Annotated in this window: 107 protein-coding genes, 5 tRNA genes and 1 pseudogene (2 of these 113 cut by a window edge); 77 read left to right on the top strand and 36 right to left on the bottom strand. The window is 66.5% G+C overall.

Annotation, left to right across the window (positions count from 1 at the left end):
* On the bottom strand, window positions 1-373 hold the 5' portion of the coding sequence (locus EV662_RS07580) for a hypothetical protein (RefSeq protein ID WP_132461543.1). The gene continues 62 nt to the left of window position 1, outside the view; the window shows 373 of its 435 coding nt (coding positions 1-373); it begins with the start codon at window positions 371-373; the stop codon falls past the left edge of the window.
* A 169-nt stretch (window positions 374-542) separates the two neighbouring features.
* Here EV662_RS07580 and EV662_RS07575 point away from each other — a divergent pair, with 169 nt between their 5' ends.
* The 4 genes from EV662_RS07575 (at window position 543) to EV662_RS07560 (ending at window position 5,367) form a co-directional block, all read left to right on the top strand.
* Window positions 543-1,166, top strand: a complete 624-nt coding sequence (locus EV662_RS07575) for a Fic family protein (RefSeq protein WP_132461542.1) — start codon at window positions 543-545, stop codon at window positions 1,164-1,166.
* A 10-nt stretch (window positions 1,167-1,176) separates the two neighbouring features.
* On the top strand, window positions 1,177-2,319 hold the full coding sequence (locus EV662_RS07570) for a Hint domain-containing protein (protein ID WP_132461541.1): 1,143 nt from the start codon (window positions 1,177-1,179) through the stop codon (window positions 2,317-2,319).
* Window positions 2,320-2,482: 163 nt separating this feature from the next.
* Window positions 2,483-4,891: an endopeptidase La gene (gene lon, locus EV662_RS07565; RefSeq protein WP_132461540.1), complete on the top strand. Its 2,409-nt coding sequence runs from the start codon at window positions 2,483-2,485 to the stop codon at window positions 4,889-4,891.
* A gap of 401 nt (window positions 4,892-5,292) precedes the next feature.
* Window positions 5,293-5,367 (top strand) — tRNA-Val (locus EV662_RS07560).
* Window positions 5,368-5,489: 122 nt separating this feature from the next.
* On the opposite strand, the gene EV662_RS07555 is transcribed toward EV662_RS07560, so the two are convergent.
* Window positions 5,490-5,708 carry a hypothetical protein gene (locus EV662_RS07555; RefSeq protein ID WP_132461539.1) on the bottom strand — a complete coding sequence of 73 codons (219 nt, stop codon included), beginning with the start codon at window positions 5,706-5,708 and terminating at the stop codon, window positions 5,490-5,492.
* 158 nt (window positions 5,709-5,866) lie between these two features.
* Here EV662_RS07555 and EV662_RS07550 point away from each other — a divergent pair.
* From EV662_RS07550 to EV662_RS07525, 6 genes and pseudogenes are all read left to right on the top strand, one after another.
* Window positions 5,867-5,942, top strand: a tRNA-Val gene (locus EV662_RS07550).
* An 83-nt stretch (window positions 5,943-6,025) separates the two neighbouring features.
* Entirely contained in the window at window positions 6,026-7,723 is a 1,698-nt protein-coding gene (gene ade, locus EV662_RS07545; protein ID WP_132461538.1) for an adenine deaminase, read from the top strand.
* Between the two features lie 201 nt (window positions 7,724-7,924).
* Window positions 7,925-8,001: transfer RNA gene (locus EV662_RS07540), tRNA-Asp, on the top strand.
* A gap of 29 nt (window positions 8,002-8,030) precedes the next feature.
* Window positions 8,031-8,107, top strand: a tRNA-Asp gene (locus EV662_RS07535).
* Between the two features lie 31 nt (window positions 8,108-8,138).
* The gene (locus EV662_RS07530; RefSeq protein WP_132461537.1) at window positions 8,139-8,366 is read left to right on the top strand and encodes an RND transporter; all 228 of its coding nucleotides are present in this window, start codon (window positions 8,139-8,141) and stop codon (window positions 8,364-8,366) included.
* A 235-nt stretch (window positions 8,367-8,601) separates the two neighbouring features.
* A pseudogene (locus EV662_RS07525) lies at window positions 8,602-10,140 on the top strand (alkaline phosphatase D family protein).
* Window positions 10,141-10,187: 47 nt separating this feature from the next.
* On the opposite strand, the gene EV662_RS07520 reads toward EV662_RS07525, so the two are convergent.
* Window positions 10,188-11,561 (bottom strand): M20/M25/M40 family metallo-hydrolase, encoded by a 1,374-nt coding sequence (locus EV662_RS07520; RefSeq protein WP_132461536.1) that lies wholly within the window; start codon window positions 11,559-11,561, stop codon window positions 10,188-10,190.
* A 128-nt stretch (window positions 11,562-11,689) separates the two neighbouring features.
* Here EV662_RS07520 and EV662_RS07515 point away from each other — a divergent pair, with 128 nt between their 5' ends.
* The 5 genes from EV662_RS07515 to EV662_RS07495 all read left to right on the top strand — a co-directional run bounded on the left by EV662_RS07515 (window position 11,690) and on the right by EV662_RS07495 (window position 17,580).
* Entirely contained in the window at window positions 11,690-12,280 is a 591-nt protein-coding gene (locus EV662_RS07515) for a 5-aminolevulic acid synthase (RefSeq protein ID WP_132461535.1), read from the top strand.
* A gap of 451 nt (window positions 12,281-12,731) precedes the next feature.
* A complete protein-coding gene (hemA, locus tag EV662_RS07510; protein ID WP_132461534.1) occupies window positions 12,732-13,955 on the top strand; it encodes a 5-aminolevulinate synthase in 1,224 nt (407 codons plus the stop codon).
* A 114-nt stretch (window positions 13,956-14,069) separates the two neighbouring features.
* A complete protein-coding gene (locus EV662_RS07505) occupies window positions 14,070-15,272 on the top strand; it encodes a helix-turn-helix domain-containing protein (RefSeq protein WP_425056997.1) in 1,203 nt (400 codons plus the stop codon).
* 88 nt (window positions 15,273-15,360) lie between these two features.
* Window positions 15,361-16,497, top strand: coding sequence for a flavodoxin-dependent (E)-4-hydroxy-3-methylbut-2-enyl-diphosphate synthase (gene ispG / locus EV662_RS07500; protein WP_132461532.1), 1,137 nt, complete (start codon window positions 15,361-15,363; stop codon window positions 16,495-16,497).
* Window positions 16,498-16,551: 54 nt separating this feature from the next.
* The gene (locus tag EV662_RS07495) at window positions 16,552-17,580 is read left to right on the top strand and encodes a threonine aldolase family protein (protein WP_132461531.1); all 1,029 of its coding nucleotides are present in this window, start codon (window positions 16,552-16,554) and stop codon (window positions 17,578-17,580) included.
* Between the two features lie 16 nt (window positions 17,581-17,596).
* On the opposite strand, the gene EV662_RS07490 is transcribed toward EV662_RS07495, so the two are convergent.
* A complete protein-coding gene (locus EV662_RS07490; RefSeq protein ID WP_132461530.1) occupies window positions 17,597-18,343 on the bottom strand; it encodes a DsbA family protein in 747 nt (248 codons plus the stop codon).
* 124 nt (window positions 18,344-18,467) lie between these two features.
* On the bottom strand, window positions 18,468-19,808 hold the full coding sequence (locus EV662_RS07485) for a M48 family metalloprotease (protein WP_132461529.1): 1,341 nt from the start codon (window positions 19,806-19,808) through the stop codon (window positions 18,468-18,470).
* Between the two features lie 60 nt (window positions 19,809-19,868).
* Here EV662_RS07485 and EV662_RS07480 point away from each other — a divergent pair, with 60 nt between their 5' ends.
* Window positions 19,869-21,008, top strand: coding sequence for a pyridoxal phosphate-dependent aminotransferase (locus EV662_RS07480; protein WP_132461528.1), 1,140 nt, complete (start codon window positions 19,869-19,871; stop codon window positions 21,006-21,008).
* Window position 21,009: 1 nt separating this feature from the next.
* A complete protein-coding gene (gene rarD, locus EV662_RS07475; protein WP_132461527.1) occupies window positions 21,010-21,954 on the top strand; it encodes an EamA family transporter RarD in 945 nt (314 codons plus the stop codon).
* Here rarD and EV662_RS07470 read toward each other — a convergent pair.
* A complete protein-coding gene (locus EV662_RS07470) occupies window positions 21,891-22,448 on the bottom strand; it encodes an LOG family protein (protein ID WP_132461526.1) in 558 nt (185 codons plus the stop codon). The genes rarD and EV662_RS07470 overlap by 64 nt on opposite strands.
* 96 nt (window positions 22,449-22,544) lie before the next feature.
* On the opposite strand from EV662_RS07470, the gene EV662_RS07465 reads away from it, so the two are divergent.
* From EV662_RS07465 to EV662_RS07455, 3 genes are all read left to right on the top strand, one after another.
* The gene (locus EV662_RS07465) at window positions 22,545-23,837 is read left to right on the top strand and encodes a LysM peptidoglycan-binding domain-containing protein (protein WP_132461525.1); all 1,293 of its coding nucleotides are present in this window, start codon (window positions 22,545-22,547) and stop codon (window positions 23,835-23,837) included.
* Window positions 23,838-23,900: 63 nt separating this feature from the next.
* Window positions 23,901-25,742 (top strand): ABCB family ABC transporter ATP-binding protein/permease, encoded by a 1,842-nt coding sequence (locus EV662_RS07460; RefSeq protein WP_132461524.1) that lies wholly within the window; start codon window positions 23,901-23,903, stop codon window positions 25,740-25,742.
* 187 nt (window positions 25,743-25,929) lie between these two features.
* The gene (locus tag EV662_RS07455) at window positions 25,930-26,778 is read left to right on the top strand and encodes a sulfite exporter TauE/SafE family protein (RefSeq protein WP_243695803.1); all 849 of its coding nucleotides are present in this window, start codon (window positions 25,930-25,932) and stop codon (window positions 26,776-26,778) included.
* 22 nt (window positions 26,779-26,800) lie between these two features.
* Here EV662_RS07455 and EV662_RS07450 read toward each other — a convergent pair whose 3' ends face one another.
* Together EV662_RS07450 and EV662_RS07445 are read right to left on the bottom strand one after the other, a co-directional pair.
* Window positions 26,801-30,379 (bottom strand): efflux RND transporter permease subunit, encoded by a 3,579-nt coding sequence (locus EV662_RS07450; protein ID WP_132461522.1) that lies wholly within the window; start codon window positions 30,377-30,379, stop codon window positions 26,801-26,803.
* Window positions 30,376-31,587 carry an efflux RND transporter periplasmic adaptor subunit gene (locus EV662_RS07445; RefSeq protein WP_132461521.1) on the bottom strand — a complete coding sequence of 404 codons (1,212 nt, stop codon included), beginning with the start codon at window positions 31,585-31,587 and terminating at the stop codon, window positions 30,376-30,378. Before EV662_RS07445 ends, EV662_RS07450 begins: the two co-directional genes overlap by 4 nt.
* Window positions 31,588-31,820: 233 nt before the next feature.
* Between EV662_RS07445 and EV662_RS07440 the strand changes: the two genes are divergently transcribed.
* The 3 genes from EV662_RS07440 to der are packed head-to-tail and all read left to right on the top strand — an operon-like array spanning window position 31,821 to window position 35,353.
* Window positions 31,821-32,474, top strand: coding sequence for a tetratricopeptide repeat protein (locus EV662_RS07440; RefSeq protein ID WP_132461520.1), 654 nt, complete (start codon window positions 31,821-31,823; stop codon window positions 32,472-32,474).
* Window positions 32,475-32,511: 37 nt separating this feature from the next.
* Complete coding sequence (locus tag EV662_RS07435) at window positions 32,512-33,840, top strand: PQQ-like beta-propeller repeat protein (protein WP_132461519.1); 1,329 nt, start codon at window positions 32,512-32,514, stop codon at window positions 33,838-33,840.
* A gap of 49 nt (window positions 33,841-33,889) precedes the next feature.
* Window positions 33,890-35,353, top strand: a complete 1,464-nt coding sequence (gene der, locus EV662_RS07430) for a ribosome biogenesis GTPase Der (protein ID WP_132461518.1) — start codon at window positions 33,890-33,892, stop codon at window positions 35,351-35,353.
* 45 nt (window positions 35,354-35,398) lie between these two features.
* Here the strand turns inward: der and EV662_RS07425 are convergent, their stop codons facing one another.
* The 3 genes from EV662_RS07425 to EV662_RS07415 all read right to left on the bottom strand — a co-directional run bounded on the left by EV662_RS07425 (window position 35,399) and on the right by EV662_RS07415 (window position 38,199).
* A complete protein-coding gene (locus EV662_RS07425; protein WP_132461517.1) occupies window positions 35,399-36,100 on the bottom strand; it encodes a hypothetical protein in 702 nt (233 codons plus the stop codon).
* Window positions 36,100-37,392 carry a serine--tRNA ligase gene (gene serS / locus EV662_RS07420; protein WP_132461516.1) on the bottom strand — a complete coding sequence of 431 codons (1,293 nt, stop codon included), beginning with the start codon at window positions 37,390-37,392 and terminating at the stop codon, window positions 36,100-36,102. The genes EV662_RS07425 and serS overlap by 1 nt, the downstream gene beginning before the upstream one ends.
* Window positions 37,393-37,482: 90 nt before the next feature.
* Window positions 37,483-38,199, bottom strand: coding sequence for a trypsin-like serine peptidase (locus EV662_RS07415; RefSeq protein ID WP_165915548.1), 717 nt, complete (start codon window positions 38,197-38,199; stop codon window positions 37,483-37,485).
* A 135-nt stretch (window positions 38,200-38,334) separates the two neighbouring features.
* Between EV662_RS07415 and yajC the strand changes: the two genes are divergently transcribed.
* The 9 genes from yajC (at window position 38,335) to EV662_RS07370 (ending at window position 44,902) form a co-directional block, all read left to right on the top strand.
* Entirely contained in the window at window positions 38,335-38,667 is a 333-nt protein-coding gene (yajC, locus tag EV662_RS07410; protein WP_132461514.1) for a preprotein translocase subunit YajC, read from the top strand.
* 6 nt (window positions 38,668-38,673) lie between these two features.
* Window positions 38,674-40,335: a protein translocase subunit SecD gene (secD, locus tag EV662_RS07405; protein ID WP_132461513.1), complete on the top strand. Its 1,662-nt coding sequence runs from the start codon at window positions 38,674-38,676 to the stop codon at window positions 40,333-40,335.
* A 10-nt stretch (window positions 40,336-40,345) separates the two neighbouring features.
* Window positions 40,346-41,317: a protein translocase subunit SecF gene (gene secF / locus EV662_RS07400; protein WP_132461512.1), complete on the top strand. Its 972-nt coding sequence runs from the start codon at window positions 40,346-40,348 to the stop codon at window positions 41,315-41,317.
* Window positions 41,318-41,619: 302 nt separating this feature from the next.
* Window positions 41,620-41,988, top strand: a complete 369-nt coding sequence (locus EV662_RS07395; RefSeq protein ID WP_132461511.1) for an Mth938-like domain-containing protein — start codon at window positions 41,620-41,622, stop codon at window positions 41,986-41,988.
* Window positions 41,989-42,159: 171 nt separating this feature from the next.
* Window positions 42,160-42,774: a heme ABC exporter ATP-binding protein CcmA gene (ccmA, locus tag EV662_RS07390; RefSeq protein ID WP_132461510.1), complete on the top strand. Its 615-nt coding sequence runs from the start codon at window positions 42,160-42,162 to the stop codon at window positions 42,772-42,774.
* Window positions 42,771-43,427, top strand: a complete 657-nt coding sequence (ccmB, locus tag EV662_RS07385) for a heme exporter protein CcmB (RefSeq protein ID WP_132461509.1) — start codon at window positions 42,771-42,773, stop codon at window positions 43,425-43,427. The genes ccmA and ccmB overlap by 4 nt, the downstream gene beginning before the upstream one ends.
* A gap of 53 nt (window positions 43,428-43,480) precedes the next feature.
* On the top strand, window positions 43,481-44,209 hold the full coding sequence (locus tag EV662_RS07380; RefSeq protein WP_132461508.1) for a heme ABC transporter permease: 729 nt from the start codon (window positions 43,481-43,483) through the stop codon (window positions 44,207-44,209).
* Window positions 44,206-44,364 (top strand): heme exporter protein CcmD, encoded by a 159-nt coding sequence (ccmD, locus tag EV662_RS07375; RefSeq protein ID WP_132461507.1) that lies wholly within the window; start codon window positions 44,206-44,208, stop codon window positions 44,362-44,364. Before EV662_RS07380 ends, ccmD begins: the two co-directional genes overlap by 4 nt.
* Window positions 44,357-44,902: a DsbE family thiol:disulfide interchange protein gene (locus tag EV662_RS07370; protein ID WP_243695796.1), complete on the top strand. Its 546-nt coding sequence runs from the start codon at window positions 44,357-44,359 to the stop codon at window positions 44,900-44,902. Before ccmD ends, EV662_RS07370 begins: the two co-directional genes overlap by 8 nt.
* Before the next feature lie 245 nt (window positions 44,903-45,147).
* On the opposite strand, the gene acnA is transcribed toward EV662_RS07370, so the two are convergent.
* Window positions 45,148-47,898: an aconitate hydratase AcnA gene (gene acnA, locus EV662_RS07365; protein ID WP_132461506.1), complete on the bottom strand. Its 2,751-nt coding sequence runs from the start codon at window positions 47,896-47,898 to the stop codon at window positions 45,148-45,150.
* A 222-nt stretch (window positions 47,899-48,120) separates the two neighbouring features.
* Between acnA and EV662_RS07360 the strand changes: the two genes are divergently transcribed.
* Window positions 48,121-48,819: a DUF1223 domain-containing protein gene (locus EV662_RS07360; RefSeq protein ID WP_132461505.1), complete on the top strand. Its 699-nt coding sequence runs from the start codon at window positions 48,121-48,123 to the stop codon at window positions 48,817-48,819.
* Here EV662_RS07360 and EV662_RS07355 read toward each other — a convergent pair.
* The 3 genes from EV662_RS07355 to EV662_RS19490 all read right to left on the bottom strand — a co-directional run bounded on the left by EV662_RS07355 (window position 48,816) and on the right by EV662_RS19490 (window position 51,170).
* Window positions 48,816-49,724 (bottom strand): lysophospholipid acyltransferase family protein, encoded by a 909-nt coding sequence (locus EV662_RS07355; protein ID WP_132461504.1) that lies wholly within the window; start codon window positions 49,722-49,724, stop codon window positions 48,816-48,818. The two genes, EV662_RS07360 and EV662_RS07355, sit on opposite strands and share 4 nt — an antisense overlap.
* A gap of 101 nt (window positions 49,725-49,825) precedes the next feature.
* On the bottom strand, window positions 49,826-50,863 hold the full coding sequence (locus EV662_RS07350; RefSeq protein WP_132461503.1) for a flagellar motor switch protein FliG: 1,038 nt from the start codon (window positions 50,861-50,863) through the stop codon (window positions 49,826-49,828).
* A gap of 142 nt (window positions 50,864-51,005) precedes the next feature.
* Window positions 51,006-51,170 carry a hypothetical protein gene (locus EV662_RS19490; RefSeq protein WP_165915547.1) on the bottom strand — a complete coding sequence of 55 codons (165 nt, stop codon included), beginning with the start codon at window positions 51,168-51,170 and terminating at the stop codon, window positions 51,006-51,008.
* A 706-nt stretch (window positions 51,171-51,876) separates the two neighbouring features.
* Between EV662_RS19490 and EV662_RS07345 the strand changes: the two genes are divergently transcribed.
* Genes EV662_RS07345 through EV662_RS07330 form a run of 4 tightly spaced genes read left to right on the top strand, consistent with a single transcriptional unit; the run spans window position 51,877 to window position 55,406 of the window.
* Complete coding sequence (locus EV662_RS07345) at window positions 51,877-52,857, top strand: glycosyltransferase family 2 protein (RefSeq protein WP_132461502.1); 981 nt, start codon at window positions 51,877-51,879, stop codon at window positions 52,855-52,857.
* Complete coding sequence (locus tag EV662_RS07340; RefSeq protein ID WP_132461501.1) at window positions 52,850-53,551, top strand: class I SAM-dependent methyltransferase; 702 nt, start codon at window positions 52,850-52,852, stop codon at window positions 53,549-53,551. Before EV662_RS07345 ends, EV662_RS07340 begins: the two co-directional genes overlap by 8 nt.
* Window positions 53,548-53,925 carry a GtrA family protein gene (locus EV662_RS07335; RefSeq protein WP_132461500.1) on the top strand — a complete coding sequence of 126 codons (378 nt, stop codon included), beginning with the start codon at window positions 53,548-53,550 and terminating at the stop codon, window positions 53,923-53,925. Before EV662_RS07340 ends, EV662_RS07335 begins: the two co-directional genes overlap by 4 nt.
* Window positions 53,922-55,406, top strand: coding sequence for a hypothetical protein (locus tag EV662_RS07330; RefSeq protein ID WP_132461499.1), 1,485 nt, complete (start codon window positions 53,922-53,924; stop codon window positions 55,404-55,406). The genes EV662_RS07335 and EV662_RS07330 overlap by 4 nt, the downstream gene beginning before the upstream one ends.
* A 184-nt stretch (window positions 55,407-55,590) precedes the next feature.
* Here EV662_RS07330 and purB read toward each other — a convergent pair whose 3' ends face one another.
* Window positions 55,591-56,892 (bottom strand): adenylosuccinate lyase, encoded by a 1,302-nt coding sequence (gene purB, locus EV662_RS07325; protein ID WP_132461498.1) that lies wholly within the window; start codon window positions 56,890-56,892, stop codon window positions 55,591-55,593.
* A gap of 82 nt (window positions 56,893-56,974) precedes the next feature.
* Between purB and EV662_RS07320 the strand changes: the two genes are divergently transcribed.
* Together EV662_RS07320 and EV662_RS07315 are read left to right on the top strand one after the other, a co-directional pair.
* Window positions 56,975-57,433 (top strand): DUF6314 family protein, encoded by a 459-nt coding sequence (locus EV662_RS07320; protein ID WP_132461497.1) that lies wholly within the window; start codon window positions 56,975-56,977, stop codon window positions 57,431-57,433.
* A 34-nt stretch (window positions 57,434-57,467) separates the two neighbouring features.
* On the top strand, window positions 57,468-58,067 hold the full coding sequence (locus EV662_RS07315; protein WP_132461597.1) for a biotin transporter BioY: 600 nt from the start codon (window positions 57,468-57,470) through the stop codon (window positions 58,065-58,067).
* 109 nt (window positions 58,068-58,176) lie between these two features.
* Here the strand turns inward: EV662_RS07315 and EV662_RS07310 are convergent, their stop codons facing one another.
* Entirely contained in the window at window positions 58,177-59,784 is a 1,608-nt protein-coding gene (locus EV662_RS07310; RefSeq protein WP_132461496.1) for a peptide chain release factor 3, read from the bottom strand.
* Between the two features lie 212 nt (window positions 59,785-59,996).
* Window positions 59,997-60,827 carry a universal stress protein gene (locus EV662_RS07305; RefSeq protein WP_165915546.1) on the bottom strand — a complete coding sequence of 277 codons (831 nt, stop codon included), beginning with the start codon at window positions 60,825-60,827 and terminating at the stop codon, window positions 59,997-59,999.
* Window positions 60,828-60,968: 141 nt separating this feature from the next.
* On the opposite strand from EV662_RS07305, the gene EV662_RS07300 reads away from it, so the two are divergent.
* Both EV662_RS07300 and EV662_RS07295 read left to right on the top strand, forming a co-directional pair.
* Entirely contained in the window at window positions 60,969-61,595 is a 627-nt protein-coding gene (locus EV662_RS07300) for a ParA family protein (RefSeq protein WP_132461494.1), read from the top strand.
* A 79-nt stretch (window positions 61,596-61,674) separates the two neighbouring features.
* Entirely contained in the window at window positions 61,675-62,454 is a 780-nt protein-coding gene (locus EV662_RS07295) for an SDR family oxidoreductase (protein ID WP_132461493.1), read from the top strand.
* Between the two features lie 105 nt (window positions 62,455-62,559).
* On the opposite strand, the gene EV662_RS07290 is transcribed toward EV662_RS07295, so the two are convergent.
* Window positions 62,560-63,435, bottom strand: a complete 876-nt coding sequence (locus EV662_RS07290) for a 1-acyl-sn-glycerol-3-phosphate acyltransferase (RefSeq protein ID WP_132461492.1) — start codon at window positions 63,433-63,435, stop codon at window positions 62,560-62,562.
* 91 nt (window positions 63,436-63,526) lie between these two features.
* A complete protein-coding gene (pepN, locus tag EV662_RS07285) occupies window positions 63,527-66,085 on the bottom strand; it encodes an aminopeptidase N (RefSeq protein WP_132461491.1) in 2,559 nt (852 codons plus the stop codon).
* A gap of 98 nt (window positions 66,086-66,183) precedes the next feature.
* Here pepN and EV662_RS07280 point away from each other — a divergent pair, with 98 nt between their 5' ends.
* The 3 genes from EV662_RS07280 (at window position 66,184) to EV662_RS07270 (ending at window position 68,930) form a co-directional block, all read left to right on the top strand.
* Complete coding sequence (locus EV662_RS07280; protein ID WP_132461490.1) at window positions 66,184-67,713, top strand: FAD-binding domain-containing protein; 1,530 nt, start codon at window positions 66,184-66,186, stop codon at window positions 67,711-67,713.
* A gap of 229 nt (window positions 67,714-67,942) precedes the next feature.
* A complete protein-coding gene (locus tag EV662_RS07275) occupies window positions 67,943-68,128 on the top strand; it encodes a DUF2256 domain-containing protein (protein WP_132461596.1) in 186 nt (61 codons plus the stop codon).
* Window positions 68,129-68,153: 25 nt separating this feature from the next.
* A complete protein-coding gene (locus EV662_RS07270; RefSeq protein ID WP_132461489.1) occupies window positions 68,154-68,930 on the top strand; it encodes a gamma-glutamyl-gamma-aminobutyrate hydrolase family protein in 777 nt (258 codons plus the stop codon).
* A gap of 56 nt (window positions 68,931-68,986) precedes the next feature.
* Here EV662_RS07270 and EV662_RS07265 read toward each other — a convergent pair whose 3' ends face one another.
* Window positions 68,987-70,183: a bifunctional alpha/beta hydrolase/OsmC family protein gene (locus EV662_RS07265; protein WP_132461488.1), complete on the bottom strand. Its 1,197-nt coding sequence runs from the start codon at window positions 70,181-70,183 to the stop codon at window positions 68,987-68,989.
* A gap of 135 nt (window positions 70,184-70,318) precedes the next feature.
* On the opposite strand from EV662_RS07265, the gene EV662_RS07260 reads away from it, so the two are divergent.
* Window positions 70,319-71,143, top strand: coding sequence for a heme-dependent oxidative N-demethylase family protein (locus EV662_RS07260; RefSeq protein ID WP_132461487.1), 825 nt, complete (start codon window positions 70,319-70,321; stop codon window positions 71,141-71,143).
* On the top strand, window positions 71,140-72,351 hold the full coding sequence (locus EV662_RS07255) for a class I SAM-dependent methyltransferase (protein ID WP_132461486.1): 1,212 nt from the start codon (window positions 71,140-71,142) through the stop codon (window positions 72,349-72,351). The genes EV662_RS07260 and EV662_RS07255 overlap by 4 nt, the downstream gene beginning before the upstream one ends.
* A 10-nt stretch (window positions 72,352-72,361) precedes the next feature.
* On the opposite strand, the gene EV662_RS07250 is transcribed toward EV662_RS07255, so the two are convergent.
* From EV662_RS07250 to EV662_RS07240, 3 genes are all read right to left on the bottom strand, one after another.
* Window positions 72,362-72,598, bottom strand: coding sequence for a hypothetical protein (locus EV662_RS07250; RefSeq protein ID WP_132461485.1), 237 nt, complete (start codon window positions 72,596-72,598; stop codon window positions 72,362-72,364).
* A gap of 1,019 nt (window positions 72,599-73,617) precedes the next feature.
* Window positions 73,618-75,024 carry a type I glutamate--ammonia ligase gene (gene glnA / locus EV662_RS07245; protein WP_132461484.1) on the bottom strand — a complete coding sequence of 469 codons (1,407 nt, stop codon included), beginning with the start codon at window positions 75,022-75,024 and terminating at the stop codon, window positions 73,618-73,620.
* A 73-nt stretch (window positions 75,025-75,097) separates the two neighbouring features.
* Window positions 75,098-75,436 carry a P-II family nitrogen regulator gene (locus EV662_RS07240; RefSeq protein WP_132461483.1) on the bottom strand — a complete coding sequence of 113 codons (339 nt, stop codon included), beginning with the start codon at window positions 75,434-75,436 and terminating at the stop codon, window positions 75,098-75,100.
* Between the two features lie 176 nt (window positions 75,437-75,612).
* Between EV662_RS07240 and EV662_RS07235 the strand changes: the two genes are divergently transcribed.
* The 3 genes from EV662_RS07235 (at window position 75,613) to tig (ending at window position 78,978) form a co-directional block, all read left to right on the top strand.
* Window positions 75,613-77,172, top strand: a complete 1,560-nt coding sequence (locus EV662_RS07235) for an NAD(P)H-hydrate dehydratase (RefSeq protein ID WP_132461482.1) — start codon at window positions 75,613-75,615, stop codon at window positions 77,170-77,172.
* A gap of 365 nt (window positions 77,173-77,537) precedes the next feature.
* Window positions 77,538-77,622 (top strand) — tRNA-Leu (locus EV662_RS07230).
* 24 nt (window positions 77,623-77,646) lie between these two features.
* Entirely contained in the window at window positions 77,647-78,978 is a 1,332-nt protein-coding gene (tig, locus tag EV662_RS07225) for a trigger factor (protein WP_132461481.1), read from the top strand.
* Window positions 78,979-79,389: 411 nt separating this feature from the next.
* Here the strand turns inward: tig and rplI are convergent, their stop codons facing one another.
* The 3 genes from rplI to rpsF are packed head-to-tail and all read right to left on the bottom strand — an operon-like array spanning window position 79,390 to window position 80,640.
* Window positions 79,390-80,019: a 50S ribosomal protein L9 gene (rplI, locus tag EV662_RS07220; RefSeq protein ID WP_132461480.1), complete on the bottom strand. Its 630-nt coding sequence runs from the start codon at window positions 80,017-80,019 to the stop codon at window positions 79,390-79,392.
* A 12-nt stretch (window positions 80,020-80,031) separates the two neighbouring features.
* A complete protein-coding gene (gene rpsR, locus EV662_RS07215) occupies window positions 80,032-80,259 on the bottom strand; it encodes a 30S ribosomal protein S18 (protein WP_068246410.1) in 228 nt (75 codons plus the stop codon).
* A gap of 27 nt (window positions 80,260-80,286) precedes the next feature.
* On the bottom strand, window positions 80,287-80,640 hold the full coding sequence (rpsF, locus tag EV662_RS07210; RefSeq protein ID WP_132461479.1) for a 30S ribosomal protein S6: 354 nt from the start codon (window positions 80,638-80,640) through the stop codon (window positions 80,287-80,289).
* 273 nt (window positions 80,641-80,913) lie between these two features.
* On the opposite strand from rpsF, the gene EV662_RS07205 reads away from it, so the two are divergent.
* The 25 genes from EV662_RS07205 to EV662_RS07085 all read left to right on the top strand — a co-directional run bounded on the left by EV662_RS07205 (window position 80,914) and on the right by EV662_RS07085 (window position 102,284).
* Complete coding sequence (locus EV662_RS07205; RefSeq protein WP_132461478.1) at window positions 80,914-81,837, top strand: glycosyltransferase family 92 protein; 924 nt, start codon at window positions 80,914-80,916, stop codon at window positions 81,835-81,837.
* A gap of 54 nt (window positions 81,838-81,891) precedes the next feature.
* Window positions 81,892-82,827 (top strand): ACP S-malonyltransferase, encoded by a 936-nt coding sequence (gene fabD, locus EV662_RS07200; protein WP_132461477.1) that lies wholly within the window; start codon window positions 81,892-81,894, stop codon window positions 82,825-82,827.
* Between the two features lie 9 nt (window positions 82,828-82,836).
* Window positions 82,837-83,574, top strand: coding sequence for a 3-oxoacyl-[acyl-carrier-protein] reductase (gene fabG, locus EV662_RS07195; RefSeq protein WP_132461476.1), 738 nt, complete (start codon window positions 82,837-82,839; stop codon window positions 83,572-83,574).
* A gap of 217 nt (window positions 83,575-83,791) precedes the next feature.
* Window positions 83,792-84,025 (top strand): acyl carrier protein, encoded by a 234-nt coding sequence (locus tag EV662_RS07190; RefSeq protein WP_132461475.1) that lies wholly within the window; start codon window positions 83,792-83,794, stop codon window positions 84,023-84,025.
* A gap of 648 nt (window positions 84,026-84,673) precedes the next feature.
* Window positions 84,674-85,936: a beta-ketoacyl-ACP synthase II gene (gene fabF, locus EV662_RS07185; RefSeq protein ID WP_132461474.1), complete on the top strand. Its 1,263-nt coding sequence runs from the start codon at window positions 84,674-84,676 to the stop codon at window positions 85,934-85,936.
* Window positions 85,936-87,096, top strand: coding sequence for an endolytic transglycosylase MltG (gene mltG, locus EV662_RS07180; RefSeq protein WP_132461473.1), 1,161 nt, complete (start codon window positions 85,936-85,938; stop codon window positions 87,094-87,096). Before fabF ends, mltG begins: the two co-directional genes overlap by 1 nt.
* Window positions 87,097-87,270: 174 nt before the next feature.
* On the top strand, window positions 87,271-87,612 hold the full coding sequence (locus EV662_RS07175) for a hypothetical protein (RefSeq protein ID WP_132461472.1): 342 nt from the start codon (window positions 87,271-87,273) through the stop codon (window positions 87,610-87,612).
* Window positions 87,572-88,894, top strand: coding sequence for a DNA-packaging protein (locus EV662_RS07170; protein ID WP_243695802.1), 1,323 nt, complete (start codon window positions 87,572-87,574; stop codon window positions 88,892-88,894). Before EV662_RS07175 ends, EV662_RS07170 begins: the two co-directional genes overlap by 41 nt.
* Before the next feature lie 140 nt (window positions 88,895-89,034).
* Complete coding sequence (locus EV662_RS07165; protein ID WP_132461470.1) at window positions 89,035-90,210, top strand: phage portal protein; 1,176 nt, start codon at window positions 89,035-89,037, stop codon at window positions 90,208-90,210.
* Complete coding sequence (locus tag EV662_RS07160; protein ID WP_132461469.1) at window positions 90,207-90,449, top strand: GTA head formation protein, RCAP_rcc01685 family; 243 nt, start codon at window positions 90,207-90,209, stop codon at window positions 90,447-90,449. Before EV662_RS07165 ends, EV662_RS07160 begins: the two co-directional genes overlap by 4 nt.
* Window positions 90,450-90,462: 13 nt before the next feature.
* A complete protein-coding gene (locus tag EV662_RS07155) occupies window positions 90,463-91,026 on the top strand; it encodes an HK97 family phage prohead protease (protein WP_132461468.1) in 564 nt (187 codons plus the stop codon).
* A gap of 47 nt (window positions 91,027-91,073) precedes the next feature.
* Window positions 91,074-92,267 (top strand): phage major capsid protein, encoded by a 1,194-nt coding sequence (locus EV662_RS07150; RefSeq protein ID WP_132461467.1) that lies wholly within the window; start codon window positions 91,074-91,076, stop codon window positions 92,265-92,267.
* Window positions 92,268-92,417: 150 nt separating this feature from the next.
* Complete coding sequence (locus tag EV662_RS07145; protein ID WP_132461466.1) at window positions 92,418-93,017, top strand: head-tail connector protein; 600 nt, start codon at window positions 92,418-92,420, stop codon at window positions 93,015-93,017.
* Window positions 93,014-93,355 carry a head-tail adaptor protein gene (locus EV662_RS07140; protein ID WP_132461465.1) on the top strand — a complete coding sequence of 114 codons (342 nt, stop codon included), beginning with the start codon at window positions 93,014-93,016 and terminating at the stop codon, window positions 93,353-93,355. The genes EV662_RS07145 and EV662_RS07140 overlap by 4 nt, the downstream gene beginning before the upstream one ends.
* Window positions 93,352-93,762, top strand: a complete 411-nt coding sequence (locus EV662_RS07135; protein ID WP_132461464.1) for a DUF3168 domain-containing protein — start codon at window positions 93,352-93,354, stop codon at window positions 93,760-93,762. Before EV662_RS07140 ends, EV662_RS07135 begins: the two co-directional genes overlap by 4 nt.
* Window positions 93,763-93,785: 23 nt before the next feature.
* Window positions 93,786-94,199 carry a phage major tail protein, TP901-1 family gene (locus EV662_RS07130; RefSeq protein WP_132461463.1) on the top strand — a complete coding sequence of 138 codons (414 nt, stop codon included), beginning with the start codon at window positions 93,786-93,788 and terminating at the stop codon, window positions 94,197-94,199.
* A gap of 2 nt (window positions 94,200-94,201) precedes the next feature.
* Window positions 94,202-94,534: a gene transfer agent family protein gene (locus EV662_RS07125; RefSeq protein WP_132461595.1), complete on the top strand. Its 333-nt coding sequence runs from the start codon at window positions 94,202-94,204 to the stop codon at window positions 94,532-94,534.
* Entirely contained in the window at window positions 94,521-94,718 is a 198-nt protein-coding gene (locus tag EV662_RS07120; protein WP_132461462.1) for a rcc01693 family protein, read from the top strand. Before EV662_RS07125 ends, EV662_RS07120 begins: the two co-directional genes overlap by 14 nt.
* Window positions 94,719-94,721: 3 nt before the next feature.
* Complete coding sequence (locus EV662_RS07115; protein WP_132461461.1) at window positions 94,722-95,384, top strand: phage tail tape measure protein; 663 nt, start codon at window positions 94,722-94,724, stop codon at window positions 95,382-95,384.
* Window positions 95,385-95,399: 15 nt separating this feature from the next.
* A complete protein-coding gene (locus EV662_RS07110; RefSeq protein ID WP_132461460.1) occupies window positions 95,400-96,032 on the top strand; it encodes a DUF2460 domain-containing protein in 633 nt (210 codons plus the stop codon).
* Window positions 96,032-96,919, top strand: a complete 888-nt coding sequence (locus tag EV662_RS07105; protein ID WP_132461459.1) for a DUF2163 domain-containing protein — start codon at window positions 96,032-96,034, stop codon at window positions 96,917-96,919. The genes EV662_RS07110 and EV662_RS07105 overlap by 1 nt, the downstream gene beginning before the upstream one ends.
* The gene (locus EV662_RS07100) at window positions 96,916-97,359 is read left to right on the top strand and encodes an NlpC/P60 family protein (RefSeq protein ID WP_132461458.1); all 444 of its coding nucleotides are present in this window, start codon (window positions 96,916-96,918) and stop codon (window positions 97,357-97,359) included. The genes EV662_RS07105 and EV662_RS07100 overlap by 4 nt, the downstream gene beginning before the upstream one ends.
* Before the next feature lie 3 nt (window positions 97,360-97,362).
* Window positions 97,363-101,259 carry a baseplate multidomain protein megatron gene (locus EV662_RS07095; protein WP_132461457.1) on the top strand — a complete coding sequence of 1,299 codons (3,897 nt, stop codon included), beginning with the start codon at window positions 97,363-97,365 and terminating at the stop codon, window positions 101,257-101,259.
* Window positions 101,252-101,971 carry a DUF2793 domain-containing protein gene (locus EV662_RS07090; RefSeq protein WP_132461456.1) on the top strand — a complete coding sequence of 240 codons (720 nt, stop codon included), beginning with the start codon at window positions 101,252-101,254 and terminating at the stop codon, window positions 101,969-101,971. Before EV662_RS07095 ends, EV662_RS07090 begins: the two co-directional genes overlap by 8 nt.
* A gap of 4 nt (window positions 101,972-101,975) precedes the next feature.
* Window positions 101,976-102,284 carry a DUF7742 family protein gene (locus tag EV662_RS07085; protein ID WP_132461455.1) on the top strand — a complete coding sequence of 103 codons (309 nt, stop codon included), beginning with the start codon at window positions 101,976-101,978 and terminating at the stop codon, window positions 102,282-102,284.
* Here EV662_RS07085 and EV662_RS07080 read toward each other — a convergent pair.
* Window positions 102,268-102,591 carry a TraR/DksA family transcriptional regulator gene (locus tag EV662_RS07080; RefSeq protein ID WP_132461454.1) on the bottom strand — a complete coding sequence of 108 codons (324 nt, stop codon included), beginning with the start codon at window positions 102,589-102,591 and terminating at the stop codon, window positions 102,268-102,270. The two genes, EV662_RS07085 and EV662_RS07080, sit on opposite strands and share 17 nt — an antisense overlap.
* Before the next feature lie 87 nt (window positions 102,592-102,678).
* On the opposite strand from EV662_RS07080, the gene cysE reads away from it, so the two are divergent.
* Entirely contained in the window at window positions 102,679-103,494 is an 816-nt protein-coding gene (cysE, locus tag EV662_RS07075) for a serine O-acetyltransferase (protein WP_132461453.1), read from the top strand.
* On the opposite strand, the gene EV662_RS07070 is transcribed toward cysE, so the two are convergent.
* The 7 genes from EV662_RS07070 to EV662_RS07040 form a co-directional block, all read right to left on the bottom strand.
* Complete coding sequence (locus EV662_RS07070) at window positions 103,464-103,859, bottom strand: CBU_0592 family membrane protein (protein ID WP_132461452.1); 396 nt, start codon at window positions 103,857-103,859, stop codon at window positions 103,464-103,466. The two genes, cysE and EV662_RS07070, sit on opposite strands and share 31 nt — an antisense overlap.
* Window positions 103,860-104,081: 222 nt before the next feature.
* Window positions 104,082-104,417 (bottom strand): carboxymuconolactone decarboxylase family protein, encoded by a 336-nt coding sequence (locus EV662_RS07065; protein WP_132461451.1) that lies wholly within the window; start codon window positions 104,415-104,417, stop codon window positions 104,082-104,084.
* Window positions 104,418-104,486: 69 nt separating this feature from the next.
* Window positions 104,487-105,800: a pyruvate dehydrogenase complex dihydrolipoamide acetyltransferase gene (locus EV662_RS07060; RefSeq protein WP_132461450.1), complete on the bottom strand. Its 1,314-nt coding sequence runs from the start codon at window positions 105,798-105,800 to the stop codon at window positions 104,487-104,489.
* A gap of 10 nt (window positions 105,801-105,810) precedes the next feature.
* Window positions 105,811-107,181 carry a pyruvate dehydrogenase complex E1 component subunit beta gene (locus EV662_RS07055; protein WP_132461449.1) on the bottom strand — a complete coding sequence of 457 codons (1,371 nt, stop codon included), beginning with the start codon at window positions 107,179-107,181 and terminating at the stop codon, window positions 105,811-105,813.
* A gap of 13 nt (window positions 107,182-107,194) precedes the next feature.
* Window positions 107,195-108,217, bottom strand: coding sequence for a pyruvate dehydrogenase (acetyl-transferring) E1 component subunit alpha (gene pdhA / locus EV662_RS07050; protein ID WP_132461448.1), 1,023 nt, complete (start codon window positions 108,215-108,217; stop codon window positions 107,195-107,197).
* 141 nt (window positions 108,218-108,358) lie between these two features.
* Entirely contained in the window at window positions 108,359-108,661 is a 303-nt protein-coding gene (locus EV662_RS07045) for an FtsB family cell division protein (protein WP_132461447.1), read from the bottom strand.
* Between the two features lie 345 nt (window positions 108,662-109,006).
* A complete protein-coding gene (locus tag EV662_RS07040) occupies window positions 109,007-110,197 on the bottom strand; it encodes a phosphoglycerate kinase (protein WP_132461446.1) in 1,191 nt (396 codons plus the stop codon).
* 143 nt (window positions 110,198-110,340) lie between these two features.
* Here EV662_RS07040 and EV662_RS07035 point away from each other — a divergent pair, with 143 nt between their 5' ends.
* Both EV662_RS07035 and EV662_RS07030 read left to right on the top strand, forming a co-directional pair.
* Window positions 110,341-110,847: a peptidylprolyl isomerase gene (locus EV662_RS07035; RefSeq protein WP_132461445.1), complete on the top strand. Its 507-nt coding sequence runs from the start codon at window positions 110,341-110,343 to the stop codon at window positions 110,845-110,847.
* Complete coding sequence (locus EV662_RS07030) at window positions 110,840-111,388, top strand: peptidylprolyl isomerase (RefSeq protein ID WP_132461444.1); 549 nt, start codon at window positions 110,840-110,842, stop codon at window positions 111,386-111,388. The genes EV662_RS07035 and EV662_RS07030 overlap by 8 nt, the downstream gene beginning before the upstream one ends.
* Here EV662_RS07030 and EV662_RS07025 read toward each other — a convergent pair.
* A protein-coding gene (locus EV662_RS07025; protein ID WP_132461443.1) for a GNAT family N-acetyltransferase crosses the window boundary here: on the bottom strand, window positions 111,372-112,091 show its 3' portion. It continues 300 nt past the right edge of the window; only the last 720 of its 1,020 coding nucleotides appear in the window; its start codon lies off the right edge, out of view; its stop codon occupies window positions 111,372-111,374. The two genes, EV662_RS07030 and EV662_RS07025, sit on opposite strands and share 17 nt — an antisense overlap.

Raw genomic sequence — 112,091 nt, 5'->3', positions numbered from 1 at the left:
GGTCGCGCCCGTCGGGTTGCCGGCGCACGGTGATCGCGGCCATCGAACTGGGATAGCGTTCCGCCAGTCCGTCGGGGCAGGCGATCTTGAAATTCTGCACCAGGTAATCGCCCTTTTGTTGGGGCTTGCCCGCAAGGATCAGCAGCCCCAGAGGCCCGCGACAATCCCGCCTGAGGAAATCCAGCACCCGGCTTTCCGAATAACCGCCGAGTGAATATCCCCCCCGGACGTCGGGATGCCTGCTGGAGATCGCGTAGGTGGCGAAGGCAGGCTCGTCGGCAAATGCGGGAAGCGCCATGAAAAGTGCGACCGCGAAAAAAAACTGCGCCATAAAACTCGTCCATTGCAAAAAACCGGCCAACGCGGTGGCCATGGAAAAATTCCATATATCATTCGAGAATAGCCAATTCCGCGCCATGCGGCAAACCGAACGGGATTGCAAAGCACCGCGTGCGGGGATGCGGGCCCGGCCGGCCACCACGCCCGTGCCGGGCCTTTCAGGGTTAACCGTTTGTTCCGGGATCTGACCTAGACCGAAGGGCATGTCGAACCCGTTCGTGCCTGTCGCCGTTCCAGACCAGGGCTTGCCCGCCGCGCGGGTCGAGGCGTTGCTGGCCTGTCGCCCACGGGCCGGGCAGGTGGCGCTGTTGTGCGATACGCGCCCGCTTCACCGGTTGCTGGGGCGATACCGGGGCGGACGAGGCTTGAACGCGGGGCGTGCGGGTCGCGCGCAGGCCGGTTCCGCGGGCCGGTACCGTGGCGTGGGCGAACATGTGGCCATGCGCATGCCGCTGCCGGGGGCGCCGATCGTCACCGCCGGTTGCCCGCCCGAGGCGGTGGCGGCCCGGATGGCGCGGCTGTCCGACCGGATCGGGGCGTTGCTGGGCGATCTGCCGGCACCCGACCGGGCGCGGGCCGAGCTTGTCGCGATCTTCACCGAATTCCTGCTGATCCACCCCTATATGGATGGCAACGGGCGCGTGGCGCGCATCCTGTTCCGGCGGGGGGCGGCGCTGCTGGACCTGCCATTGTCGCCGCGCTGGACGCTGGACGCCCGGCCCTATGGCGCGGGGCTGTCGATGTCGCTGCTCGGCGCGCGGCGGGCGCCACAGATGATGGACCGTTTCATGGACCGTTATTTCGCCGACCCGCGGGCGGCGGGCTGAGGGGTCGGGCATGGCGACCTTTTACGACCTGTTGGAAATCGCGGACCTGCCCGGGGTGGGCGACGTGCTGGGGCCGTCCTCCAGTCCGAACATGTCGATCGACTTCCTGGGAACCGAACATACCGCCGAGGTCGCCGATGACGGTATCGGCAGCGAAGGCACGATCACCCATCCGGCGGGCTTCTACATCGGCACGGCCACGACGGATATCACCAATCCGGCCACCATCGACGGCACCACCTATGCGACCACGGGCCTGTGGGAGGTCACCTACGATTTCGAAGGCGTGACCTATTCCGGGCACGTGATCGAGGCGACGCCCGAGGGCGGTGGCGACGCGCGCTATTTCTTCATGCCGCAGGATGCGGTCGACCCGTCGGAATTCGGCGATGTCGAGATCCTGAGCATGAGCGCGGTCACCTTCATCGACGAGTCGGCGGGGGACAGCGACGACGAGATCAGCTTTGTGGTCTGCTTTGTGGCGGGCACGCGCGTTGCGACCCCGGCGGGCCCCCGCAGGGTCGAGACGTTGCGCCCGGGCGACACGGTGCTGACGCTGGATGGCGGCGTGGAACCGGTTTTGTGGGCGGGCGAGACGCGCGTCGGCGCCGCCGCCGCAATCGCCGACCGGCGCCTGCGCGCCATCGAGATCGGGCCGGGGGCACTGGCCGGATCGCTGCCCGAATGCCCGCTGCGTGTTTCGCGCCAGCACCGGGTGCTGATCCGCGGCCCGGTCGCGGCGCGGATGTTCGGCAGCGCCGAGGTGCTGATCGCCGCGGCGCAGCTAGAGGGGTTGCCCGGCATCCGCGAGGCGCCGGTCGTGGGCGAGACGGTTTTCGTCCATCTGCTGTTGCCCGATCACGCGATCCTGCTGGCCGAGGGCGTGGGGGCGGAATCGCTGTGGCTGGGCCCCGAGGCGTGCCGGTTCCTGGGCCCGGACCTGGCGCATGTGCTGTCCGCGATGCTGGACGGGCCGCAGCAACGCGCGCGCCCCTTCGCCGAGCGCGCCCGCGCCCGCCGGTTGGTGCAGCGCCACCGCAAGAACAACCGCCCGCTGTGGGACGGGCCGGTGCCGATGGCGTCGCTGGCGTTGGCGACGGCGGCCGGCGCGGAACCCGACAGCGGCGCCGCGAAACCGCCCAATTGCGTCTAATGTGCGCTTGCACCGGACCCGGGGGACAGGCATGCTGTCGCCAAGTTGCAACGGGTCTGGTTGAATAAGGGGCATCGCACCCCAGATATTGGGCCAGACCGGAGAGGGCCGGGAGCTGCCGCCAAGCGGGGCCGGCGCCCTCTTGCCAGACCAGGGAAATCTTATGAACGAGCAACTGAGCCATTCCTTCCCCGTCCTGCCGCTGCGCGACATCGTGGTGTTTCCCCACATGATCGTGCCGCTGTTCGTGGGCCGGGAAAAATCCGTCCGCGCCCTCGAAGAGGTGATGCAGGACGACAAGCAGATACTGTTGTCGGCCCAGATCGACCCCGCGGTCGACGAACCGACGACCGACGGGATTTACCGCACCGGCGTGCTGGCCAATGTGCTGCAGCTGCTGAAGCTGCCCGACGGGACCGTCAAGGTCCTGGTCGAGGGCAAAACGCGCGTGCGGATCACCGAGTTCCTGGAAAACGACTCCTTCTTCGAGGCGCGCGCCGACCTGCTGGCCGAGGAACTGGGCGACGAGGCCACGGTCGAGGCGCTGTTGCGCTCGGTCGGGGGGGAATTCGAGCGCTATGCCAAGATCAAGAAGAACATCCCCGAAGAGGCGCTGGCCACGGTGTCCGAAACCCGGACGCCGGACAAGCTGGCCGACCTTGTCGCGGGGCACCTGGGCATCGAGGTCGCGCAGAAGCAGGAACTGCTGGAAACGCTGGTGATCGCCGAGCGGCTGGAAAAGGTCTTTGGCCTGATGCAGGGCGAGATGAGCGTTCTGCAGGTCGAGAAGAAGATCAAGACCCGCGTCAAATCCCAGATGGAGCGGACCCAGCGCGAGTATTACCTGAACGAACAGATGAAGGCGATCCAGCGCGAACTGGGCGATGGCGACGAGGGCCAGAACGAGATCGCCGAACTGGAAGAGCGCGTGGCCGCCGCCAAGCTGTCGAAAGAGGCCAGGGAAAAGGCCGAGGCCGAGATCAAGAAGCTGAAGTCGATGTCGCCGATGTCGGCCGAGGCGACGGTCGTGCGCAATTACCTGGACTGGATGCTGTCGATCCCGTGGGGCGTGAAGACCCGCGTGAAAAAGGACCTGTCCCGCGCCGAAGCGGTTCTGGACGAGGATCATTTCGGGCTGGAAAAGGTCAAGGAACGGATCGTCGAATACCTGGCCGTGCAGCAACGGTCGCGAAAGCTGAAAGGGCCGATCCTGTGCCTTGTCGGCCCGCCGGGCGTGGGCAAGACGTCGCTGGGCAAGTCGGTCGCGCGGGCGACGGGGCGCGAATTCATCCGCATTTCGCTGGGCGGTGTGCGTGACGAATCCGAGATCCGGGGCCACCGGCGCACCTATATCGGCTCGATGCCGGGCAAGATCATCCAGGCGATGAAGAAGGCCAAGTCGACCAACCCGCTGATCCTGCTGGATGAAATCGACAAGATGGGTCAGGATTTCCGGGGCGATCCGGCCAGCGCGATGCTGGAGGTGCTGGACCCGGAACAGAACGGGACCTTCGTCGACCATTACCTGGAGGTGGAATACGACCTGTCGAACGTGATGTTCATCACGACGGCGAACTCCTACAACATGCCCGGCCCGCTGCTGGACCGGATGGAGATCATCTCGCTGGCCGGTTACACCGAGGACGAGAAGCGCGAGATCGCGGTGCGCCACCTGGTGCCCAAGCAGATGAAGAACCACGGGTTGAAGGCGAAGGAATTCGAGCTGACGCCCGAGGCGCTGACCGAGATGATCCGCCGCTATACCCGCGAGGCGGGCGTGCGGAACCTGGAGCGCGAAATCGCCAAGCTGGCCCGCAAGGCGGTGACCCGGCTGATCAAGAAGGAGACCGACAAGGTCACGATCACGCCGGACGTTCTGGAAGAGTACCTGGGCGTCAAGAAGTACCGCTATGGCCTGGCCGAGAAGGAGGACCAGGTGGGCGTCGTCACGGGGCTGGCCTGGACGTCGGTGGGCGGGGACCTGCTGTCGATCGAGGCGCTGAAGCTGCCCGGCAAGGGCCGGATGAAGACCACCGGCAAGCTGGGCGACGTGATGAAGGAATCGATCGACGCGGCGTCGAGCTTCGTGCGCTCGATCGCGCCCGAGATCGGGGTCAAGCCGCCCAAGTTCGAGAAGTGGGACATCCACGTCCACGTGCCCGAAGGCGCCACGCCCAAGGATGGCCCGTCCGCGGGCATCGCGATGGTGACGTCCATCGTGTCGGTGCTGACCGGCATCCCGGTGCGCAAGGATATCGCGATGACCGGCGAGGTGACCCTGCGCGGCAATGTCCTGGCGATCGGCGGGTTGAAGGAAAAACTGCTGGCCGCCCTTCGTGGGGGCATCAAGACGGTGCTGATCCCCGAAGAGAACGAGAAGGACCTGCCCGAGATCCCCGACAACGTGAAGGAAGGGCTGAAGATCATCCCCGTCGGCAATGTCCGTGACGTGCTGAAACATGCGCTGGTCCGGGTGCCTGAACCGATCGATTGGGACGAGGCCGCCGAGGAAGCCGCAGCCCAGGCCGCCGCCTCTTCGGCCGGCGACGCGGCGGGACAGATCGCGCACTGAGCCCCTGGGGGCCGCGTTCGGAAAGGCGCGCCGGTTGCGGCGCGCCTTTTGCGTTTGGCGGTCGTGGTCTGCGCCGCGTCCAGGGGCGGGGCCCGGGCGCCGAAGGCCTGTCGCGCATGACCCGGGGGGGCGCCGGCAGATGAACAGGGATACCGATTCCCGCGGGGGCGGACCTGTTCCAGGACCAAGGCGCCGTGGGGCGGCGGTACAGGCCCTGTCCAGCGGGAGACCCTGTGCCTGGCACCGCCGGGCAAGGCCCGCGGCGCGTGGCGTCAAGGCCGATGGCAGGCGCTCTGTCGGGGCCGGGACTCGGCGAGGATGCGGCCGTGTCGGATGCGAATGCCGGAACCGTCATCAGCCCCCTTGCAGAGCCGGCGGAGGACCGCTAAGAAGCGCGCCACGGGTGATTAGCTCAGTGGTAGAGCGCTTCGTTCACATCGAAGATGTCGGGAGTTCGAATCTCTCATCACCCACCAGAATTCCGAAAAGGCGCTCCACCATGGGGCGCCTTTTTGCATTTCGGGTGTCGGGAATGCCGGAGATCGCCAGAAGGTGACGCACGTGGCCATTGCGGCCGCGCCGCGGCGGCGTTGTCGGGTCAAATGGGCGCGTGCGAGGCGTTGGATCGATTGCGGGCGGGCTGTGCGCTGGGTTCGGGGCGCAGCGCGGCCAGGGTGATCAGGGCCATCGCGCCCGCCATGCCACCCACCCAATAGGCCAGAAGCGTGCCGACCAGCCCGGCATCCCACGCGATCGCGGCCATGCCCGCGGAGACACCACCGGTCAGGATCGAAAACAGAACGAATGCAATTGCCATGGGCACGTCCTCCTGCCGTCAGGATTTCCGCGCAATCTGGCGGAAATCGGGCATCCATGAGGAAACAGGGAGAGTGGTTAATGACCCGTTCACGGGCGGCGGAATTTTCGCCGCAGGACTTGCGGCGCGGCCCCGCCCCGGTCTAAAGGCTGGCCCGAGGGCGATTAGCTCAGTTGGTAGAGCGCCTCGTTTACACCGAGGATGTCGGGAGTTCGAGTCTCTCATCGCCCACCATGGCCCCCGTGCGGGGCGGCTTCGTCTTGATCCCGTGATCCACGCTTGCGAGGCTGGCCGAAACCGCCAAGAGGGAGTCGCCGATGGCCCGTCCGCTTTCCGATCTGATCCTGCAGGGGCGCGGCGCGACGCCCGCCGACCTGGTGCTGAAAGGGGGCGCGGTGCTGGACCTTGTCACCGGCGAGACGATCCCGGGCGACGTGGCGATCTGCGGCGACACGATCGTGGGCATCGGCGCGGCGTATGACGGCGACCGTGTGATCGACGTGACCGGGCTGACGCTGGTGCCGGGTTTCATCGACACGCATCTGCATATCGAAAGCTCGCTGGTCACGCCGTTCGAATTTGACCGCTGCGTCGCCCCGCGCGGGATCACCACCGCGATCTGCGACCCCCACGAGATCGCCAACGTGATCGGCGTGCCGGGGATCGAGTATTTCCTGGAAGCCTCGGCCCGCACGGTGATGGACATCCGCGTGAACCTGTCGTCCTGCGTGCCCTCGACCGAGATGGAGACGGCGGGCGCGCGGATCGGGGCCGAGGAGCTGGCGGGGCTGATGGATCATCCCCGCGTGATCGGTTTGGCCGAGATGATGAACTATCCGGGCGTTCTGGCGGGGGATCCGGGCGTTCTGGCCAAGCTGGAGGCGTTCCGGGGTCGCCATGTCGACGGGCACGCGCCGCTTCTGTCGGGGCGCGATCTGAACGCCTATGTGGCCGCGGGCATCCGTACCGAGCACGAGGCGACCTCGGCCGAAGAGGCCAAGGAAAAGCTGCAGCGGGGGTTGCGGGTGCTTATCCGCGAGGGGTCCGTGTCCAAGGACATGGCCGCGCTGCGCCCGTTGCTGAGCGAACGCACCGCGCCCTATATGTGCCTGTGCACCGATGACCGGAACCCGCTGGACATCGCCGAATACGGCCATCTGGATCACATGATCCGCTGGATGATCGGGCAGGGCAGCGACCCGCTGGCAGTCTACCGCGCGGCGTCGCTGTCGGCGGCCGAGGCGTTCGGGCTGAAGGACCGGGGGTTGGTGGCGCCCGGGCGGCGGGCCGATATCGTGGCGCTGGGCGACCTGGCCGAGTGCCGGGCGGAACTGGTGATCGCGGGCGGGCGCGTCGTGGACGACGCGGCCTTCGACGCCCGCGACGAGATCGCGCCGGTGGGGCGTGGGTCGGTCAGGGCGCCGGCGCTGACGGCCGAGAGTTTCCGGGCGGCGTCGAATACCGCCGAGACCCACGTGATCGGGATTCTCGAAGGCAAGATCCTGACCGAACACCTGGTCGAGGAGATCGCCCCCGAGGAGGGCGAGAAACGCGCCGACCCGGCCCGTGATCTGGCCAAGATCGCGGTGGTGGAGCGCCACGGGATCAACGGCAATATCGCGGTGGGATTCGTCCGTGGATTCGGGATGACCGACGGCGCCATCGCCTCGACCGTGTGTCACGATCACCACAATATCGTGGTGGTGGGCAGTTCGGACGAGGACATGGTGCGTGCCGCGACGCGCCTGAGCGAGATCGAGGGCGGGTTCGTGGTGGCGGGGCAGGGCACGGTGCTGGCCGAATTGCCGCTGCCGGTGGCGGGGCTGATGAGCCTGGAGCCGTTCGAGATGGTCGAGGCGCGGCTGGACCACCTGCGCGCGGCGGCGCGGTCGCTGGGCGTGGTGCTGGAGGAACCGTTCCTGCAGCTTGCCTTTCTTGCGCTGCCGGTGATCCCGGCGTTGAAGATCACCGACCGGGGCATGGTCGACGTGGAGCGGTTCGAGATTCTCGGCTGAGCCGCGCCGAAGTGGCGAAGGGCGGTCCGGCGGGTGGCGGGCGGTCCCGCAGGGCGCGTGGTCGGGGCGGGTTGGACCGGGTGGCGGGGGCGGCTTTGGCCGGTGCGATCGGAAATCCTCGACTTCGCGCCGGGAGGCGCTTGACGCGGCCTCTGGGCTTGCCTAAAAGCCACGTCACGCCGGGCGCGCCCGGACGGCGCTGCGGTTGTAGCTCAGTTGGTTAGAGTACCGGCCTGTCACGCCGGGGGTCGCGGGTTCGAGCCCCGTCAACCGCGCCACCGCCCGTCCGATCCGCCCCGCGAAATGCGCGGTTGTAGCTCAGTTGGTTAGAGTACCGGCCTGTCACGCCGGGGGTCGCGGGTTCGAGCCCCGTCAACCGCGCCACTCCTTCCCCACAGCCCGAGACGGAGATCGCATGGCCCGCCTGTTGGACGAGCTGCCGCTGTCGCTGGCGGTCATCATGGCGCTGACGCTGGGCCTGGCCCCGTTCACGCCGGAACCGCATGTCTGGGAAAAGCTGAAGATGCTGGCGGCAGGCGACTTGCGGCGCGGGGTCGACATCTTCGACCTGTGCCTGCATGGGGCGCCCTGGGCGCTTTTGATGATCAAGATCGCGCGGATGGCGCGGCGCCCGGGCGGGTAAGGGGGCGGCTCCCGCCCGTCCTTGGCGGCGGGGCCGCCGCGTCCCGTTGGGCCGGGCGCCGCGCGTGCCGCGCGGCGCGGCAGCCCCCGGCCGCGATGGCGTGCGCCGGATCGCGCGCGTGTCGCTGTCACGAGTCTGCAACCTGCAGTTTACCACGCTGTCACGCAGCTGCCGCGTGGCTGAGACGTTGCGCGGCTAGGCTCCTGCCGGTTCAACCCCATGCAAGGAGCTTTCCATGACCGGCATTCATATCACCCGCCGCGCCGCGCTGGCCGGTACGGCCGCCTTGACCTCGGCGCTGGCGATTCCCGCGCTTAGCCGCGCCGCCAGCCGGCCCGAGATCGCCCATGGCGTGCAGTCGGGCGACGTGACGCATGACGGTGCGGTGGTCTGGGCCCGCGCCGACCGCCCGGCCCTGATACAGGTGGAATGGGCCACGACCGACAGCTTTGCCGATGCGCGCCGGGTGCAGGCCCTGCCGGTGGGCGAGCCCACCGATTTCGCCGGCAAGCTGGCGCTGGCGGGGCTGCCGTCGGACCAGGACATCTTTTACCGGGTGACGATGGCGGACCTGACCGACCTGGCGGCGACGTCCGAACCCGTGACCGGGCATTTCCGCACCGCACCGGCGGGGCTGCGCGACATCAGCTTTGTCTGGTCGGGCGACACCGCGGGCCAGGGCTGGGGCATCGACGAATCGCGCGGCGGCATGCGGACCTATGCCACGATGCTGGGCCATAATCCCGATTTCATGATCCATTCCGGCGACACCGTCTATGCCGATGGCCCGCTGCTGCCCGAGGTCGCGCTGAAGGACGGCACCACCTGGCGCAACGTGATGATTCCGCAAAAGGAAAAGGTGGCCGAAACCCTGGACGAGTTCCGCAAGCAGTATCTCTACAACATGATGGACGGCAATGTGCGTGCCTTCAACGCGATGGTGCCTGTGCTGTACCAGTGGGACGACCACGAGGTGACCAACAACTGGTATCCGAACGAGATGCTGGCCGCCGATGACCGCTATACCGAGAAATCGGCCGCGCTTCTGGCGTCGCGGGCGATGCGGGCGTTCCACGAGATGCTGCCGATCCGGTCGAACCTGACCGAGCCCTACCGGGTCTACCGCAAGGTGGCCTATGGGCCGCTTCTGGACGTTTTCTTCATCGACATGCGGACCTATCGCGGTGACAACACGGCGAATGACGAGACGAGCGCCACCGATTTCCTGGGCGCCGAGCAGAAGGCGTGGCTGAAGCGGGAACTGGCGGCCTCGACCGCGACCTGGAAGGTGATCGCGTCGGACATGCCGATCGGGACGATCGTGCGCGACGGCGAGAATTTCGAGAACGGCGCCAATGGCGACGGGCCAGTGCGCGGGCGCGAGCACGACATCGCCGAGATCCTGGCGTTCATCAAGCATGCGGGGGTGAAGAACACCGTCTGGCTGACGGCGGATGTGCATTAAACGGCCGCGCATCACTACAGCCCCGAGCGCGCCACGTTCCAGGATTTCGAGCCGTTCTGGGAATTCGTCTCGGGGCCGCTGCATGCGGGCACCTTCGGGCCGAACGACTATGACAACACCTTCGGCCCCGAGGTCCGGTTCGCCAAGGCGCCGAGCCCGGAGCAGGGCGTGAACCTGCCGCCATCGGACGGGCTGCAGTTCTTTGGCAAGGTGGATATCTCGGCGCGGACGGGTGTGATGACGGTCAGCCTGATGGACGTGGCCGATCAGGTGCTGTGGTCGACCGAGATCGCGCCGGTCATGGCCTGAGGCGGGGCGCGCGGCGGGCGGGGCGTTGGTCCCGCCCGCCGCGGGTCTTACGCGGCGAGGGCGGCGAGGATGCGCGCCCAGCTGCGGATGCCCTTGTGAAAGCTGTCGACGTCGTATTTCTCGTTCGGGGAATGGATCGCGTCGTCATCCTTGCCGAAACCGATCAGCATCGAGTCGAGCCCGAGGATATCCTTGAAATAGCCCGCCACCGGGATCGAGCCGCCGCAGCCGATGAAGGCGGCCGGGTTGGGCCATTCCTCGGACAACGCAGTGCGGGCCTTTTCGAAGGCGGGATCGCCGATCGCCATCTGGGCTGCGGGCGAGGCGCCGTGGCCATGGAAGTCGACGCTGCAATCGGGGGGCAGCATGCCACGGACCATCGCGCGGAAAGACTCGCGGATTTTCAGCGGGTCCTGCTGGCCCACGAGGCGGAAGCTGATCTTGGCCGAGGCCTTGGACGGCAGCACGGTCTTGAACCCCGCACCGGTGTAGCCGCCCGAGATCCCGTTGACCTCGCAGGTGGGGCGCGACCAGATCATTTCCAGCGGCGTGCGGTCCTTTTCGCCCGCGGGCGCGGACAGGCCCACCTCGCCCAGGAACCCGGCCGCGTCGAAACCCAGCCCCTGCCATTGCCGCGCCACCTCTTCGGGCAAGTCCGGCACGCCATCGTAGAAACCGGGCACCGTGACGCGCCCGTTTTCGTCATGCAGGGCGGCGATGATCCGGGCCAGCACCCGGATCGGGTTCATCGCGGCACCGCCATACATGCCGGAATGCAGGTCCTTGGCGGGGCCGGTGATGGTGATCTCTTCGCCCAGCAATCCGCGCAGCATGGTCACGATGCCCGGCGTACCCTCGGCGAAAAGGCCGGTGTCGCAGATCAGGGCGATATCGGCGTCCAGGTCGGCGGCGTTCTCTTTCAGGAAGGGCACCAGCGAGGGCGAGCCCGATTCCTCTTCGCCCTCGAAGAACATGGTGATCCGGGCGGGCAGGGTGCCGTGAACGGCCTTCCACGCGCGGCAGGCCTCGACGAAGGTCATCAACTGGCCCTTGTCGTCGCTGGACCCGCGGCCGCGGATCACCCGGCCGCGGGGCGTGTCCTCGATTGCGGGGTCGAACGGGTCGCGGTGCCACAGCTCCAGCGGGTCGACGGGTTGCACGTCGTAATGGCCATAGAACAGCAGGCGCGGGCCCGCGGTGCCGCCATGGCCCATCACCATCGGGTGGCCGGGTGTCGGGCGGGGGTGGGCGTCGAAACCGATGGCGCGCAGGTCCTCTGCCAGCCAGTCGGCGGCGGCGGCGCAATCGGCGGCATGCGCGGGATCGGTCGAAATCGAGGGAATACGCATCAGGGCCATTAGCCGGTCGAGCGCGTGGGGCAGGTCGGCATCGATTCGGGCGAGCACGGCGTCGAGGGTCATGGGGCAGGGCTCCGCTGGTGGTGATCGGGGGCGGAGCCTAACAGGCGCGCGAGGCCTGTCCAGAGGGGTGGCCGGGGTGCGGTGGCCGCGCTAGGGTCGGTGTGCAACGTCAGCCGATGGAGAACGGGATGCGGACGAGTTGGGCGATGGCCGTGGGCGCGGCGCTGGGGCTGGGCGTGGGGGCCGGTACCGTTTGGGCCGATGTCGTGGACGGGCGCACGGCACAGCGCCTTGTGTTCGATCCCGCAGAGGTGGCGATCACCCTGGTCCGTCACGATTTCCTCTCCGCGAAGGACCTGAAGGCGCTGGAACTGGTTGCCCGGCAGCAGAAATATTACGGCGCCATCGCGGTCGCACCGTCCGAGGGGCTGTTGTCCGAGGCGACGGTGGCGGCGGCGAATTACCACGATGTCGACGCGGCCGGCGTGGCGGCCCTGGCGGCCTGCGATTCGGCCCGCAAGGGCGGCGTGGCCTGCGTGATCGTGGCAGAGATCCGACCGACCGGGTGGGAGCCCCGGCAGATCGCCCTGAGCGCGGATGCGACCGAGGCGCTGGGCAAGACATACCGGCGGGCCAAGGCGCCGAAGGCGTTGGCCGTGTCGCCCGCGACCGGGATCTGGGCCGTGGCCGATGGCGTTGCGGCCGAAAGCGACGCGGTGGCCGACTGTGCCCGTCAATCGGGCAGCGGCGATTGCCGGGTGGTCGTCGCGGACCGCTGAAGGGTGCTGTCCAGTTTTCCTGACAGGCTTTATGTCAATCCAACTTGACAGAGGTCAAAGTCTGGCCATGCTGGAGGGCGTTAGCTTTTCCACAAGCGGGGGCGCGCGAACCACCTCCCAAGGCGATTCGTGGTGTGTCTGCGACAGTGGCTGCTTCGCAAGGAGGATGTTTCCGATCGGAACGCCGAAAGTCCGAACCGCGGCGATGAATCGCAGGAAAATGTGCATATCCGCGGCATCGCGCTTAGACATCTGGCGTTTTTGGAATATGAGTGAAGGGCAGGGATGAGAGGAGCGGCGTCTTCGTGGGGTCTGAGGGCCGGGGCACGGGACGCCAAAAAGGGGGGCGCCAAGCGGCACCCGCAAGGATGGAGACCCGGACATGTCCCGTGACAGGGTGTGAGGCCGGGCAACCAGGGGCCCATCGGCCCGAAAACGAAGGAGAGACCCGGTGGATTATACCGCAGCACTGGACGCCGCCATCAACCGGCTGCACGATGAAGGTCGTTACCGCACCTTCATCGACATCGAACGGCGCAAGGGGCAGTTCCCCAACGCCGTGTGGAGCCGGCCCGACGGCGCGCAGCAGGACATCGTCGTCTGGTGCGGCAACGATTACCTTGGGATGGGCCAGCACCCGGTCGTTCTGGACGCCATGCAGGACGCGCTGAGCGCCGCCGGCGCCGGGTCGGGCGGCACGCGCAACATCTCGGGGACCACGGTCTATCACAAGCGGCTGGAAGCCGAACTGGCCGATCTGCACCAGAAAGAGGCCGCGCTGGTCTTTACCTCGGCCTACAACGCGAACGACGCGACGCTGTCGACGCTGCCGCAGCTATTCCCGAACCTGGCGATCGTCTCGGACGAGCTGAACCACGCCTCGATGATCCAGGGGATCCGCCGCGGGCGCTGTGAAAAGCACATCTTCCGCCACAACGACGTCGCGCATCTGCGCGAAATCCTTGAGAAAATCGAGAAGGGGCGGCCGGTCGTGATCGCCTTTGAATCGGTCTACTCGATGGATGGCGATTTCGGCCCGATCGAGGAAATCTGCGACCTCGCCGACGAGTTCGGCGCGCTGACCTATATCGACGAGGTGCACGCGGTCGGCATGTACGGCCCCCGCGGCGCAGGCGTGTGCGAGCGTGACGGGCTGATGCACCGGATCGACATCATCAACGGCACGCTGGCCAAGGCCTATGGCGTGTTCGGCGGCTATATCGCGGGCACCGCCAAGATGTGCGACGCGGTGCGGTCCTATGCCCCGGGCTTCATCTTCTCGACCTCGCTGCCGCCGGCGGTGGCCGCGGGCGCCGCGGCCTCGGTCAACTTCCTCAAGACCGACACCAAGCTGCGCGAGAAGCACCAGGATCGCGCCCGCGTGCTGAAGGCCCGGTTCAAGGGGCTGGGCATGCCGGTCATCGACCATGGCAGCCACATCGTGCCGGTGATCGTGGGCGACCCGGTGCACACCAAGCTGATCTCGGACAAGCTCTTGGAACTGTACGGCATCTACGTTCAGCCGATCAACTTCCCCACGGTGCCGCGCGGCACCGAGCGGCTGCGCTTCACGCCCTCGCCGGTGCACACGCAGGAGCAGATGGATCTGCTGGTCCGCGCGATGGACGAGTACTGGTCGCACTGTGCGCTGAATCGCGCCGAGATGACCGCCTGATCACGTTCTGCGGGTGCAGCACTCCCGCGCTTGTGATAATGTGTCCACAGATGGGCGGCGATTCCCTTGGGTCGCCGTCCAATCTGGGGAAACAAAGACAGGCACGGGGCGGTTTTGATGATCAGGCGCAGGCAGCCGCGCGTCGCGGCTGAGGGCACTCAAGACATACCCAAAGGGTTCGATGCCTACGAACTGCGCCTTGGCGACGTCATGCGCGGGGAACGCGCCACCTTGGGCAAGTCGCTGCTGGACGTTCAGCGCGAGCTGAAGATCCGCGCCACCTATATCGCCGCCATCGAAAACGCCGATCCCACCGCCTTCGAGACGCCCGGGTTCATCGCGGGCTATGTGCGGTCCTATGCGCGGTACCTGGGGCTTGACCCCGAATGGGCCTACCGCCGGTTCTGCGAGGAAGGCAAGTTCTCGACCGTCCACGGGATGAACGCGGCTGCCGCCGCGCCGAACGCGCCGTCGCGGCGCAAGGCCGCCGACGGGCGCGATCCGCTGGCCGACCCGAACGCGATCTTCGTGCCACGGGGCGAGGCGTTCCTGTCGCGGATCGAACCCGGCGCGATCGGGTCGATGACCGTGTTGTTGGGCCTGATCGCGGTGCTGGGCTATGGCGGCTGGACGGTGCTGCAACAGATCCAGCAGGTGCGCCTGGCGCCGCTGGACCAGCAACCCGGCCTGATCGCCGATGTCGATCCGCTTGCGGCCACCGAAGAGGCGGTCCTGGCCGAGGCGCCGGTCACGCCGCCCTCGACCGAGGCGCTGGACCGGTTGTATCGCCCGCAGGCGCTGGACCGGCCGGTGATGGTGGCCCGCGACGGCCCGATCGCGACGCTGGACCCGGGCGAGATCGGCGTTCTGGTATCGGACCGGCCGAACAATCACCTGGTCGCCCAGGTCGAACCGGAAATGCGTCAGCCCGGGGCACCCGAGGCGCCTGCACAGGTACAGGTCGTGGCCGAGGCCAGTCTGCCCGAGGTGGCGATCATCGCCGCCCGCCCGGCCTGGGTGCGTGTGTCGGCCGCGGACGGGACCGTGTTGTTCGAAAAGATCCTGGATGCCGGCGAAAGCTATGTCCTGCCCGAGACCGACGAGCCGGCGCGGCTGCGCGCGGGCAATTCGGGCGCGGTCTATTTCGCGGTGAATGGCCAGACCTATGGCCCGGCCGCCCCCGGCGCACAGGTCGCCAAGAACATCGAGCTGTCGGCCGACCGGTTGACTGAACGCTTCCAGCTGGCCGATGTGGCGGCCGATCCCGATCTTGCCGTGGCGCTTGCCCAGAACGACGTCGCCGTTCCGTCGCAATGACGCGAGCGCGACAGGGCGCGCGTTGCGGCGACTCGGGCAATCCTTTATCGAGTAAGCGAAAAGAGTCTTCGCCGGACAGGAATACCCGATGTCGCTGAACGCCGTGCGCCCCTGGCGCAGTATCGACCGCCGTAAATCCCGCCAGATCCATGTCGGCCCCGTCGCCGTGGGGGGCGATGCGCCGATTTCGGTGCAGACCATGACGAACACCGTCACGACCGATGTGAAGGGCACGATCGACCAGGTCTTGCGGGCTGCTGAAGCCGGGGCCGATATCGTGCGCGTGTCGGTGCCGGACGAGGACTCCTCCCGTGCGCTCAAGGAGATCGTCGCCGAAAGCCCGGTGCCGATCGTCGCCGACATCCACTTCCACTACAAACGCGGGATCGAGGCGGCCGAGGCGGGCGCGGCCTGCCTGCGGATCAACCCGGGCAATATCGGCGATGAAAAGCGCGTGCGCGAGGTCATCAAGGCCGCCCGCGACCACGGTTGTTCCATGCGGATCGGGGTGAATGCCGGAAGCCTGGAAAAGCACCTGCTGGACAAGTACGGCGAGCCGTGCCCCGAGGCGATGGTCGAAAGCGCGCTGGAGCATATCCGCATCCTTGAAGACAATGATTTCTTCGAGTTCAAGATCTCGGTCAAGGCGTCCGACGTGTTCCTGGCCGCCGCCGCCTACCAGGGCATTGCCGAGGCCACCGATGCCCCGCTGCACCTGGGCATCACCGAAGCCGGCGGCTTCGTGTCGGGCACGATCAAGTCGGCGGTGGGCCTTGGCAACCTGCTGTGGTCGGGCATCGGCGACACGATCCGCGTGTCGCTGTCGGCCGACCCGGTCGAAGAGGTCAAGGTCGGCTACGAGATCCTCAAGGCGCTGGGCCTGCGGCACCGGGGGGTCAACATCATCTCTTGCCCGTCCTGTGCGCGGCAGGGCTTTGACGTGATCAAGACCGTCGAGGCGCTGGAAAAACGGCTTGAGCATATCAAGACGCCGATGAGCCTGTCGATCATCGGCTGCGTGGTGAACGGGCCGGGCGAGGCGCTGATGACCGATGTCGGGTTCACTGGCGGCGGCAACGGCAACGGCATGGTCTATCTGGCCGGCAAGCAGGACCATCGCATTTCGAACGAAGAGATGATCGATCATATCGTTGCGCAGGTGGAAAAGAAGGCCGCCGAGATCGAGGCCGCCCAGGCGGCGTCCGACGCCGAAGCCGCCGAGTAGCCTGCGCCGCGTATCGGACTATCTGCGGGGGACCAGAAAGGGAGCCCCCGCAGGATGCACGATTTCTATTCCGACACGCAGACCCGACCGACCCGCGCGATGCGCGAGGCGGCCCTTGACGTGCCCTTGGGCGACGAGCGCCACGACGCGGACCCGCCCACGATGGAGTTGTGCGCGCGGGTGGCGGACATGCTGGGGATGGAGGCGGCGCTGTTCCTGCCCTCGGGGACGATGTGCAACGAGATCGCCATCGCGGTGCATACGCGTCCCGGCGACGAGGTGATCTGCACGCGCGACAGCCATATCATTTTCGCCGAAAGCGGCGGGCCCGCGGCCCTGTCGGGGGTGATGATGCACCCGCTGGATTGCGAGCGGGGGATGATGACGCCCGAACAGGTGCTGGACGCGGTGCGCCCGCGGTCGGCCCATGCGCCGCGAAGCCGGCTTTTGGTGGCCGAGCAGACGGCGAACCTGGCGGGCGGCGCGGTCTGGCCGGTGGAACAGTTGAACGCGGTGGCCGAGGCCGCGCGGGGGGCGGGGCTGGCCACGCATCTGGACGGGGCGCGGATATTGAACGCGCAGGTGGCCACCGGTGTGCCCGCGGCCGATTATGCCAAGGGGTTCGACAGCGCGTGGATCGCATTCACCAAGGGGCTGGGATGCCCGGTGGGGGCGGTGCTGGCGGGGTCGCGCGATTTTGTCGACAAGGCGTGGTTGCTGAAACGGCGCTGGGGCGGCGCGATGCGCCAGACCGGGGTTCTGACGGCGATGTGCCTTTATGCGCTGGATCACCATGTCGAGCGGCTGGCCGAGGACCACGCGCTGGCCCGCGCAATCGGGGCACGGCTGGCCGATCTGCCCGGCATTGCCCGGGTCTTGCCGGTCGAGACCAATATCGTCATTGCCGATCTGGCGGACCGGGTGCCCGAGGCGCGCGACCTGGCGCGGCGATTGCGCGCGCGGGACGTGACGGTGACCGTGGTCGGCCGGCGCCGCTTGCGCATCGTGACGCATCTGGACGTGGGGCCGGCGGATGCCGATGCCCTAGTCGCGGCCTTGGCGGCCGAGGCGGTGCCGGCCTGAGCGGCCGGCGCCGTCGTCAGTCGGCGCGGACCTGCGCGACGACCTCGCGCATCCCGTCCAGCGGCATGTAGCCCCGCAGCATCTGGGTTTCGATGACGAAGGTCGGCGTGCCGGAAATCTGCATCCGCTGCGCAAGGTTGTGGTTCGCGGCCAGCACCGCCTCGACCTCGGGGGCCTGCATCCGGCCCATGATGGCGCCGGTATCCAGACCCAGAGAGTCGCCCAGCGTCTTGAGGCTGTCCTCGGTGATATTGCCGCGGAAGGTGATCAGCGCGTCATGCACCTTCTTGTAGGCGTCCGCGCCGGCAAGTTGAAGCGTTGCGACGGCGAAGCGCGAGGACAGCACCGATTGGTCGCCCAAGATCGGGAATTCCTTGACGACGAAGCGGATATTCCCGTCGCTGGCCACCAGTGCGGCCACATCGTCATGTGCCTTGCGACAGTAACCGCAGCGATAGTCGATGAATTCGACCAGCGTGATGTCGCCGTCGGGATTTCCGCCGACCCAGGACTGGCCGTCCCGGAACAGCTCGTCTGCATTGACCTGAACGAGGGTTTCGTCGTTCTGGGCCTGGGCCTCGGCCTGGCGCTGTTCCAGCACGCCGATCGCCTCCATCAGCACCTCGGGATTGTCCATCAGGTAGCTGCGCACCTCGGCGCGGAAGGCCGTGCGCTCGTCCTCGGTCATGGCGGTCAGGTCGAGGGCCTGGGCCGGCAGGGCAAGGCCAAGGGCCAACAGGGTGGCAGCGGGCAAGCGGGTCATGCGTATGTCTCCATTCGTGGGTTGTCCCTGTTGCAGCACATCCCGCGCGCGGGGCCAATGGCAATTTCCCCGCAATCGGTCACTTATCGCGGCGCTGCGCCGCCATGATGCCGGGCGGGGTGGATCATTTCCGCCGCTTCGCGCTTTCGGCCAGCGACAGGACGTCCTGTGCCCTCAGCCAGCCCGGCGATCCGCGCGGCAGCAGCCCCGACGCACGTTTCGCATGGACCAGGGCGGTATCCATCCGTCCGCCGACCGCATAGCGTTCGGCCGTCGCCAGCGCGGCCATGCCGTCATGTCCGGCCCGGGCGTGGGCCAGTGCCAGGTCGCGCAGCATCCGGGGGTCGCGCGGGTCGCGGGCGCGGGCCTTTTCCAGAACCGCCAGCGCCTGCCGGTTGGCCTGCGCGCTGTCCAGCGCCAGCAGGGCGCGGCCGTGACCCGCCAGGATCAAGGGTTCGTCCGGGGCAAGCGCGACGGCGCGGGCATAGGCATCGACCGCGGCGCCGACGCGGCGGGATTCCAGCAGGATCTGGCCCTTGAGTTCCTGCACGAAGGGGTCGTTCGGCCGGGCCTGTTCCAGGCGTGCCATCTCGGCCAGGGCCTTGTCGGGGGCGGGGGTGCGGTGATGGGCGATGGCCCGGCGCATCATGCCCACAGTGCCGGTATCGCCGGCCGCCTTGCGCAGGGTGAAGCGCGGGCTTTGCAGGAACGCGCCCAGCTTGCCCCGGGCGCGGGCATACCAGTATTCCGCGGTTTCGTCCCCGGCCGCCTGGCCGCCATAGGCCGCGGCAAAGCCCCGGAGCGCGCGCAACCGATCGGCGGTCAGCGGGTGGGTGCGCACGTACGGGTCCTGGCGGGTGGAACTGAGCGCCTCTTGCCCGCGAAACAGGTCGAGCACGTCGACCATCGCCTGCGGGTCGACCCCGGCGCGGGCCATGTAGCGCACGCCGGCCTGGTCGGCCGAGGATTCCTCGGCGCGGGTATGGGCGAAGAACAGCCGCTGCGCGGACGAAGCGCTTCCCATGGCGATGCCGGCGCCGGCCTCGGCGTTCCCGGTGGCGGCGACGGCCAGCGACATCAGCAGGCCCATCGCCGCGGCCGAATTGGCGCCGCGCAGGTTCGCCAGCCGCCGGGTGATGTGGCCGTTTGCGATATGCGCGATCTCGTGGGCGATCACCGCCTGCGCCTCGGCCGCGCTTTCCAGCCGCAGCAGCAGGCCGGAATGGATCATGATCGTCTGGCCATCCAGCACGAAGGCGTTCATCGCGCTGTCGTTGATGACCATGACGCGCAGCGAAGAGGGGCTGATCCCGGCGGCGGTGGCCAGCGGCCGGGCCAGTTGCCGCAGCGCGTATTCGATCTCGGCATCGCGGATCAGGCTTTGCGCGCGCGCGGCCAGCGGCGCAAGCAGAAGGATCAACGCCAGCAGCAGCGCTTGCCGAAGGGGCCGCCGGATGGCTGCCATTGACCTTGTCCCCCCGCGCTGGAAGAAAGCCTGCATGACAAGCACCCTAAGGAGGCGGGCATGAGGGTTTCAAGCCGCGGCGATGTCGATCCCTTCATTGTGATGGACGTGATGGCCGCCGCCGCGCGGGCCGAGGCCGAGGGCAAGCGGATCATCCACATGGAGGTCGGCCAGCCGGGCACACCCGCCCCCGCCGCCGCGCGCGCCGCCCTGGCGCGCGCGATGGAAGACGGGCCGCTGGGCTATACGGTGGGCCTGGGCCTGCCGGCGCTGCGTGCGCGCATCGCGCGGCTTTATGGCGAGTGGTACGGGGTCGACCTGGACCCCGAGCGGGTGGTGATCACGCCCGGGTCGTCGGGGGGATTCACGCTGGCCTTCACCTCGCTTTTCGACGTGGGGGCGCGGGTGGGCATCGGGGCGCCGGGCTATCCGTCCTACAAGGCGATCCTGCAGGCGCTGGGGCTGGAAACGGTGATGATCCAGACCGAGGCCCAGCACCGGCTGCAGCCGGTTCCGGGCGATTTGCCGGACGATCTGGATGGGTTGCTGGTGGCCTCGCCCGCGAACCCGTCGGGCACGATGCTGGACCGCCACGCGCTGGGTGCGCTGATCGGGGCCTGTGAGGAGCGCGGGGCGGCCTTCATCTCGGACGAGATCTATCACGGCATCGAGTACGAGCGGAAAGCCGTGACCGCGCTGGAGATCACCGACAAGACCTATGTGATCAATTCGTTCTCCAAGTATTTCTCGATGACGGGCTGGCGCGTGGGCTGGATGGTCGTGCCCGAGGCGCATATCCGCCGGATCGAGCGGCTGGTGCAGAACCTGTTCATCTGCGCGCCGCACGCGTCCCAGGTGGTCGCGCTGGCGGCGCTGGATTGCGAGGACGAGTTGCAGGCCAACATGGAGGTTTACCGCCGCAACCGCGCGTTGATGATGGAGGGGCTGCCCAGGGCCGGGTTCGACCGCATCGCGCCGCCCGATGGGGCGTTCTATGTCTATGCCGACGTGTCCCACCTGACCGATGACAGCCGGGCCTTTGCCGCCGAGATCCTTGAACAGGCGGGGGTCGCCGTCACGCCGGGGCTGGATTTCGATCCCGTGCGCGGGGCGGGCACGCTGCGGTTTTCCTATGCCCGTTCAACCGAGGATATCGAGGAGGGGCTTGCCCGCCTTGCGCGCTTCATGGCGGCGCGCTGAGGTGGAGGAGGGGCGCAAGGGCATCCTGGCGATGGTCGCGGCCTGTGTCGTCTGGGGCCTGTCCTCGATGTATTACAAGCTGTTGGCCCATGTGCCCCCCGAAGAGGTCTTGGGCCACCGCACCTTGTGGTCGCTGGTGTTCTTCGGGGTGGTGCTGGCCGCGCAGGGGCGGCTGGGCGAGCTGGGGCGGCTGTTCACGGTGCCGCGCGCGCTGGCGGTGGTGGTGCTGGCGGCATTGATGATCTCGGTCAACTGGTTCCTGTTCATCCTGTCGATCCAGATCGGCCACGCGGTCGAGGCGTCGCTGGGCTATTACATCTTCCCGCTGGTCGCGGTGGCGCTGGGGTTCGCGGTGCTGGGCGAACGTCATTCGGTGACGAAATGGGTGGCGGTGGGGCTGGCCTGTGTCGCGGTGGCGGTGCTGACCTGGGGGCTGGGCGTTGCGCCCTGGGTGGCGCTGGCGCTGGCCGCGACCTTCGGGGTTTACGGGCTGCTCAAGCGCGGTGTGCCCGCGGGGCCCGTGGTGTCGGTGACGGCCGAGGTTCTGTTGCTGGCGCCGCTTGCGCTGGTCTGGCTGTGGGGCGTGCATGTGCAGGGCTGGGCGGGGCTGACCGGGCGGACGCTGGGCACCTTTGGGCACGACCTGTCGGACAGTGTGCTGCTGATGCTGTCGGGGCCGCTGACGGCGACGCCGCTGATCCTGTTCTCATACGCCTCCAAGAGGGTCAGCTATGCCACGGTCGGGTTGGTGGGATACATCAATCCCACGCTGCAATTCCTTGTTGCAACGCTGGTTTTCCGCGAGGCATTCACGCAGTGGCACGGCATCGCCTTCGGCCTGATCTGGGCGGCGCTGGCGCTGTATTCGGCGGAAAGCCTGCGTCAGGAAAGGGCCGCGCGCAGGGCGTCGGTCAGGGTGGCGACGTCGGGCACGACGCGCACATAGTCTCGCAGGCTGGGCTCGGCGAAGCCTTCGGCGATGAAATGGTCGATCAGCGCGGTCAGCGGCGCCCAGAACCCGCCCGAGGACAACAGGAAGATCGGTTTCTGGTGCAGGCCCAGCTGGCGCCAGGTCAGAACCTCGAAGAATTCGTCCAGCGACCCCGCCCCGCCCGGCAGCACCACGATCGCGTCGGAGTTCATGAACATGACCTTCTTGCGCTCGTGCATGTTCTCGGTGACGACGAAGGTGGTCAGGTCGCGTTTGCCGACCTCGCGGTCGAAGAGGTGCACCGGGATCACCCCGAAGGTTTCGCCGCCCGCGGTCTGGGCGGCGCGGGCCACCCGGCCCATCAGCCCGACATCGCCCGCGCCATAGACCAGCCGCCAGCCCTGTTCGGCCAGGATGCGCCCGAACGCTTCGGCCTCGGCGGCATGGGCCGGGTCGCGCCCGTCGCGCGAGCCGCAGAAGACGCAGATCGAAGGGGGGCGGGCGGTCATGGGCGGGCCTTGGCTTTGGGGATTTCTGGACCCGTGATAGCGGGGTTGCTATGGTCCCGCAAGCATGCGCGCGGGGCGCCGCGGTGAGGGGGGGCGATGGCGGACGGCAAGCGTAAATGGGGCCTTTGGACCTGGGTCCTGATCGGGGGCGAGGTGCTCTTGGTGCTGCTGGTGCTGAACTGGTTCCTGACCCAGGACCGGGACGGCGGCAAGCCGGCCCCGGCGCCGGCACCCGCCGCGCCGGAACAAGCCGACCGGGCCGCCGGTGCACCGAAAACGGTTCCGCCGCGCGAGGCGCCGCTGGCCGCGGATGCCAAACGCACCCAGCGCGCCGCGCAGGATGACCCGGCCCCGCCCGATTTCGATCTCGTCCGGGTCGACCCCGAGGGCGGCGCCGTTGTCGCGGGGCGGGCCGTGGCGGGGAGTTCGGTTGTCCTGATGGTCGAGGGCCGCGAGGTGGCGCGCGCCGAGGCGGGCCCGGACGGGGCCTTTGCGCTGTTCGCCGACCTGCCGCCCGACATGCAGCCGCGGCGCCTGTCGCTGCGCATGGACCTGGCCGATGGGCGCAAGATCGCCGCGGCGGGCACGGTGATCCTTGCACCGGCGGCCGCGCCAGAGCCGGCCCGGGCCGAGGTGGCCGCGCCGCCGGCCGAAACGGTGTCACTGGCCGCGCCCGGGCCGGACCGCGAGGGGCGCGCCGGAACCGTGGCCTCCGCACCGGACGCGACGGACCCCGCGGCGCCGGGGCCCGATCCTGCCGTGGTGGCCGAAAGGGCGGTCGCAACGGCCACGCCCGGGGGCGAGGCCGCGCCGGCCATTCCCGCGCCGCGCGCGCCCGCGGTGCTTTTGTCGGACGCGGGCGGCGTGCGGGTTCTGCAGCCGCCCGAGGGCGATCTGCCGCCCGGCGCGGCAGGGGTGTTGATCGAGGCGATCTCGTACGATGCGGGCGGCGCGGTGATCCTGGCCGGGCGAGGCGCGGCCGGGGGGGCGCTGCGGCTCTATCTCGACAATGCCGCCATCGCGGAGGGCCGCATCGACGAGGCGGGCCGCTGGCGGCGGCGTCTCGATGGGGTCGATCCCGGTGTCTATACCCTGCGGGCGGACCTGCTGAACCCCGATGGCACCGTCGCCGCCCGGTTCGAGACGCCGTTCCAGCGCGAACCGGCCGAAACCATACTGGCCGCGGCGCCCGCCCCCGGCCCGGACCCGGACGGCGCCGCGGCCCGGGTGATCACCGTGCAGCCCGGTTTCACGCTTTGGGGGATCGCCGACCGGACCTATGGCAGCGGGTTCCAGTACGTGAAGATCTTTCGCGCCAACCGTGACCAGATCCGCGACCCCGACCTGATCTACCCGGGCCAGGTTTTCGACCTGCCGGCGGGTGACTAGGTCACTGGTATTTCCCTTTCTCGCGCATTAGGGTTGAGGGACTCCCTGAAACGGACCCGATCCATGCGCCGCGGACGCCGCCCCACCACAGCCGATCTGTCGCAGCTCGACCGCGAGAGGGGCATGCGCACCATTCGCAAGGTGGCGCCGTATCTCTGGCCCGAGGGGCAGGCCTGGGTGAAACGCCGCGTCGTTCTGGCTTTGCTGGCCCTTGTTCTGGCCAAGATCGTGTCGGTCCTGACGCCGTTTCTGTACAAGGCGGCGGTCGACAGCCTGACCGGCGAAGGCGCCTCGGACGCCATGCTGATGGCGGTCAGTGCCGTCGGCCTGACGGTTGCCTATGGCATGGCGCGGCTGATGAGCACCGGCTTTCAGCAGTTGCGCGATGCGATCTTCACCCGCGTGGCGCAGCGGGCCCTGCGGCGGCTGGCGCTGGAGACCTTTACACATATCCACAACCTGTCGCTGCGCTATCACATCACCCGCAAGACCGGCGGCCTGAGCCGGATCATCGAGCGCGGCGTGAAGGGGGTGGAGTTCCTGCTGCGGTTCCTGTTGTTCAGCATCGGACCGCTGGTGCTGGAACTGCTGATGGTGGGGGTGATCTTCGCGCTGGCCTTCGATATCTGGTACCTGGCCGTGGTGGCCGTGGTGATCGCGGCCTACATGAAGTTCACCTTCGTCGTGACCGACTGGCGGGTTCAGATCCGCCGCAAGATGAACGAGCAGGACACCGATGCCAACCAGAAGGCCATCGACAGCCTGCTGAACTTTGAAACGGTCAAGTATTTCGGCGCCGAGCGGCGCGAGGCCGAGCGCTATGACCAGGCGATGGCGGGTTATGAAGAGGCCGCGATCAAGACGTCCTATTCGCTGGCCTTCCTGAATTTCGGACAGGCCTTCCTGATTACCGGGGGGCTGATCGCGGTGATGGTGATGGCGGCGATGGGGGTGCAGGCGGGCACGCTGACCGTGGGCGATTTCGTCATGGTCAACGCCTACATGATCCAGATCACCATGCCGCTGAACTTTCTCGGGACGGTCTACCGGGAAATCCGCCAGAGCCTGATCGACATGGCGGACATGTTCGACCTGCTGGAACAGCCCGCCGAGGTGGAGGACAGGCCCGGCGCGCCCGACCTGAAGGTCACCGGCGGCACGGTGGAATTCCGCGATGTGCGTTTCGGTTATGATCCCGAGCGGCCGATTCTGAAGGGCGTGAGCATCCAGATCCCCGCAGGCCGCAAGGTCGCCATTGTCGGGCCTTCGGGGGCGGGCAAGTCGACCATCGGGCGGCTGTTGTTCCGGTTTTACGATGTCGGCGACGGCGCCGTCCTGATCGACGGGCAGGACCTGCGCGATGTCACGCAGGAATCGCTGCACGCGCAGATCGGCGTGGTGCCGCAGGACACGGTGCTGTTCAACGACACCATCTATTACAACATCGCCTATGGCCGACCTGAGGCCACGCGGGACGAAATCGAGGCCGCCGCGCGGGCGGCCAAGATCCATGATTTCATCGCGGGGCTGCCGCTGGGTTACGAGACGCTGGTGGGCGAGCGGGGGCTGAAGCTTTCGGGCGGCGAGAAACAGCGCGTGGGGATCGCGCGGACGCTGTTGAAGAACCCGCCGATCCTGCTGTTGGACGAGGCGACCTCGGCGCTGGATTCCGAGACCGAGGCGGGCATCCAGGCGCAACTCAAGGCGATGGGCGAGGGGCGCACGGTGATCGCCATCGCGCACCGGTTGTCGACCATCGTCGATGCCGACGAGATCGTGGTGCTGGAAGAGGGTCGCGTGGTCGAGCGCGGCACCCACGAGGCGCTGGTCGCGCGCGCCGGGCGCTATGCCGCGATGTGGCAGCGCCAGCAGGCCGGCGAGGACGAGGATATCGCCGCGGCCTGAGACGCGGCCGCGCGGGGCGGCGCCGGTTCGGGACGAAAAAGGTTGTCTTGGCGTTCCGTGATACCAATGATGCGCGGGGCGTCGTGTGGCCGTGGCCAGGGGCTGCGGACCCGCGCTGCAAGGGCAGGGAACGCACCCGGGCCGCGCGGGGGCGCCGGGCGAGGCGGGGAAGGGGAATGGCGTGGACATGCTGATGTTCATGGCGTGCCTGGGCTGGGGCGTCTTCGCGGGGGGTGTCTTTTCCTCGATCGGGGCGGCGGGCGGCATCCTGACCTCGTTCGGGCTTATCACGCTGTTCGGTGTGACCGAGCCGAACAGCGTCAAGCCGATGACGCAGATCATCGTTCTGACGGCGGTACTGATCTTCGTGCCGCGCTATCTGCGCCGCTCGGCGCTGGTCTGGCCATTGGGCTTGATGCTGGGCGGCGGCGGGCTGGTCGGTGCCTATCTGGGCAGTACGCTGTCCACGCTTTACCTGTCGGACATGACGGCGTTCCGGCCGCTTTTCGGGGGGCTGACGCTGGCCATCGCCGCGCAGATCACCTGGACCCTGTACCGAGGCGGCAACCCGGCGCCCGTGGCGGGTGCCCCGGCCGGCCCCGTGCCGGGACTGGCGGTCACGGGCACCCGGTTCTCGGGCGGGGCGCTGTCGTTCGACTATGGTGACAGCCGGTTCCGCATCCCGGTCTGGTCGCCGCTTCTGGCCGGGGCGGGGATCGCGATGGCCGCCTCGATCTTCGGCGTGGGGGGCGGCTTTCTGCTGGTGCCCTACATGGTGGCCGTGCTGGGGATGCCGATGCACATCATCCCGGCCACCGCGGCGATCGCCATCGGTATCGCGCTGGTGATGTCGATCGGGAATTTCGTGGCCTTGGGGGCGCAGATCGATGTCGGTTTGCTGATCCCGCTGGCGATCGGCACGGTCATCGGCGCCATGTCTGGGCCGCAGGTCAACCGGGCCTTGCGCAACGGCATCCTGCAGGCGGTCATGGCGGTGATCGTCGCGGCGATCGGCCTGTATTACCTGTTCGCCTGACGCGGCCCGGTCGATCCGGTGTCTATTCTGCCGCGCGCAGCGGCTGGCGCCCACCCTCGTCGGTCGGGTCGGGGTGCAGGGTGTCGGCGCCCGGTTCGGGGCAGTCGGGGGGCAGGTCCGACCACAGCAATTGCGGCGAGCCTATGCCGCGGGCGGCATGGTTCAGCGCCAGTTCCCGCGCGGCGGCACTGTCGGGGCCGCCCAATGCCGCCCGCAGCCGCCGGAACGAGCCGTAGACGCCCGCCCAGAACCATTCCCGGATCGCCAGCAGCGACGGCGTGAAGACCAGCGTCAGAAGCGTCGCGATCCCCAGCCCGAAGACCACCGCGGTGGCGAGCTGTTTCCACCACAGCGCCGTCGGGCTGTCGACGGTGTAGCCGCCGTTGAGGAAGTCGAAGCTGACCCCCAGCATCATCGAGGACAGACCCGCCATGGTGGTGACGGTGGTCAGCAGAACGGGGCGCAGGCGCATCTCGACGGTGCGCACGATGGCCTCGATCCGGGGCATGTAGCGGGCGTATTCCTGGTAGGTGTCGATCAGCACGATGTTGTTGTTCACCACGATGCCGGCCAGCGCCACGATCCCCGTGCCGGTCATAATGATCGAGAACGGCTGGTTCATCACGATCATCCCGATCAGCACGCCGGTCGCGGACAGCACGACAGCCAGAAGCACGAGGACCGCGTTGTAGAAGCTGTTGAACTGCGCCAGCAGGATGATGAACATAAGCCCCAGCGCCGCGCCGAACGCCTTGGACAGGAAGGCCGAGGATTCCGCCTGGTCTTCCTGGTCGCCGGTCCATTCCCAGGTCACGCCCGCGGGCAGGTCGGTGGTGTCGAGCCACTCGGTCAGCAGCGCGATGCGTTCGGTGGGGGTGATCGGCGCGCCATCGGCATTGGTCAGCCCGTCGGCCACGCCGGCCTTGACCTCGAAATAGCGGGTGCCGTCGACGCGGTTGATCCGACCCAACTTTTCGACCGGCTGCCGCGTGATGAAGTTCGAAAGCGGCACCAGCCCTTCGGAGGTGCGCACCTTCAGCGTGTCGAGCGTTGACAGCAGCCGGTCGCCTTCGGGCAGGCGGGCGCGGATGTCGATCTCCTCGTCCGAGGAGGGCACGCGCATCGTGTCGAGCAGGATGCCGCGCGTCACCAGTTGCACCATCGCGCCGACGGTCGCGGCCGAGGCGCCGAAGCGGCCTGCCGCTTCGACATCGACGTCGATCTGCCAGTCGATGCCGGGCAGGGGCAGGGTGTCCTCGAGGTCTCGCAAGCCCTCGGTGGTCTCGAACTTTTCGATGACTTTCTCGGTGGCGGCGGTCAGCGCCTCCCAGTCCTCGCCCATGAGGCGCAGGTGCACGGGCTTGGCCGAGGCGGGGCCCATCGAGAGATCAAGGATCTCGGTGCGGATGCCGGGCAGTTCCGCCAACCGGGCCTGGATGCGGTCGAGCACGAGGTTCCCGTCGAGATCGGGGCGGTCGGCGCGGTCGTCCCAGGGGATCAGTTCGATCTGGATCTGTCCGATCGTGTCCAGTGGCGGGTTCGCGCCGCCGGTGTTCTGGTTCAGCCCGCCCTCGCCGGCGAAGGCGAAGACGTTGCGCACGCCCGGTTCGGCCAGCACGATGCGTTCGGCCTTGCGCACCAGCGCGTCCTTCTCGTCCAGCGAGAGGTTGCCGCGGGCACGCACGTAAACGATGGCCTGCTCCGGCTCGCTTTCGACGAAGAATTCGACGCCGTTGTTGTGCTTGCCGAAATACAGGAAGACCGAGACGACGAAGGCCAGAACCCCCGCCACGGCTACCAGCGGCATCACCGGGTTGCCGACGATGAACATGATGAACCGGCCAACGGGCGTGCGCCGGTAGCCCGCCTTGACGGGCTGCTTGCGCGGGTGGCGCAGCGCGTTGACCCCGATCGAGCACAGGACCAGTGCGCCCATGAACAAGATCACGCCGGGCAGGATATCGGTCAGCCCCTGCGGCCCGGCCGAGGGCGCCGGCCAGGCGGGATTCAGCATCCGCATCGCGGCGAAGAACGCCAGGCCCAGCCCCGCCGCCATCAGCGCGATGCGCGCGGCCATCGGCCAGGGGCGCACCTGCGCGGTGACGCGCCACAGGATCCGAGAGAACCGTCCCGCCACGCCGCCCACCACCGGCAGGTACACGAGCGCCACCATGAGGCTGGCCGAGAGCACGAAGATCAGCGTGACCGGCAGCATCCCCATGAACTCGCCCGGGACGCCCGGCCAGAACAGCATCGGCAGAAAGGCGCAGAGCGTCGTCGCGGTGGAGCTGACGATGGGCCAGAACATCCGCTTGGCGGCCTCGGCGAAGGCGTGCATCGGCCCGGTGCCTTCGGAGATGCGCCGGTCGGCATATTCGACCACCACGATGGCGCCGTCGACCAGCATGCCCACGGCCAGGATCAGGCCGAACATGACGATGTTGTTGACCGCCACGTCCATCGCGCCCAGCAGGACGAAGCACAACAGGAAAGATGTCGGGATCGCGAAGCCGACCAGCAGGGCCGAGCGCGTGCCGAGAAACGCCAGCACCACGATCATCACGAGCGCGATGGCGGTCAGCACCGACCCTTCGAGTTGGCGCACCATCGATTCAACGGTGTGGGACTGGTCGTTCGAGGTGCCGACGATCACCGCCTCGCGCAGGTCGGCGGGCCAGGCGGCGCGGGCTGCGTCGACCTCGGTGCGGATCAAGTCGGCCGTGTCGATGATGTTGAAACCGCGCCGCTTGACGATCTGAAGCGCGACGGTGGGTTCGCCGTTGAACCGTGCGGTGGACGTCCGGTCCTCGAAGGTGAGCCGGATTTCCGCAAGGTCGCCCAGCGTCACCACGCGGTCGCCGTTCACCTTGACCGGCAGGGCGTAGACGTCCTGCACGTCGTCGAAAGAGGAGGGGATCTTGACCGCGAAGGTGCCGCCGGGCGCGTCGACCTCGCCCGCGGCGATCAGCTGGTTGTTGTTGCGAACGACCTCGATCAATTCGCCCGCGGTGACGTTGTAGGATTCAAGCCGCAACGGGTCGATCGTCACCTCGACCATCTCGTCGCGATGGCCGGCCAGCGCCACGTCCAGGACCGGTTCCAGCCCTTCCAGACGGTCCTGCAGGTCCTGCGCCACGCGCAGCAGCGTGCGTTCGGGCAGCGGGCCGGACAGGTTCACGATGATGATCGGGAATTCCGAGAAGTTGATCTCGGTGATCGTGTATTTCTCGGCGCCGTCGGGGAACTTGGCCTCGGCGGTGTTCATCCGGTCGCGCACGTCGGCGATGATCTTGGTCTTGTCCCAGCCGAATTCGAATTCGAGGGCGACGGCGGCAAACCCCTCGCGCGCGGTCGCGGTCATGGAATCGAGCCCGTCGAGGTCCGACAGCTCGGTTTCCATGGGTTTGACCAACAGCTTCTCGGCGTCCTCGGCCGAGATGCCGGGGAAGGGCACCGAGATGAAGAGCGCGGGGATCTCGATATCCGGCTCGCCCTCTTTCGGCAGTTCCACGTAGGCAAGCGCGCCGGCCACGATCGACAGGATCACGAAGGCCACGACCATGCGGGCCCGCGCGGCAGCCCAGTCGATGATCCCGGTCATTCGGGCGTCTCGCGATAGGTGACGGCGATGGGCACGCCGTCGGTCACGAATTCCTGGCCGACGACGATCACCTCGGCCAGGTCCGGCAGGCCGGTCACCCAGAACCCGTCGATCGTGTCGCGCAGAACGGAAATCGGGGCGAAGCGGGCGACGCCGTCATCGGCAAGCCGGACGCCAAGGCGGCCCTGGTCGTCCAGTGTCAGGGCCGATTGCGGCACCAGATGCGCGGTTTCGGCCGGGGCGACGATGCCGATCTCGACGGTCTGGCCGGCGCGGATCGTGCCCTTGGCGTTCTCGACCTCGATTTCGACGCGGAAGGTGCGCGTGGCCTCGTCGGCGGTGCGCGCGACATAGGACACGCGACCCATAACCTCGCGGCCCGAGGCAAAGCGGCCGCCCGCCAGGGCGCCGGTCTCGATCAGGTCGAGTTCGGTTTCGGGCACGTAGCCGACCAGGTGGATCGGATCGAGCTGGATCACGGTCGCGCAAAGCGCGCCGGGCTGAAGCAGCGCGCCCAATTCGGCGGCGTCGTCGTCCAGCAGCCCGGCGAACGGGGCGGTGATGGTCAGCCGCTCGATTTCCTTGCGCGCGGTCGCGACATTCGCCTCGGCGGTGCGGATCGCGGTTTGCGCGGTCTCGAGCCCGGCCTGCGCCGAGACCAGTGCCGCCTCTGCCGCGCTGACCGCCGACTGTGTGCCCGCGACGCGGGTGTCCGAGGCAAAGCCGCCTTCGGCCAGACGGCGCGCGGCACGGTCGTTGATCCGGGCCTCGTCAAGCTGGGCCTCGGCCTGGGTGACGGTGGCGCGGGCGACCGGCAGGCGCGCGCGGGCCTCGGCCAGGGCCGCTTCGGCCTGGGCCAGTGTCGATTCCCGCGTCCCGGGATCGAGCCGGCAGAGCGTGTCGCCCTCGGCCACGGTGGCGCCCTTGCGCAGCGGTTCCGAGATCACCCGGCCGCTGGTTTCGGCGCGCACCTCGACCTGGCGGGCGGCCCGGGTTTCGCCGCGCACGCGCACCGCGCCCTGCACCTGTTGCGCCGCGCTTTTCTGCACAACGACGGAGACGCGCCGTTCGGCCTCGGTCGCGGGTGTCTGGACGTCCGCGGCCACCGGCTCGGCCCCCGCGAAGGCCATCACGCGGTCGCGCTGCATCAGTAAAAGATAGAGGCTCAGCGTCACCAGCACCGCGGTGAGCATCGAGATCCAACGCATTCGGGTTCTGCCTCTTTCGTCGGTTTCGGCGGCGGCGGCGTTCCGCACCGATGCCCCAGCCAAGGTGGGGGCCGTAGCAATCGGGTGAACCAATTGGTTCAGATTACAGTGGAACCTCTCTCCGTTCAAGTCTGACCAGGGTTCGGCCGCAGGGCTTGGCAACGGCGCGTTCACTGCGCTAAGAGAGGCCGGAACGGCCGCGGCCGACCGGCGGAACGCCCCAGCGAGGCAGCATGAGCAACCCCGACAGTTTCATCGAGGAAGTCACCGAAGAGGTGCGGCGCGACCGGCTTTTCGCCTGGATGCGCCGGTACGGGTGGATCGCGGTGCTGGCGGTGCTGGTGCTGGTGGGCGGGGCAAGCTGGCGGGAATGGCGCATCGCACGCGAGGAGGCGGCGGCGCAGGCGCTGGGCGATGGCATCCTTGCCGCGCTGGAGGCGCCGGACGCGGCGGCCCGGGTCGGGGCGCTGGAGGCGCTGCCGGTGGAGGGCGAGGCGCGGGCGCTGGTGACATTGCTGGCCGCGGGCGAAACCGGCGAGGGCGCCGGCGCCGCCGAAGCCGCCGCGGCGCTGCGCGCGATGGCAGACGACGCGTCGCTGCCGCTGCACTATACGCAGCTTGCGGCGCTGAAGCTGGTGATGATCGAGGGGCGGGACGCGGACCCCGCGGCGCGGCTGGAAACCTTGGCGCCGTTGGCAGAGCCCGGGCGCCCCTATCGGCCGCTGGCGCTGGAGCAGATGGCGCTGGCGCAGATCGACGCCGGTAACACCGAGGCCGCGCTGGGCCACCTTGTCGCGCTGGTCGAGGATGCAGGCAGCAGCGCGGGCTTGCGTCAGCGGGCCAGTCAGTTGATTGTGGCCCTCGGCGGCGTGCCCGACGAGGGCTGAGCCGCCGCGCGGTATTCCTGGACGAAAGGGTCGTGCGTTGAAATTCGCTCATGCAGTCGGAACCCTGGCCGCGCTTGCGCTTTTGGCAGGCTGTGGCCAGAAGGAGCTGATCCTCCCGGGCGAACGGCTCGGCGTGCGCGAGGCGTTGGGCCTGGAAGGCGCCGGTGTGGCAGAGGACGGTGCCGAAGCGGCCGCGTCGGTCGCGATCACGCTGCCGGCGCCGGTGACGCGCGCCGATCATCCCCAGCCCGGTGGCAACGCCGCGCACCTGCCCGAACACGCGGCGCTGTCGGCCACGCCGCAGCGGGTCTGGTCGGCCAGCATCGGCCAGGGCAACACCCGGCGCCACCGGATCACCGCAAGCCCCGTGGTAGCCGGCGGCACGGTCTACACGCTTGATTCCCAAAGCCGCGTCAGCGCGGTTTCGACCGGCGGCGCGGTGCTGTGGACGGCGGACCTGACCCCGCCTTCGGAACGCACGCGGGATGCGTCGGGCGGCGGGCTTGCCCTTGGCGACGGGCGGCTTTTCGCGACGACGGGGTTCGGTGAACTGGTCGCGCTCGACCCGGCCACGGGGGCCACGTTGTGGACCCAGCGCACCGACGCGCCGGTGACCGGGGCGCCGACCTATCGCGACGGCATGGTCTATGTGGTCAGCCGCGACAGCCGCGCCTGGGCGGTGCGCGCCGAGGATGGCCGCGTGCAATGGCAGCTGCCGGGCACGCCGGCGCCGTCGGGGATGGTGGGCGCGGCGGCACCGGCGGTGTCCGACCGGCTGGCGGTGTTCCCGTTCGGATCGGCCGAACTGGTGGCGACGCTGCGCCAGTCGGGCGTGCGGGTCTGGCAGGCCTCGGTTGCGGGGCAGCGGCGCGGGTTCGTCTATGCCACGGTGACCGATATCGTTGCCGACCCGGTGATCGCGGGCGATGTGCTGTACACCGGCAACCAGTCGGGCCGCGCGGTGGCGCTTGACGCAGCGTCCGGCGAACGGATCTGGACTGCCGAGGAAGGCGCCTACGGGGCCGTGGTGCCAGTGGGCGGCGCGGTGTTCCTGGTGTCCGACCAGGCCCAGCTTGTCCGGCTGGATGCGGATAGCGGGGAAACCGTCTGGGCCGTCGATCTGCCCTATTTCACCAAGCAGAAGGTCAAGCGGCGCAAGGCGGTCTATGCCCATTACGGCCCGGTTCTGGCGGGTGGGCGGCTTTGGGTGGCGTCCGATGACGGCCTGATGCGCGCGTTCAGCCCCGAATCCGGCGCCCAGCTTGGGTCGGTCGAACTGCCGGGCGGGGCGGCCTCGCGGCCGGTGGTGGCGGGCGGCACGCTTTACGTCGTCTCGACCCGCGGGCAACTCCACGCTTTCCGCTGAGCCGCGATTGGTGTAGGCGGGCGGCCTGATCCGTCCGGAGACGTGCAAGATGAGTTTCACCCTCGCCATCGTGGGCAGGCCCAACGTGGGCAAATCCACGCTGTTCAACCGCCTCGTCGGCAAGCGGCTGGCGCTGGTCGATGACCAGCCCGGTGTCACCCGCGACCTGCGCGAGGGCGAGGCGCGGCTGGGCGATCTGCGGTTCACGGTCATCGATACCGCGGGCCTGGAAGAGGCGACCGACGAAAGCCTGCAGGGCCGGATGCGCAAGCTGACCGAACGCGCGGTCGGCATGGCCGATGCCTGCCTGTTCCTGATCGACGCGCGGGCGGGGGTGCTGCCCGCCGACGAGGTGTTTGCCGACATCCTGCGCCGGAAATCCGCCCGGGTGATTCTGGCCACCAACAAGGCCGAGGGGGCGGCGGCCGATGCGGGGGTTCTGGAATCCTATGCCCTGGGCCTGGGCGAGCCGGTGCGCATCTCGGCGGAGCACGGCGAGGGGATGGGCGATCTCTACGCCGCGCTGGCGCCGCTGGTCGAAGAAGCCGAAAGCCTTGAGATCGAGGAAGCCGCGCCCGAGACCGATGTCGATGTCGCGGAAGGCGACGAGGAAACCGGCCCCCGCGTGCCGACCCGGGCAAAACCCCTGCAGGTTGCCATCGTGGGCCGGCCCAACGCGGGGAAATCGACACTGGTCAACGCGATTCTCGGCGAGGACCGGATGCTGACCGGCCCCGAGGCCGGGATCACCCGCGACGCGATCTCGGTGGCGCTGGACTGGCAGGGCACGCCGGTGCGGGTCTTCGACACGGCGGGGATGCGCAAGAAGGCCAAGGTGCAAGACAAGGTCGAGAAACTGTCGGTGGGCGACGCGCTGCGCGCGATCAAGTTCGCCGAGGTGGTGATCGTCCTTCTGGACGGTCAGGCCCCGTTCGAGACCCAGGACCTGAAGATCGCCGATCTGGCCGAGCGCGAGGGGCGTGCGGTGATCGTCGCGGTCAACAAGTGGGACCTGGAGGAGGATCGGCAGGGCAAGCTGAAGGAACTGAAAGAGGAATTCGCCCGCGCCTTGCCGCAGTTGCGCGGCGCGCCGCTGGTGACCGTTTCGGCGCTGACGGGGCGCGGTCTGGACCGGCTGCACGACGCGGTGATGTCGGCCTATGCCGTCTGGAACCGCCGTGTGGCGACGGCGAAACTGAACCGCTGGTTGGCGGGCATGACCGAGTTGCATCCGCCGCCCGCGCCCGGCGGACGCCGGATCAAGCTGCGCTACATGACCCAGGTCAAGACCCGGCCGCCGGGATTCGTTGTGATGGCGTCGCTACCCGAAAAGCTGCCGGAAAGCTATCGGCGCTACCTGGTGAACGGGTTGCGCGAGGATTTCGACATGCCGGGCACGCCGATCCGGCTGACCTTCCGTGGACAGGGCGACAAGAACCCGTTCAAGGGAAAGAAGAAAAAGACGCCCTCGCGGTTGCGAAAGCACCTGGGCAAGGGACCGCATGACGGATAAGCCGCGGCGGGCAAGCCCCGTTTCGGGAACCGGCGAGAGTGCGTGTCAGGTGGCTGTGCGCACGGTCAACAGACCGATCAGCACCACCCCCGCGATGGCGGCGAAGGCGACCAGCGGTGTCGTCGTCGCATTGGCCACGATCACACCCACCAGCGCCCAGACCAGCGCGCCGCCATATTCCGGCGCACGGTCGAGCGCCAACAGCACCGCCGCCCCGGTGACCAGCGCCCCCGCAAGCGCAATCAACGCCCAGACCACCGGCCCGAACACCAGGCCATAGCCCGCGCCCAACAGGCCCACCGACACCCAGCTGGCCGCCGTCAGCCAGCCCGCGTAGACCGCCACCGGCGCCTGGAACGTCCAGCGATCGGTGAAGGGGGTGCGCGCGAGTGCCCAGAGCGCCATGGCCAGCATCCACCACAGCAAGACCGAGGCCCAGACGGGCGAGATCTGCGCGACCCCGATCCAGGCGGCGCCCGGCGCAAGCGACAGGAACAGCGGCAGGCGCGCGGGTTCCCATGTCTCGTCGCGGGCGCGTTGGAAAAGGCCCACGCCGGCCGAAACCAGCAGCCAGATATAGATCAGCCCCCAGATCGAGAAGGCATAGCCCGCGGGCTGCACCGGCGGGTCGTCCTGCGGGATGGGGAACTGGCCCGGATCGAACCCCGAGAAACCGCCCGACATCAGGGGCGACATCACGAAGAACACCGTCGCGACGAAGACGAAGATCGCCTTGACCGGGTCCATCAGGCCAACACCCCCTCGGGTGTCAGCGTGGTCTTGCCTCCGAGCCAAGGCGCCAGGGCGTCGGGCAGCGTGACCGAACCGTCTTCCTGCTGGCCGTTTTCCAGCACCGCGATCAGGCAGCGGCCTACCGCCACGCCCGAGCCGTTCAGGGTATGAACATATTCGGGCTTGCCGCCGCTCGCGGGGCGGAACCGGGCGTTCATCCGGCGGGCCTGGAAATCGCCGCACAGCGAGACCGACGAGATTTCGCGATAGGTGTTCTGACCGGGCAGCCAGACCTCGATGTCATGGGTGCGGCGCGCGCCGAAGCCCATGTCGCCGGTGCAAAGCACCACGGTGCGGTAGGGCAGGCCCAGGCGTTCCAGGATGCCCTGCGCGCAGGCGGTCATCCGGTCCAGCTCCGCGCGGCCCTGGTCGGGCTGGACGATGGACACCATCTCGACCTTCTCGAACTGGTGCTGGCGCAGCATGCCGCGGGTGTCCTTGCCGGCGCTGCCGGCCTCGGACCGGAAGCACAGCGAATGGGCGGTCATCCGGCGGGGCAGGTCGGCCGCGTCGAGGATTTCGCCGGCCACCGTGTTGGTCAGTGTCACCTCGGATGTGGGGATCAGCCACCAGCCCTCGCGTGTCTGGTAGCTGTCCTCGCCGAACTTGGGCAGCTGGCCGGTGCCGAACATCATTTCCTCGCGGACCAACACGGGGGCGTTGACCTCGGTCAGGCCGTTTTCGGTGACATGGGTGTCCAGCATGAACTGCGCCAGGGCGCGGTGGATGCGGGCGACGGCGCCCTTGAGCACCACGAAACGTGCCCCCGACAGCTTGGCGGCGGTTTCGAAATCCATGCCGGGCTGGACGCCCGCGAGGTCGAAATGTTCCTTGGGCGCAAAGGCGAAATCGCGCGGGGTGCCCCAGCGGTGGATTTCGACATTGCCGGCCTCGTCCGCGCCGTCGGGGATGTCGTCCAGCGGCAGGTTGGGCAGCCCCATGAGAATGTCGCGCAACTTGGCGTCTTCGGCCTTGGCCTCTTCCTCGAGCCGGGCGATCTCGTCCTTCTTCTGGGCGACCAGTGTGCGCAGGCGTTCGAATTCCGCGTCGTTCCCCTTGGCCTTGGCGGCGCCGACTTCCTTGGACGCGGCGTTGCGGGCGGCCTGCGCCTCTTCGGCGGCCTGGATCCGGGCGCGCCGTGCCTCGTCGATGGCGAGAATCGACGCCGAGACCGGCGCCAGCCCGCGGCGTGCGAGGGCTGCGTCGAACGCTTCGGGGTTTTCTCGGACGGCGCGGATGTCGTGCATGGGGAATTCCTCGACAGGGTCGGCTTGGGCGATTTCGGCATCGGTATGCCCCAGCCACACGGGGGTGTGAACCGGGAATCGGTGAACGGTCTACTCGGGCGCGAGGAAGGCCGCGTCGGGGCGCGCGGCGACGGTGCGAATCCGCCCCGGGCCGGTGCTGCCGGCCGAGACCACCGCGATCACCCGCCAGCCGCGCTGGGTCTCGGCCAGGATGGGGGCGCCCGAGGTACCGAAAACCACCTCGCAGTCCAGCCCCAGGATTCCGGGCCAGCGGTTCAGCACCCGGCAGTCGTTATGGCGGCTGAGCGCGTTCGCCCGGTCGCGGCGATAGCCGATCAGCGACAGCGCCCCGCGGTCGGGTGCGGCCAGGTCGGCGGGCAGCGGGGCCACCTGTTCGGGCGGGATCGGTTCGGCCAGGCGAAGCACTGCAAGATCGCTGGCCAGGCTTTGGAAATTTATGCCTTTCTTCTGGTCGAACTCGGGGTGTAGCCGGATTTCCGAGACGGTCCGATGCGCGGTGTATTCGCCCTTGAGCCAACCGGCGAGGAAATGCACCTGTCCGGGTTCGACCAGCCGGTGCGCCTTGAGCGCGAACAGGCAATGCGCCGCGGTCAGCACCAGGTCGGGGGCGATCAGCGTGCCGGTGCACATGCCGCCCGTGTCGAAGCCGATAACGTTGATCCGGCCGATGGCGCGCCAGGGGACATGCTCGGCATCGCTGAGGCGCACCGGGGCCTGCTCGGCGGGCAGCGGTTCGGCCCCCAGGAGGGCGGCCAGCAGCACGAGGCGGCGAATTGCGCGTTTCATCCTCTTGATATGCCCCGGATCGAGGGACATTTGAAGCCGCAAGCCTTCGCCTTGCCAAGGCAGGGGCCACCGAATAGGGTGCGCCGCGACCAAGGAACCGGGCGGTTCGACCGCCCGCAAAACGGGAATCACAAGATGTTTGCAACGCCTGCCTTTGCGCAAGCGGCCGGTGGAGGCGGGGCCGCTGGCGCCTTCGGCTCTTTCATTCCGCTGATCCTGATCTTCCTGATCATGTATTTCCTGCTGATCCGGCCCCAGCAGAAAAAGATGAAGCAGCACAAGGCCATGGTCGACGCGCTGCGGCGGGGCGACCAGGTGATCACCCAGGGCGGGCTGATCGGCAAGATCTCGAAGGTGAAGGACGACGAAGAGGTCGAGATCGAGATCGCCGAGAATGTCCGCGTGCGCGTCGTGCGCCACACCATCGCGCAGGTTCTCAACAAGACCGAGCCGGCGGAGAAGGCGTAACCGCGGATGCTGCAGATCGCGCTTTGGAAACGGCTTTCGATCCTGATGGTGGTGCTGGCCGGGCTGGCTTTGGCCATGCCCAACCTGTTCTACGAGCGGGTCGAGCGCCACAATGACGCCGCCAAGGCGATCGAGCTCCAGGGCGCGACGCCTGAACTGACGGCCGAGCGGGCGGGATGGCCCGGCTGGCTGCCCAACGGGTTGGTGAACCTGGGCCTGGACCTGCGCGGCGGTGCGCATCTGCTGGCCGAGGTGCAGGTCGCCGATGTCTATGCCGATCGCATGGACGGGATGTGGCCCGAGGTGCGCGATACGTTGCGCGAACAGCGCGACGCGGTCGGCCCGATCCGCCGGGTCGATGCCCCGCCGGGCGAATTGCATGTGCGCATCGCGCGCCCCGAGGGGATGGAGGCGGCGCTGGCCGCGGTGCGCGATCTGGCGCGCCCCACCGTGACCCTGACCGGGGTGGGCAGTTCCGATATCGAGGTGCGGGGCGAGGGCGATCTTGTGATCGTGCAGCTGTCCGAGGCCGAGCGTCTGGCCACCGACAACCGCACGATCCAGCAATCGCTGGAGATCGTGCGTCGCCGTGTCGACGAGGTCGGCACCCGTGAACCGACGATCCAGCGGCAGGGCGCGGACCGCATCCTGATCCAGGTGCCCGGCATCGGGTCGGCCGAGGAACTCAAGGCGCTGATCGGGACCACCGCGCGGCTGACCTTCCAGCCGGTGGTTTCGCGTACCGACAACCCCAACGAATCCCCGGGCCCGGGCAACGTGCTGTATCCCGACATCGAGGATGACGGGGTGTATTACGTGCTGGAAAAGGCGCCCGTCGTCTCGGGCGAGGAACTGACCGACGCGCAGCCGGCCTTTGACCAGAATGGCCAGCCCTCGGTCACCTTCCGGTTCAACCCGGCGGGCGCGCGCAAGTTCGGGCAGTATACCCAGGAAAACGTGGGCAGCCCGTTTGCCATCGTTCTGGATGACGAAGTGATCTCGGCCCCGGTGATCCGCGAGGCGATCCTGGGCGGGTCGGGCCAGATCACCGGCAATTTCACGGTCGAGGAGTCCACACAGCTGGCCATCCTGCTGCGCGCGGGCGCGCTTCCGGCCGAACTCGTGTTCCTCGAGGAGCGGACCATCGGGCCGGAACTGGGCGCCGACAGTATCGAAGCCGGCAAGATCGCGTGCATCGTGGCCTTTGTGGCGGTGCTGGGCTTCATGTGGGCCAGCTATGGCCTGTTCGGGCTGTTCGCCAATATCGCGCTGATCGTGAATGTCGGGCTGATCTTCGGCCTGCTGTCGCTGATCGGTGCGACGCTGACCTTGCCCGGCATCGCCGGGATCGTGCTGACGATCGGCATGGCGGTCGACGCCAACGTTCTGATTTTCGAACGCATTCGCGAAGAACTGAAGTCGGCCCGCGGCCCGGCCCGCGCGATCGAACTGGGATACGAGCGCGCGCTATCGGCGATCTTCGATGCCAACATCACCACCTTCATCACCGCGACGATCCTGTTCGCCATGGGGTCGGGTCCGGTCAAGGGATTCGCGGTGACGCTGGGGCTGGGGATCCTGACATCGGTCTTTACCGCGATCTACGTCACGCGGCTGATGATCGTGATCTGGATGGAACGCCGCCGGCCCAAGACCATCACCGTGTGAGGGAAGACACATGCGACTGAAACTCGTCCCCTCCGACACGAACTGGAACTTCTTCCGGTTCTCCAGGGTGACCTTCGGCGCCTCTATGGTGGCGATGGTGGCCTCGGTGATCCTGTTCTTCGTGATGGGGTTGAATTACGGGATCGACTTCCGTGGCGGCACAACGATCCGTACCGAAAGCACCCAGCCCGTCGATGTCGGCGCCTATCGCGATGCGCTTGCGGCACTGAATCTGGGCGATGTGGCGATTTCCGAGGTGTTCGACCCCGGTTTCGGCCCCGAGAAGAACGTGGCCCAGGTGCGTATCCAGGCCCAGGACGGCGAGGAGAGCGTCACGCCGGAAACGATCAACGCGGTCGAGGCCGCCTTGCAAGGGGTGGACCCCTCGATCACCTTCCCGTCGGTGGAAAGCGTCGGGCCCAAGGTGTCGGGCGAACTGGTGCAGACCGCGATCCTGGCCGTGGCGCTGTCGATCTTTGCGGTGCTGGTCTATATCTGGCTGCGCTTCGAATGGCAGTTCAGCCTGGGCGCGGTGATCGCGCTGATCCATGACGTCACGCTGACGATCGGTGTCTTCGCGCTGCTGCAAATCCGGTTCGACCTGGCGATCATCGCCGCGCTGCTGACCATCGTCGGCTATTCGCTGAACGATACCGTGGTGGTGTTCGACCGGGTGCGCGAAAACCTGCGCAAGTACAAACGCATGGAATTGCAGGATCTGCTGAACCTGTCGATCAACGAAACGCTGTCACGCACGATGATGACCTCGTTCACCACGCTGCTGGCGCTGATCGCGTTGATCGTGCTGGGGGGCGACGTGATCCGCGGCTTCGTCTTCGCGATGATCTGGGGGGTCTTGGTGGGCACGTATTCCTCGGTGTTCGTGGCCTCGAACATCCTGCTGATGCTGGGGGTCAAGCGCGACTGGTCGAAGGACCAGGATGGCGGGGCGGGTACGCAATTCGCGACTGCCGATACCTGAGGCGGTCGGCGCGGTGCGGGCGGCGCCGGGATTGGCTGGCCGGTGCGCGCCTGCGCGGCCGGTTGCTTTTTGAGGGCGTTACCGGAATCGGCAACGCGACGATCCGCCGGTGGAGATCCGTTTCCGTGCCGCCGGCCCTGGTGCTTTCGGTGACTCCCGCCGGGCCTCGCGTCGCCATGCTGTCGATCGGCCAGCGGCGGTTCATATCGTCCCGGGAAAGGTTTTACCCGGGCGCGGCCCATGCCAGTATTGCGGCTGCGATCCGGGGCGATCCGCCGCCCGTCGACTGACAGGAGACAGCGATGCGCCTGACCGAAATGCACCTGCCCGAGGGCCTGCCCGTCGACGGCTACGGCCCGGGCTTCTTCCGCGTTGCCGGTGTGGTGCACGAAGGCGCGGTGATCGTCGCCGAAGGCATGGTGCGGCCCTGGGCCGGTGTCACCGACGCCGCGCCCCTGATGGCGCTTGCCGGGCGCGTCGATGTTCTGCTGGTCGGCACCGGTGACACGCTGACGCCGCTGCCGGGCGGGCTTCAGGCCCGTCTCGAAGAGGCCGGCCTGGGCGTCGAACTCATGTCCAGCCCCTCGGCGGCGCGCGGCTACAACGTCCTGCTCGCCGAAAGGCGCCGCGTCGCCGTAGCCCTCGTGCCGGTCACGGCGCTGCCTGCCTGACGCTTCTCCTTGTCCAAATACGCCCGCCGGAGGCGCCGCGCGCGGCACGCGCGCGGCCACGCCCAACGCCGGGCAAGCGGGGCGAAGCCCCGTGCGGTCCGGGGGCGGGAGCGCCCCTTGCCGCGGCTTTCCGGCTTTCCGGCCGCCCGGCGATCGGCTATGCGATGGCCCATGGAACTGACGGTGCAAGACCTCGCCTGCGCCCGCGGTGGCGTGCCGGTGCTCGAAGGTGTCGGGTTCACGCTTCGCGGCGGCCGGGCGCTGTTGCTGCGCGGCCCGAACGGGATCGGCAAGACGACGCTTTTGCGCACCCTTGCCGGCCTTCAGCCGCCGCTTGCGGGCCGCATTTCGGCCCCGCCCGAGACCATGGCCTATGCCGCCCATGCCGACGGACTCAAGGCGACGCTCACCGTCGAGGAGAACCTGCGCTTCTGGGCCCGGGTGTTCGGCACCCGCGGCATCGACCGCGCGCTGGACGAATTCGCCCTGCGCGATCTTGCCCAGCGCCAGGCGCAGAACCTGTCGGCGGGGCAAAAGCGCCGCCTGGGGCTGGCGCGATTGCTGGTCACCGGCCGGCCGATCTGGGTGCTGGACGAACCCACCGTTTCGCTCGACACCGCCTCGGTCGCGCTGTTCGGGCAGGCCGTTGCGCGGCATCTGCGCGGGGGCGGCGCCGCGCTGATCGCCACCCATATCCACCTGGGCTTCGAGGCCGAGGAACTGGATGTCACGCCGTTCAAGGCCAAACCGCGCGCATTGGGCCATTTCGACGAGGCCTTCGCATGATCGCGCTGCTGTCGCGCGACCTCGCGCTGGCGATCCGGGCCGGTGGCGGCTTCGGGCTGGGGCTGGCCTTTTTCCTGATCGTGGTGGTGCTTGTTCCCTTTGGCGTCGGCCCCGAAAGCACCATCCTGTCGGTCATCGCGCCGGGTATCCTCTGGGTAGGGGCCTTGCTGGCTTGCCTGCTTTCGCTCGACCGGATCTTCGCGCTCGATTACGAAGATGGCTCGCTCGACCTTTTGGCAACCGCGCCGATCCCCCTGGAGGGCGTCGTCGCCATGAAGGCTGCGGCGCATTGGGTCACCACCGGTCTGCCGCTGACGCTGGCCGCGCCGGGCCTCGGCCTTCTGATGAACCTGGAGCCGGCGGCCTATGGCTGGCTTGTTCTCAGCCTGGCCCTTGGCACGCCCGCGCTGTCGATGATCGGCACCTTCGGGGCGGCGCTGACGGTGGGGCTGAAACGCGGGGGGTTGCTGTTGTCGCTTCTGGTGCTGCCGCTTTACGTGCCCACGCTGATCTTCGGTGCCGAAACGGTGGGCCGCGGTGCCGACGGCCTGGCCACCACGACGCCGGTGCTGATGCTTGCGGGCATCACGCTTGCCACGCTCGCGCTGTTGCCGTTTGCCGCGGCCGCGGCGATCCGCATCAACCTGCGCTAGTGTTCACGCGCTATTCAGTTGAGACCACTGGAAAAGCCGACTAGGAAACGCTCATGTCGCTTTGGGAATATGCCAATCCGCAGAAGTTCATGCAGACCTCGGCCGCGGTGCTGCCGCTGGTCTGGGGGCTTACGGTGCTGTCGCTTGCGGTCGGTTTGGTCTGGGGCTTCTTCCTGACGCCCGAGGCCGTGAATTTCGGCTCGACGGTCAAGATCATCTACCTGCACGTGCCCTCGGCGATGATGGCGATCAACGCCTGGGTGATGATGCTGGTCACCTCGCTGATCTGGCTGGTCCGGCGCCACCATGTCAGCGCGCTGGCCGCGCGCGCCGCCGCGCCCGTGGGTTTGACCATGACGTTGATCGCGCTGGTCACGGGCGCCATCTGGGGCGAACCGATGTGGGGCACCTACTGGGCCTGGGACCCGCGGCTGACCGCGTTCCTGATCCTTTTCCTGTTCTACCTCGGCTATATCGCCCTTTGGGAAGCGATCGAGAACCCCGACGCCGCCGCCGACCTGACCAGTGTGCTGTGCATCGTGGGGTCGGTCTTCGCACTGCTCAGCCGCTATGCCGTGAATTTCTGGAACCAGGGGTTGCACCAGGGGGCGACGCTGTCGCTGGACAAGGAAGAGAACATTGCCAATGTCTATTGGCTGCCCTTGCTGATCTGTCTGGCCGGCTTCGTTCTGTTGTTCATCGCGCTGGTTCTGGTGCGCACGCGGACCGAAATTCGCGCCCGCCGGATCAAGGCGCTGGTCGCGCGGGAGCGGATGGCATGATCCCCGATCTTGGAAAATACGCCTCTGCGGTGCTGTCGTCCTATGCGATCTCGCTGGTGTTGCTGGCGGGCCTGATCGCCTTGTCGCTGTGGCGCGGTGCGAAGATCCGGCGCCAGCTGGAAGAGGTTGAATCCCGCAGGAAATCCGATGGCTGAGAAGAAACGCGTCTCGTTCCTGATGTTCCTGCCACCGCTGATCTTTCTCGGCCTGGCGGCGCTGTTCTTCATCGGTGTCAGCCGTGACGATCCGAACGCGCTGCCCTCGACGCTGATCGGCAAACCCGCGCCGGTGCTGGCGGTTGAACCGCTGGAGGGGGTCACGTTCGGCGATGCGGACCTGCGCGAGGGGGGGGTGACGCTGGTGAATTTCTGGGCCAGCTGGTGCGGGCCGTGCAGGGACGAGCACCCGGTGCTCGAGACGCTGGCCGAGGACGGCGTCACGATCTACGGCGTCAACTACAAGGACAAGCCGGCGAACGCGATGCGGTTCCTGGACCAGCTTGGAAACCCCTATGCCGCGATCGCGGCCGATCCCGCGGGGCGGGCCGCGATCGAATGGGGGGTTTATGGGGTGCCGGAAACCTTCGTGGTGGACGGGAAAGGCCAGGTCGTTCTGCGCCATCCCGGGCCGCTGACACCCGAAGTGGTTGCCAAGACCCTGCGCCCGGCCATCGAGGCCGCTTCGGCACAGTGATCGCGGATCGCGGTCGGGTCGCTCAGGCCACGCCGTGAAGCAACGCGATGAACGCGACCGCCTCGAAGCACGGCATTGAAAAGAACCGTCGGATTTAGACTTATCCTGACATGCCCGGACGATAGCCGCCCGACGCGCCATTCAGAAGAACCCGTCGGCGCCGGTGCTGGGAACATTCCGTTCCAATCACGCAAACGCCCCTGTCGGTAAAGACAGGGGCGTTCGTTTCTCGGCGGAGGCCGTGATCAGGCGGCGCGGGCGAGGTTGCGCAGCACGTAGTGCAGCACGCCGCCATGCTCGACATATTCCTTCTCGATGGCGGTATCGATTCGGCATTTCAGCGTGATCGTCGTCTCGCTGCCATCGGCGCGCGTGATCGTGCAGGGCACTTCGGCGCCGGGTTTCAGGTCGCCCGCAAGCCCCGAGATCGAGAAGGTTTCCTCGCCGGTAAGTTCCAGCGTCTTGCGGGTGTCGCCGCCGGTGAATTCGAAGGGAATCACCCCCATGCCGACCAGGTTGGACCGGTGGATACGCTCGAAGCTTTCGGCGATCACGGCCTTGACCCCCAGAAGCGCGGTGCCCTTGGCGGCCCAGTCGCGCGAGGAGCCCGCGCCGTATTGTTCGCCGCCGATCACCACCAGCGGCACGCCCTTGTCCTGCCAGGCCATCGCCGCCTCGAAAATCGAGGTCTGGTTGCCATCGGGTCCGTTGGTATAGCCGCCTTCGACGCCGGAAAGCATCTCGTTGCGGATCCGGATATTGGCGAAGGTGCCGCGCATCATCACTTCGTGGTTGCCGCGCCGCGAGCCGTAGGAGTTGAACTCGCGCTGGGGCACCTGGCGTTCGGTCAGGTAACGGCCTGCGGGCGTGGTATCCTTGAAGCTGCCGGCCGGGCTGATGTGGTCGGTCGTCACCATGTCGCCCAGGATCGCCAGCGACCGGGCGCCCTCGATATCGGTGATTTCGCCCGGTTCCATACCCATCCCCTGGAAATAGGGGGGATTGCGCACATAGGTCGAGGTGGCGGGCCAGTCATAGGTCTGGCTGTCGGTGGTCTCGACCGCCTGCCATTTCTCGTCGCCCTTGAACACGTCGGCGTATTTCGACTGGAAGGCGTTGCGGGTGACGGTCTGTTCCACCAGTTCGGCGATTTCCTTCTGGGTCGGCCAGATGTCCTTCATGAAGACATCGTTGCCGTCCTTGTCGGTGCCGATCGGGTCGCGGGTGAGGTCGATATTCATGTCGCCCGCGATGGCGTAGACAACCACCAGCGGCGGCGAGGCGAGGTAGTTCGCCCGCACGTCCGGGCTGATGCGGCCCTCGAAGTTGCGGTTGCCCGACAGCACGCTGGTCGCGATCAGATCGTTGTCGTGGATCGTTTTCGAGATTTCCTCGGCCAATGGTCCCGAATTCCCGATGCAGGTGGCACAGCCATAGCCCACGAGGTTGAAGCCCAGCGCGTCGAGATCCTCTTGCAGGTTCGCCGCCTCCAGGTATTCGCTGACCACCTGGGAGCCGGGAGCGAGCGAGGTCTTGACCCAGGGCTTGCGCGTCAGGCCAAGGGCGCGCGCCTTGCGCGCGACAAGCCCCGCGCCGATCATCACGTAGGGGTTCGAGGTGTTGGTGCAGGAGGTGATCGAGGCGATCACCACGGACCCGTCGCGCAGGTCATAATCCTGGCCCTCGACCTTGGCGGATTTGCGCGGGTCGACCAGCGCATCGGGGGTGGGCCCTTCGGATTCCATGGCGTGGGCGGCGGCGCTTTCATCCTCGCCGCGGTATTCGGACACGACACGGAAGAAGCTGTCGGCGGCCTGGTCCAGCGGGGTGTGATCCTGCGGCCGTTTCGGCCCCGAGATCGCGGGGACCACGGTGCCCATGTCGAGTTCCAGCGTATCGGTGTAGACCGGGTCGTAATCGGCCGTCCGCCACAGGCCGTTTTCCTTGGCATAGGCTTCGACCAATGCCACGCGGCCCTCGTCGCGGCCGGTCTGGCGCAGGTAGCGCAGGGTTTCGTCGTCGATCGGGAAGAAGCCGCAGGTCGCGCCATATTCGGGGGCCATGTTGGCGATGGTCGCCCGGTCGGCCAACGGCAGGTGATCGAGCCCCGGACCGTAGAATTCGACGAACTTGCCCACCACGCCCTTGTCGCGCAGCATCTTGACCACGCGCAGCACCAGGTCGGTGGCGGTGGTGCCTTCGACCATGGCGCCGGTCAGCTTGAAGCCCACCACCTCGGGGATCAGCATCGACACGGGCTGGCCCAGCATCGCGGCCTCGGCCTCGATGCCGCCCACGCCCCAGCCCAGCACGCCAAGCCCGTTGACCATGGTGGTGTGGCTGTCGGTGCCGACCAGCGTGTCGGGGTAGGCGACCGTTTCGCCGGCCTGGTCGGTGTCGGTCCAGACCGTCTGGGCCAGGTATTCCAGGTTCACCTGGTGGCAGATGCCGGTTCCCGGCGGGACGACGCGGAAATTGTCGAACGCGTTCTGGCCCCATTTCAGGAAGGTGTAGCGTTCGATATTGCGCTCGTACTCGCGGTCCACGTTCATCTGGAAGGCGCGGGGGTTGCCGAATTCGTCGATCATCACGGAGTGGTCGATCACCAGGTCGACCGGGTTCAGCGGGTTGATCTTCTGCGCGTCGCCGCCCAGCGCCACGATCCCGTCGCGCATCGCGGCAAGGTCGACGACCGCCGGCACCCCGGTGAAGTCCTGCATCAGGACGCGGGCCGGGCGATAGGCGATCTCGCGCGGGGACTGGCCGCCATTCGCGGCCCAGTCGGAGAACGCCTTGATGTCCTCGACGGTGACGGTCTTGCCGTCCTCGAACCGCAGCAGGTTTTCCAGCACCACCTTTAGGGCGGCAGGCAGGCGGGTGAAATCGCCCAGCCCCGCGGCCTCGGCCGCCGGGATGGAATAATAGGCATAGGTCGCGCCGCCGGCGGTCAGCGTGCGGCGGGTCTTGGCGGTGTCCTGTCCAACGGTGATCGGCATCTGGGGTCGGCCTCCATGGCTGAAGCGCATCTCTCTCGGGAACGCTCTTGCCCTAACGGCGGCAGGCGATCAAGAGGGCGCGGTATTTTTTTGTATACCGTAGTGCACAGAGGGGTCGAGCCATGGCGGCCAATGCGCACGGCGAACTCCCGAATCCTTGATTGGCAGGGGGGCGGCGGGTTCTGTAGGAAGGTCGGGCGAAGGGACTACAGGGCAGGGGCCATGCGAACACTCATCACCGTTCTGATTTCGGCATGGATGGTGCTTGCGGGTGTGGCGCGGGCGGATAGCGGGCCGGTGGTGGTTGAATTGTTCACCTCGCAGGGCTGTTCGTCCTGTCCGCCGGCGGATGCGCTGATGGCGGAACTGGCCAAGCGCGATGACGTGATCCCGCTGGCCCTGCATGTCGATTACTGGGACTATATCGGGTGGAAGGATGTCTTTGCCGATCCGGCGTTCACCCGCCGCCAGAAGGCCTATGCCCGGGCCGCCGGACAGCGGTCGGTCTATACCCCGCAAATGGTCGTGGGGGGGCAGGATCACGTCGTGGGCTATCGCCCGATGGACCTGGCCCGGCTGATCGAATCCCACCAAGGCGTGAGCAGCCCGGTAACGCTGACGATGGAGCGCGACGGCGACACCGTGACGATCCGTGCGCTGTCGCAGACCGTGTTCGAGGAAGACGTTGTGTTGCAGGTGGTCCGCTACCGGCCCTCCGAAGAGGTGAGCATCACCCGGGGCGAGAATGCCGGGCACACCTTCCATTACACGAACATCGTCGATGTCTGGAAGGCGGTCGCGCGGTGGGACGGGGCGAAACCGTTGGTCGTTTCGGTACAGACCGAGGGCGAAGAGCCCATCGTTGCGCTGGTGCAAAAGGCGGGGCCGGGCCGCATCCTGGCCGCGGCCCGGTTGCGCTAGGCGGCGGGCTTTCCGCGGCGGGGCCGGTCCGCTTTCCAGCGCCGGTGAATCCAGAACCATTGTTCGGGATGGGCGCGGACCCGTGCCTCGAGGCTGTCGTTCAGCGCCTGGGTCATCGCCTCGGGCGTGCCCGGGGGGATCGGCGCTTCGAGGTCAATGTCGAAGCCGAGGCCATCGGCCTGCCGTGTCGCGTAGAACGGAACAAGCACCGCGTCGTAGCGGAGTGCAAGTTCGGCGGCCGACAGCGCGGTGCGCGCAGGCTGACCGAGAAAGCGCAGCGTCGCGCCGCGGGCATTGTGCTGGTCGATCAGCAAGACCAGGATGCCGCCCGCTTTCAGGTGGCGCACGAAGCCGCCGGTGCCGCGCCGGCCCTGCGGAAAGACCGGCCCGCCGAAGGCCTCCATCGTGCGCACGTAATGGGCGTTGAAGTAGCGGTTGCGCATCGGCCGATACAGCCCGCCGATGGGCAGCCCGCGGGCGACCAGGGCGGCGCGCGCGGCTTCGTAATTGCCGAAATGCCCGGTCACCAGGATCACCGGGCGCCCGGCGGCGTGGGCCTCTTCCAGCGCGGCGAGGCCCGGTCCGCGGGGGGGCATGCGGGCCATCCGGTCCAGGAATTCGGCGGTGGAATAGTTCTCGATCAAGGTGCGACCGGCATTGTCGGCGACCGCGCGCGCGATGCGCCGCCGCTCGGCGGCGGGCATCCCGGGCCAGATCAGGGACAGGTTCTCCTCGGCGCGGGCAAGGTAACCCGCGGGCCCCGCGACGATGCTGCGCGTGACCCAGCCCGCGAAACGGACGCGGCTGTCATAGGGCAGGGCGCGCGCTACCCCGATGACCGCGCGGATCGCCCGGTCGATCACCCAGGCGGCCGGTCCGCCCCTGCTCCGGTCGCGTTTGCCCATCGGTCCGGTTCCGTCGCCCCGTTTCTGTCCCGCCTGCCGCGCAGGCAGACATAAATCCGCGCCCAGCGGATCACAAGCGCGGCCCGGGCGGCGGGGGGCGGTCAGCCGCCGCCGGCCTTGAGCGTGATTTCTCCGGCGGCCTCAAGCCCGCGCAGCGCGGCGGTGATCTCGGACATCGCGGCCTCGGTCTCTTCGGTGGTGGGCGTGCCGCGTTCGGAAATCTCTTCGCGCAGCTGCCCGGCCATGCGCTGGGACATGTTGGACAGGATGAAGTCGACCGTCGCCTCGTTCTTTTCGTCGGCGCCGGCCATCGCGGTGACCAGCACGGGCTGGTCCACCGTCCGGGTCAGCGCCTGGACGTCGAGCGGGGCCAGGCGGGCCGGGATATCGGCGAAGGTGAAGACGGCGCGGCGCACCCGTTCGGCAAGCTCTGCGTCGGTTTCGGCCAGCCCCTGAAGCACATCATCGCGGGTGGCGGCCGGGGCGGCGTCGAGGATCGCGCCCATGCGTTTCTCGGGCGGCGATTCGAAGGCGCGAACCGGCGCATCCAGCACGCGCCGGGCCAGCGCGTTGCCGATGCGGCCGATCGCGGCGGGCGGCACCGCCGAGGTGCGCGAGATTGCAAAGGCGATGCGGCGGGCCTGGGGGCCGGGCATCTGGCCCAGTGCGGCCGCCGAGACCTGGCTGGGCAGCTTGGCCAGCACCACGGCGGCCACCTCGGGGCTTTCGCCCAGCAGAAGGTCGGCCAGTTTCCCGGGTTCCTGTTCGGCCAGCAGCACCCAAGGGTCGGGCGGACGCTCGCCGGCATGCTGGGCCTGAAGTGCCGCGGCGGCCTCGGGGCTGAGATGTTCGCCCAGCAGTTCGATCGCGCCGTCGATCCCGCCCGGGAAGGCGAGGCCGGCCTGTTCGAGTTCTGCGAGGAATTCGGAAACCACCGCCTCGAGCGTGGGCGCGTCGATATAGCGAAGCCCGGCGATTTCGTCGGCGAGGCTGGTTTGCAGCGAGGCGGGCAGATCGCCCAGCGGCAGGGTGATTCCCTCGCTCAGCAGCAGCCGCACGATGATCGCCGCCTTGCGCCGCCGTGTCAGCGTCGCGGTCGAGCGGATATGGCCGGGAAGGTTCGGGGTGAGGGTGTCCAAGGGGCGCTCCGTCTGCGATGGCGGCAGACTGGACGATGAGCGTTAAGTCGGGGTTAGCATCACTGCGCGGGACGGACCCCTTGCGACAAAAAACGGCGCGGGGATATCCCGCGCCGCCTGAACCGGATGTTCGGCCGGTGGGTCAGCTGGTGGCCTGGTCCACGCAGGTGCCCGAGGTCGTGTCGAAGGTTTGGCCGTCGGCGCACTGGTTGGCGTTCATCTTCTTTTCCCAGCCGCAGCCGTCCGCCAGGGCCAGCGTCGGCGCAAGTGTCAGAACCGCCGCCGAGAGGATGGTCTTGAGGGTCATTGGTGCATCTCCCTAGTGAAGTGAGACACAAGGTAGCACACTCGGCCCGTATTCCAAATTCACGCGAATGTCAGCTTGCCTGCCAGGCGAGGCACTTGCCGTTTCGGGGGCAGGCGCGCGCCCGTCAGGCTGACCTTCGCCGGGACGCCGCTTTGGAGGTCCAGGACGGCGCCGTATCGGCCGGGCGGGATTTCGAGCGATCCCGCCAGAACGCTTACACCGGGATACGTGCTGTGAAATACGATGCAGTCCCGGGATTGCGTACCGCACAGCCGCAGGAGCCAACGGGTCAAAAGCGCGCCTACCTGGCCGGTCGTGCTGACAAGTAGCGGAATGTCGCTTGCCGGTGCAGCCGGGCCAAAACAGAGATCGGCGCGATGGCCATGCTCGGTCTGCGTTCTGCCCGAATTTTCCGCCTCTCCACCACGCATGGGTGGCCGTATTCGCGCCGGACGCCATGCCGGTCTGCAACCGGACCTTTGATGTCCCACCGTTTGGCGGATGCGAGGTGGCCAGTTTCACGCGGTGCCGGGGACTGGGGTCATCAGCCGGAGGGCGCGTGAGAACCGATAACAATCAAGTTTGTTTCCCGCGATTATTCTTGCCCTCGAAATAGTCATTCTTTCGCCCGATTCTGGTGTGAGTAGAGAAAGCCCTGGAAGAAAACTCTTTCCTCATCGCATGGTCCAAGTGGGCAGCAAAAAATATGAAAGCGCAGATCACATACAGTTTCATAATTCCTTTCATGAATGAAGAGGATGTGCTTGAGGCGCTGCTCGTACGTATGACGCACCTCATGAGTGCGCTGGACGGGGCGTGCGAAGTGGTTTTCGTGGATGATGGCAGCTCCGACTCCGGAGCCGCGATCATCGCGTCCGCGGCACGACGCGATCCACGGATGAAGCTTATTCGCCTCTCGCGCAACTTTGGCCATCAGATTGCTGTGACTGCGGGGCTGAACCGGGTGTGTGGTCGGGCGGTCATCATCATGGATGCAGACCTTCAGGACCCGCCCGAAGTGGTCCACGATCTTGTCGCGCAATGGAAGGATGGCTACGAGATCGTCCATGCCCAGCGACGTGCCCGCGAAGGCGAGACGCGGTTCAAAAAGATGTCCGCGCAGCTTTACTATCGTCTGCTGTCGGCCCTTTCATCTGTGGATATTCCGCGGAACGTGGGAGATTTTCGGCTGGTCGACGCCAAGGTGGTCGAGGCCATCCGCTCGATGCCCGAACGCGACCGTTACTTGCGCGGCATGTTCGCATGGGTCGGCTTTCGTCAGACCATTGTGCAGTTTGACCGTCCGCAACGGTTTGCCGGCGAAACCAAGTACCCGATCAAGAAAATGATTCGGCTTGCCATGGATGGCGTGGTCGGATTTTCAGATGCACCGCTTCGGCTCGCACTTTGGCTGGGTGCCTTCGTGTCATTGGGGGCAATGTTCTATGGCATCTACATTGTCATAATCGCGCTTTTCACCGGTGGCTTGGTGGCTGGCTGGGCTTCCACAATCGTGGTTTTGTCCTTCCTGTCGGGGATCAACCTGCTGATCAGTGGCGTGATCGGTCTTTATGTCGGGCGTATCCATAACGAGAGCAAAGAACGCCCGCTCTATTTCATCTCTGAAAGCATCGGCTTTACCGAAGCGATGCGGATGCCCCAACCGAAACTGGTGTCCCATGGCTGAAACGGTGCAGCCGGAATTCGATGCCTACCGGGACACATACGTGGCCACGGTCGAGCAATCGTTCAGGTTCTCGGGCCTGTCGCACGGGTTCTTCCAGGAATCCAAGGCACTCATGATCCGTGATCTTTTGGCGTTGCGGCTCGCGGACCGCCCGGAGCCAAGACTGCTGGATGTAGGCTGTGGGATCGGGACACTTCACCCGCTTCTGTCGGAGTTTTTCCCGTCGATCCATGGCGTTGACGTTTCGGGCGAAAGCATAGCACGCGCGAAACTGGAGAATCCCGGCAACCTTTACGATGTCTATGACGGGAAACGGTTGCCCTTTGCGACCGACAGTTTCGACATGGCCCTGTCGACCTGCGTGATGCATCACGTTCCGGTCGAACATCGGACCGGTTTCATGGCCGAGCTCACACGCGTGGTATCGCCCGGTGGCATGGTTTGTCTGATTGAGCACAACCCGGTGAACCCGGGCACCCGAATTTCGGTCGCGCGCTGTCCGTTCGACGCGGATGCCGTGCTGCTGCGCGGGCGCAAGATGCGCGGGTACATGCGCAGCGCAGGGATGGTAGAGGTGGCAATACGGAACTTCGTTTTCTTTCCGACCAACCGCCCGATGTTCCGAGCGTTGGAACGGAGGCTGCATTGGTTGCCGCTCGGCGCGCAATACGCGGCCATCGGCCGGGTCGAATGAACGAAAGGGGTGTCATCGGCCAGGTGGTGCGGATTGCGGAGATGGGCGTGGTAAATTCGGCGCTCTACTTTTTGCTCGCAACGCTATTCAGCGCGGTTTTCGGCTTCGCTGCGCTCGCGGCCTCGGTGCTGGCCTACGTCATCGCCGCTGCCGTCGCCTATTTCGGACACAAGTTTCTGACCTTCGGACAACCTGCCCATGCGGTAGACGAGATGAGCCGTTTTGTTGTCGCAACGGGGACCGGCGTATCGCTCGCCGCACTTCTTCCGATCGTTTTGGCCGGGTTTGCACCGATGGTGTCTTTCGTGACCGTGCTCGTACTGGTTCCGATTTTTTCCTTCCTCATGATGAAATTCTTCGTGTTCCACACATGATCCGAGATTTTGCCGCCCCCGCCATCATCATGGTCACCGCCGTTTACCTTTTATGGGGGACGCTTCTGAGCCACGATATCAGCTGGTACCTGATCTCGACGGGCTGGTGGCTCGACGGTCTACGTATTTATGCTGACATCCTTGAGCTGAACCCGCCGCTAGCCTTCTATCTCACCGCGATTCCGGTATGGGTCGCGCGGGTCGGTGCGCTTGCTCCAATGGCGGCCTTCAAGGGCTTTGTCCTGGTGCTCGTGGCAGGTTCATTGATGCTTTCACAGCGGCTTTTGGTCCTTGAAACGCAGCTTTCGCCTGCGGCTCGACGTGCGGTGCTAGCGGTGGCGGCGGTAGGGCTCTTGCTTTTGCCTGTCCGCGATTTCGGGCAGCGCGAACATCTGTTTGCCATCCTGTTCCTGCCGTTCCTGGTGATGAACCTGCTCTCCAGACCGGCGCCTGGTCCTCTACGCGCAGGCGTTGCTGTGTGGGCGACTTTCGGCATCGCGCTCAAGCATTATTTCCTGCTTCTGCCGCTCTCTATCCTTGCTTGCCAAGTGATTGCGGCGCGTAGTTTTCGGCCTGTGTTGAGGGTCGAATACCTGCTGATGGCCGCCATGCTGGCGCTGTATGTCGTGACCTCGGCAATCCTGCATCCGGCCTATTTCGAAAGTGTCGTGCCGCTTACGTTGCAGGTCTACGGAGCCTTTGATGCACCACTGCTTCCGACACTGTTTCGTGCAGCGATTCCGGTCATCCTGTTGCTTATTGCATGGGGATTTCTTGGGATGAACCGGACGCGGCCAGGGTCGAACGCAGTGGCGGTGCTGACCGCTGCGGCGGCCATCGCTGTATACCTGATTCAATCGAAGGGTTGGAGCTATCACCTCATTCCTGCGAATGTTTTCGCCGTGATGGCTGTGACTTGGACCGCGATGACGCTTTCCCAGGCCCGGAAGCATTGGTGGCCAGGCGTCGTTGCTGCCGCGTTCGTCATGGTTGTTTTGGCCCCGGAATTGCGCCACGGGCCTTATAAAAGCCCTTTCGCCGAAGCGGTGGAACCGTTTTTCGCCTGCGCGCCGGGCGAGCGGAGTTTTCAGATTTTCAGCTCGACAGTATCCACGGGCTTTCCGTTGGCGAATTATGCCAAGGCCACGCCGGCCAACCGCGCGCCCACGCTCTGGCTTTTTCCCGGGGCGAGTTACCGGCTGAGCCTTGCCGAGGACCCGGCAGAGAAGGCGATATATCTCGCGATCCTGCAGGACGCGCGTGCGCGGGTGCTCAAAGATTTTTTCCGCGTCGTGCCGCAGGTGGTGATCGTCGACGAAAGCCCCCAGAAAAAATATTTCAATGGCGTGCCGTTCGATTATCTTGCCTTTTTCAGCGAGGATAAACGCTTTTCAAAGGCATGGCGCGACTATTCCCTTGCCGGTCACGTCGGGACATTTGCAGTTTATTCCCGGGAAGGGTGTGATCTAGCGGGCTTGTGAGTTGCTGGCGTTCGCTCGGATGGGGATCCTATGTGTGCGCAAACTCGTGATTATCCGGTTGAATTTTTAGCCGGCGAGGCTTCGGACTGATCCGTTATGATCGCTACGCCTGTTCGAATGGCCGTCGTTCGACGGGTTGAACACGGGCCGGGGTTGGGACCCGGCCCAGATTTTTTCATGCGGTCTAGCCGAACACCCGGGCAAAGATCGTGTCCACGTGTTTTGTGTGATAGCCAAGGTCGAATTTCTCTTCGATTTCGGCGGGCGAGAGGGCGGCGGTCACCTCGGGGTCGGCCAACAGCTCCTCCCTGAAGTCCTTGCCCTGTTCCCAGACTTTCATCGCGTTGCGCTGAACCAGGCGATAGGCGTCTTCTCGGCTGACGCCGGCCTGTGTCAGTGCCAGCAGAACCCGTTGGGACATCACCAGCCCTTTGAACTTGTTCATGTTCTTGAGCATGTTCTCGGGGTAGACGACCATCTTGTCGATGACGCCGGCCAGCCGGTTCAGTGCGAAATCCAGCGTCACGGTCGCATCGGGCGCGATGCCGCGTTCCACCGAGCTGTGCGATATGTCGCGTTCATGCCAGAGGGCCACGTTCTCGAGTGCGGGGATCACGGTGGCGCGCACCAGCCGCGCGAGGCCGGTCAGGTTCTCGGTCAGCACGGGGTTGCGCTTGTGCGGCATGGCGGAGCTGCCCTTTTGCCCGGCCGAGAAGAACTCCTCGCCCTCCAGCACCTCGGTCCGCTGCATGTGGCGGATCTCGATGGCGACGTTCTCGATCGAACTGGCGATCACGCCCAGCGTGGCAAAGAACATTGCGTGGCGGTCGCGGGGAATGACCTGGGTGGAAATGGGTTCCGGGACCAGCCCCATCATCTTGCAGACGTGATCCTCGACCGCCGGGTCGATATTGGCGAAGGTGCCGACCGCGCCCGAGATGGCGCCAGTGGCGATTTCCGCCCGTGCGGCCTGAAGGCGGGCCTTGTTGCGGTCCATCTCGGCGTAGAAGCGGGCGAAGGTCAGGCCCATCGTGGTCGGTTCGGCATGGATGCCGTGGCTGCGCCCGATCCGAACGGTGTCCTTGTGCTCGTAGGCACGGCGCTTGAGCGCGGCCAAGAGCTTGTCCATGTCGGCCAGCAGGATGTCGGCGGCGCGGGTGAGCTGTACGTTCAGGCAGGTATCCAGCACGTCCGACGAGGTCATGCCCTGGTGGACGAAGCGCGCCTCGTCGCTGCCCACATGTTCGGCGAGATGCGTGAGGAAGGCGATCACGTCATGCTTGGTCACGGCCTCTATCTCGTCGATGCGGGCGACGTCGAATTCCACGTCTTTCGCTTTCCAGACGGCCTCGGCGTTTTCCTTCGGGATCACACCCAGTTCGGCCATGGCGTCGCAGGCATGGGCCTCGATCTCGTACCAGATGCGGAACTTGGTGGCGGGCTCCCAGATGGCGGTCATTTCGGGGCGGGCATAACGGGGGATCATGGGCAAGGGCCTTCGGCTTGGACTGGCGTTTCGCGGTCTGATACCCGTTGGGGCAAGGGGCGGCAAGGAGCGGGGGCCGGGCATGCCGGAGCTGGATGCCTTTCTGGGAGAATGGCGGCTGTCGCGCGTGATCGCGGATGCGCGAGCGGGCCATGATGCGACGCTGGAGGGGCGGGCAGTCTTCACGCGCGGTCAGGGGGGGCTGGTGCAGGCCGAAAGCGGTACGCTGAATTTGCCGGGCCAGTCGCCGATGACGGCGGAACGGCGTTATCTCTGGCGCGCGGGCAGGGCCGGGATCGACGTGCTGTTCGAGGATGGCCGGTTCTTCCATACGCTAGCCCCGGGCACCCGCGCCGAGGCGGTTCACGATTGCCCCCCGGACCGCTACGAGGTCGCCTATGATTTCGCCGCCTGGCCCCGGTGGACCAGCCTTTGGCGGGTCACGGGGCCGCGCAAGGACTATGTCATGCGGTCGGTCTATGCGCCGGTCGGGGCTTGCGCGGAGGGCGGCGCTGGGGCAGAAGACACCTCAACGATCTGAAAGATCCGAAATGTTCCGAACGGGAGAGTCCGAGATGGCCCAGGCCCTGACCGACAAGGTTCTTGCCGAAACCCTGCTGCCCGAAGGCGGCATCGCGCTGCGTGTGAAACAGGCGCTTCTGGTGATCGCCGGGATCGCCATGCTGGCCGTGGCGGCCAAGATCAAGGTGCCGATGTGGCCGGTGCCGATCACGATGGGCACCTTCGCGGTGCTGGCGGTCGGCGCGTCCTACGGGCCGCGTCTGGGTCTGGCCACGATCCTTGGTTATCTCGGGATCGGCGCGCTGGGCTTCGACGTTTTCGTCGGCTCCGGCGCCGAGGTGTCGGGGCTGACCTACATGATGGGCTCGACCGGCGGCTACCTGCTGGGCTACGTGCTGGCCGTGGTCGCGCTGGGCTATGCGGCCCGCGCGGGCTGGGATCGGTCGATGGGACGCATGGCTTTGGCGCTGCTTGCGGGCAACGTGATCATCTACGTGCCGGGCCTGCTGTGGCTGGGGCAGCTTTACGGCTGGGACCAGCCGATCCTGGCCTGGGGCCTGACGCCCTTCCTGATCGGCGATGCGATCAAGCTGGGTCTGGCCGCGACGCTGATCCCCGCCCTGTGGAAGCTGGTGGGCCGCGCGCGCGGCTGATCCGCCGCACAAAATCGAAAGAAACGCGAGGGGCGTGGCCGGATGGGACCACGCCCCTTTTCCATTGGGGGTCAGGTATAGGATTGCCGCAAGCGCGCCGGCGGTGGGCCTAGACCTGCATTTCCTTGGTGGCACTCAGGGTCAGTTCGGGGTGGTCGCGGGCCACGCGATCGATGTCCCATTGCAGCCTGGTCATGTAGACCACATCGCCATCGTTGTCGGTGGCCATGTGCTGTTTGTTCTTCTGGGTGAAGGCCTCGACCGCGGGCTTGTCGCCATGGACCCAGCGTGCCGAGGTGAACTGGCTGGGTTCGAACCGTACGGGCAGGCCGTATTCCAGCTCGATCCGGCTGGCCAGCACCTCGAATTGCAGGGCCCCGACAACACCGACGATGAAGCCCGCCCCCATCAGCGGCTTGAACACCTTGGCGGCACCTTCCTCGGCGAATTGCATCAGCGCCTTGTCGAGGTGCTTGGCCTTCATCGGGTCGCCCGCGCGGCACACCTTGAGAAGTTCCGGCGCGAAGCTGGGGATGCCGGTGACGCGCAGTGGCTCGCCCTCGGTCAGGGTGTCACCGATGCGCAATTGCCCATGGTTCGGGATGCCGATGATGTCGCCCGCCCATGCCTCTTCGGCCAGTTCCCGGTCGGCGGCGAGAAAGAGAACCGGGTTGGACACCGCCATCGGCTTTTTCGACCGCACGTGCAGCAATTTCATCCCGCGCTGGAAATGTCCCGAGGCGAGGCGGACGAAGGCCACCCGGTCGCGGTGCTTGGGGTCCATGTTGGCCTGCACCTTGAACACGAACCCTGCCACCTTGGGTTCTTCGGGGGCGATCTTGCGGGGCTCGGCGGCCTGGACCTGCGGTTCGGGGCCATAGGTGCCGATGCCGTCCATCAGTTCCTTTACCCCGAACGAATTGATCGCCGATCCGAACCAGATCGGCGTCATGTGCCCCTCCAGCACCGATTGCGGGTCCAGCGCGGGCAAAAGTTCCCGCGCCATCTCGACCTCTTCGAGGAGTTTTTCCAGCAGGTGTTCAGGCACGTGCTGGGCAAGCTTGGGATCGTCCAGCCCTTCGATCCGGATCGATTCAGCCACGCGATTCCGGTCGGCGCGGTCCATCAGCTCCAGCCGGTTGTTGAGCATGTCGTAACAGCCCAGGAAATCGCGGCCCTGCCCGATGGGCCAGCTGGCCGGCGTCACGTCGATCGCCAGCATTTCCTGGATCTCGTCGATGATCTCGAACGTGTCGCGGCTTTCGCGGTCCATCTTGTTGCAGAAGGTCAGGATCGGCAAATCGCGCAGCCGGCACACCTCGAACAGCTTCTGGGTCTGGCTTTCCACGCCCTTCGCCCCGTCGATCACCATGATCGCGGCATCGACCGCGGTCAGTGTGCGATAGGTGTCCTCGGAAAAGTCGCTATGGCCGGGCGTGTCGACCAGGTTGAAGCGGTATTTCCCGTAGTCGAACGACATTGCCGAGGCCGAGACCGAAATCCCGCGGTCCTTTTCCATCTGCATGAAATCCGACCGCGTGCGCCGCGCCTCGCCCTTGGCGCGCACCTGCCCGGCCATCTGGATCGCGCCTCCGTAAAGCAGGAACTTCTCGGTGAGCGTCGTCTTGCCCGCGTCAGGGTGCGAGATGATGGCAAAGGTGCGCCGCCGGGCGATTTCCGGCGGCAGGTCGGGGCGGTTGGTTGGTGCGTCGAGCATGGCCGCGGATATAGGCGAGGGGACAGGCACACGCAATCGCGAAGCCTTGGTGCCGAAGCGGGCTTCGCCCCTGTCCCGCGGGCTGGCCGGGGGCATTCGTCCCAACACCGGGCAGCCCGCCCTTTTTCAAGGAATGCATGTTTCGCGGGAAGCTGTTGGCGCCCCGTCGACATTGCCGCACGGAGCGATGGCGCGCGGCGGCGCGGCCCCGTCTACCGCGCGATCAGCAGGTCGCAGGGCGGGTTGCGCATCATGTCGTTGGCCAGGCTGCCCAACAACGAGGGTGCCGCCCCCGCGCGACCGTGGGCGCCCATCGCCAGCAAGTCGGGTTTCAGCGTCTCGACCCGTTCTGCCAGCACCCGGTGTACCGGGCCTTGGGCGATCTCGACTTCTTTCAGTCTTTCGGGCAGGGCGTGGGTGTCGGCCCAGGCCGCCCGCGCGGCCTCGGCGTCGATGCGAAAGGGTTCGGCCGCGCCGGCGCGGACGTCCGGGGCGACGAAGCCGCGATAGGGGATGTGCAGCGCATGCACCCCCTGGATGTCCGCCTCGGGGGCGAGTTCGGCGGCGAGGGTCAGCGCCGCGGTCGAGGCAGGCGCGAAGTCGAGCGCGGCCAGCACGGTCGCATAGGCATGGTCCACCGGATCGCGGACCAGCAGCACGGGGCGGGGCGAATGGCGCACGATGCGTTCCATGGTCGTTTCGCGCAGCATGTCGAGGAAGGCGCGCGGCCGGTGCAGCCCCAGAATCAAGAGCGCCGCGTCAAGTTCGGCAGCCAGCGCCGGGATCGCCGCGGCCGGGTCTCCAAGAACGACGCGGGTGTCATGGTTCACCTCGGCCGACCGCGGGATAGAGGCGGCGAATTGCGCAAGCCTGAGTTCCGCCGCGGCCAGCATCTGCCCGGCGATTTCGGCGGGCAGGTCTTCGTCGATGACCGAGACGAGAAAGAGATCCGCCCCGCCCCAGCCCGCCAGCCTGAAAGCGCGCTGAACCGCACGGTCGGCCCTTGGGCTGAGGTCGGTCGCGACAAGAAACGTCCTTGGCATCGCAGCTTGCCTCTCTCTTTGCAGTTGAAGGATCGGGGCGTCCATGGCGCGTGTCAAGCGCGCCGGGGCGGAAAGTGTATATACATTGCATAGCGCGCAGCATGCTTTATTCTGCGGTCCGGGCGACGAGGAGTGGGTGGCATGAAATCCGTTCTGATTGCGAATCGAAAGGGCGGGTGCGGCAAGACCACCATCGCGGTGACGCTGGCCGCGGCACTGGCAGATGGCGGGTGGGCCGTGGCGCTGGCCGATGCCGATCCGCAGAAATCCGCCCTGCGCTGGCTCAAGCGGCGGCCTGCGGGCGTGCCCGCGATCCGAGCACTTGATTGGACCGGCCCCGGCGCGATCGGAAAGGGCGCCAAGGGGGCGGACTGGGTGATCGTCGACGCCCCTGGCTCGATCTACGAGGATGACGCGGCCGGGCTTGTGGCCGGGGCGACGGCGGTCGTGGTGCCTGTGCTGCCCTCGTTCTTCGACGCGGATGCGACGCGCCGCTTCCTCAAGGAGATCGCCGGGTTCAAGCGCATCCGCAAGGGCAAGGCGGAGGTTGCGCTGGTGGCCAACCGTGTGCGGGCGCGCGGGCAGGACGCGGCGCGGCTTGCGGCATTCGCCGAGAAGATCGGCCAGGCCCCCGTGGCCGCGATTTCCGAGCGCGTCGCCTATGCCGATCTGGCCGAGGCGGGGCTGACGGTGTTCGACCGGCCGCAGAAGAACTACGCGCCGATGCGCGCGCAATGGACCCCGCTGCTGGCGGCGCTTACCGCCTGAGGCCGGCGCCGCGGGTGGCCTTCCGCAGCGCCGGGCATGCTGCTACGGCAAGGTGATGGGGCAGCAGGAGGGACGCGAGATGGAACTTGGAATTGCTGGCAAGCGGGCGCTGGTCTGCGCCTCGTCTAAAGGGTTGGGGCGGGGCTGTGCCGAGGCATTGGCCGAGGCGGGGGTGAGCGTGGTGATGAATGCCCGGGGGGCCGAGGCGCTGGAGGCCGCGGCGACCGAGATCCGTGCGGCCCATGGGAGCGAGGTGATTACGGTGGCCGCCGATATCACCACCGAAGAGGGGCGCGCCAAGGTGCTGACCGCCGCTGGGCCGGTCGATATCCTGGTGACCAACGCGGGCGGTCCGCCACCTGGGATGTGGTCCGACTGGGATCGTGACGATTTTATCGCGGCGCTGGATGCCAACATGCTGACGCCCATCGCGCTTATGACGGCGTTGCTGCCGGGGATGATGGAACGCGGCTGGGGCCGTGTCGTCAACATCACCAGCCAGTCGGTCAAGGCGCCGATCCCGGTGCTGGGCCTGTCGAACGCAGCGCGTGCGGGGCTGACCGGCTATGTCGCGGGCACCGCCCGGCAGGTCGCGCCCCATGGCGTGACGATCAACAACCTGTTGCCCGGCATCCATGCCACCGACCGGGCCGTGGCACTTGACCGAGGCGTGGCCGAGGCCGAGGGTATCACGCTGGACGAGGCGCGGGCGAAGCGCGCCGCCACCATCCCCGCCCGCCGCTATGGCACGGCCGAGGAGTTCGGCGCGGCCTGTGCCTTCCTTTGTTCGCAGCATGCGGGCTTTATCATCGGCCAGAACATCCTGCTGGACGGCGGCGCCGTGAACGCGACCCTTTGAGGCCGCCCTGGGTTTCGCCGTGCTTGTGCGCGGCGACCCTTGCCGACGGAGACGGGGCGAATGCGTTGGGCGGATCGACCCTCCGCTGGCGGTCGCGGTCTCGCCTCAGCCCAGCGCTGTCGATTTCACCCATCGCGGCCGGCGGCTGGCATGCACAAGGCTGACCCGCGGCGCGTGGCGCCCGCCCAGCGCGAGCGTGGCCGCCCGCAGCATCGCGATGCCGTCTTCGGAGCGGGTGGGCAGGGCGCTGGCCGCGATCGGCTCGCCCACCGTCATCCGGTAGGGCTGGCGGTCCTTGTTCAGCGTCTCGTGGAACAGCGTGATGTCCCGGAGCGTCGGGTGGATCAGGTCGAACAGGTAAAACAGCGCCGAGTTGCGCGAGCGGATGTTGATCGGGATCACCGGCAGGTCGAACTTGCGCGCGATCATCGCCGCGGACGCCATCCAGGGCCGTTCATGCAGTGACAGACCGCGCCGTTTGGCCAGCCGCCCGGACGGGAAGATCACGCCGATCCGGCCGGCCTCGATTGCCTCGCGGGTATAGGCCATGGTTTCGCGCATCTTCGCATGGCTGCGCTTTTCCTCGCGCCACTCCACGGGACAGATGATCTCGGCCATTTGCGGTAACACCCGCAGAATGTCACGGTTCGCGTAGAAGAACATGTCGGGCCGGCGCGCGCGCAGGAGGCTCCACATCATCACCCCGTCGGCGATCCCGGTGGGGTGATTGGCCACGATCAGTGCGGGCCCCGCGGCAGGGATATTCTCCAGGCCCGTGGCGCGCAGGTCGCGGGCCAGAAGGCGCGCCACCTCGTCCATGATGACCGGGGCAGGGTGATCCTTCAGCACCTCGCCCAGCGCGACCGTGCGCGGATAGCCCAGAAGCCGCGTCAACGCGTGACGGGCCGGCGCGCTCCATGGGCGGTCGGCGAACAGCCAGGGCGCGCGTTCCTCGATCAGGGGGTCGATTCGATCCTGCATACGCGTTCCCACCATATCCGAGTGACGCAGCGGTGACAGCAGAGCCGATTCTCCCCTGCCTGGTCAAAGCGATTCGCGCGCCTGCGGCGGCTTATCGCCCGGCGGCGAGCAGCCGCCCCACCATCTCGCCCATGTCGCGGCTGAGCCCGTCGCGCCCGGCGATCCGTTCCAGCGCGGCGCGCATCCGCGCCTGCCGGTCCGCGTCGTAGCGGGTCCAGGTCTCGAACGCGGTGGACATGCGCGCGGCTGTCTGCGGGTTCACCGCGTCCAGCCGGATCAGCCAGTCCGCCACAAGGTCGTAGCCGGCGCCGCTTGGATCGTGGAACCCCGCCGCGTTCATCGTGAACCCGCCGATCACCGCGCGGAACCGGTTCGGGTTTTTCCAATGAAAATCGGGGTGTTCCGTCAAACTACTGGTGCGGGAAACCGCGCGGTCCGGGGCTGCGAGCGAGGTTTGGAGCGCGAACCACTTGTCCATCACAAGACGATCCTTGCCCCAGCGCTTGGCGAAGCGGTCAAGCTCTTCCTCGCCGGCGCCGATTTCTATAAGGATCGACAGCGCGCCCAGCTCGTCGGTCATGTTGTTGGCCTGCGCGAAATGGGCGCGCGCCTTCGTGCCTTGGTCCAGCCGCGCCATGTGGGCCAGCGCGGCCAGGCGCAGCGCCCGCCGCCCGGCATCGGCCGCGCCCGGCGAATAGGGGCCGGGGCAGGTCATCTGGTCGTAGAGCGGCACCCAGAGCGGGCACAGATGGGTGGCCACCGCCGATTTAAGCCGCTCGCGTGCCGTGTGGATCGCCAACGGGTCTGGGGTGATCCCTCGCGCATGGAGGTCCTCGGCCAACTGGTCCTCACCCGGCAGCCCGAGGGCCAGCGCACGGAAGGCCGGGTCCAGCGCCTCGTCGCGGACCATCGCGGCCAGCGCGTCAAGGTAGGCCGGCGCGGGGGCCGCGCCTTGCGTCACCATGGCCACCAGCACATCGCGCGCCAGGGCGCGGCCCGCCTCCCACTTGTTGAACGGATCGGTGTCATGGGCCAGCAGGAAGGCGCGTTCCTCGGCGTTGGTGTCGCGTTCAAGGATCACGGGCGCCGAGAAGCCGCGCAGCAGAGAGGGGATCGGCCGCGCGCCCAGCCCGTCGAAGCGGAAGCTTTGCGCGGCTTCTGTCACCTCGAGCACGGTCGTGGGCACCACCTCGTCGCCATTGGGCGAGAGGAGCCCGACGGCCAGCGGGATCACCTGCGGTGCCTTTTCGGGCTGGCCGGGTGTCGGTGGCGTTTGCTGTTCCACATTCAGAGTGTAGGTGCCGTCCTTGAAGTCATCCGTCACCTTTAGGCGCGGTGTTCCTGCCTGCGAATACCAGCGGCTGAACTGGCTCAGGTCGCGCCCGGTGGCGTCCTCGAACACCTTCAACCAGTCCTCGATGGTCGCGGCCTGCCCGTCGTGCCGGTCGAAATACAGCGTCAGCGCCTTGTCATAGCCCTCGGGTCCTACAAGGCGACGCAGCATCCCGATCAGTTCGGCCCCCTTTTCATAGACCGTTGCGGTGTAGAAGTTGTTGATTTCGGTGTAGCTTTCGGGCCGCACCGGATGCGCCAGCGGACCGTTATCCTCGCGGAACTGGCGGGCGCGAAGCGTGATGACGTCCTCGATCCGCTTGACCGCATGGGACCGCGCATCGCCCGCGAATTGCTGGTCGCGGAACACGGTCAGCCCCTCTTTCAGGCACAGCTGGAACCAGTCGCGGCAGGTGATCCGGTTGCCCGTCCAGTTGTGGAAATACTCGTGCGCGATGATGCGCTCGATATTCTCGTAATCGCGGTCGGTGGCGGTTTCGGGGCTGGCCAGCACATAGCGCGAGTTGAAGATGTTCAGCCCCTTGTTCTCCATCGCGCCCATGTTGAAATCATCCACCGCGACGATGTTGAACACGTCAAGATCATAGGCCCGGCCGTAAAACTCTTCGTCCCAGCGCATCGACCGGATCAGGCTGTCCAGCGCATAATCTGCCTTGCCCTGGTCTGCGGGCCGCACCCAGATGTTCAGCTCGACCTTGCGCCCCTCGCAGGTGGTGAAGGTATCGCTGGTCGCCACCAGCTCGCCCGCGACCAATGCGAAAAGATAGGCCGGCTTGGGCCAGGGGTCGTCCCATTCCGCCCAACCCTCGCCTTGGCCCACCGGGTTGCCATTCGACAAGAGAACCGGCAGATCGCTTTCGATCCGCACCCGGAACGGTGCCATCACGTCGGGGCGGTCGGGGTAATAGGTGATCTTGCGGAACCCCTCTGCCTCGCATTGCGTGCAATACATGCCGTTCGACATGTAAAGCCCTTCCAGCGCGGTGTTCCCCTCGGGCGCGATCTCGACCTCGGCCTCCCAGGTGAAGGGACTGTCTGGCACGTCGCAAACCAGTCCTTCGGGCGTGATGTCGGGCGTGACGGGCGTGCCGTCGATCGCGGCCGAGATCAGCGTCAGGTCTTCGCCATGCAGGAAGAAGCGCCGGTTGGCAGTCTCGGGGTTCGGCCGGAACGCGATGCGCGAGACCACCCGCGTCGCGCTCGGGTGCAGGCGAAAGGTCAACTCCACCCGGTCCACCAGCCAGGCGGGCGGCGTGTAATCGGCAAGGTAAAGCGCCTGGGGGCTTGCGTCCTTCATCACTCTCTCCGTTCTGGGTAACCAACACCTATCCTGTCGCGCGGCGGGTGCAAGACGCGGCGTCTTGCCCGCGCCGCGCGTCGCGATAGGTTCGCGCCATGGATGTCACGCTTCTCTGGTTCAAGCGCGACCTGCGTCTTGCCGATCACCCCGCGCTGGTGCATGCGGCGGCGGGTGAGTGCGCCATGCTGCCGCTTTACATCGCCGAGCCGGGATATTGGGCGCTGCCGGATACGTCAGGGCGGCAATGGGCGTTCACCGCCGAATGCCTGGACGATCTGGCACGGCAGTTGGCCCGCCTCGGCGCGCCGTTGCAGGTTGAGATGGGCGAGGCGGTGGCGGTGCTCGACCGCCTGACCGACGCCTATGGGGTGACGCGCCTCGTCAGCCACGAGGAAACCGGCAATGGCTGGACCTATGCGCGGGACCGGGCGGTGGCAGCATGGGCGCGGGCGCGCGGGATCGAGTGGGTGGAGCTGCCGCAATCGGGCGTGGTGCGCCGTCTGAAGGGGCGCGATGGCTGGGCGGCGGCGCGCGACAGGTTCATGCGCCAGCCGGTGCTGCCCGCGCCCAAGGGCCTGCGCGGCCTGCCGGGGCTTGCCCCCGACCGGATCCCCACCGCGCGCGACCTCGGGATGGCCGCTGATCCCTGTGCTGGGCGTCAGCCAGGGGGTCGATCCGCCGGGCTGGGCCTTATGAACAGCTTTCTGAACGAGCGCGGGCAGGAGTATCGCCGGGCCATGTCCTCGCCCCTTTCGGGCGCCACCGCCTGTTCGCGGCTCTCGCCGCACCTGGCCCTTGGCACCCTGTCGGCGCGCGAGGTGGAGCACGCCACCGCGCACCGTCGCACCGCTGTTAAGGGCACCCGCACCGGCTGGGCGGGCAGCCTCAAGAGCTTTTCCTCGCGCCTCGCCTGGCGCGACCATTTCATGCAGAAGCTGGAGGATGAGCCGGCGCTTGAACAGCGCTGCCTGCACCGGGCCTACGAGGGACTGCGCCCCGCCGTGACCGACGGCGCGCGCCTTGCGGCCTGGCAACGGGGCGAGACGGGGCTACCCTTCGTCGACGCCTGCATGCGGTCGTTGATCGCCACAGGCTGGCTGAATTTCCGCATGCGCGCGATGCTGGTCTCGGTCGCGTCGTATCACCTCTGGCTGGACTGGCGCGCCACGGCGCCGATCCTCGCGCGCCTGTTCACCGATTACGAACCGGGCATCCATTGGCCGCAGGTGCAGATGCAGTCGGGCACCACGGGGATGAACACGATCCGCATCTACAACCCCGTCAAACAGGGGTCCGAGCAGGACCCGACCGGCGCCTTTACCCGGCGCTGGGTGCCGGAACTGGCCCAAGTGCCTGATACCTTGCTGCAGGCGCCCTGGCGCTGGGAGGGCGCGGGTCGGATCCTGGGCCGTGGCTACCCTGAACCGGTGGTCGAGGTCGCCGCCGCCGCCCGCGCCGCGCGCGAGGCGGTTTGGGCAGTGCGTAAAGGCGAGACCTTCCACGACGAGGCCGCCCGGATCGTCCGCCGCCATGCCTCGCGCAAGGACCGCGCGGGCCGTTTCGTGAACGACCGCGCGCCGCGCCGCCGCGGGGGGGATGCGCGGCAGATGAGTCTCGACCTGTGAGGGGGGGCGCAGGACGCGCGCCGTCAGGCCCGGCCTGCCGGTTTCGTCGCACTGGTGTGCGTCGACCCACGCCAGAGGCTCTGCCCCCCGCGCGCCCCCGGCACATCTTCCTCGAGAATAAGCCCGGAGCCCATCTTCTGCCTGGCAACAATTCTCGGGGAGTTGGAAGGACCTTGGGCAGCGCCCCGTTCGCTTCGCGGGCGGGCCGCGCGTGCAGGTTGTGACCGCTATGCCCCGGATGCGCCGCAAGGGTGATCTTCCCAGCAAGACCTGCGCCGCCTGCGGGCGCCCTTTCACCTGGCGCAGGAAATGGGCGAAGGACTGGGAGGCCGTCCGCTATTGTTCCGAACGGTGCCGGCGCGCGCGTGGAAAGGGGGGCGGGCCTTCACCCCGCCGGAAAAGCCCTGTATCGTGACACAGCCCCAGCAAACGAGGAACACATGGCGCGGCCCCGTGTCGGCATCATCGGCAACAGTTACCTGATCAACGATCAGTACCCCGCCCATGCCGGGGGCACGATGAATTCCGAAGCGGTCGCCGAGGTGGCCGGTGCCCTGCCTTTGTTGATCCCGGCCGACCCGCGTTTCGTCACCGTTCCCGAACTGCTGGAAAGTTTCGACGGATTCCTGTTCACGGGCGGGCGGCCTAACGTCCATCCCGAGGAATACGGCGAACCCGCGACAGAGGCGCATGGTGCCTTCGACCGGGCGCGCGACGCGATCGCGCTGCCACTGATCCGGGCACTGGTCGAGCGCGGCCAGCCGTTTTTCGGTATCTGCCGGGGGTTCCAGGAGGTGAACGTGGCGCTGGGCGGGACGTTGTACCCGGAAATCCGCGACCTGCCGGGCCGGATGAACCACCGGATGCCGCCCGACGGCACGCTGGAAGAGAAATTCGCCTTGCGCCACAAGGTGACGCTGGTCGAGGGGGGGCTGTTCCACCGGCTGCTGGGGGCGACCGAGGTGATGACCAACACGCTGCATGGGCAGGGGATCAAGACCCCCGGCCAGCGCGTCGTGGTCGAGGGCTGGGCACCGGACGGCACACCGGAGGCATTGCACGTGGCAGATGCGCCGGGCTTCGCCCTCGCGGTGCAGTGGCATCCCGAGTACAAGGCCGCATGCGATCCGGTCTCGCGTCCGCTTTTCGAGGCGTTCGGCCGGGCGGTGGCGGCATGGTCGCGAGGCGAGCGGGCTGCCGTGCTCCGCTCGGCGTGATCCGGTGCGCGCCGCCGGGTCTGCCCGGAGCGTTCGGCCCGATGCGAAACGCAGGGTCAGGTGAGTTCGGTTTCGATCCGTGAGGCCCGTTCGAGTGTTTGGTGCACCGGGCACTTGTCCGCGATGTCGCGCAGGCGCGCCCGCTGGTCGTCGTCGAGATCGCCGGTCAGACAGATCGCGCGGTGAAACCGGTCGACCTTTTGGCCGCTGCGCGCCTCGGCGTCTTGCGCATGCACCTTGTCGTGGGTCACGTCGACCCTTACGCCATCCAGCGGCCAGCCCTTGCGCCGGGCATACATCCGGATCGTCATCGAGGTACAGGCGCCGAGGGCGGCGGCGAGCAGGCCGTATGGCGATAGCCCGCGGTCGCTGCCGCCATAGGCCTGGGGTTCGTCCGCGGTCAGGTGATGGCGTCCCGTGGTCACGTCCTGCTGAAAGCCGTCCGGGTCTGCTTCGCGCACCCGCACGACGCCCTCGGGGGCGCCGGGCGGGGGCGCGGGGGGCGAAAGGTCGATGTAGCGCGCGGCCCAGGCGGCGATCACCCCGGCCGCGTAATCGGCATCCGCGCGGCGCGAGATCAGGTGATCGGCGCTGTCCAGCGTGACGAAACTCTTGGGATGCTTGGCATGGGTGAAGATTTGAGTCGCGTTGTCGATTCCCACGATCTCGTCGCGGGGGGCGTGCATCACCAGTAATGCACGGCCCAGATGCGCCAGGGCATCGCCCAGGCTTTCGCGGGCGACATCCTGAAGGAAATCCTGTCCTATCCGTACGGGTCGCCCTCCAAGAGAAACCTCGTGCACCCCGTCAGCGCCGGCCGGGGCCAGCGCGAGGCGGCCAACGACATGTTCGGGATCGAAGGGCGCGCCCAATGTCGCCAACGCCTTGGCCGAGGCGATGCGAGGGGCGGCTTTGATGGCGGCGGCGCCGCCCAGCGAGTGGCCGATCAACAGGCTGGGTGCGAGGTCGATCCCAGCCATGTGTTCGGCCGCCGCCACCAGGTCGGCCACGTTCGTGGTGAAGGTGGTATTCTCGAATTCGCCCTCGGAATGGCCAAGCCCGGTGAAATCGAACCGCAGCACTGCGAAGCCGAGCGCGGTGAGCCGGGCGGCGATCCGGCGTGCGGCATGGATGTCCTTGCCGCAGGTGAAGCAATGGGCGAAGAGCGCCGCGGCACGCACAGGCCCGTCGGGGCGGTCGAGCCGTGCGGCGAGACGGTGGCCGCCATGACCTTCGAAGGTGATCTTTTCCATGGGGCCTCCCTCGCGTTCGCACGTTCTTCACTTTGGGTGGCGGCCATCCCCGCCGCAAGGGATGGGCGCAGCCTTGTGAACGGATGGTGTGTGCAGGGGCTTGCGTGCGGGGAGGGTATCGGGATTGATCGGGATATGACCGATCCCGCTCCGATCCTTCAGGCGCGTCTGCCGTATACACCCTGGGCGGTGCCGCAGATGCGGCGACTGCCGGGCATCCAGCCGCTGGCGATGGCGGATTGGTTGGTCGTGGATGATGCCTATGCCGGGCAGATGGGCGAACGCGACCGGTTGATCTCCGCGCGATGCGACAAGGTCCATGCGATGGAGGAGGGTGCACGGGTTGCGGCCGAGGAACTGCTTGATTTGGTCTTGGGCCTGCTTTCCGAGCGGGAGGAATTCTCGGTCTCGGCGGGCGTGGTGAAACGGCCTGACGGGGTTTGCGTGACGCTTGACCGCGCGACGCCGCTGCTGACGCTGGGACATCTGGTGCAGGAGGATTTCTGCCTGATGCAGGAGGTGGGCGGAGTGCAGGTTCTGACCGCAGCGATCCTGTGCTTTCCGGCCAGCTGGATGCTTGCCGAAAAGATGGGCCGTCCGCTGGGGCCGATTCATCGGCCTGTGCCGCAATACGATGCCGACATCGCCGCCCGGGTCACGCGTTTGTTCGAGGGGCTGAGGCCGGGCAGACCGCTTTGGCGCGCGAATGCACATTTCTACGAAGACCCGCGCCTGTTCCAACCCCGTCCCGAAGCCGCGCCGCGCGCCAAGGTCAAGGGGCCCGCACCCTATCTGCGCAGCGAACGGCAGGTGCTGTTGCGGTTGCCGGAAACCGGGGCGACCGTGTTTTCGATCCACACTTATGTTGTCGCACGGGCGAGTCTGACGCCCGATCAGAGGGCTGCGTTGCGGGATCATCCCATCGGCTATGATCCCGCCCGCCCGAAGGCGCCGGCATGAGCGAGGTCGCAGCCCAATACGAGGCGTTCCCCTATCCGGAGCGCGATCCGGCCGAGGAGCGGACGCGCCTGATCACGGGATCGCCCTCGCACCCTCTGGAGATCGACCATTTCCTGTTTGCCGGAAAACGTGACTGGTCGCGGCCCTTGCGGGCGCTTTTCGCAGGCGGCGGCACCGGGGACGGTTTGATCCAGTTGGCGCAGTTGATGGCCTGGGCCGGCCGACCCGCCGAAATCACCTATATCGACCTGTCGCGCGCCTCGCGAAAGATCGCCGAAGAGCGTGCGCGGATCCGCGGATTGACTGGCATCGAATTCGTGACCGGCAGCCTTCTGGAAGCGGCTGCAAGGGGCCCGTTCGATTACGTAGATTGTTGCGGAGTTCTGCACCATCTGGACGATCCGCAGGCGGGTTTCGACGCGTTGTCGGCGGCGCTGGCCGCCGAGGGGGGCATCGGGCTTATGGTTTATGCACCCTACGGCCGGTCGGGGGTCTATCCCCTGCAAGAGGCGTTCGGCACTCTGTTCGACGGGCTGGCGCCCGAGGCGCGGCTGGTGGAGGCCAAGCGGATCGTGGCCGGTCTGCCGTCAGGGCATCCGTTCCGGTTGAACCCGCACCTGGGCGATCACGAGCGCAGCGATGCGGGATTCTACGACCTGTTGTTGCATTCGCAGGACCGGCCCTTTTCCATAGGTGAACTGGACGCGGCGCTTGGCATGGCGGGGCTCGATATGGTGGGGGTGACGCAGCCCGCGCTATACGATCCGGCGCGCTTGCTGCCCGAGGGGGTTCGGCTGCCCGAGGGACTGAGCCCGATCGCGCGGATGGCCCTGGGCGAGCGGCTGCGGGGCACGATCCGCACGCATGTCGCCTATGCGGTCAAGGCGGGGCGCGGCGTGCAGGCCTTGGCCCGTCCAACCGATCTGTCCCTGGTGCCGCATCTGAAGGGTGTCGAGGGGCCGGCGCTGGCGCGTGCCGTGGCGGCCAAGGGGCAGGTCCGTATGGGCCAGGGTGTGGTGAAAGTCTTCGAGCCTTTGGAAAAATCCGCCGCTCCCCTGATCGGCGCGATCGATGGGCGTAGAACGCTGGCAGAGATCGCGCGGCGTGCGGGGCTGGACCCGATCGGCTTCGGGGCGCGCTGGGCGCCGGTACATCGGGCGCTGGGCGATTGGGGGCTGATGCTCTATGCCCGTCCGTTCCGAGGGTGATCCGGGTGGGTTAGAGCAGCGAAAGCACCAGTTCGGCGACCCCGGACCGGTAGAGCCCATAGCCCGCAGCAGTCAGCGCCAGTGCGAGGGCAGTGACGCGCAAACGCTCCCCGCCGAGGATGTTGTAGATCATCAGCGCAAATCCCACGGGGAACGAAAAGATCATCATGGTCAGCGACATCGTGTAGACCGAAAGTTGCACCGGCAGGCGCGCGGGATCGGACAGACGCCCGCATGCGGTCGGCATGACAGTGGCAGGATTCATGGGCGGTTGGCTGGCGGTCGGGGGTATCCGGCGGAGTGCGTCTTCCCGCAAGGCAAGCGCTGGGCGATCGGTGTTGCAGGGTGGAAGGATTCGACGGGCGGAGAAGGGATCGCGTTGAACCGGTTGCAGCAGGTCGAGCGTGGGCCGCGGTTTTCTACGCAGGGCGCCGATGTCCGCCACCGGCCGGCGGAGCACCACGCGCGTGGGGGGAGTGTCACAATCCGGCTGTGAGCGATCGGTTGATATGGATGGCAGGCTGTCCGGGCTGTCGTGGGATTCTGGCGGAGCGGTCTTGCTTGCCGATGCCGTCGCGCCGGCTGTGGCGAGCGTTCCTTCGGGTTCAAGGCCGCGCAGTACACCTGTAGGCGCCGGGTGTTCGGTGTTCGCCGTTGGGGCCGTACATTGGCCGCCTGCGCAGGCAGCGGGTGCAATATTTACGCCCGGTCTTTCCGATGGACCAAAGGCAGAGGGCGCGGAGTCCTCGGGGCGCAGGCTGAGGAACAGACTGTCACTGGACAGCCGCAGCCCCTGGCCATCGTCACTGGCGCTCCCGGGGAAGGAGAGGCAGCTATTACGCGTCATGCGCGGAAACTCGGGCCTTGATGCGGACAGGCAAGGCGCTTGCCGAGTGGGGTTAACAAGCGTGGCAGCCACGCGGCTTTGGCAATCTGACATCGGTTCGCTCCGTCAGCCGGATTGTTTCGTTATGGTTAATGATCTCTGAAAGTGGAAACAAAAGGGCGATTTCTGGAAATTGTGATCCGCCGGCGCTTGGCAGGGATCTCGTGGCTGCGGTTCTCTCAAGCCATGGATTTTTTGTGCATTTTCCGGGGGCGTCAGCGGGATGCAGCAAGCCAACGTCTTGGGGGTTGGTACAAAAAATGCCGTAAAACCGCCGTATTCTGCTGCCAGCGCCAAAGATTCTGGGAGTAGGCCGGCATGAAAATGGGGCGCCCGAAGGCGCCCCATCCCATTTCGCACCGTGACCCGGGAGAACCGGATCAGCAGCTGTAATACATCTTGAACTCGACCGGGTGCGGCGTGTGTTCGAAGGCGTAGACCTCTTCCCACTTGAGTTCCAAGTAGCCCGCGATCTGGTCCTTGGTGAACACGTCGCCTGCCAGCAGGAAGTCGTGATCCTTCGCGAGGCTGTCCAGCGCTTCGCGCAAGGACGCGCACACGGTGGGGATGCCTTCCAGTTCCTCGGGCGGCAGATCGTACAGGTTCTTGTCCATCGCCTCGCCCGGATCGATCTTGTTCTTGATCCCGTCGAGACCGGCCATAAGCAGCGCCGAGAAGCACAGGTAGGGGTTCGCCGACGGGTCGGGGAAGCGGGCCTCGACGCGCTTGGCCTTGGGCGATTCAGTCCACGGGATCCGGATGCAGCCCGAACGGTTGCGGGCCGAGTAGGCGCGCAGAACGGGGGCCTCGAAGCCCGGGATCAGCCGTTTGTAGGAGTTGGTGGACGGGTTGGTGAAGGCGTTCAGCGTCTTGGCGTGCTTGAGCAGGCCGCCGATGTACCACAACGCCTCCTGGCTGAGGTCGGCATACTTGTCGCCCGCGAACAGGGGCTTGCCGTCCTTCCAGATCGACATGTTGCAGTGCATGCCCGAGCCGTTGTCGCCCGCGATCGGCTTCGGCATGAAGGTCGCCGTCTTGCCATAGGCCTGGGCCACGTTGTGGATGACGTACTTGTATTTCTGCAGGTTGTCGGCCTGTTTTTTCAGGCTGTCGAAGATCATGCCCAGCTCGTGCTGGCAGGTCGCGACCTCGTGGTGGTGCTTGTCGACCTTCATGCCGATCCGCTTCATCGTGGACAGCATTTCCGAGCGGATGTCCTGGCCTTCGTCCGACGGGTTCACCGGGAAATAGCCGCCCTTGTAGGTCGGACGGTGGGCAAGGTTGCCCGTCTCATACTCGGTGTCGGTGTTCCAGGCGGCATGCTCGACGTCGAGCGCATAGGACACCTTGTTCGGGCTGACCGCATAGCGGACGTCGTCGAAGAGGAAGAACTCGGCCTCGGGGCCGAAATAGGCCACGTCGCCGATGCCCGACGATTTCAGGTAGGCCTCGGCCTTCTCGGCGGTGCCGCGCGGGTCGCGGTCATAGGGTTCGCCAGTGTCGGGTTCGACCACGGAGCAGTGCACGCAAAGCGTCTTTTCCGCATAGAACGGGTCGATATAGGCGCTATCGGTATCGGGCATGAGTTTCATGTCCGAGGCTTCGATCGACTTCCAGCCGGCAATGGACGACCCGTCGAACATGAAGCCCTCGTCGAGGAAATCCTCGTCGACGAGATCGGACATCACGGTGACGTGCTGCAGCTTGCCGCGCGGGTCGGTGAAGCGGATATCGACATATTCGACATCCTCGTCCTTGATGGTCTTGAGAACCTTGTCCTTGCTCATGTGACCTTACTTCCCCTCTTCTTAGGTTGGTCGCTATGCACCGGGGGCGGGCCCGGCGGTCTGTGGGTGTGATTCAGAGCGCGTCTTCGCCGGTCTCGCCGGTCCGGATGCGGATCGCCTGTTCGACGGGCGACACGAAAATCTTGCCGTCGCCGATCTTTTCGGTCTTGGCGGCGTTCACGATGGCCTCGACGGCGGCGTCGACCTGGTCGTCGGGCAGCACCACCTCGATCTTAACCTTGGGCAGGAAATCCACGACGTATTCGGCGCCGCGATAGAGTTCGGTGTGGCCTTTCTGGCGGCCGAAGCCCTTGACCTCGATGACGCTGAGGCCCTGGACGCCGGCCTCCTGGAGCGCCTCCTTGACCTCGTCGAGCTTGAAGGGCTTGATGATCGCCTCGATCTTCTTCACGGCGCGAGACTCCTTCTGGGTGACGGTTCGTCGCCCGACAGATCACTTTCGTCGGGGGCGCACAATTGGGTAGTCTGGTGCTCCGAGGGGGGACTTCCTGAATCTTGATGAGCCGCCTAAAAAATAGGCAATATGATTTATTGTGCGGCGGTTTGAGAACATATTGAGCGCCTGTCATGTCCGAAATCCTTACATCTGCCCAAATGCGCGCCACCGAACGCGCCGCGATCGAGTCCGGGGCGACTTGCGGCCTTGAGTTGATGGAGCGGGCCGGGCGGGGTGTTGTCGAGGCTGTTCTCAGGGAGTGGCCGGCGGTTGGGGCCGGGCAGCAGCGTGCGCTGGTCCTGTGCGGCCCCGGCAACAACGGGGGTGACGGGTTCGTGGTCGCGCGGCTATTGCGTGACCGGGGCTGGCTGGTCGAGGTGTTCCTGTTCGGCCGGCCCGACCGGCTGCCACCCGATGCGAGGGCCAACCACGACCGGTGGTGTGCGATGGGCGGCAGGGTCCGCCCGCTGCCCCTCGACCCGGTGCCCGCCGTAGGTGACGCAGACCCGGTGATCGTCGACGCGCTGTTCGGCACCGGGCTGACGCGGCCGCTGGAGGACGATCTTGTATGTGGCGTGCTGGCCCTGCTCGAGACGGGGGCGTGTGCGGGCTGGCGCCGGGTCGCGATCGACGTGCCATCGGGTTTGTGCGCCGACTCTGGCAGGGTGCTGGGGCCGGAAGGTGGCCGTGGCGCCTTGCGGGCGGATTTGACGGTCAGCTTCCACCGACTGAAGCCCGGGCACATCTTGTCCGCGGGGCCTGCGTTGTGCGGACGTGTCGAGGTTGTGGATATCGGCTTGCCGGGCGGAGACGACCGGGACTGCGCACGTCTTCTGGACGATCCGGCGCCGCACGCGCGCCGCCTGCGAAAGCCGGCCGATGGTCACAAGTACACCTCGGGTCATGTGCTGACACTTGCGGGTGGGGCGGGGCGGACGGGGGCGGGCCGCCTGGCGGCGCGAGGGGCGTTGCGTATCGGTGCGGGGCTGGTGACGGTGGCCGCGCCGGACGCGGCGATACCGGAGGCGGCCGCACACCTGACCGCGATCATGCTGCGCCGGTGCGACGATGCCGACGCACTGACCGAGCTGTTGCGGGACACGCGGTTCAACGCAGTTTGCTTGGGCCCGGCTCTGGGGGCCGATGCACGCGGGGCCGGGCTGCTCCGTGCTGTACTGGATAGCGGTCGGCCCGCGGTGCTGGATGCGGATGCGCTGAGCCTGCTGGCCGGGGACAGGAATTTGCGCGACATGGTGCACGGGCGCTGTGTCCTGACGCCCCACATGGGCGAGTTCGCGCGGCTTTTCCCGGAGCTTTCCGCGCAATTGGCCATGCCGCCAGTGCGCGGTCCGGCGCTTTCGAAGATGGACGTCGCGCGGCGCGCCGCGGCGAAGACAGGTGCCGTGGTCCTCATCAAGGGGCCCGACACGGTGATCGCGTCCCCCGACGGCGGCTGTACGATCAGCGCGGCCGTTTACGAGCGCGCGGTACCCTGGTTGGCGACGGCGGGGGCCGGGGATGTGCTGGCTGGAATGATCGCGGGACTTTTGGCCCGCGGTCTGGCGCCGATGGCCGCCGCAGAAACCGCCGCATGGCTGCATGTGGAAGCGGCCCGCGCCTTTGGACCAGGTCTTGTCGCGGAGGATTTGCCTGAAATGTTGCCGAAGGTATTCCGTGAACTCGGGCTGTGACGGCGACCGAATTGCGCGCCTGCAGCGCACGCCTTTTCGTGCGCCGCCCGTGCCGGGCGGCGTTCGACTATTTGGGCCAAGAAAAAGTCGGGCGCTGGTGCGCGGGGTGATCGTTACGCCATTAGTTCCCTGTCGTAGGATGCGACACACGAGGGTGCAGCGCGGCGGCGAAGGGCAGAGCGGTCGTGCCGGATCGCGGGGTCGGTCAAAGCGTGGAGCGTCTGCTGGCGAACCCAGGGAAAAGCTCCGGAAACGGACGCTTTCCGGCGCGCTTTTTCCGCTCGCATCCGCTGCGGTGCTTTGCTAGAAGGACGCGGATTTTACGGGGGCGGTCCGGTGCGTCACGGGCGGCCCTCGCGGCTTTAGCGGGTGTGGCGGAACTGGTAGACGCACCAGATTTAGGTTCTGGCGCCGCAAGGCGTGGGGGTTCAAGTCCCTCCACCCGCACCAGGAACGAATGAAAAGGACGAAAACATGCAGGTCACCGAGACCCTCAATGACGGCCTCAAGCGCGGCTACACGATCACCGTGAGCGCTGCCGAGCTGGACGAGAAGGTCAACGAGAAACTCGCCGAGGCCCGGCCCCAGATCGAGATGAAGGGGTTCCGCAAGGGCAAGGTGCCGATGCCGCTTTTGAAAAAGCAGTTCGGCCAGCGCGTCATGGGCGAGGTCATGCAGGAGACCATCGATGGCGCGATGAACGCCCACTTCGAGGAGACCGGTAACCGTCCCGCGCTGCAGCCCGAGGTCAAGATGGTGGGCGAGGACTGGAAAGAGGGCGATGACGTCGTGGTCGAGATGACCTACGAAGCGCTGCCCGATATCCCCCAGCCGGACCTCAAGTCGCTGAAGCTGGAAAAGCTGGTGGTCAAGGCGGGCGATGCCGAGATCGACGAGGCGCTGGGCAAGCTGGCCGAGAGCGCGCAGAACTTCGAAGATCGGCGCAAGGGCTCCAAGGCGAAGGATGGCGACCAGGTCGTGATCGATTTCGTCGGCAAGCTGGGCGAGGAGCCTTTCGAGGGCGGCGCGGCCGAGGATTACCCGCTGGTGCTGGGGTCGCAGAGCTTCATCCCCGGTTTCGAGGATCAATTGGTCGGGGCCAAGGCCGGTGAAGAGGTCACCGTTACCGTGACTTTCCCCGAGAATTACGGTGCGGAGAAGCTGAAGGGCCAGGAAGCGACCTTTGACGTGACCGTCAAGGCGGTGAAGGCGCCGAAGCCCGCTGAGATCGATGACGAACTGGCCAAGCAGTTCGGCGCCGAGGATCTGGACGCGCTGAAGAAGACGGTGGCCGAGCGGCTGGAAGGCGAGTTCGGCGGTGCGGCCCGTGCCGTGATGAAACGTGCGCTGCTGGACGTGCTGGATGAGAAGGTCAGTTTCGACCTGCCGCCGAGCCTGGTGGAGGCTGAGGCCAAGCAGATCGCGCACCAGCTGTGGCACGAGGAGCACCCGGAGGTGCACGACCATAACCATGGCGAGATCGAGCCGACCGAAGAGCACCAGAAGCTGGCCGAGCGTCGGGTGAAGCTGGGGCTTCTGCTGGCCGAGATCGGGCGCAAGGCCGAGGTCAGCGTTTCCGACAACGAGATGACCCAGGCCGTGATGGCCCAGGCGCGGCAATATCCGGGCCAGGAACAGCAGTTCTTCGAGTTCGTGCGCCAGAACCAGGCGCTGCAGCAGCAGATCCGCGCGCCCATTTTCGAGGACAAGGTCGTCGATTACATCTTCGAACTGGCCGACGTGACGGAGAAGGAAGTTTCGAAGGCCGATCTGGAAAAGGCGGTCGAGAAGCTGGAAGAGGAATGAGCGCACCCAAGTCGCGTTAGGGATTTCGAGGGCCGTCCGGTTGGGCGGCCCTTTTCTTTATGGCGGTGCGCAGTTGGCCAAACAGGGGGTGGTCAATGGAGCGTCGATGACGGCGCATGCCGCAGCCTGGTGCGGTAGGCATGATCAACGCGCGCCATGTTCTTTCAGGAAATCGCGCCAAGGTGCCTGATCCCGGATGAGCGTCGGTGGGGCGCTGCGCGCCGGCACGGCGATCGAAGGCATCCAGGAATAGCTCGGGCACATGACCGAGGGGGGACATGTGTCGCGCGGTCGAAGAGCAGGGCCCGGTCGATACTGGATCATCCGATTTGCATGGGCCGAGCGGCATGACAAAGGGGCCGCACCCGGACAGGATGCGACCCCTTGAAAACGGCTTGGCGTGGTGACGGATCAGTCCGCGCGGGGCTGTTCCTCGTTCGTGCCTTCGGTCTCGGCCACGTCGGCAAGGTTGTCGTCTTCGGACGCGGCGGAGCCGATATCGTCGAACAGTTCGGCGATTTCGAACTCGGCGGCGGCCTCTTCCTCGGCGGCCAGTTCCTGGATCGACTTGCCCGAGGCCTGCAGTTCGGCCTCTTCGGTCGAGCGGGCGACGTTCACCTTGACGGTGACCTCGACCTCGGGGTGCAGCGTCACGGTGACATCATGCAGGCCGAGTTCCTTGATCGGACTGATCAGGACGACCTGCTTGCGGTCGACCGAGAACCCCTCTTCGGTTGCGGCATCGGCCACGTCGCGGGTGGTGACCGACCCGTAGAGGGCACCCGAATCCGAGGCCGAGCGAATCACGACGAATTGCTGACCGTCGAGCTTGCCGGCCAGAGCCTCGGCCTCTTTCTTGGTTTCGAGGTTGCGCGCCTCGAGTTGGGCCTTGTCGGCCTCGAACCGGGCGATATTGGCCTCGTTCGCGCGCAGCGCCTTGCCCTGCGGCAGCAGGAAGTTGCGGGCGTAACCGTCCTTGACGTTGACGACTTCGCCCATCTGGCCAAGCTTGGCCACGCGTTCCAGAAGGATAACTTGCATGTCGCTTGCTCCTTACTTCACGGCGTAGGGAAGAAGAGCGAGGAAACGCGCGCGCTTGATCGCACGGGAGAGTTCACGCTGTTTCTTGGCCGAGACGGCGGTGATGCGCGAGGGGACGATCTTGCCCCGCTCGGAGATGTAACGCTGCAGCAGGCGGGTGTCCTTGTAGTCGATCTTGGGCGCGTTATCGCCCGAGAAGGGACAGACCTTGCGGCGGCGGAAAAACGGTTTTGCGGCCATGGTTTGGGCTCCTTTGCTCAGGCTGGATCAGCGACGCTCGCGGCGGTCGCCGCGTTCTTCGCGTTTCTGCATCTGGACCGACGGGCCCTCGGCGTGTTCGTCGACCTTGATGGTCAGCACGCGCATCACGTCGTCATGCAGCCGCATCAGGCGCTCCATCTCCTGGACGGCCGGCGCCGGGGCGTCGGTGCGCAGGAAGGCGTAGTGGCCCTTGCGGTTCTTGTTGATCTTGTAGGCCATCGTCTTGACGCCCCAGTACTCGTGGTCGACGAGCTTGCCGCCGTTATCCGCAAGAATGGTGCCGAAATGTTCGATAAGGCCCTCGGCCTGCGCGTTGGACAAGTCCTGGCGCGCGATGAACACATGCTCGTAAAGCGGCATGGTCTCTCCAGTTCTGTTTCGGGTGCGCTTCAAAGGGCGGGGCCTATGGTCTTCCGCGTCCCGCCCACGAGAGGCCGCACCGATCACGTTCGTCGCGGAAGACCTGCGCCTTATACAGAGCCGCGCGCATGATGCAAGCCCGGCGCCATGCCCGCCGGTCCGTGCGCCGGTGTTGCCCGGCCCCTGCCGCACATGGCCCGAGACGGTGGCCCGCTCTGGTATATCGCCAAGTGCACCGCTAGGCTCGCGCGCGATACCGTCCCGGGGCTGGCCATGTTGAGACTGTTTTCAAGGCGTCCGATCACCAGGATCGGCCTGACGCCGCCCGCACCGACGCCTGATCGCGCGGGTGTGGCGGTTGTGCTGATCGTGCGCGACGAAGAACGTCATATCGGCGAATGGGCGGGATTTCATCGTGATGCGGGCGCGGCCCATTTCGTCGTCTACGACAACGGATGCCGGGACGCGACGATTCCGCGGCTGACGCGGGCGCTGGGCGAGAAGTTGACGGTGATCCCCTGGCACCAGCGGCTGACCGATGCGGGCACCGGGCGCGAGATCCATAACCAGGTCCTGGCCTATGCCCACGCGATGCGGAATTTTGGCGGGCGGTTCCGGTGGATGGCCTGCATCGACGCCGACGAGTTTCTGGTGCCGAAGCGCGCGACGAGCCTGGACGCGGCGCTGGCACATCTGGGCGATATCCCCTCGGTGACGTTGCCGTGGCACAATTTCGGCCGATGCGGCCATGTGGATCCGCCCGAAGGCGGCATCGTCGCGAACTTCACCCGCCGTGCAGCTGATCCGATGAGCGGCGCGCGGGGGGTGACGAATTTCAAGACGCTGGTCGACGCGACGCGGGTTACCGCGCTGAAAGTGCACAGCGTCGAGATCGACGGGCAGGGCGTGACCTGGAATGATCGGGGCGAAAGGACGACCCTGAAGGGGCGGTTCGAACGCGGTTTCTACTCGGCCGATCATTTGCAGCTGAACCACTATTATGCCCGGTCCGAGGCCGAACTTGCCGCCAAGATCGCGCGGGGATCGAACCAACGTGTCGAGGCGGCGCGCCACGCCGCGCGGGTGCGGCGCAACGTGGCGAATATCGAGGCCAACGAAGTCGAGGACCGCGTGGCGCCCGACTTCCTGGACCGGCTGCGCGGCAGGCCGTCGCCTGTCGTTTCCTGCGACTTGTGAACCCTGACCGTAGCCGATAGACCCTCCGGAAATCGTCGAGGGAGTAGTATGCCTATGCGTGCATTCGTGTTTCCGGGCCAGGGGGCGCAGACCATCGGGATGGGCCGGGCGCTGGCCGACGCCTACCCGCAGGCCCGCGCGGTGTTCGAAGAAGTTGACGACGCGCTGGGCGAAAAGCTGTCGGCGCTGATCTGGGAGGGCGAGCAGGAGGCCCTGACACTGACCCGGAACGCCCAGCCCGCGCTGATGGCGACATCCATGGCGGCGATGGCGGCGCTGGGGGCCGAGGGCGTGACGGTGACGGCAGCGAGTTTCGTGGCCGGGCACTCGCTGGGCGAATACTCGGCGCTTTGTGCGGCGGGGGCGATCAGCCTTGCCGATACCGCGCAGCTTTTGCGGGTGCGCGGCGAGGCGATGCAGGCGGCGGTCGGGGTTGGCGAGGGCGCGATGGCGGCGATCCTTGGCCTTGATCTTGGCGCCGTGCAACAGGTCGCCGCGGACGCGGCCGAGGGCCAGGTGGTACAGGCGGCCAATGACAACGACCCCGGCCAGGTGGTGATCTCGGGCCACAAGGCGGGAGTCGAACGCGCCGTTGCGCTGGCGCAGGAGAGAGGCGCGAAACGCGCCGTGATGCTGCCGGTTTCCGCGCCATTCCACTGTGCGCTGATGGAACCGGCGGCCCAAGTGATGGCCGAACGTCTGGCCGATGTGACAATCGACGCGCCGCTGGTTCCGGTCGTGGCGAACGTGCGGGCCCAAGCGGTCAGCGACCCCGTCGAGATCCGCGCGCTGTTGGTCGAACAGGTCACGGGCGTGGTCCGCTGGCGCGAGTCCGTCGCTTGGATGGCGTCCGAGGGTGTTGGCGAAATCTGGGAAATCGGTGCGGGCAAGGCCCTTTCCGGGATGGTCCGTCGGATCGCCCGAGAGGTCGTCTCGCGCCAGGTCGGCACGCCCGAAGAGGTGACGGCGGCCGTGGAAAGCATGAGCTGAGGAGACGAGATGTTCGATCTGAGCGGAAAATGCGCGCTGGTGACCGGCGCCTCGGGGGGGATTGGTGGCGAGATCGCGCGCGCGCTGCATGCGCAGGGCGCGACGGTTGCTTTGTCCGGCACGCGGGAGGATCCGCTGAAGGTGCTGGCCGCGGATCTGGGCGAGCGCGCGCATGTTCTGCCCTGCGACCTTTCGGACCCCGCGGCCGTCGACGCGCTGCCCGGCCGGGCGGTCGAGGCAATGGGCGGGCTGGACATCCTGGTGAACAACGCGGGCATCACCCGCGATACCCTGTTCATGCGGCTCAAGGATGACGACTGGCAGGCGGTGATCGACGTCAACCTGACGGCGGCGATGCGCCTGTGCCGCGGGGCGCTTCGCGGCATGATGAAGGCGCGCTGGGGGCGGATCGTCAACATCACCTCGGTGGTGGGAACGACGGGCAACCCGGGGCAGGCGAATTACTGCGCGGCCAAGGCGGGGCTGGTGGGCATGTCGAAGTCGCTGGCCCAGGAAGTCGCGGCGCGCGGCATCACGGTGAACTGCGTCGCGCCCGGGTTCATCGAAACGGCGATGACCGACAAGCTGACCGAGGAGCAGAAGGCCGGCATCCTGGGCGCGGTGCCGATGGCCGCGATGGGCACACCTGCCGATATCGCCGCCGCGGTGGTCTATCTGGCCAGCGCCGAAGCGGGCTATGTGACCGGCGCGACGCTGCACGTGAACGGTGGAATGGCGATGGTCTGAGCCGCGCGATAGTGGCGCGGCGAGGAGCCTTGGGGCGGCCGTGAGCCTGCGACGGGAAAGCGTTTGCCTTGGGTAAGTGATGTGTTATAGGCGGCGCGAGTTCGTCGGGGGGGTTCCCCGCGCTTGCCGGTTCTCCGCCCGCGCGGGGACAGACGCGGCCCCTCGTGGCCAACAGCAATAAGACGGGCGCGCTGCCTGAACAAAGTGAGGAACAGATATGAGCGACATCGCGGATCGCGTTAAGAAGATCGTCGTCGAGCACCTGGGCGTCGAAGAGGACAAGGTGACCGAGAACGCCTCGTTCATCGACGATCTGGGCGCGGACAGCCTGGACACGGTCGAGTTGGTGATGGCTTTCGAAGAAGAGTTCGGCATCGAGATCCCGGACGATGCGGCCGAGACCATCCAGACCTTTGGCGACGCGGTGAAGTTCATCCAGGAAGCCTCGTGAGATTGACGGCACCCCTCACACTGTGATTGGAACGGCGCCCCTGGGGCGCCGTTCGTCTTTTCGGAGGCGGGCGTCTTGGCAGGAAGGCTGCGAGGCTGGGAAAGACAGCGCTGGACCAGCTTTGGATTGTCGGCATCCGAACCCAAATGTGCACCATGCGGCGAGAATACGGCGCGGTTTCTGAGGGCTGTCATCTGCTGTCGTCAGCATGGCCGGATGTGGATCGAACATGGAATCATGCGGCTAGGAGCGCTCGAGGGCGGCGGTATACGTTTGGTAGTCACTGAACACGCGGTTGAATTCTGCCTGCTCGACAAACTCCGAAAGGGCGAGGCCGCTGGAACGGGAATGTGACGATGCGATGCGGGGGTAACCGGCGCCGGCCGGCCCGCAATACGCACCGCATCTGCGATTTGATGGGCACGTCGCGCCGAGGCTTGCTGCCCATAAGGTCAAGTTCGAGGACCATGTTTTCGGCCGGCAAGCTGGTCCCTGTGGGGTGTGACGCAGCGCCGATGCCGGTGCGGTTGCGCGTATCTTTCCGGAACAAGGCACCGCTACCTGGGGCGCGCGCGACTTGCCGAGGCCGGTCGAACCGCTGTATCAGGGCGCCGAACAAGGGCTTAGGGCTAGAACGAGGAGGGGCGCATGCGTCGAGTGGTGGTGACCGGGCTGGGGATGGTGTCCCCGCTGGCCTGCGGTGTCGAGGAAACCTGGACGCGTCTCATCGAGGGGCAATCGGGCATCGGTCCGATCAGCCGGTTCGACGCATCGCGCGTGGCGACCACCTATGCCGCCGAAATCCCGTTCGGCGACGGGACCGGCGGCACGTTCAATCCCGACGACTGGATGGAGCCCAAGGAACGGCGCAAGGTGGATGATTTCATCCTGTACGGCATGGCAGCGGCGACGCAGGCGGTCAAGGACTCCGGCTGGGAACCCGTCACCGAGGAAGAACGCGAGCGCACCGGCGTCATGATCGGGTCGGGCATCGGCGGGCTGTCGGCGATCGCCGATACTGCGGTGCTGCTGCAGGAAAAGGGACCGCGGCGGGTGTCGCCTTTCTTCATCCCGTCCGCGCTGATCAACCTGGCCTCGGGGCAGGTGTCGATCCGGTTCGGTTTCAAGGGGCCGAACCATGCGGTGGTAACCGCCTGTTCGACCGGAGCGCACGCCATCGGCGATGCCGCGCGGCTGATCCAGTGGGGCGATGCCGACGTCATGGTGGCGGGTGGAGCGGAAAGCCCGATCTCGGAAATCGGGATCGCCGGGTTCAACGCCTGCAAGGCGCTATCGACGAAACGGGGCAACGATCCGCAATTGGCCTCGCGGCCCTGGGATGCGGACCGGGACGGTTTCGTGATGGGCGAGGGCGCGGGCGTCGTCGTTCTTGAGGAATACGAGCACGCGAAGGCGCGTGGTGCGAAAATCTACGCAGAGATCCTGGGCTATGGGCTGTCGGGCGATGCCTATCATATTACCGCGCCGTCCGAGGATGGCGACGGCGGCTATCGGTCGATGCAAGCGGCGTTGAAACGGGCCGGCATGACGCCCGCCGACATCGACTATATCAATGCGCATGGCACCTCGACGATGGCCGACACGATCGAACTGGGCGCGGTCGAGCGGTTGTTGGGCGATGCGGTCGATACGGCGACGATGTCGTCCACCAAGTCCTCGGTCGGGCATCTTCTGGGCGCGGCGGGTGCGGTCGAGGCGATCTTCTGCATCCTGGCCATGCGTGACCAGGTGGCGCCGCCCACGCTGAACCTCGACACGCCGCCCGAGGGCGTGCGGCTGGACCTGGCGCCCAAGGTGGCGAAGAAACGCGAGATCGGGGTGGTTCTGTCCAACTCGTTCGGGTTCGGGGGCACGAATGCGACGCTGATCATGGGGCGTGGTGACCTCTGATGTGGCGATCCATCGCCTCGAACGCGCTGACGCTTTTTATCGTGCTGTTCCTGTTGGCGGGTGGCGGGCTTATCTGGGGGCAACGCCAGTATACCGGCCCCGGCCCACTGGAAGAGCCGATTTGCCTTCGTGTCGAGCCCGGCTCGACGATGGGGCGTGTTTCCCGCCAGCTTGGCGACGAGGGGGCGATTTCGAATTCGACGATCTTCCGGCTGGGGGCGAAATACACCGAGAAATCCAGCTTGCTGAAAGCCGGCAGCTTTCTCGTGCAGCCTGGCGCGTCGATGGAGGAGATCGTCGACATCGTGACCCGCGGCGGCCGGTCGACCTGTGGAACCGAACTGAATTTCCGTATCGGCATCGTCAGTGCCGAGGTGCAGTTGCGCGAGTTGGACCCGGCGACGAGCCGTTATGTCGAGGTGATGGCCTTTGACCCGGCGGCCGGGGAAATTCCGCAGGACTACGCCGAGAAGCGCGCGGCACCGGATCTGCGCTTTCGGGTGACGCTGGCCGAGGGCGTGACAAGCTGGCAGGTGGTCGAGGAACTGAAGGCGGCCGATTTCTTGAACGGAGACCTTGTCGAGCTGCCCCCTGAGGGCAGCCTGGCGCCGGACAGTTACGAAGTGTCCGAAGGCATGCGGCGGGACGAATTGGTGGCCGAGATGCAGGAGCGTCAGTCGAAGATTCTGGAAGACCTCTGGGCGCGCCGGGCGGATGGCCTGCCGATCGAAACGCCGGAGCAGGCGCTGGTCCTGGCCTCGATCGTCGAAAAGGAAACCGGGGTACCGGAAGAACGCCGCCAGGTGGCCAGCGTTTTCGTGAATCGTTTGCGGCAAGGGATTCGGCTGCAGACGGACCCGACGGTGATCTACGGCCTTACGGAAGGCAGGGCACCGCTGGGACGTGGCATCCGTCAAAGCGAATTGCGCCGCGAAACGCCGTGGAACACCTATGTGATCGATGGTCTGCCGCCAACGCCGATCGCCAATCCGGGCCGGGCCTCGATCGAGGCGGCGCTCAACCCCGATAGCACGGATTACCTGTTCTTTGTGGCCGATGGGACGGGGGGGCACGCTTTTGCCGAAACCCTGGCCGAGCATAACGAGAACGTGGCCCGCTGGCGCCGGATCGAGGCAGAGCGGCAGGAGGGGGTTCAGTAGGCTTCTGTTAACTATTTGTTTACAATAAACTTCTTGACTCTGCGAGCGGTCTGGCGTATACCTTCAGGCAAGCTGGAAGACATGGGATTGGCGGCCCGGGGATACTCCCCGAGGCCGCCTTTTTCGTGCCTTCGCCTGCGACGGGGGTCAGCGAGGCAATCAGGCAAGGACGGCATGGCAACACTAGAAGCCCCGCAAGCGGAAGACGCAGGGGTCCGGGCGGTGCTCGAAGAAGCCGAGGAGCACTACAGGCGCACCATCCGGGCCTTGAATGACATCATAGAAGAAGTTGAGGCAGGCAACACCGAGCGCGCGCGCGCGCTTCGGGGCGCGCTTTCGGATCTTGGAAAGGCGGTCCAGACCGCGTTCGACGAAAGGTTACGAGTTGACAAGCTTCTCCGGCAGGAATCGGGTGGCACCCGCGAGCATACCCTCGACCTCGTCACGGCACGCCTTGAGGTCGGGCGCCGACTGGATCGCCTGCGCACCACGCGAGGAACAGACGGCCTTCCTTGAAAGCCTGGATGACGGGGCGTTGCTCGCGTTGCCCTTTCTTTTCGAGTTTTGGGCGTTGCCGCACCAGTTGCCGCCAGAGGGCGATTGGCGTTGCTGGGTCGTCCTCGGCGGGCGCGGCGCGGGAAAGACACGCGCGGGTGCAGAGTGGGTTCGATCCGAGGTGGAGGGGGCCAGGCCACTTGATCCTGGGCGGTCCCGGCGGGTGGCACTGGTGGGTGAAACCGTCGACCAGGCCCGCGAGGTGATGATCTTCGGCGAAAGCGGTCTGATGGCCTGTTCGCCACCCGATCGTCGCCCGCGCTGGGAAGCGACGCGTCATCGGCTGGTCTGGCCGAATGGGGCGGTCGCGCAGGTCTTCTCGGCACATGATCCGGAAAGCCTGCGCGGGCCGCAATTCGACGCGGCCTGGGCCGATGAGCTGGCGAAGTGGAAGAAAGCCGAGGAGACATGGGACATGCTGCAGTTCGGTCTGCGGCTGGGACCGTCGCCGCGGCAATGCATCACGACGACGCCGCGTAACGTGGCGATATTGCGATCGATCCTGTCGAACCCGATGACGGTCGTCAGCCACGCGCCGACCGAGGCGAACCGCGCGAACCTCGCCGCGTCGTTTCTGGAGGCGGTACGCACCCGGTATGCCGGCACACGGCTGGGCCGCCAGGAACTGGACGGCGTGTTATTGGAGGAATCCGATGGCGCGCTTTGGACGCTTGCGCAGATCGAGACGGCAAGGATCGACGCCGCCCCGCCGCTGGACCGGATCGTGGTGGCGGTCGACCCGCCGGTCAGCGGGCACGGCAATTCGGATGAATGCGGGATCGTGGTCGTGGGGGCCCAGACCGAGGGGCCGCCGCAGGAGTGGCGGGCCGTCGTTCTGGAGGATGCCAGCTTGGCCGGAGTGGCACCCACGGTGTGGGCGCAGGCCGCGATCGAGGCGATGGAACGCTTTGGTGCCGACCGTCTGGTGGCAGAGGTCAACCAGGGTGGAGACCTGGTCGAGACGGTGATCCGTCAGCTTGATCCGCTGGTGCCGTTCCGAGGGGTTCATGCCTCGCGCGGGAAGGCGGCCCGGGCCGAGCCCGTCGCCGCGCTTTACGAGCAGGGCCGGGTGAACCACCTGCGCGGACTTGAGGCGCTGGAAGATCAAATGTGCCGGATGACGGCGCGCGGTTTCGACGGGCGGGGCAGTCCCGACCGCGTTGACGCGTTGGTCTGGGCGATCCACGAACTGATGATCGCACCGGCCGCCCATTGGCGCAGGCCACGGGTGCGGAGCCTGTAGGGCGCCGCCGAAGACAGTCAGACCGGCCGCGACGAAGTGGCCGTTTCACCGATGAGGTCCGGCCGCGGCAATCCCGCGGCACGGGCCTTTTTCTTGGGCCCTGGACGGGCAGCGACAGCGAAACCGGAGGAGCTTAGCCCATGAAGTTCAACATTTTCCGCAGTGCGGAGCGGGTGGTGCCCGAGGCGAAGGCATCGGCCACGGGGCCGGTGATCGCATGGTCGGGCGCCGGCCGCGTGGCGTGGAGCCCGCGGGATGCCGTTTCGTTGACCCGCAACGGGTTCATCGGCAACCCGGTGGGGTTTCGGGCGGTGAAGTTGATCGCGGAAGCAGCGGCTGCGCTGCCGCTCGTCTGCCGCGATGCGGACCGGCGCTACGAGACGCATCCCGTGATCGAATTGGTCGGTCGGCCGAACCCCGCGCAGGGGCGGGCCGAGCTTTTCGAGGCGCTTTACGGCCAGCTTTTGCTTTCGGGTAACGCCTATCTCGAGGCGGTCGGCGGCGAAGGTGGTCTGCCGTTCGAACTGCACGTCCTGCGGTCGGACCGGATGCATATCGTGCCAGGCCGTGACGGCTGGCCGGTGGCCTACGATTACGTGGTCGGAGGGCGCAAGCACCGTTTCGACATGACGGTGGCGGCGCCGCCGATCTGCCATATCAAGGCTTTCCATCCGCAGGACGACCATTACGGGCTGTCGCCGATGCAGGCCGCAGCAACCGCGATCGACGTGCATAACTCTGCCTCGCGCTGGTCCAAGGCGTTGCTTGACAATGCTGCGCGGCCCTCTGGGGCGATCGTCTATCGGGGATCGGACGGCAACCAGTCGCTTAGCGAAGACCAGTATGCGCGCCTGCAGGACGAGATGCTGGCCTATCACCAGGGCGCGGCCAACGCCGGAAGGCCGATGCTATTGGAGGGCGGTCTGGATTGGAAGCCGATGGGCTTTTCGCCATCGGATATGGAATTCCACCGCACCAAGGAGGCCGCCGCGCGCGAGATCGCGACCGCGTTCGGGGTGCCGCCGATGATGCTGGGGATCCCTGGCGATGCGACCTATGCCAACTACCAGGAGGCCAACCGCGCCTTTTACAGGCTGACGGTTTTGCCGCTGGTGGCGAAGGTCGCGGGCGCGGTAGCGGATTTCCTGTCCCGTTTCACCGACGACGCGGTGCAGTTGCGCCCGGATCTTGACCAGGTTCCGGCGCTGGCCGCCGAGCGTGATGCGCAATGGGCGCGTATCGCGGCGGCCGATTTTCTGACCGAGGACGAGAAACGCGCGCTCCTCGGCCTACCGGCACGGCCGGAGGACGCATGAAACCCCCGGCCGAACGGTCGGGCTCCAGGTTTCTCTATGCGCCATTCGAAGTGGCGAACGCGCGGATCGACGCCAATGAGCGGGTCTGGGAGGAGCGCTGGACAGCGCTCGAGTTCCGTCTGGTGCGGATCGAGACCGCGCTTGAACGGTTGGAACGAAGGATGTGGCTGACCGTCTATGGCGTGGTGGCCGTGATCTTGACGGAAGGCGTGGCCTCGCTGGTGACGGCCGCGCCCTGAAAGGGGAGTTCGCATGATCGGATACGACACGGAAGTCGGGCTGGAGCGCAAGTTCTGCCAGCCGGACGCGCCACTGGCGCTGGGCGAAGGCGCGGCAATCGAGGGTTATGCCTCGCTGTTCGGCGCGACCGACCAGGGGGGGGACGTGGTGCAGGCGGGGGCCTATTCGGGCTGCCTCAAGCGGATGGCGGCCGAGGGGCGTCGGGTCAAGATGCTGTGGCAGCATGATCCGACGCAGCCGATCGGCATCTGGGACGAGGTCCGGGAGGACGGGCGCGGCCTGTACGTGAAGGGGCGCCTTCTGACCGAGGTGGCTCGGGCACGCGAGGCGGCGGCATTGATCGCGGCCGGCGCGCTCGACGGGCTTTCCATTGGCTATCGCACCAAGCGAGCCGAACGGGATGCAAGCGGGCGCCGGCTCCTCGCCGAGCTGGAGCTTTGGGAAGTGTCGCTGGTGACTTTCCCGATGCTTGCCGATGCGCGGGTGGGCGCCAAGGCGGAGGAAACCGCCGAGGCGCTTTTTCGTGAGTTGGCGGAGGCCTTTTCGGGCGCCCGCCACGTTTTGGCCGAGGGCTGAGTGCCGAAGGCCGCAAGGACCGATCTCAACAAGGACGGACAAGCGACATGACCGAGACCGAGACCAAGTCCGGCGGGAGCCAAGCCCCGGCGGTGGAAGTGAAACAGGCTCTGAACTCGTTCCTGAGTGATTTCAGGGAGTTCCAGGCCGACGTGAAATCCAGACTGCAACAACAGGAAGAGCGACTGACCATGCTGGACCGGAAATCCCAACTGAATGGTGCCGCGCGTCGTCCCGCGCTGTCCCATTCCGCCGATTTCGATGCGCCGCACAAGAAGGCCTTTGCGGCCTACCTGCGCAACGGCGATGACGACGGCCTGCGTGGCCTTGAACTTGAGGGCAAGGCGCTCGGCACCTCGGTCGCGGCAGAGGGCGGCTACCTGGTCGATCCCGAGACCTCGGAAGCGATCAAGACGGTGCTGAAATCGACCGCCTCGATCCGCTCGATCGCACAGGTCGTGACTGTCGAGTCGACTTCCTACGATGTGCTGGTGGACCACACGGATATCGGCTCGGGCTGGTCCACGGAAACCGCTAACCAGGTCGAGACCGACACCCCCCAGATCGAGCGCGTTTCGATCCCGCTTCACGAGCTGTCTGCCATGCCCAAGGCCAGCCAGCGACTGCTGGACGACTCGGCGTTCGATATCGAGGGCTGGCTTGCGGAACGCATCGCCGACAAGTTCGCCCGCGCCGAAGCCGCCGCCTTCATCGCCGGAGACGGTGTGGACAAACCGAAGGGGTTCCTGTCGCATCCCCATGTTGCCGAAAGCGCCTGGGCCTGGGGCCGCCTCGGATACGTTGCGACCGGCATGGAGGGCGATTTCGACGCGGTATCGCCCTCGGATGCGATCCTCGACCTCGTTTATTCGCTGGGTGCCGAATACCGGGCGGGGGCGAGCTTCGTGATGAATTCGCGCACCGCGGGTGCTGTGCGCAAGATGAAGGATGCCGATGGCCGCTTCTTGTGGTCGGACGGGTTGGCCGCGGGCGAACCCGCACGCCTTTTGGGGTATCCGGTGCTGATCGCGGAGGACATGCCCGACATCGCCCCCGATGCCACTGCCATCGCCTTCGGCAATTTCCAGGCGGGCTATACCGTCGCCGAACGACCGGATCTGCGGGTGCTGCGCGATCCGTTCTCGGCCAAGCCGCATGTCCTGTTCTACGCGACCAAGCGCGTGGGCGGCGACGTGAGCGATTTCGCCGCGATCAAGCTGCTGAAGTTCTCGGCCTCCTGATGGTCTGACCGAGACGCCGTCCCCGGATGTGCCGGGGGCGGTTTGGCGCGCGCCGGGGCTTGTCCGGTCCGTCCAGCTGTTCCCTCCGTCGGGGTGGGTCGGGACGGCGCGCGCCAGCACTGCGCGGGGGATAAGCGGAGAGACCATGACATGATGCTGATCGAGCAGACGACGGTGCCGGCCACGGCGCTGCCTCTGGACCGGTTCAAGGCCCACCTTCGCCTGGGAACGGGTTTTACCGAGGACGGGGCCGAGGATGCGCTGTTGGAGGCGTTCCTGCGGGCCGCGATGGCGGCGATCGAGGGACGCACGGCCAAGGTCATCCTGACGCGGAGCTTTACCTGGGGGGTCTACAACTGGCGCGACGGCTCGCGCGAGACGCTGCCGGTCGCGCCGGTGACACGGATCGCAGAACTGAGAGTCGTGGACCGGCACGGAACGGTCTGCCCTTGCGATCCGTCGAGTTACCGGCTGGAACGCGACACCCATTTCCCCCGCCTGGCCGCGGCCGGGACGCTGCTGCCGTCGATCCCTCCGGGCGGTACGGCCGAAGTCGATTTCGATGCGGGGTTCGGTCCGAGTTGGGACAGTGTGCCGCCGGATTTGGGCCAGGCGGTGTTCCTGTTGGCCGCCCACTATCACGAGAACCGGCACGAGGCGGCGTTGGGCGAGGGCCATATGCCATTCGGGGTTCTGGCGCTGATCGAGCGCTGGCGGCGGATGCGTCTGACCGCGGGGGGCGCCACATGAAGCGGCCGCCGATTCTGAACCGCCGCCTTGTCCTGGAGGCGCCCGAGCGGGCACCGGATGGCGCCGGTGGCTATGTCGAGACCTGGATTGAACGCGGAGTCCTTTGGGCCGAAATCAGCCCTCGCACCGGCGGAGAGCGCGCGGGCGAAGAGCTTACGCTGGCGCGGGTGCCCTATCGCATCATCGTGCGGGGTGCGCCCGCCGGCGCCGAAGCACGCCCCGCGCCCGGACAGCGGTTTCGCGAGGGCGCGCGGCTGTTTCAGATCCGTGCCGTGACCGAAGCGGATGCGCGGGGCCATTACCTGACCTGCTTTGCCGAAGAGGAGATCCCGGCATGAGCTATGGTGCGGCGGCCGCCTTGCAGGCGGCGATCTACCAGCGGCTTGCGGGCGATGCCGCGTTGGCCGCGCTGGTCGGGGGCGCGATTTACGACGTGGTGCCTGCGGGGGAACTACCCGCCACCTATGTCAGCCTCGGCCCCGAGGACGCGCGCGATGCGTCCGACAAGACGGGCGAGGGTGCGCTGCATTACCTGACCATTTCGGTGGTCACCGTCGAGGCCGGCTTTGCCCAGGCCAAGGCAGCGGCGGGGGCGATTTCCGACGCGCTTGTCGGTGCGCCGTTGACACTCACCCGCGGCACGCTGGTCGGGCTTTGGTTCGACAGGGCCCGCGCTCGCCGCGTCGGTGCCAAGGACGAGCGCCGGATCGACCTGCGCTTTGCCGCCCGGGTCGAGGACGACTGAAAATCTAATCTGGAGTGAGCGAAATGACGGCGCAGTATGGCAAGGACCTTCTGATCAAGCTTGACCTCGACGGGGCCGGGCAGTTCGAAACCATCGCGGGACTGAGGGCCACCCGCATCAGCTTCAATGCCGAACAGGTGGACGTCACCAGCCTGGAGAGCGAGGGCGGTTGGCGCGAACTGCTGGCGGGTGCCGGGGTGAAATCGGCCTCGATCAGTGGCAGCGGCGTTTTCAAGGACGCAGAGACCGACGCACGCGCCCGGCAGGTTTTCTTCGATGCCGAGACGCCGCAGTTCCAGATCGTGATCCCTGCTTTCGGCGTGGTTTCGGGGCCGTTCCAGGTGGGCAGCCTGGAATATTCCGGCAGCCATAACGGCGAGGCCACCTACGAGCTGACGTTGGCCTCGGCCGGCTTGCTGACATTCACGGCGTTCTGATGATGGCCAATCCACATGCAGGAGAAGTTGCGCTGATCGTCGATGGTGAGCGCCGGGTGCTGAAGTTGACTCTCGGGGCGCTGGCAGAACTCGAGGCGGCAATGGGCGCGGACACGCTGGTGGCGCTGATCGAACGCTATGAGGACGGCACTTTCGCGACCCGCGATGTGCTGGCCTTGCTGCTTGCGGGGTTGAGAGGCGGCGGATGGGAGGGAACGCCCGCCGACCTGGCGCGTGCCGATATAGGCGGAGGACCGATCGCCGCGGCGCAGGCGGCCGCCCTGCTTCTGGCCCGCGCCTTCACGCTGCCCGAGGCGACCCATGGTGGGGTTTGACTGGGGCGCGCTGATGAAGGCCGGAATCAGGGGGCTTGGGCTGAGGCCTGCGGAGTTCTGGGCGCTGACACCGGCCGAGCTGATGCTGATGCTGGGTGCCGTCGGTGGCCCGGCACCCATGAGCCGCGCGCGGCTGGAAGAGCTCGCGCGCGCCTTTCCCGACAACAAGAAGGATCAAGGATAGGCCATGGCCCAGGCAGAAGATCTCGAGTCGTTCGAGGCGCAGATGGAAGCGCTGGAGACGACCCTAGGTGGCGCGCGGGGCACCGCCGCGGCCTTCGAACTGGAACTGGTGCGGATGCGCGAAAGCCTGACGCTGACCAATCGCGAGGTTGGCAGCCTTTCGCGGTCGATCGGCAGCGGGTTGAGGAGCGCCTTTGACGGGCTCGTCTTCGACGGGATGAAGCTTTCGGACGCGCTGAAATCCGTGGCCAATTCGATCGTCAACGCAACCTATTCCGCAGCGGTCAAGCCGGTTCAGAACCAGTTGGGCGGGCTGCTTGCAAGCGGGATCGAAGGTTTGGTGAACGCCGCCGTTCCCTTTGCTGGAGGCGGAGCTTTCACCCAGGGCAGGGTGATCCCTTTCGCAACCGGCGGCGTTATCGACCAGGCCACGATGTTCCCGATGCGCGGGGCCACCGGCCTGATGGGTGAGGCCGGTCCCGAGGCGATCATGCCACTGTCGCGCGGTTCCGACGGCCGGCTGGGTGTCCGGAGCGACGGTGCCAGCCGACCGGTTCAGGTCGTCATGAACATCTCGACGCCCGACGCGCAGGGTTTTGCCCGCAGCCAGAGCCAGATTGCTGCCGAGATGAGCCGACTGATCTCGCGTGGGCAGCGCAACCGATAATCCGGAGGATGATGCATGGGGTTTCACGAGGTCCGTTTCCCGGCCAACCTGAGCTTCGGCTCTGTCGGCGGGCCGGAGCGGCGCACCGAGATCGTGGCGCTTGCCAACGGTTTCGAGGAACGCAACACGCCCTGGGAACATGCACGCCGGCGCTATGATGCCGGCGTGGCCATGCGCTCGCTCGATGATATCGAGGCGCTTATTGCATTCTTCGAGGCGCGGCGCGGTCAACTGTACGGGTTCCGGTGGAAGGACTGGTCTGACTACAAGTCCTGCCCGCCCTCGCGTGAGCCGGCCTTCGACGACCACGTGATCGGGTATGGCGACGGGGCCGCGACGGCGTTCCAACTGACCAAGACCTATGTCTCGGGCGCAAATTCTTATGTGCGGCCGATCACCAAGCCCGTCGCGGGCAGTGTGAAGGTCGGCGTTGACGGTATCGCGCTGACCGAGGGCGTCGGCTTCGAGGTCGATACCACGACCGGGATGATCACGCTGGACACCGCGCCAGAATACGGGGCTGCGGTGACTGCAGGGTTTCAATTCGATGTCCCGGTACGCTTTGATACCGACCGGATCCAGACCTCGGTGGCAAGCTTCCGGGCCGGCGACGTGCCCTCGGTGCCGGTTGTGGAGGTTCGGGTCTGATGGCGATTTCCGACGAGATGCAGGCCCATCTGCTGGGCGGGGCAACGACGTTGGCGCGGGCCTGGGCGATCGACCGGCGTGATGGGGTGGTGCTGGGGTTTACCGACCATGACAGGAACCTTGCATTCGAAGGGATCACGTTCCGCGCCGAGACGGGGATGAGCGCGCGTGCACTCAGCCAGACCACGGGTCTGTCGGTGGACAATTCTGCCGCCGTAGGCGCGCTGAGTTCGGAGGCGATCACAGAGGATGACGTCGTGGCCGGGCGCTATGATGGCGCCGGGCTGCGTATCTGGCTCGTGAACTGGAACGATGTCGAGCAGAGGGTGCCGCTTTTCGTCGGTTGGCTGGGCGAGATATCGCGCGTGGGCGGCGGTTTCGAGGTCGAGATCCGCGGCCAGGCCGAGGCGCTGAACCAGCCGCAGGGGCGTGTCTACCAGATGCCGTGCTCGGCCGTTCTGGGGGATAAGGCCTGCGGTTTCGACACGACACGGCCTGGTTTTTCCGTACATCTGACGGCTGACAGGATCGACTCGCGCCGCATATTCCGGTTCGAGGATTTTTCGGGTTTCCTGCCGCGCTGGTTCGAAAATGGCCGTCTCGAGGTGACCTCGGGACCGGCGACCGGGCAGATCGGTGTCATCAAGGCCGACCGCGAAGAGAGTGGGGCCCGTGTCATCGAGCTTTGGTCCGAGCTCCGTGGCGCAGTCGCGCCGGGCGACACGATCCGGCTGGTCGCCGGATGTGACCGGACGGCCGCTTCATGCCGCTGGAAATTCAATAATTTCATGCGGTTTCGTGGTTTTCCCCACATCCCCGGCGAGGATTGGCTGATGAGCTATCCGTCCCAGTCCGGGGTCAATGATGGCGGGAGTCTGAATCGATGAGCAAGATGGGAGACCGTGCCGCCGAAGAGGCTCGGCGCTGGCGCGGCACGCCCTACCGCCACCAAGGGTCGATGCTGGGGGCCGGGGCCGATTGTCTCGGGCTGTTGCGCGGCGTTTGGCGCGCGCTTTACGGCACCGAACCCGAGCCGGTGCCCCCCTATACACCCGACTGGTCGGAACCTCAGGGTGAAGAGACGCTTTGGCAAGCGGCGCGACGGCATCTGGTCGAGAAGTCGATTGCGGATGAGGCTGTCGGTGACGTCATTCTTTTCCGGCTGCGCGATAGCGGCGTGGCGAAACACCTGGGCATCCAGGGCGACACGGGGCCGGGCGCGACGTTCATCCACGCCTATCACGGCCACGGCGTGGTCGAAAGCCCGCTCTCCGCCCCTTGGGCGCGGCGCATCGTGGCGCGGTTCGAATTTCCTGAAAGGACGTAACTTATGGCGACACTCGTTCTTTCCGCTGCCGGTGCGGCGGTGGGCTCGGCCTTTGGCGGGTCTGTCCTGGGACTGTCAAGCGCGGTGATCGGCCGTGCGGTCGGTGCCACGATCGGCCGGGTCATCGACCAGCAGCTTTTGGGGACGGGGTCACAGGCGGTCGAAACCGGCCGGGTTGAGCGCTTTCGGCTGACCGGCGCAAGCGAGGGAGCGTCGGTGGGACGGCTTTGGGGGCGTTCGCGCCTGTCGGGGCAGGTCATCTGGGCATCGCGCTTCAAGGAAAGCGTCAGTAGCTCGGGCGGGGGCAAGGGCGCTCCGTCTCAACCCAAGGTGCGCGAATACAGCTATACCGTAAGCCTTGCCATCGCGCTGTGCGAGGGCGAGATCGCGCGGGTCGGTCGGGTCTGGGCGGATGGGGCCGAGATCGCGCTACGCGACATCAACCTGCGCGTCTATTCCGGCAGCGAGGACCAACTGCCCGATCCGCTGATCGAAGCGATCGAGGGGGCGGGCGAGGCCCCCGCCTACCGAGGCATCGCCTATGCGGTGATCGAGGATCTCGACCTGGGCCAATTCGGCAACCGGGTGCCGCAATTCTCGTTCGAGGTGGTGCGCGCGGCCGCAGGTGAGGTCGAGGACCTTGCCCATATCGTCAAGGGAGTGGCCCTGATTCCGGGAACGGGTGAATACGCCTTGGCGACCACACCGGTTCATTTCGAGGATGCACCGGGCGTTTCGCGTTCGGCCAATGTCAACTCACCAAGCGGCACGACCGATCTCGTGGCGTCGCTCGAGATGCTGCGCGGCGAGCTGCCACGGGTTGGTTCGGTTTCGTTGGTGGTCAGCTGGTTCTCGGGTGATCTTCGCGCGGCGAATGCCGAAATCCGGCCCGGCGTAGAACAGGCAAGCCTGGACGGTAAGCCGATGCGCTGGGAGGTTGCCGGGCTGACCCGGTCCCAGGCGCAGTTGATTCCGCGCGTCGACGACCGCGCGATCTATGGCGGCACGCCCGCTGACCAGAGCGTTGTCGAGGCGATACAGGCGCTTGCCGATGGCGGACAGGAAGCCGTCTTTTACCCGTTCGTCCTGATGGATCAGCTCGAGGGCAATACGCTGATCGACCCCTATACCGGTGAAGAGGGCCAGCCGCGGTTGCCTTGGCGCGGGCGGATCACACTGTCTTACGCGCCCGGTCACCCGCTGTCGCCTGATGAAACGCACGAGGCGACGGCCGAGGTGGCCGGCTTTTTCGGGACCGCCAGCCCCGAGGAGTACACGGTCGACGGCACGACGGTACGCTACACCGGTAGCGACGGCTGGAGCTATCGCCGCTTTATCCTGCATTATGCGCATCTTTGCGCGGCGGCGGGCGGTGTCGGCGGTTTCTGCATCGGGTCGGAACTGCGCGGGCTGACCACCATTCGCGGACCGGGCAACAGCTTTCCAGCGGTCGACGCGCTTTGCGCGCTGGCCGCTGACGTGCGGGCGGTCTTGCCCGGAGCGAAGATCGGCTATGCCGCCGACTGGAGCGAGTATTTTGGCTATCACCCCTCCGATGCGCCGGGCGACGTCTTCTTTCATCTCGACCCGCTCTGGGCCGATCCGAACATCGATTTCATCGGTATCGACAACTACATGCCCTTGTCGGACTGGCGCGAGGGCGAGGATCATGCCGATGCGCACTGGGGGGCGATCCATGCACTGGATTACCTGAAAGCCAACATCGAGGGCGGCGAGGGCTATGACTGGTATTATCCCAGTGCCGAGGCCCGTGATGCCCAAACCCGGGTGGCGATCACGGATGGCGCCCATGGCGAGCCTTGGGTCTGGCGTTACAAGGATATCCGCAACTGGTGGGAGAATAATCATCATGACCGCATCGGCGGTGTGCGACAGGAGGCGCCCACGCTCTGGCAGCCGCGGTTGAAACCGGTCTGGTTCACCGAGCTTGGCTGCGCTGCCGTCGACAAGGGGACCAATGCACCCAACCTCTTTTCCGATCCGAAATCGTCTGAGAATGCGTTGCCCCCTTATTCGACGGGCGGGCGCGACGACCTGATCCAGCACCAGTACCTGCGTGCGATGCTGACCTACTGGGCGGACACGGACAGGAACCCTGTATCCGATGTCTACGGCGGCAGGATGATCGACCTTGACCGCGCCCATGTCTGGGCCTGGGATGCCCGGCCATTCCCTTATTTTCCGGCCAATCGCCTGCTGTGGTCGGACGGCGAGAACTATGCCCGGGGCCATTGGTTGAATGGGCGTGCCTCGGCACAGGCGCTGGATGCCGTGGTCACCGAGATCTGTGCGGCCTCGGGTGTGACCGAACTGGATGTGACGCGGCTTTACGGGCTGGTGCGCGGCTACGCAGTCAGCGAGATCGACGGCGCGCGAGCCGCGCTGCAGCCGCTGATGCTTGCCTATGGCGCCGAGGCCGCAGAGCGCGAGGGCAAGCTTGTCTTCTTCAATCGTGACGGCCGCCCCAAGGTCGAAATCGACCCTGGCGAATTCGCGCTCACCGAGAGCCAATCGGGCGAGATCGAGCTGATACGCAGCCCCGAGGCCGAAACCGCGGGACGAGTGCGCCTGACCTTTGTCGAAAGCGATGGCGCCTACGAGACTCGCGCCGCGGAGGCGATCCTGCCCGACGAGAACAGTCGCACGGTGTCGGCAAGCGAGTTGCCTCTCGTGCTGACTGGTAGTGAGGGGCGGGCAGTGGTCGAACGCTGGTTGGCCGAGGCGCGCGTTGCGCGCGACCGCGCGCGGCTGGCCCTTGCCCCTTCGACGATCGGAATCGGGGCAGGGGATGTGCTGCGCCTGCCGGGCGGTGATTATCGGGTCGATCGCGTCGACATGTCGGGGGCGCGAGAGATCGAGGTGGTTCGTGTCGAGCGTGGGGTCTACCCGCCGCCCAATCGGGAAGAAGCTCCGGTTCGGCAGGCCGCTTTCGTACCTCCGGCGCCGGTCTATCCGCTGTTCATGGATTTGCCCCTCCTCACCGGGGACGAGGTGGCCCATGCGCCCCACTTGGCAGTGACGGCGCAACCCTGGCCGGGAACAGTCGCGGTCTATGCTGCCGTCAGTGACGCGGGCTATGAACTGAACACGGTGATCGGGCAGGCGTCAGTCATCGGGGTAACCGAAAACGCACTGGCCGCCGCGCAGCCCTCGCGCTGGGATCGCGGCCCGGCGTTGAGGGTGCGTTTGTCGGCCGGCACCTTGTCATCGGTCGGGCTGGCCGAATTGCTGGCGGGTGCGAACGCGGCGGCCATTGGAGATGGAACCCCGGGAAACTGGGAGGTGTTCCAGTTCGCCAAGGGCGACCTGGTGGCGCCGCTGACCTATGATTTGCGCCTGCGTCTGCGTGGTCAGGCTGGAACGGACGGTGTGATGCCCCTCCTGTGGCCGGCAGGTAGTCGGTTCGTGCTGCTCGACGGGCGGCCTGGACAGATCGCACTGCCGCTGACGGCGCGCGGACTGGACCGTCATTACCGTATCGGACCCGGCGTGCGGACCTATGACGACGCATCGTATTCCCACATGGTCGAGGCGTTCGACGGGGTTGGGCTTCGGCCCTATGCGCCGTGCCACCTGTCCGCGCAGGCCGATGTCGAGGGCACACTTGTCATCAGTTGGATCCGCCGGACGCGAATCGACGGCGACAACTGGGCCTCGGTCGAGGTGCCTTTGGGCGAGGATCGCGAAGCCTATCAGGTGCGTGTGATCGGAGCAGGGGGCGCGGTTTTGCGCCAGGCGACGACCACCGTCCCGACCTGGACCTATTCAGCCCTGATGCGGACGGCGGATGCGGGCCAGGGGCCCGTTGCCGTCGAGGTGGCGCAATTGTCCGACCAGTTCGGGCCCGGACCCTATCGGAGGATCGAGATCAATGAGTGAGACCGCAAACCTGTCCCTGCCGTTTTTGCAGGCTGCGCAGGCACAAAAGCATGTCACGGTGAACGAGGCATTGGTGAAGCTCGATGCTCTGGTGCAGCTTTGCCTGCAAAGCGTCAGCCTCGCCGAACCTCCATCTGTTGCCGCGGATGGCCAGGCCTGGGGCGTGGCCCCGGTCGCCAGCGCCGAATGGGCAGGGCAGGACGGACGGATCGCGATTTCCGACAATGGCGGCTGGGTTTTTGCAACCCCGCAGGCCGGCTGGCGGGCCTGGGTCGCCGATGCTGCGACCGAAATGCGCCATGATGGAGCGCGCTGGTTGCCGGTCTCTGCGGGAGGTGCGGTGTCCACTGGCGGGGCGACTTTCAAGTTGGACCTTCTCGAGTTCGACCACCAGGTTCTGCCCGGGATCGCTCAACCCACCGCGATCGCCATTCCCTCTCATGCTGTGATCTTCGGCGTGACCGCCCGGGTGATTTCAGAGATCACCGGCACGCTTTCATCGTGGCGCCTGGGAACCGAAGGGGCGGAGGATCGCTTTGGCAGCGGTCTCGGCCTTGGCTTGAACTCCTATGTGCAGGGGGTCCTCGGTCAACCGATGACCGATTATTCACCCACCCCCCTGGTGCTTACGGCCGAGGATGGTGAATTTGCCGGGGGTGCCGTGCGATTTGCCATACATTTCGCCGTGCTCGGCCTGCCGGCAGAGGTTTAGCGTCATGCGTCCGATTTTGCCAGGCGATGCAGTGGCGGCCGCTCGGGCCCTGTACACCCGCCCGGTGGGCGAGCGTGCATCCACAATGGTGCACATGCTTGCGAGGGTCGAAGCGGCCGATGCCTATTGCAAAAGGTTTCACCGGGCGCATCCCGACTGGGGCAACGGCTCGCTCATGGCCTTGGCGCAACGCGAAAATTTGCCTCCAGAACCGCCGCTCGACGATCCCGACTATTGCAGATGCCTCGCCCTGGTCTTTGCAACACTGGCCGCCTGGCGGGTGGAACAGGCCCGTTTCAGCGAGCGCAATTGATGCAGGTGGGAGCCGTCGGGTCCAGCGCCAGCCGCTTCTCGGCGATTTCATCGCCACATTCGGTGCAATGGCCGACTTCGCCCGCCTGGATAAGGGGCAGCGCTGCGCGGATGCGCCGTTCGGCGCCTGCGTGGCGGGCCTGCTGCGCCTTGGCCATGGCTTGGCGCTGAATTGCATCCATCCGGCTGAGCCGCCCCACCGACTGCTGGTCGAGTTCACCGGTTCTGGTATCGTCCGCGCCGGTCTCGGCGTCTTTGAGTATCGTCAATAGCTGTGCCTGACATTCGCGTATCCGTCGCTCATCCATGGTCACATCTTCGCTCGGCGCGTGCCTCTTGCCTTGGTTTTCCCGGCTTGGCTGGTGTAACGTTGTTCCGCAACGAAAGGACCGCGCATGGCCGAGATCAAACCGCGCCTGACCGAAGTCGATCCGGTCTGGAAACGCATATGTTCAGAGGCCGAGGCCGCCGTCGCCGACGAGCCGCTTCTGGGCGGCTTGATGCATATGAGCCTGCTGCACCATGGCGGGCTGGATGATGCGCTGGCCTATCGGTTCGCGCTCAAGCTTTCTTCGGGCGAGATGTCGGAGCAGTTGTTGCGCGAGATCGCCGACGCGGCCTATGCTGACGATCCAGGGCTGGGCAAGGCGGCGCGTGCGGACCTGATGGCCGTTTATGACCGCGACCCGGCCTGCCACCGCTTCATTCAGCCGATCCTGTTCTTCAAGGGATTCCAGGCACTGCAGGCCTATCGCGTCGCTCATCACCTGTGGACCGAGGGGCGGCTGGACATGGCGTATTTCGTGCAGATGCGCACCTCGGAAATGTTCGGGGTCGACATTCATCCCGCCGCCCGGCTGGGGCAGGGGATCATGATCGACCATGCCCATTCCATCGTGATCGGTGAGACGGCGGTGGTCGGAGACAACGTGTCCATGCTGCATTCGGTCACGCTGGGTGGCACCGGCAAGGAAGAGGGCGACCGCCACCCCAAGATCGGCGATGGCGTGCTGATCGGGGCGGGGGCCAAGGTGCTGGGAAACATTACAGTGGGCTGCTGTTCGCGTATCGCCGCGGGGTCTGTGGTGCTGCAGGACGTGCCGCCGAAATCGACGGTGGCCGGCGTGCCCGCGCGGATCGTGGGCGAGGCGGGTTGCGAACAGCCATCCGTCACGATGGATCACCGGCTGGGCAACGGCGAGGCGAACTGAACCTCCATCGCGGGTTGACAGGCGATCCCCGTCCGGGAGCCATGGGAGGCACTTGCCCCCGGACGGGCCGTTTTGGCGGGCAGGGCATTCGACGCCCAGGCCCGCCAGCGCAGGCAGATCGCCCCCAGTGACATCATCATGTAAAATCCCTGGATCAGGGCGGCGCTGAGGTTGAAATCGGCTATCATGCTGACCATGACGCAGGTCGAGGCCGCCAGAACCAGGCCGAAATAAAGCGGCCGTTGAGTGTCGATGCGTCCGACGCTGAGACAGTAAAAACCCGCAACGTAAAGGGCGAAGCCCATCAATCCCACCGCGCGACAAAGCGCATCCGCGGTCACGCTGAAAGCGACCTCGTATTCCATAATTCTGACCAATCTGTATTTTAAAAGACGGGGGCGGGTGCGTGTACCGACCTTGGAACCGTTCTAGCAATCCGACCTAACGCAGAGGAAGTCAGGAATTCCCCACTTTCGAATGGCGAGTTTCGTCTTCCGGCGGTTCCATTCGGGCGGCTTTCAGAACGCACCGGGACCTGACCGGCCCCGGTACAAGAGGCGTGTCCCCGAAGGAACGCAGGCGGATGATCAGGACTTCAGCTGGTCATGGGCCTCGAGCGCCTTGGTTCCGTACATCAACGCGGGGCCACCCCCCATCATCACGCAGACAGACACGGTTTCCTCGATCTCGGCGCGTGTCGCGCCGGCTTCGATCGCCGCCTTGGTGTGAAAGCCGATGCAATCCACGCACTGCTTGGAGATGCCAATGGCCAGCGCCATCAACTCCTTGTGCTTCGTTTCCAACGCGCCTGGTTCCAGCGTTGCGTGGTGCAGCGCGAAAAACCCTTCCCCGGCGGCCTGCTGCCTACCGAGGTAGTCCTCGATATGGGCTTGGCCCTCGGCGACCACATCTTTCCAGTTCATGGCATTTCTCCCCTCTTGCCGTGATGCAGAGAGGATAGCGCGCGGTTCGGCCGCGCGCCTTGCGGGGGATCAAGCCAGCATGGCCATCGGGTTTTCGAGGTTGTCCTTGATCGCCTGCAACACCTCCGCCCCCAACGCCCCGTCGATCACCCTGTGATCTACGCTGAGGGTTATCGACATCACCGTTGCCGCCTCGATCTGTCCGTCGTCGGTCACCACGGGTTTCCTGACGCCGGCGCCCACCGCAAGGATGGCGCCATGGGGCGGGTTGATGACGGCGTCGAAGTTGTCGATCCCGAACATGCCGAGGTTCGAAATGGCAAAGCTGCCGCCCTGGTATTCATGGGGTGCGAGCTTGCGGTCGCGGGCGCGGGCGGCGAGGTCTTTCATTTCCGCGGATAACGCCGAGAGAGTCTTGGTTTCGGCATCGCGCAGCACCGGCGTGAACAGCCCGCCCTCGACCGCCACCGCCACGGCCACGTCCGAGGGTTTCAGTTGGAGGATCCGGTCGCCTGCCCAGACGGCATTGGCCTTGGGGACCTGTTGCAGCGCCAGCGCGCAGGCCTTGATGATGAAATCGTTGACGCTGAGCTTGACGCCACGGTACTCCAGTTGCCGGTTCAACTGGGTGCGGAACGCAAGCAGAGCGTCCAGCCGAATATCGCGCCGCAGGTAGAAATGGGGAATGGTCTGCTTCGCCTCGGTCAGGCGCGCGGCGATCGTCTTGCGCATCCCGTCAAGCGGGATTTCAACGTAGTCGCGGTCGGCATAGACCTTCACGACCGCTGACGCGTCGGGTCCGGCGTGCGTCGGCGCGACCGCAGGTGCGGCGGACGAGGCAGGCGCTGCGGCGGGGCTGGGTGCCGCGCCGGGTTGGATGGCCTCGACATCGGCCTTCACGATCCGGCCGCGTGGACCGGAGCCGGTGATCTTCGTAAGGTCCAGCCTTTTATCTGCCGCGATGCGCCGCGCAAGCGGCGAAGCGAAAACGCGGTCGCCGCTATCCGTGCGCGGCGCGGTCGGGGTGGCGGCCGGTTCGGAGTCCCCGATGGGGGCCGCCTCGCCGGCCACGTCGGCCTTTGGGGCCTCCAGCGCCGTTTTCGGCGGTTGCTGGCCTGCGTCTATGTCGGCCAGGCTTTCACCTTCGGCCAGCAGGACGGCGATGGGGGTATTGACCTTTACCCCGTCGGTTCCGGCGGGAACGAGAATCTTGCCCAGCGTGCCTTCGTCCACGGCCTCGAATTCCATCGTCGCCTTGTCAGTCTCGATCTCGGCCAGAAGGTCACCCGCCGCGACGGTGTCGCCCTCTTTCACAAGCCATTTCGCAAGCGTCCCGTCCTCCATAGTGGGCGACAGGGCGGGCATCAGGATTTCCGTCGGCATGCCTGTCTCCTCAGCGGTAGGTAACGGACTTGACGGCGTCGATGACCTCTTTGGTGGTCACCAGCGCCAGTTTTTCCAGGTTGGCCGCATAGGGCATGGGCACGTCCTTGCCGGTGCAATTGATGACCGGTGCATCGAGCCAGTCGAAGGCCTGTTGCATCAGGACGGCCGAGATGTGGTTGCCGATGGAGCAGACCGGGAAGCCCTCTTCGACCGTGACGCAGCGGTTGGTCTTTTTCACGCTATCGATCACGGTCGCGGTGTCCATGGGCCGAAGCGTGCGCAGGTCGATCACCTCGGCTTCGATGCCGTCCTCGGCCAGTTTGTCGGCCGCTTCGAGGGCGTAGGTCATGCCGATGCCGAAACTGACGATAGTGACGTCCGAGCCTTCGCGCCAGATCCGCGCCTTGCCGAAGGGGATGGTGAAATCGTCCAGCAACGGTACCTCGAAGGAGCGGCCGTAGAGGATCTCGTTTTCCAGGAAGATCACCGGGTTCGGATCGCGGATCGCGGTTTTCAGAAGGCCCTTGGCATCCGCCGCCGAGTAGGGCTGCACGACCTTGAGGCCCGGGATATGGGCATACCACGCCGCGTAATCCTGGCTGTGCTGGGCGGCGACGCGGGCGGCCGCGCCGTTCGGGCCGCGGAACACCATGGGCGCGCCCATCTGACCACCCGACATGTAAAGCGTCTTGGCCGCCGAGTTCACGATATGGTCCATCGCCTGCATCGCGAAGTTGAAGGTCATGAACTCGACGATGGGGCGCAGGCCCCCGAAGGCCGCGCCCACGCCGAGCCCCGCGAAGCCATGTTCGGTGATCGGCGTGTCGATCACCCGTTTCGAGCCGAACTCGTCCAGCAGCCCCTGGCTGATCTTGTAGGCACCCTGGTATTCGGCGACCTCCTCGCCCATCAGGAACACGGTCGGGTCGCGGCGCATTTCCTCGGCCATGGCGTCACGCAGCGCTTCGCGGACGGTGGTGGATTTCATTTCCGTCCCTGCGGGCACGTCGGGTTCCGGGGCAGGAGCCGCGGCCTTGGGCTGGGCCGGGGGGGCGGCCGGCGCGGAGCCCCCGTTGGGGGCCGCCTTGCCGGCCGCGTCGGCCCGTGGGGCCTCCGACGCGGCGTCGACCTTTTCGCCCTCTTCGACCAGCAGCGCGATCGGGGTGTTCACCTTGACCCCGTCGGTGCCGGCCGGGACCAGGATCTTGCCGACAATCCCTTCATCGACCGCCTCGAATTCCATTGTGGCCTTGTCCGTTTCAATCTCGGCCAGGATATCGCCGGCCGTGACGGTATCGCCTTCGTTCACCAGCCATTTCGCCAGCGTGCCTTCCTCCATGGTCGGCGACAGGGCGGGCATCAGGATCTCGGTTGCCATGCGTCTCCCTCCCTCAGGCGTTCTGCGGCGCCGTTTCGGCGTAGATGTCGGTGTAAAGCTCGTCGAGCGCGGGTTCGGGGCTTTCCTTGGCGAATTCGGCGGCCTCGTTGACGATCCCCTTGATTTCCTTGTCGATCTCCTTGAGTTCGTCCTCGCTCGCGTGCTTGCCTTGCAGGATCAACTCGCGGACATGTTCGATCGCGTCGCGCTCCTCGCGGATTTTCTGCACTTCTTCGCGCGAGCGGTATTTCGCGGGGTCCGACATAGAGTGGCCACGGTAGCGGTAGGTCATGACCTCGAGAATGTAGGGACCCTTGCCGGCGCGGCAGTGGGCCACCGCCTTTTCGCCCGCGGCCTTGACCGCCAGCACGTCCATGCCGTCGACTTCTTCACCTGGAATGCCGTAGGCCGCGCCCCGTTCCCACAGGTTCGGTGACTTGGTCGAGCGTTTGACCGCCGTGCCCATGGCGTACTGGTTGTTCTCTATCACGAAGATCACCGGAAGGTCCCAGAGTTCGGCCATGTTGTAGGTTTCGTAGACTTGCCCCTGGTTGGCCGCCCCGTCGCCGAAATAGGCGAAGGTGACGCGGTCGTTGCCAAGATACTTGTCGGCGAAGGCCAGCCCAGCACCGATTGGTACCTGCGCGCCAACAATCCCGTGGCCGCCATAGAAATGGCGATCTTTCGAGAACATGTGCATCGAGCCGCCCTTGCCCCTGGAATAGCCGCCCTCGCGTCCCGTGAGTTCGGCCATCACGCCCTTGGGATCCATGCCGCAGGCCAGCATGTGGCCGTGGTCGCGATAGGAGGTCACGCGCTTGTCGCCTTCACCGGCGGCGGCCTCCAGCCCGACGACGACGGCTTCCTGTCCGATGTAAAGGTGACAGAACCCGCCGATCAGCCCCATGCCATAGAGTTGGCCGGCCTTCTCCTCGAATCGCCGGATCAGCAGCATTTCGCGGTAGAACCGCAGTAGCTCTTCCTTGGATGTATTTGATTTCTCGGGCGGTTTTGCGGGCGATTTTCGCGTGGCCATAAGGCGGCGCCTCCCCTGCGCGGCAAATGGTTTAACGTTAAACAAAATGGTAGCAGACCGTTGACGGCAAGGCGAGCGGTTTTCCGGCAGCAGACGGTTGGCGGCGCTCGGAAAGAGACTTACGAATAGTCTTGCGGGTAGTCAGCGGATCACGATTTCGTCGGCGCGGATCAGGCCCAGCACCGTGCGGGCACGTTCGTCCAGCAGGTCGAGGTCGAGATATCCGTCGGACAGGCGTTTCGTGCGGTTCTCGAAATCGGCAAGTTCGTTTTCGAGGGTGGCCTTTTCAAGCCTGAGGCGCGTGGCGTCCGCCTCGATCTGGATGCGGCGGAAAAGCCCGAAATCCCCCTGCACCGCGGCGAAGGTGAAATACATGGCGAGGGAACAGCCGATGCCCAGAAAAATCAGCGCTCCCAGAGCTGGGCGTTTGCGCGGTCCGCTCATACTGCCTGCCTCTTGCGCCGCCTCTTTAGCGGGCGGGTGTGTTCATCTTAAACGAAGTGATTCGCCCTGTGAATCCTCAAAATGTCCCATCCGGCAGATTACTCTGGCGGCGATAACAGGCAGAACGAGGCCATGGCGCTGGATCGGGGGATCAGCAGGATTCGGGTCCGGGTTCGTGGCGCAGTGATCAAATCCAGATGGGGATCGACACCGCGACCTTGTGCCAAGGTCACCGTATCCCAAACGACCGTGGCATTCGCAAAACATGTTGCAGGGGCGATTCCGCGGGGCCTGGGCCCCGCGGTCGTGTGACTGTCAGCCGTGCCGGCGACCGGGCCGGGGCTCTTAGCCCTCCAGTGCCGCGACCCCGGGCAGGGTCTTGCCTTCCATCCATTCCAGGAAGGCGCCGCCTGCCGTCGAGATATAACTGAAATCCTCGGCCGCTCCGGCCCCGTTCAGCGCCGCGACAGTGTCGCCGCCCCCCGCAACCGACACCAGGCTGCCCGCCTTAGTCAGATCAGCGGCCTTCTTGGCGGCGGCATTCGTCGCCATGTCGAACGGGTCGATCTCGAATGCACCCAGCGGACCGTTCCAGATCAATGTCTTGCACTGGCCGAACACCTCTTCAATCCGCTTCACGGTTGCGGGACCAGCGTCGAGGATCATCGCATCGGCCGGGCAGGAATCGGCGGGCACCGTCTCGTTCTGGGCGCCGGCCTTGAATTCGCGCGCGCAGACCACATCGGTCGGCAGGATGATCTCGCAGCCCGCGGCCTTGGCCTTGTCCATGATGTCGCGCGCCGTGCCGGTCATGTCATGTTCGCACAGCGATTTGCCGACATTGATTCCCTGTGCGGCGAGGAACGTGTTGGCCATCCCGCCGCCGATCACAAGGAAATCGACCTTGCTGACCAGGTTGCCTAGCAGGTCGAGCTTGGTCGACACTTTGGCGCCGCCCACAACCGCGGCCACGGGCCGCGTGGGATTGGACAATGCGCCCTCCAGGGCCTTCAGTTCGGCTGCCATGTTGCGGCCGGCGCAAGAGGGCAGGAGCCTTGCGATGCCCTCGGTCGATGCATGCGCCCGGTGCGCGGCCGAAAACGCGTCGTTCACGTAGACATCGCCCAGCGCCGCCAAGGCAGCGGCCATCGCCGGGTCGTTCTTTTCCTCTCCGGCGTGGAATCGGGTGTTCTCCAGCAGCAGGATATCGCCCTCGGACAGCGCCGCCACGGCCTGTTTCGCCGGCAAACCGATGCAGTCCTCGGCGAAGATGACGCCGCGCCCGAACGCCGCTTCAAGCGCGGGCAGGGTCACCTTCAGGCTCATTTCGGGGACGACCTCGCCCTTGGGGCGGCCGAAATGGGCCAGCAGCACGGGCTTGCCGCCCTTGGCCAGGATGTCCTTTACCGTGGGCACGATGCGCTCGATCCGGGTCGCGTCGGTCACGCGCCCGTCCTCGACCGGCACGTTGATGTCCACGCGCACCAGCGCCACCTTGCCGGCAAGGTCCATATCGTCGAGGGTCTTCCAGGCCATGCATTTTCCTCCCGAGGGTTTCAGGCTGGCGCTAGATCGCCCGAAGCGGGTGGCAAGGTCAATCCTTGCATCCGCCATGCCCCTTTTCTTCGGCAATCGGTCGCACTAGGGTCGCGCGGACACCGCAGGCAGGAGGAGCCGAAATGGCCGAGATCAAGGACCCCGAAAACACGATCCTGATGGAGTTGAAGGGCGGGCGCGTCGTCATCGAACTCTTGCCCGACGTGGCGCCCAAGCATTGCGCGCGTATGAAGGAGCTGGCGCGGGCCGGCGCCTATGACAATGTAGTGTTTCACCGGGTGATCGACGGCTTCATGGCCCAGACCGGCGATGTTGCGAACGGCAATGCCGAAAAGGATTTCGACCTGCGCCGGGCGGGTACGGGCGGTTCGGACCTGCCCGACCTGCCGGCCGAATTCTCCAAGCTGCCCCATGACCGCGGAACGATCGGCGCGGCGCGCACGCAGAACCCGAATTCGGCCAACTCGCAGTTCTTCATCAATTTTGCCGATAACCATTTCCTGAACGGCCAGTATACCGTCTATGGCCGGGTCATAGAGGGGATGGATCATGTCGATGCCATTGCCCGTGGCGAACCGCCGAGCACGCCCGACCGGATGCTTAGCGTCAAGGTGGCTGCCGATGCGTGAACTTGTTCTGGCGCTCATGCTGGCCGCGGGGCCGGCTGCGGCCACCGGTCTCGATATCCAGATCGCGGGCGAGGGGGCGAACGGCACCATCCATGTCGACCTGTTCGAGGACGTGGCGCCGGACCATGTCACGCAGATCGCCGAACTGGCCGCCGAGGGGGCCTATGACGACGTGGTGTTTCACCGGGTGATCGACGGCTTTATGGCGCAAACCGGCGACGTGCAGTTCGGCAAGCTCGGTGCCGACATGCGGATGGCCGGGCGCGGCGGGTCGAACCGGCCCGATCTTGCCGCCGAGTTCTCGGACGAACCGTTCGAGCGTGGTGTGGTCGGCATGGCGCGGTCCGCTAATCCGGATTCCGCCAATTCGCAATTCTTCATCATGTTCGCGCCAGCGCCGCACCTGAACGGACAATATACCGTGGTTGGGCGGGTAACCGAGGGCATGGAAATCGTCGACGCGATCAAGCGCGGCACCGGGCCGAACGGTGCCGTCGTCGGCCAGCCCGACCGCATGGTCAGCGTCACCGTGACCGACTAGGGATCGACTTCTCGGTTTCTGGCTGCGCCGCGGTGCTGTCGCCTTTTGCACCAGGGCCAGGCTCTACCGCGCGGACCAGTGCGGCCATCGCCCGGCTTCCCGGGGCCTGCATCCATGTCGCGCCCAGCGGAACGGCGTGGGCGCCGGTACCCAGCTTGAAACGCGCCAGGTCGGGCGTTCTTTCCGTGTCCAGTGTCCCGAGTTCCAGGGTCTCGATCCCATCAGCCTGCATAGCAGCGATGGCCCGCCACAGCATCAGCCGGTGCAGGTTGGCGCGCCGCCCGGCCTCGGATGTCCAGGCCAGGTGATAGCTGGCCCAGGGCGGGTGGAGCAGGAACAGCATTCCGGCAAGCGGTGCATCCCGGTCGCCGGCCTCGATCAGCAGGGTGCGGCCGTGTCGTGACCAGGCGCGCGAGAATTCCGGGGGCAGGCGCGCATAGCGACGGGCGCGGGCCTGCGCCGCCTCATGGCGGAACAGCGCCTCGCCGGTGCCCGGTAGCATCGGTTCGATCCTGATCGTCGGGGTCTGCGCCTCGGCCTGGCGCAGGGCGTTGCGCCATTTCTGCGAGAGCCGCGTGCGCAGCGTCGCCAGATCGGGCGCCAGCGACAGTCGCGCAACATGCCCGCCGGCAACCATTTTCAACAACCCGGCCCCGTCTGCCGGGTCGGTGCCCGCAAGGGTATCGGAGGTGATTATTACGCC

Source organism: Rhodovulum marinum, from assembly GCF_004343075.1.
Classification (GTDB): Bacteria; Pseudomonadota; Alphaproteobacteria; order Rhodobacterales; family Rhodobacteraceae; genus Rhodovulum; species Rhodovulum marinum.
Note: the sequence above shows the minus strand (reverse complement) of the source record. Positions and strands in the feature narration are given on the sequence as shown.

Coding starts and splice junctions, on each gene's coding strand:
- EV662_RS07575 (WP_132461542.1), top strand. CDS start 543: ATGTCGAACCCGTTCGTGCCTGTCGCCGTTCCAGACCAGGGCTTGCCC.
- EV662_RS07570 (WP_132461541.1), top strand. CDS start 1,177: ATGGCGACCTTTTACGACCTGTTGGAAATCGCGGACCTGCCCGGGGTG.
- lon (WP_132461540.1), top strand. CDS start 2,483: ATGAACGAGCAACTGAGCCATTCCTTCCCCGTCCTGCCGCTGCGCGAC.
- EV662_RS07555 (WP_132461539.1), bottom strand. CDS start 5,708: ATGGCAATTGCATTCGTTCTGTTTTCGATCCTGACCGGTGGTGTCTCC.
- ade (WP_132461538.1), top strand. CDS start 6,026: ATGGCCCGTCCGCTTTCCGATCTGATCCTGCAGGGGCGCGGCGCGACG.
- EV662_RS07530 (WP_132461537.1), top strand. CDS start 8,139: ATGGCCCGCCTGTTGGACGAGCTGCCGCTGTCGCTGGCGGTCATCATG.
- EV662_RS07520 (WP_132461536.1), bottom strand. CDS start 11,561: ATGACCCTCGACGCCGTGCTCGCCCGAATCGATGCCGACCTGCCCCAC.
- EV662_RS07515 (WP_132461535.1), top strand. CDS start 11,690: ATGCGGACGAGTTGGGCGATGGCCGTGGGCGCGGCGCTGGGGCTGGGC.
- ispG (WP_132461532.1), top strand. CDS start 15,361: ATGTCGCTGAACGCCGTGCGCCCCTGGCGCAGTATCGACCGCCGTAAA.
- EV662_RS07495 (WP_132461531.1), top strand. CDS start 16,552: ATGCACGATTTCTATTCCGACACGCAGACCCGACCGACCCGCGCGATG.
- EV662_RS07490 (WP_132461530.1), bottom strand. CDS start 18,343: ATGACCCGCTTGCCCGCTGCCACCCTGTTGGCCCTTGGCCTTGCCCTG.
- EV662_RS07485 (WP_132461529.1), bottom strand. CDS start 19,808: ATGGCAGCCATCCGGCGGCCCCTTCGGCAAGCGCTGCTGCTGGCGTTG.
- EV662_RS07480 (WP_132461528.1), top strand. CDS start 19,869: ATGAGGGTTTCAAGCCGCGGCGATGTCGATCCCTTCATTGTGATGGAC.
- EV662_RS07470 (WP_132461526.1), bottom strand. CDS start 22,448: ATGACCGCCCGCCCCCCTTCGATCTGCGTCTTCTGCGGCTCGCGCGAC.
- EV662_RS07465 (WP_132461525.1), top strand. CDS start 22,545: ATGGCGGACGGCAAGCGTAAATGGGGCCTTTGGACCTGGGTCCTGATC.
- EV662_RS07460 (WP_132461524.1), top strand. CDS start 23,901: ATGCGCCGCGGACGCCGCCCCACCACAGCCGATCTGTCGCAGCTCGAC.
- EV662_RS07455 (WP_243695803.1), top strand. CDS start 25,930: ATGCTGATGTTCATGGCGTGCCTGGGCTGGGGCGTCTTCGCGGGGGGT.
- EV662_RS07450 (WP_132461522.1), bottom strand. CDS start 30,379: ATGACCGGGATCATCGACTGGGCTGCCGCGCGGGCCCGCATGGTCGTG.
- EV662_RS07445 (WP_132461521.1), bottom strand. CDS start 31,587: ATGCGTTGGATCTCGATGCTCACCGCGGTGCTGGTGACGCTGAGCCTC.
- EV662_RS07440 (WP_132461520.1), top strand. CDS start 31,821: ATGAGCAACCCCGACAGTTTCATCGAGGAAGTCACCGAAGAGGTGCGG.
- der (WP_132461518.1), top strand. CDS start 33,890: ATGAGTTTCACCCTCGCCATCGTGGGCAGGCCCAACGTGGGCAAATCC.
- EV662_RS07425 (WP_132461517.1), bottom strand. CDS start 36,100: ATGGACCCGGTCAAGGCGATCTTCGTCTTCGTCGCGACGGTGTTCTTC.
- serS (WP_132461516.1), bottom strand. CDS start 37,392: ATGCACGACATCCGCGCCGTCCGAGAAAACCCCGAAGCGTTCGACGCA.
- EV662_RS07415 (WP_165915548.1), bottom strand. CDS start 38,199: ATGAAACGCGCAATTCGCCGCCTCGTGCTGCTGGCCGCCCTCCTGGGG.
- yajC (WP_132461514.1), top strand. CDS start 38,335: ATGTTTGCAACGCCTGCCTTTGCGCAAGCGGCCGGTGGAGGCGGGGCC.
- secD (WP_132461513.1), top strand. CDS start 38,674: ATGCTGCAGATCGCGCTTTGGAAACGGCTTTCGATCCTGATGGTGGTG.
- secF (WP_132461512.1), top strand. CDS start 40,346: ATGCGACTGAAACTCGTCCCCTCCGACACGAACTGGAACTTCTTCCGG.
- EV662_RS07395 (WP_132461511.1), top strand. CDS start 41,620: ATGCGCCTGACCGAAATGCACCTGCCCGAGGGCCTGCCCGTCGACGGC.
- ccmA (WP_132461510.1), top strand. CDS start 42,160: ATGGAACTGACGGTGCAAGACCTCGCCTGCGCCCGCGGTGGCGTGCCG.
- ccmB (WP_132461509.1), top strand. CDS start 42,771: ATGATCGCGCTGCTGTCGCGCGACCTCGCGCTGGCGATCCGGGCCGGT.
- EV662_RS07380 (WP_132461508.1), top strand. CDS start 43,481: ATGTCGCTTTGGGAATATGCCAATCCGCAGAAGTTCATGCAGACCTCG.
- ccmD (WP_132461507.1), top strand. CDS start 44,206: ATGATCCCCGATCTTGGAAAATACGCCTCTGCGGTGCTGTCGTCCTAT.
- EV662_RS07370 (WP_243695796.1), top strand. CDS start 44,357: ATGGCTGAGAAGAAACGCGTCTCGTTCCTGATGTTCCTGCCACCGCTG.
- acnA (WP_132461506.1), bottom strand. CDS start 47,898: ATGCCGATCACCGTTGGACAGGACACCGCCAAGACCCGCCGCACGCTG.
- EV662_RS07360 (WP_132461505.1), top strand. CDS start 48,121: ATGCGAACACTCATCACCGTTCTGATTTCGGCATGGATGGTGCTTGCG.
- EV662_RS07355 (WP_132461504.1), bottom strand. CDS start 49,724: ATGGGCAAACGCGACCGGAGCAGGGGCGGACCGGCCGCCTGGGTGATC.
- EV662_RS19490 (WP_165915547.1), bottom strand. CDS start 51,170: ATGACCCTCAAGACCATCCTCTCGGCGGCGGTTCTGACACTTGCGCCG.
- EV662_RS07345 (WP_132461502.1), top strand. CDS start 51,877: ATGAAAGCGCAGATCACATACAGTTTCATAATTCCTTTCATGAATGAA.
- EV662_RS07340 (WP_132461501.1), top strand. CDS start 52,850: ATGGCTGAAACGGTGCAGCCGGAATTCGATGCCTACCGGGACACATAC.
- EV662_RS07335 (WP_132461500.1), top strand. CDS start 53,548: ATGAACGAAAGGGGTGTCATCGGCCAGGTGGTGCGGATTGCGGAGATG.
- EV662_RS07330 (WP_132461499.1), top strand. CDS start 53,922: ATGATCCGAGATTTTGCCGCCCCCGCCATCATCATGGTCACCGCCGTT.
- purB (WP_132461498.1), bottom strand. CDS start 56,892: ATGATCCCCCGTTATGCCCGCCCCGAAATGACCGCCATCTGGGAGCCC.
- EV662_RS07320 (WP_132461497.1), top strand. CDS start 56,975: ATGCCGGAGCTGGATGCCTTTCTGGGAGAATGGCGGCTGTCGCGCGTG.
- EV662_RS07315 (WP_132461597.1), top strand. CDS start 57,468: ATGGCCCAGGCCCTGACCGACAAGGTTCTTGCCGAAACCCTGCTGCCC.
- EV662_RS07310 (WP_132461496.1), bottom strand. CDS start 59,784: ATGCTCGACGCACCAACCAACCGCCCCGACCTGCCGCCGGAAATCGCC.
- EV662_RS07305 (WP_165915546.1), bottom strand. CDS start 60,827: ATGCCAAGGACGTTTCTTGTCGCGACCGACCTCAGCCCAAGGGCCGAC.
- EV662_RS07300 (WP_132461494.1), top strand. CDS start 60,969: ATGAAATCCGTTCTGATTGCGAATCGAAAGGGCGGGTGCGGCAAGACC.
- EV662_RS07295 (WP_132461493.1), top strand. CDS start 61,675: ATGGAACTTGGAATTGCTGGCAAGCGGGCGCTGGTCTGCGCCTCGTCT.
- EV662_RS07290 (WP_132461492.1), bottom strand. CDS start 63,435: ATGCAGGATCGAATCGACCCCCTGATCGAGGAACGCGCGCCCTGGCTG.
- pepN (WP_132461491.1), bottom strand. CDS start 66,085: ATGAAGGACGCAAGCCCCCAGGCGCTTTACCTTGCCGATTACACGCCG.
- EV662_RS07280 (WP_132461490.1), top strand. CDS start 66,184: ATGGATGTCACGCTTCTCTGGTTCAAGCGCGACCTGCGTCTTGCCGAT.
- EV662_RS07275 (WP_132461596.1), top strand. CDS start 67,943: ATGCCCCGGATGCGCCGCAAGGGTGATCTTCCCAGCAAGACCTGCGCC.
- EV662_RS07270 (WP_132461489.1), top strand. CDS start 68,154: ATGGCGCGGCCCCGTGTCGGCATCATCGGCAACAGTTACCTGATCAAC.
- EV662_RS07265 (WP_132461488.1), bottom strand. CDS start 70,183: ATGGAAAAGATCACCTTCGAAGGTCATGGCGGCCACCGTCTCGCCGCA.
- EV662_RS07260 (WP_132461487.1), top strand. CDS start 70,319: ATGACCGATCCCGCTCCGATCCTTCAGGCGCGTCTGCCGTATACACCC.
- EV662_RS07255 (WP_132461486.1), top strand. CDS start 71,140: ATGAGCGAGGTCGCAGCCCAATACGAGGCGTTCCCCTATCCGGAGCGC.
- EV662_RS07250 (WP_132461485.1), bottom strand. CDS start 72,598: ATGCCGACCGCATGCGGGCGTCTGTCCGATCCCGCGCGCCTGCCGGTG.
- glnA (WP_132461484.1), bottom strand. CDS start 75,024: ATGAGCAAGGACAAGGTTCTCAAGACCATCAAGGACGAGGATGTCGAA.
- EV662_RS07235 (WP_132461482.1), top strand. CDS start 75,613: ATGTCCGAAATCCTTACATCTGCCCAAATGCGCGCCACCGAACGCGCC.
- tig (WP_132461481.1), top strand. CDS start 77,647: ATGCAGGTCACCGAGACCCTCAATGACGGCCTCAAGCGCGGCTACACG.
- rplI (WP_132461480.1), bottom strand. CDS start 80,019: ATGCAAGTTATCCTTCTGGAACGCGTGGCCAAGCTTGGCCAGATGGGC.
- rpsR (WP_068246410.1), bottom strand. CDS start 80,259: ATGGCCGCAAAACCGTTTTTCCGCCGCCGCAAGGTCTGTCCCTTCTCG.
- rpsF (WP_132461479.1), bottom strand. CDS start 80,640: ATGCCGCTTTACGAGCATGTGTTCATCGCGCGCCAGGACTTGTCCAAC.
- EV662_RS07205 (WP_132461478.1), top strand. CDS start 80,914: ATGTTGAGACTGTTTTCAAGGCGTCCGATCACCAGGATCGGCCTGACG.
- fabD (WP_132461477.1), top strand. CDS start 81,892: ATGCGTGCATTCGTGTTTCCGGGCCAGGGGGCGCAGACCATCGGGATG.
- fabG (WP_132461476.1), top strand. CDS start 82,837: ATGTTCGATCTGAGCGGAAAATGCGCGCTGGTGACCGGCGCCTCGGGG.
- EV662_RS07190 (WP_132461475.1), top strand. CDS start 83,792: ATGAGCGACATCGCGGATCGCGTTAAGAAGATCGTCGTCGAGCACCTG.
- fabF (WP_132461474.1), top strand. CDS start 84,674: ATGCGTCGAGTGGTGGTGACCGGGCTGGGGATGGTGTCCCCGCTGGCC.
- mltG (WP_132461473.1), top strand. CDS start 85,936: ATGTGGCGATCCATCGCCTCGAACGCGCTGACGCTTTTTATCGTGCTG.
- EV662_RS07175 (WP_132461472.1), top strand. CDS start 87,271: ATGGCAACACTAGAAGCCCCGCAAGCGGAAGACGCAGGGGTCCGGGCG.
- EV662_RS07165 (WP_132461470.1), top strand. CDS start 89,035: ATGAAGTTCAACATTTTCCGCAGTGCGGAGCGGGTGGTGCCCGAGGCG.
- EV662_RS07160 (WP_132461469.1), top strand. CDS start 90,207: ATGAAACCCCCGGCCGAACGGTCGGGCTCCAGGTTTCTCTATGCGCCA.
- EV662_RS07155 (WP_132461468.1), top strand. CDS start 90,463: ATGATCGGATACGACACGGAAGTCGGGCTGGAGCGCAAGTTCTGCCAG.
- EV662_RS07150 (WP_132461467.1), top strand. CDS start 91,074: ATGACCGAGACCGAGACCAAGTCCGGCGGGAGCCAAGCCCCGGCGGTG.
- EV662_RS07145 (WP_132461466.1), top strand. CDS start 92,418: ATGATGCTGATCGAGCAGACGACGGTGCCGGCCACGGCGCTGCCTCTG.
- EV662_RS07140 (WP_132461465.1), top strand. CDS start 93,014: ATGAAGCGGCCGCCGATTCTGAACCGCCGCCTTGTCCTGGAGGCGCCC.
- EV662_RS07135 (WP_132461464.1), top strand. CDS start 93,352: ATGAGCTATGGTGCGGCGGCCGCCTTGCAGGCGGCGATCTACCAGCGG.
- EV662_RS07130 (WP_132461463.1), top strand. CDS start 93,786: ATGACGGCGCAGTATGGCAAGGACCTTCTGATCAAGCTTGACCTCGAC.
- EV662_RS07125 (WP_132461595.1), top strand. CDS start 94,202: ATGGCCAATCCACATGCAGGAGAAGTTGCGCTGATCGTCGATGGTGAG.
- EV662_RS07120 (WP_132461462.1), top strand. CDS start 94,521: ATGGTGGGGTTTGACTGGGGCGCGCTGATGAAGGCCGGAATCAGGGGG.
- EV662_RS07115 (WP_132461461.1), top strand. CDS start 94,722: ATGGCCCAGGCAGAAGATCTCGAGTCGTTCGAGGCGCAGATGGAAGCG.
- EV662_RS07110 (WP_132461460.1), top strand. CDS start 95,400: ATGGGGTTTCACGAGGTCCGTTTCCCGGCCAACCTGAGCTTCGGCTCT.
- EV662_RS07105 (WP_132461459.1), top strand. CDS start 96,032: ATGGCGATTTCCGACGAGATGCAGGCCCATCTGCTGGGCGGGGCAACG.
- EV662_RS07100 (WP_132461458.1), top strand. CDS start 96,916: ATGAGCAAGATGGGAGACCGTGCCGCCGAAGAGGCTCGGCGCTGGCGC.
- EV662_RS07095 (WP_132461457.1), top strand. CDS start 97,363: ATGGCGACACTCGTTCTTTCCGCTGCCGGTGCGGCGGTGGGCTCGGCC.
- EV662_RS07090 (WP_132461456.1), top strand. CDS start 101,252: ATGAGTGAGACCGCAAACCTGTCCCTGCCGTTTTTGCAGGCTGCGCAG.
- EV662_RS07085 (WP_132461455.1), top strand. CDS start 101,976: ATGCGTCCGATTTTGCCAGGCGATGCAGTGGCGGCCGCTCGGGCCCTG.
- EV662_RS07080 (WP_132461454.1), bottom strand. CDS start 102,591: ATGGATGAGCGACGGATACGCGAATGTCAGGCACAGCTATTGACGATA.
- cysE (WP_132461453.1), top strand. CDS start 102,679: ATGGCCGAGATCAAACCGCGCCTGACCGAAGTCGATCCGGTCTGGAAA.
- EV662_RS07070 (WP_132461452.1), bottom strand. CDS start 103,859: ATGGAATACGAGGTCGCTTTCAGCGTGACCGCGGATGCGCTTTGTCGC.
- EV662_RS07065 (WP_132461451.1), bottom strand. CDS start 104,417: ATGAACTGGAAAGATGTGGTCGCCGAGGGCCAAGCCCATATCGAGGAC.
- EV662_RS07060 (WP_132461450.1), bottom strand. CDS start 105,800: ATGCCGACGGAAATCCTGATGCCCGCCCTGTCGCCCACTATGGAGGAC.
- EV662_RS07055 (WP_132461449.1), bottom strand. CDS start 107,181: ATGGCAACCGAGATCCTGATGCCCGCCCTGTCGCCGACCATGGAGGAA.
- pdhA (WP_132461448.1), bottom strand. CDS start 108,217: ATGGCCACGCGAAAATCGCCCGCAAAACCGCCCGAGAAATCAAATACA.
- EV662_RS07045 (WP_132461447.1), bottom strand. CDS start 108,661: ATGAGCGGACCGCGCAAACGCCCAGCTCTGGGAGCGCTGATTTTTCTG.
- EV662_RS07040 (WP_132461446.1), bottom strand. CDS start 110,197: ATGGCCTGGAAGACCCTCGACGATATGGACCTTGCCGGCAAGGTGGCG.
- EV662_RS07035 (WP_132461445.1), top strand. CDS start 110,341: ATGGCCGAGATCAAGGACCCCGAAAACACGATCCTGATGGAGTTGAAG.
- EV662_RS07030 (WP_132461444.1), top strand. CDS start 110,840: ATGCGTGAACTTGTTCTGGCGCTCATGCTGGCCGCGGGGCCGGCTGCG.